Origin of the sequence: Natrinema zhouii, from assembly GCF_013456555.2 — an archaeon.
GTDB lineage: Archaea > Halobacteriota > Halobacteria > Halobacteriales > Natrialbaceae > Natrinema > Natrinema zhouii.
The window spans coordinates 1,296,286-1,408,688 of the sequence record NZ_CP059154.1; the positions used below are offsets into that span (position 1 = coordinate 1,296,286).

At 62.7% G+C, this 112,403-nt stretch carries 111 protein-coding genes, 1 tRNA gene and 1 pseudogene (1 of these 113 running past the window's edge); 55 read left to right on the top strand and 58 right to left on the bottom strand.

Annotation, left to right across the window (positions count from 1 at the left end):
• Positions 1-263: 263 nt before the first annotated feature.
• Positions 264-1,508, bottom strand: coding sequence for a LeuA family protein (locus tag HYG81_RS25105; protein ID WP_425607544.1), 1,245 nt, complete (start codon positions 1,506-1,508; stop codon positions 264-266).
• Between the two features lie 488 nt (positions 1,509-1,996).
• Here HYG81_RS25105 and HYG81_RS25110 point away from each other — a divergent pair, with 488 nt between their 5' ends.
• Complete coding sequence (locus HYG81_RS25110; protein ID WP_180842383.1) at positions 1,997-2,452, top strand: ferritin-like domain-containing protein; 456 nt, start codon at positions 1,997-1,999, stop codon at positions 2,450-2,452.
• 310 nt (positions 2,453-2,762) lie between these two features.
• Positions 2,763-3,053 (top strand): DUF5779 family protein, encoded by a 291-nt coding sequence (locus tag HYG81_RS25115; protein WP_180842384.1) that lies wholly within the window; start codon positions 2,763-2,765, stop codon positions 3,051-3,053.
• Positions 3,054-3,060: 7 nt separating this feature from the next.
• Here HYG81_RS25115 and HYG81_RS25120 read toward each other — a convergent pair whose 3' ends face one another.
• On the bottom strand, positions 3,061-4,662 hold the full coding sequence (locus HYG81_RS25120) for a GTPBP1 family GTP-binding protein (RefSeq protein ID WP_180842385.1): 1,602 nt from the start codon (positions 4,660-4,662) through the stop codon (positions 3,061-3,063).
• A 220-nt stretch (positions 4,663-4,882) separates the two neighbouring features.
• On the opposite strand from HYG81_RS25120, the gene HYG81_RS25125 reads away from it, so the two are divergent.
• Both HYG81_RS25125 and HYG81_RS25130 read left to right on the top strand, forming a co-directional pair.
• The gene (locus HYG81_RS25125) at positions 4,883-5,062 is read left to right on the top strand and encodes a hypothetical protein (RefSeq protein WP_180842386.1); all 180 of its coding nucleotides are present in this window, start codon (positions 4,883-4,885) and stop codon (positions 5,060-5,062) included.
• A gap of 31 nt (positions 5,063-5,093) precedes the next feature.
• Positions 5,094-5,351 (top strand): hypothetical protein, encoded by a 258-nt coding sequence (locus HYG81_RS25130; RefSeq protein WP_180842387.1) that lies wholly within the window; start codon positions 5,094-5,096, stop codon positions 5,349-5,351.
• Between the two features lie 25 nt (positions 5,352-5,376).
• Here the strand turns inward: HYG81_RS25130 and pyrF are convergent, their stop codons facing one another.
• On the bottom strand, positions 5,377-6,180 hold the full coding sequence (gene pyrF, locus HYG81_RS25135; RefSeq protein WP_180842388.1) for an orotidine-5'-phosphate decarboxylase: 804 nt from the start codon (positions 6,178-6,180) through the stop codon (positions 5,377-5,379).
• A gap of 180 nt (positions 6,181-6,360) precedes the next feature.
• On the opposite strand from pyrF, the gene HYG81_RS25140 reads away from it, so the two are divergent.
• Positions 6,361-6,609 (top strand): hypothetical protein, encoded by a 249-nt coding sequence (locus HYG81_RS25140; RefSeq protein ID WP_180842389.1) that lies wholly within the window; start codon positions 6,361-6,363, stop codon positions 6,607-6,609.
• 78 nt (positions 6,610-6,687) lie between these two features.
• Here the strand turns inward: HYG81_RS25140 and HYG81_RS25145 are convergent, their stop codons facing one another.
• From HYG81_RS25145 to HYG81_RS25160, 4 genes are all read right to left on the bottom strand, one after another.
• Entirely contained in the window at positions 6,688-7,107 is a 420-nt protein-coding gene (locus HYG81_RS25145; RefSeq protein WP_180842390.1) for a VOC family protein, read from the bottom strand.
• An 86-nt stretch (positions 7,108-7,193) separates the two neighbouring features.
• A complete protein-coding gene (locus HYG81_RS25150; RefSeq protein ID WP_180842391.1) occupies positions 7,194-8,120 on the bottom strand; it encodes a ring-cleaving dioxygenase in 927 nt (308 codons plus the stop codon).
• 176 nt (positions 8,121-8,296) lie between these two features.
• Complete coding sequence (locus tag HYG81_RS25155) at positions 8,297-8,587, bottom strand: MarR family transcriptional regulator (RefSeq protein ID WP_180842392.1); 291 nt, start codon at positions 8,585-8,587, stop codon at positions 8,297-8,299.
• 233 nt (positions 8,588-8,820) lie between these two features.
• Positions 8,821-9,621 (bottom strand): class I SAM-dependent methyltransferase, encoded by an 801-nt coding sequence (locus HYG81_RS25160; protein ID WP_180842393.1) that lies wholly within the window; start codon positions 9,619-9,621, stop codon positions 8,821-8,823.
• 119 nt (positions 9,622-9,740) lie between these two features.
• On the opposite strand from HYG81_RS25160, the gene HYG81_RS25165 reads away from it, so the two are divergent.
• The 5 genes from HYG81_RS25165 to HYG81_RS25185 all read left to right on the top strand — a co-directional run bounded on the left by HYG81_RS25165 (position 9,741) and on the right by HYG81_RS25185 (position 13,635).
• Positions 9,741-10,442 (top strand): SDR family NAD(P)-dependent oxidoreductase, encoded by a 702-nt coding sequence (locus HYG81_RS25165; RefSeq protein ID WP_180842394.1) that lies wholly within the window; start codon positions 9,741-9,743, stop codon positions 10,440-10,442.
• Positions 10,443-10,504: 62 nt separating this feature from the next.
• A complete protein-coding gene (locus tag HYG81_RS25170; protein ID WP_180842395.1) occupies positions 10,505-10,873 on the top strand; it encodes a methylglyoxal synthase in 369 nt (122 codons plus the stop codon).
• Positions 10,874-10,997: 124 nt separating this feature from the next.
• A complete protein-coding gene (locus tag HYG81_RS25175; RefSeq protein WP_180842396.1) occupies positions 10,998-11,492 on the top strand; it encodes a cation:proton antiporter regulatory subunit in 495 nt (164 codons plus the stop codon).
• 33 nt (positions 11,493-11,525) lie between these two features.
• Positions 11,526-12,857, top strand: coding sequence for a cation:proton antiporter (locus tag HYG81_RS25180; RefSeq protein WP_180842397.1), 1,332 nt, complete (start codon positions 11,526-11,528; stop codon positions 12,855-12,857).
• Between the two features lie 118 nt (positions 12,858-12,975).
• Entirely contained in the window at positions 12,976-13,635 is a 660-nt protein-coding gene (locus HYG81_RS25185; protein WP_180842398.1) for an HAD family hydrolase, read from the top strand.
• 456 nt (positions 13,636-14,091) lie between these two features.
• Here HYG81_RS25185 and HYG81_RS25190 read toward each other — a convergent pair whose 3' ends face one another.
• The 3 genes from HYG81_RS25190 to HYG81_RS25200 all read right to left on the bottom strand — a co-directional run bounded on the left by HYG81_RS25190 (position 14,092) and on the right by HYG81_RS25200 (position 15,757).
• Positions 14,092-14,484, bottom strand: a complete 393-nt coding sequence (locus tag HYG81_RS25190; RefSeq protein WP_180842399.1) for a DUF7993 family protein — start codon at positions 14,482-14,484, stop codon at positions 14,092-14,094.
• A gap of 23 nt (positions 14,485-14,507) precedes the next feature.
• Positions 14,508-14,966 (bottom strand): DUF2240 family protein, encoded by a 459-nt coding sequence (locus HYG81_RS25195; RefSeq protein ID WP_180842400.1) that lies wholly within the window; start codon positions 14,964-14,966, stop codon positions 14,508-14,510.
• A 137-nt stretch (positions 14,967-15,103) separates the two neighbouring features.
• Positions 15,104-15,757, bottom strand: a complete 654-nt coding sequence (locus HYG81_RS25200; RefSeq protein ID WP_180842401.1) for a ribonuclease H family protein — start codon at positions 15,755-15,757, stop codon at positions 15,104-15,106.
• A 275-nt stretch (positions 15,758-16,032) separates the two neighbouring features.
• On the opposite strand from HYG81_RS25200, the gene HYG81_RS25205 reads away from it, so the two are divergent.
• Positions 16,033-16,398, top strand: a complete 366-nt coding sequence (locus tag HYG81_RS25205; protein ID WP_180842402.1) for a DUF7344 domain-containing protein — start codon at positions 16,033-16,035, stop codon at positions 16,396-16,398.
• Positions 16,399-16,561: 163 nt separating this feature from the next.
• Positions 16,562-17,488, top strand: a complete 927-nt coding sequence (locus HYG81_RS25210; RefSeq protein ID WP_180842403.1) for a DMT family transporter — start codon at positions 16,562-16,564, stop codon at positions 17,486-17,488.
• A 9-nt stretch (positions 17,489-17,497) separates the two neighbouring features.
• Here HYG81_RS25210 and HYG81_RS25215 read toward each other — a convergent pair whose 3' ends face one another.
• Positions 17,498-17,773: a DUF8028 family protein gene (locus tag HYG81_RS25215; RefSeq protein ID WP_180842404.1), complete on the bottom strand. Its 276-nt coding sequence runs from the start codon at positions 17,771-17,773 to the stop codon at positions 17,498-17,500.
• A 335-nt stretch (positions 17,774-18,108) separates the two neighbouring features.
• Between HYG81_RS25215 and HYG81_RS25220 the strand changes: the two genes are divergently transcribed.
• The 8 genes from HYG81_RS25220 (at position 18,109) to HYG81_RS25260 (ending at position 28,752) form a co-directional block, all read left to right on the top strand.
• The gene (locus tag HYG81_RS25220; protein WP_180842405.1) at positions 18,109-18,909 is read left to right on the top strand and encodes a DUF7310 family coiled-coil domain-containing protein; all 801 of its coding nucleotides are present in this window, start codon (positions 18,109-18,111) and stop codon (positions 18,907-18,909) included.
• A complete protein-coding gene (locus tag HYG81_RS25225) occupies positions 18,906-19,376 on the top strand; it encodes a DUF7311 family protein (protein ID WP_180842406.1) in 471 nt (156 codons plus the stop codon). Before HYG81_RS25220 ends, HYG81_RS25225 begins: the two co-directional genes overlap by 4 nt.
• A gap of 25 nt (positions 19,377-19,401) precedes the next feature.
• Positions 19,402-21,435 (top strand): ATPase, T2SS/T4P/T4SS family, encoded by a 2,034-nt coding sequence (locus HYG81_RS25230; protein ID WP_180842407.1) that lies wholly within the window; start codon positions 19,402-19,404, stop codon positions 21,433-21,435.
• Positions 21,436-21,442: 7 nt separating this feature from the next.
• On the top strand, positions 21,443-23,158 hold the full coding sequence (locus HYG81_RS25235) for a secretion system protein (RefSeq protein WP_180842408.1): 1,716 nt from the start codon (positions 21,443-21,445) through the stop codon (positions 23,156-23,158).
• A 132-nt stretch (positions 23,159-23,290) separates the two neighbouring features.
• The gene (locus tag HYG81_RS25240; protein ID WP_180842409.1) at positions 23,291-24,187 is read left to right on the top strand and encodes a DUF7283 family protein; all 897 of its coding nucleotides are present in this window, start codon (positions 23,291-23,293) and stop codon (positions 24,185-24,187) included.
• Complete coding sequence (locus tag HYG81_RS25245) at positions 24,165-24,650, top strand: DUF7285 family protein (RefSeq protein ID WP_180842410.1); 486 nt, start codon at positions 24,165-24,167, stop codon at positions 24,648-24,650. Before HYG81_RS25240 ends, HYG81_RS25245 begins: the two co-directional genes overlap by 23 nt.
• Positions 24,647-25,702, top strand: a complete 1,056-nt coding sequence (locus tag HYG81_RS25250; RefSeq protein ID WP_226376040.1) for a DUF7284 family protein — start codon at positions 24,647-24,649, stop codon at positions 25,700-25,702. The genes HYG81_RS25245 and HYG81_RS25250 overlap by 4 nt, the downstream gene beginning before the upstream one ends.
• The gene (locus tag HYG81_RS25260) at positions 25,699-28,752 is read left to right on the top strand and encodes a DUF7286 family protein (RefSeq protein ID WP_180842411.1); all 3,054 of its coding nucleotides are present in this window, start codon (positions 25,699-25,701) and stop codon (positions 28,750-28,752) included. The genes HYG81_RS25250 and HYG81_RS25260 overlap by 4 nt, the downstream gene beginning before the upstream one ends.
• A gap of 123 nt (positions 28,753-28,875) precedes the next feature.
• Here HYG81_RS25260 and HYG81_RS25265 read toward each other — a convergent pair whose 3' ends face one another.
• The gene (locus tag HYG81_RS25265) at positions 28,876-29,889 is read right to left on the bottom strand and encodes a PQQ-binding-like beta-propeller repeat protein (protein ID WP_180842412.1); all 1,014 of its coding nucleotides are present in this window, start codon (positions 29,887-29,889) and stop codon (positions 28,876-28,878) included.
• A gap of 297 nt (positions 29,890-30,186) precedes the next feature.
• Here HYG81_RS25265 and HYG81_RS25270 point away from each other — a divergent pair, with 297 nt between their 5' ends.
• Positions 30,187-31,470, top strand: a complete 1,284-nt coding sequence (locus HYG81_RS25270; protein ID WP_180842413.1) for a DUF7125 family protein — start codon at positions 30,187-30,189, stop codon at positions 31,468-31,470.
• 38 nt (positions 31,471-31,508) lie between these two features.
• Here the strand turns inward: HYG81_RS25270 and HYG81_RS25275 are convergent, their stop codons facing one another.
• The 9 genes from HYG81_RS25275 to HYG81_RS25315 form a co-directional block, all read right to left on the bottom strand.
• Entirely contained in the window at positions 31,509-32,207 is a 699-nt protein-coding gene (locus HYG81_RS25275; RefSeq protein ID WP_180842414.1) for a MinD/ParA family ATP-binding protein, read from the bottom strand.
• The gene (locus tag HYG81_RS25280; protein ID WP_180842415.1) at positions 32,204-32,569 is read right to left on the bottom strand and encodes a DUF7857 domain-containing protein; all 366 of its coding nucleotides are present in this window, start codon (positions 32,567-32,569) and stop codon (positions 32,204-32,206) included. Before HYG81_RS25280 ends, HYG81_RS25275 begins: the two co-directional genes overlap by 4 nt.
• Before the next feature lie 43 nt (positions 32,570-32,612).
• Positions 32,613-33,338, bottom strand: coding sequence for a protein sorting system archaetidylserine decarboxylase (locus HYG81_RS25285; protein WP_180842416.1), 726 nt, complete (start codon positions 33,336-33,338; stop codon positions 32,613-32,615).
• A 79-nt stretch (positions 33,339-33,417) separates the two neighbouring features.
• The gene (locus HYG81_RS25290) at positions 33,418-35,454 is read right to left on the bottom strand and encodes a PAS domain-containing sensor histidine kinase (protein ID WP_180842417.1); all 2,037 of its coding nucleotides are present in this window, start codon (positions 35,452-35,454) and stop codon (positions 33,418-33,420) included.
• Positions 35,455-35,549: 95 nt separating this feature from the next.
• Complete coding sequence (locus HYG81_RS25295) at positions 35,550-38,441, bottom strand: DEAD/DEAH box helicase (protein WP_180842418.1); 2,892 nt, start codon at positions 38,439-38,441, stop codon at positions 35,550-35,552.
• 105 nt (positions 38,442-38,546) lie between these two features.
• On the bottom strand, positions 38,547-39,221 hold the full coding sequence (locus tag HYG81_RS25300; protein ID WP_180842419.1) for a hypothetical protein: 675 nt from the start codon (positions 39,219-39,221) through the stop codon (positions 38,547-38,549).
• Positions 39,222-39,351: 130 nt separating this feature from the next.
• Positions 39,352-40,584 carry an ABC transporter permease gene (locus HYG81_RS25305; protein ID WP_180842420.1) on the bottom strand — a complete coding sequence of 411 codons (1,233 nt, stop codon included), beginning with the start codon at positions 40,582-40,584 and terminating at the stop codon, positions 39,352-39,354.
• Positions 40,581-41,855: an ABC transporter permease gene (locus HYG81_RS25310; RefSeq protein WP_180842421.1), complete on the bottom strand. Its 1,275-nt coding sequence runs from the start codon at positions 41,853-41,855 to the stop codon at positions 40,581-40,583. The genes HYG81_RS25305 and HYG81_RS25310 overlap by 4 nt, the downstream gene beginning before the upstream one ends.
• Positions 41,845-42,606 carry an ABC transporter ATP-binding protein gene (locus tag HYG81_RS25315; RefSeq protein WP_180842422.1) on the bottom strand — a complete coding sequence of 254 codons (762 nt, stop codon included), beginning with the start codon at positions 42,604-42,606 and terminating at the stop codon, positions 41,845-41,847. The genes HYG81_RS25310 and HYG81_RS25315 overlap by 11 nt, the downstream gene beginning before the upstream one ends.
• Positions 42,607-43,168: 562 nt before the next feature.
• Between HYG81_RS25315 and HYG81_RS25320 the strand changes: the two genes are divergently transcribed.
• Positions 43,169-43,747, top strand: coding sequence for a FixH family protein (locus HYG81_RS25320; protein ID WP_180842423.1), 579 nt, complete (start codon positions 43,169-43,171; stop codon positions 43,745-43,747).
• Positions 43,748-45,106: 1,359 nt separating this feature from the next.
• Positions 45,107-46,111, top strand: a complete 1,005-nt coding sequence (locus HYG81_RS25325) for a TatD family hydrolase (protein ID WP_180842424.1) — start codon at positions 45,107-45,109, stop codon at positions 46,109-46,111.
• Positions 46,112-46,164: 53 nt separating this feature from the next.
• On the opposite strand, the gene HYG81_RS25330 is transcribed toward HYG81_RS25325, so the two are convergent.
• Positions 46,165-47,121, bottom strand: a complete 957-nt coding sequence (locus tag HYG81_RS25330; RefSeq protein WP_180842425.1) for a VOC family protein — start codon at positions 47,119-47,121, stop codon at positions 46,165-46,167.
• A 285-nt stretch (positions 47,122-47,406) separates the two neighbouring features.
• On the opposite strand from HYG81_RS25330, the gene HYG81_RS25335 reads away from it, so the two are divergent.
• Complete coding sequence (locus tag HYG81_RS25335) at positions 47,407-48,345, top strand: alpha/beta hydrolase (RefSeq protein WP_180842426.1); 939 nt, start codon at positions 47,407-47,409, stop codon at positions 48,343-48,345.
• Between the two features lie 71 nt (positions 48,346-48,416).
• Here HYG81_RS25335 and HYG81_RS25340 read toward each other — a convergent pair whose 3' ends face one another.
• Positions 48,417-49,304, bottom strand: a complete 888-nt coding sequence (locus HYG81_RS25340; protein ID WP_180842427.1) for a fumarylacetoacetate hydrolase family protein — start codon at positions 49,302-49,304, stop codon at positions 48,417-48,419.
• A 243-nt stretch (positions 49,305-49,547) separates the two neighbouring features.
• On the opposite strand from HYG81_RS25340, the gene HYG81_RS25345 reads away from it, so the two are divergent.
• From HYG81_RS25345 to HYG81_RS25355, 3 genes are read left to right on the top strand one after another with little or no spacing between them, the layout of a single operon-like run.
• A complete protein-coding gene (locus HYG81_RS25345; protein ID WP_180842428.1) occupies positions 49,548-49,955 on the top strand; it encodes a DoxX family protein in 408 nt (135 codons plus the stop codon).
• Between the two features lie 25 nt (positions 49,956-49,980).
• Entirely contained in the window at positions 49,981-50,223 is a 243-nt protein-coding gene (locus HYG81_RS25350) for a hypothetical protein (RefSeq protein ID WP_180842429.1), read from the top strand.
• A 2-nt stretch (positions 50,224-50,225) separates the two neighbouring features.
• Positions 50,226-51,221, top strand: coding sequence for a TatD family hydrolase (locus tag HYG81_RS25355; RefSeq protein WP_180842430.1), 996 nt, complete (start codon positions 50,226-50,228; stop codon positions 51,219-51,221).
• Between the two features lie 194 nt (positions 51,222-51,415).
• Here HYG81_RS25355 and HYG81_RS25360 read toward each other — a convergent pair whose 3' ends face one another.
• Together HYG81_RS25360 and rdfA are read right to left on the bottom strand one after the other, a co-directional pair.
• Positions 51,416-53,365, bottom strand: a complete 1,950-nt coding sequence (locus tag HYG81_RS25360) for an archaea-specific SMC-related protein (RefSeq protein WP_180842431.1) — start codon at positions 53,363-53,365, stop codon at positions 51,416-51,418.
• 156 nt (positions 53,366-53,521) lie between these two features.
• Positions 53,522-54,148 (bottom strand): rod-determining factor RdfA, encoded by a 627-nt coding sequence (gene rdfA, locus HYG81_RS25365; protein ID WP_219628716.1) that lies wholly within the window; start codon positions 54,146-54,148, stop codon positions 53,522-53,524.
• Positions 54,149-54,753: 605 nt separating this feature from the next.
• Between rdfA and HYG81_RS25370 the strand changes: the two genes are divergently transcribed.
• Complete coding sequence (locus tag HYG81_RS25370) at positions 54,754-55,557, top strand: IclR family transcriptional regulator (protein ID WP_180842432.1); 804 nt, start codon at positions 54,754-54,756, stop codon at positions 55,555-55,557.
• Between the two features lie 256 nt (positions 55,558-55,813).
• Here the strand turns inward: HYG81_RS25370 and HYG81_RS25375 are convergent, their stop codons facing one another.
• From HYG81_RS25375 to HYG81_RS25385, 3 genes are all read right to left on the bottom strand, one after another.
• Positions 55,814-56,770: a VOC family protein gene (locus HYG81_RS25375; RefSeq protein WP_180842433.1), complete on the bottom strand. Its 957-nt coding sequence runs from the start codon at positions 56,768-56,770 to the stop codon at positions 55,814-55,816.
• Between the two features lie 140 nt (positions 56,771-56,910).
• On the bottom strand, positions 56,911-57,669 hold the full coding sequence (locus HYG81_RS25380; RefSeq protein WP_180842434.1) for a CoA-transferase subunit beta: 759 nt from the start codon (positions 57,667-57,669) through the stop codon (positions 56,911-56,913).
• Positions 57,670-57,671: 2 nt separating this feature from the next.
• On the bottom strand, positions 57,672-58,589 hold the full coding sequence (locus HYG81_RS25385) for a CoA transferase subunit A (protein ID WP_255647686.1): 918 nt from the start codon (positions 58,587-58,589) through the stop codon (positions 57,672-57,674).
• A 463-nt stretch (positions 58,590-59,052) separates the two neighbouring features.
• On the opposite strand from HYG81_RS25385, the gene HYG81_RS25390 reads away from it, so the two are divergent.
• A complete protein-coding gene (locus tag HYG81_RS25390; RefSeq protein WP_180842435.1) occupies positions 59,053-59,862 on the top strand; it encodes an alpha/beta fold hydrolase in 810 nt (269 codons plus the stop codon).
• 45 nt (positions 59,863-59,907) lie between these two features.
• Entirely contained in the window at positions 59,908-60,534 is a 627-nt protein-coding gene (locus HYG81_RS25395) for an FAD-dependent oxidoreductase (protein WP_180842436.1), read from the top strand.
• 77 nt (positions 60,535-60,611) lie between these two features.
• On the opposite strand, the gene HYG81_RS25400 is transcribed toward HYG81_RS25395, so the two are convergent.
• Entirely contained in the window at positions 60,612-61,040 is a 429-nt protein-coding gene (locus HYG81_RS25400; protein WP_180842437.1) for a nuclear transport factor 2 family protein, read from the bottom strand.
• Between the two features lie 143 nt (positions 61,041-61,183).
• On the opposite strand from HYG81_RS25400, the gene HYG81_RS25405 reads away from it, so the two are divergent.
• The 5 genes from HYG81_RS25405 to HYG81_RS25425 all read left to right on the top strand — a co-directional run bounded on the left by HYG81_RS25405 (position 61,184) and on the right by HYG81_RS25425 (position 65,449).
• Positions 61,184-62,347, top strand: coding sequence for an LLM class flavin-dependent oxidoreductase (locus HYG81_RS25405; RefSeq protein WP_180842438.1), 1,164 nt, complete (start codon positions 61,184-61,186; stop codon positions 62,345-62,347).
• An 18-nt stretch (positions 62,348-62,365) separates the two neighbouring features.
• Positions 62,366-62,758, top strand: a complete 393-nt coding sequence (locus tag HYG81_RS25410; RefSeq protein WP_180842439.1) for a VOC family protein — start codon at positions 62,366-62,368, stop codon at positions 62,756-62,758.
• Positions 62,759-62,790: 32 nt separating this feature from the next.
• Positions 62,791-63,234, top strand: a complete 444-nt coding sequence (locus HYG81_RS25415; RefSeq protein WP_180842440.1) for a DUF120 domain-containing protein — start codon at positions 62,791-62,793, stop codon at positions 63,232-63,234.
• 145 nt (positions 63,235-63,379) lie between these two features.
• Positions 63,380-64,072, top strand: coding sequence for a 3,4-dihydroxy-2-butanone-4-phosphate synthase (gene ribB, locus HYG81_RS25420; protein ID WP_226376041.1), 693 nt, complete (start codon positions 63,380-63,382; stop codon positions 64,070-64,072).
• A gap of 153 nt (positions 64,073-64,225) precedes the next feature.
• The gene (locus HYG81_RS25425; RefSeq protein ID WP_180842442.1) at positions 64,226-65,449 is read left to right on the top strand and encodes an iron-containing alcohol dehydrogenase family protein; all 1,224 of its coding nucleotides are present in this window, start codon (positions 64,226-64,228) and stop codon (positions 65,447-65,449) included.
• A gap of 141 nt (positions 65,450-65,590) precedes the next feature.
• Here the strand turns inward: HYG81_RS25425 and HYG81_RS25430 are convergent, their stop codons facing one another.
• The 3 genes from HYG81_RS25430 to HYG81_RS25440 all read right to left on the bottom strand — a co-directional run bounded on the left by HYG81_RS25430 (position 65,591) and on the right by HYG81_RS25440 (position 69,856).
• Complete coding sequence (locus HYG81_RS25430; protein ID WP_180842443.1) at positions 65,591-67,015, bottom strand: zinc ribbon domain-containing protein; 1,425 nt, start codon at positions 67,013-67,015, stop codon at positions 65,591-65,593.
• Complete coding sequence (locus HYG81_RS25435) at positions 67,015-68,244, bottom strand: thiolase domain-containing protein (protein WP_180842444.1); 1,230 nt, start codon at positions 68,242-68,244, stop codon at positions 67,015-67,017. The genes HYG81_RS25430 and HYG81_RS25435 overlap by 1 nt, the downstream gene beginning before the upstream one ends.
• Positions 68,245-69,782: 1,538 nt before the next feature.
• Positions 69,783-69,856 (bottom strand) — tRNA-Tyr (locus HYG81_RS25440).
• Between the two features lie 125 nt (positions 69,857-69,981).
• Between HYG81_RS25440 and HYG81_RS25445 the strand changes: the two genes are divergently transcribed.
• The 4 genes from HYG81_RS25445 to HYG81_RS25460 all read left to right on the top strand — a co-directional run bounded on the left by HYG81_RS25445 (position 69,982) and on the right by HYG81_RS25460 (position 72,942).
• Positions 69,982-70,638: a double zinc ribbon domain-containing protein gene (locus HYG81_RS25445; protein WP_180842445.1), complete on the top strand. Its 657-nt coding sequence runs from the start codon at positions 69,982-69,984 to the stop codon at positions 70,636-70,638.
• A 196-nt stretch (positions 70,639-70,834) separates the two neighbouring features.
• On the top strand, positions 70,835-71,014 hold the full coding sequence (locus HYG81_RS25450; protein ID WP_180842446.1) for a ribbon-helix-helix domain-containing protein: 180 nt from the start codon (positions 70,835-70,837) through the stop codon (positions 71,012-71,014).
• Between the two features lie 2 nt (positions 71,015-71,016).
• Positions 71,017-72,207 carry a cell division protein FtsZ gene (gene ftsZ / locus HYG81_RS25455; protein ID WP_180842447.1) on the top strand — a complete coding sequence of 397 codons (1,191 nt, stop codon included), beginning with the start codon at positions 71,017-71,019 and terminating at the stop codon, positions 72,205-72,207.
• Positions 72,208-72,570: 363 nt separating this feature from the next.
• Positions 72,571-72,942 (top strand): hypothetical protein, encoded by a 372-nt coding sequence (locus tag HYG81_RS25460; RefSeq protein WP_180842448.1) that lies wholly within the window; start codon positions 72,571-72,573, stop codon positions 72,940-72,942.
• Positions 72,943-72,949: 7 nt separating this feature from the next.
• Here the strand turns inward: HYG81_RS25460 and ncsA are convergent, their stop codons facing one another.
• Complete coding sequence (gene ncsA, locus HYG81_RS25465; RefSeq protein WP_180842449.1) at positions 72,950-73,909, bottom strand: tRNA 2-thiolation protein NcsA; 960 nt, start codon at positions 73,907-73,909, stop codon at positions 72,950-72,952.
• A gap of 188 nt (positions 73,910-74,097) precedes the next feature.
• On the bottom strand, positions 74,098-74,817 hold the full coding sequence (locus tag HYG81_RS25470) for an alpha/beta fold hydrolase (protein WP_180842450.1): 720 nt from the start codon (positions 74,815-74,817) through the stop codon (positions 74,098-74,100).
• A 134-nt stretch (positions 74,818-74,951) separates the two neighbouring features.
• On the opposite strand from HYG81_RS25470, the gene HYG81_RS25475 reads away from it, so the two are divergent.
• Together HYG81_RS25475 and HYG81_RS25480 are read left to right on the top strand one after the other, a co-directional pair.
• Positions 74,952-75,425, top strand: coding sequence for a DUF4442 domain-containing protein (locus HYG81_RS25475; RefSeq protein WP_180842451.1), 474 nt, complete (start codon positions 74,952-74,954; stop codon positions 75,423-75,425).
• A 97-nt stretch (positions 75,426-75,522) separates the two neighbouring features.
• Positions 75,523-76,212 (top strand): DUF7095 family protein, encoded by a 690-nt coding sequence (locus tag HYG81_RS25480; protein WP_180842452.1) that lies wholly within the window; start codon positions 75,523-75,525, stop codon positions 76,210-76,212.
• A 65-nt stretch (positions 76,213-76,277) separates the two neighbouring features.
• Here HYG81_RS25480 and HYG81_RS25485 read toward each other — a convergent pair whose 3' ends face one another.
• Positions 76,278-76,637, bottom strand: coding sequence for a DUF7344 domain-containing protein (locus tag HYG81_RS25485; RefSeq protein ID WP_180842453.1), 360 nt, complete (start codon positions 76,635-76,637; stop codon positions 76,278-76,280).
• A 132-nt stretch (positions 76,638-76,769) separates the two neighbouring features.
• Between HYG81_RS25485 and HYG81_RS25490 the strand changes: the two genes are divergently transcribed.
• Complete coding sequence (locus HYG81_RS25490) at positions 76,770-77,435, top strand: helix-turn-helix domain-containing protein (protein ID WP_425607540.1); 666 nt, start codon at positions 76,770-76,772, stop codon at positions 77,433-77,435.
• Positions 77,436-77,443: 8 nt separating this feature from the next.
• On the opposite strand, the gene HYG81_RS25495 is transcribed toward HYG81_RS25490, so the two are convergent.
• From HYG81_RS25495 to HYG81_RS25540, 10 genes are all read right to left on the bottom strand, one after another.
• Positions 77,444-78,445, bottom strand: coding sequence for an arsenic resistance protein (locus tag HYG81_RS25495; RefSeq protein WP_180842454.1), 1,002 nt, complete (start codon positions 78,443-78,445; stop codon positions 77,444-77,446).
• Between the two features lie 87 nt (positions 78,446-78,532).
• Entirely contained in the window at positions 78,533-79,885 is a 1,353-nt protein-coding gene (locus HYG81_RS25500) for a PAS domain S-box protein (protein ID WP_180842455.1), read from the bottom strand.
• Between the two features lie 91 nt (positions 79,886-79,976).
• Entirely contained in the window at positions 79,977-80,765 is a 789-nt protein-coding gene (locus HYG81_RS25505) for an ABC transporter permease (protein WP_180842986.1), read from the bottom strand.
• On the bottom strand, positions 80,758-81,777 hold the full coding sequence (locus tag HYG81_RS25510; RefSeq protein WP_180842456.1) for an ABC transporter ATP-binding protein: 1,020 nt from the start codon (positions 81,775-81,777) through the stop codon (positions 80,758-80,760). Before HYG81_RS25510 ends, HYG81_RS25505 begins: the two co-directional genes overlap by 8 nt.
• 120 nt (positions 81,778-81,897) lie before the next feature.
• Positions 81,898-82,965, bottom strand: a complete 1,068-nt coding sequence (locus HYG81_RS25515) for a zinc-dependent alcohol dehydrogenase family protein (RefSeq protein WP_180842457.1) — start codon at positions 82,963-82,965, stop codon at positions 81,898-81,900.
• A gap of 181 nt (positions 82,966-83,146) precedes the next feature.
• Positions 83,147-84,703 (bottom strand): aldehyde dehydrogenase family protein, encoded by a 1,557-nt coding sequence (locus HYG81_RS25520; protein ID WP_180842458.1) that lies wholly within the window; start codon positions 84,701-84,703, stop codon positions 83,147-83,149.
• Between the two features lie 493 nt (positions 84,704-85,196).
• Positions 85,197-85,505, bottom strand: a complete 309-nt coding sequence (locus HYG81_RS25525; RefSeq protein ID WP_180842459.1) for a 2Fe-2S iron-sulfur cluster-binding protein — start codon at positions 85,503-85,505, stop codon at positions 85,197-85,199.
• Complete coding sequence (locus HYG81_RS25530; RefSeq protein WP_180842460.1) at positions 85,506-85,829, bottom strand: hypothetical protein; 324 nt, start codon at positions 85,827-85,829, stop codon at positions 85,506-85,508.
• Between the two features lies 1 nt (position 85,830).
• Positions 85,831-86,883 (bottom strand): ferritin family protein, encoded by a 1,053-nt coding sequence (locus HYG81_RS25535; RefSeq protein ID WP_180842461.1) that lies wholly within the window; start codon positions 86,881-86,883, stop codon positions 85,831-85,833.
• A 93-nt stretch (positions 86,884-86,976) separates the two neighbouring features.
• Entirely contained in the window at positions 86,977-87,678 is a 702-nt protein-coding gene (locus tag HYG81_RS25540; RefSeq protein WP_180842462.1) for a sterol carrier protein, read from the bottom strand.
• Between the two features lie 352 nt (positions 87,679-88,030).
• On the opposite strand from HYG81_RS25540, the gene HYG81_RS25545 reads away from it, so the two are divergent.
• Positions 88,031-88,759, top strand: coding sequence for an SCP2 sterol-binding domain-containing protein (locus HYG81_RS25545; protein WP_180842463.1), 729 nt, complete (start codon positions 88,031-88,033; stop codon positions 88,757-88,759).
• Positions 88,760-88,966: 207 nt separating this feature from the next.
• On the opposite strand, the gene corA is transcribed toward HYG81_RS25545, so the two are convergent.
• The 3 genes from corA to HYG81_RS25560 all read right to left on the bottom strand — a co-directional run bounded on the left by corA (position 88,967) and on the right by HYG81_RS25560 (position 90,855).
• The gene (gene corA, locus HYG81_RS25550; RefSeq protein WP_180842464.1) at positions 88,967-89,953 is read right to left on the bottom strand and encodes a magnesium/cobalt transporter CorA; all 987 of its coding nucleotides are present in this window, start codon (positions 89,951-89,953) and stop codon (positions 88,967-88,969) included.
• The gene (locus HYG81_RS25555; RefSeq protein WP_226777530.1) at positions 89,950-90,120 is read right to left on the bottom strand and encodes a hypothetical protein; all 171 of its coding nucleotides are present in this window, start codon (positions 90,118-90,120) and stop codon (positions 89,950-89,952) included. The genes corA and HYG81_RS25555 overlap by 4 nt, the downstream gene beginning before the upstream one ends.
• A 111-nt stretch (positions 90,121-90,231) precedes the next feature.
• Positions 90,232-90,855, bottom strand: coding sequence for a hypothetical protein (locus tag HYG81_RS25560; RefSeq protein ID WP_180842465.1), 624 nt, complete (start codon positions 90,853-90,855; stop codon positions 90,232-90,234).
• 275 nt (positions 90,856-91,130) lie between these two features.
• On the opposite strand from HYG81_RS25560, the gene HYG81_RS25565 reads away from it, so the two are divergent.
• Positions 91,131-91,379 (top strand): PRC-barrel domain-containing protein, encoded by a 249-nt coding sequence (locus tag HYG81_RS25565; protein WP_180842466.1) that lies wholly within the window; start codon positions 91,131-91,133, stop codon positions 91,377-91,379.
• A gap of 85 nt (positions 91,380-91,464) precedes the next feature.
• Here HYG81_RS25565 and HYG81_RS25570 read toward each other — a convergent pair whose 3' ends face one another.
• Together HYG81_RS25570 and HYG81_RS25575 are read right to left on the bottom strand one after the other, a co-directional pair.
• Complete coding sequence (locus HYG81_RS25570) at positions 91,465-92,670, bottom strand: acyl-CoA dehydrogenase family protein (RefSeq protein WP_180842467.1); 1,206 nt, start codon at positions 92,668-92,670, stop codon at positions 91,465-91,467.
• 1 nt (position 92,671) lies between these two features.
• Positions 92,672-93,244, bottom strand: coding sequence for an SCP2 sterol-binding domain-containing protein (locus HYG81_RS25575; protein WP_180842468.1), 573 nt, complete (start codon positions 93,242-93,244; stop codon positions 92,672-92,674).
• Positions 93,245-93,689: 445 nt separating this feature from the next.
• Here HYG81_RS25575 and HYG81_RS25580 point away from each other — a divergent pair, with 445 nt between their 5' ends.
• Positions 93,690-94,052, top strand: coding sequence for a hypothetical protein (locus tag HYG81_RS25580; protein ID WP_226777531.1), 363 nt, complete (start codon positions 93,690-93,692; stop codon positions 94,050-94,052).
• Positions 94,053-94,195: 143 nt separating this feature from the next.
• Here HYG81_RS25580 and HYG81_RS25585 read toward each other — a convergent pair whose 3' ends face one another.
• Positions 94,196-95,878, bottom strand: coding sequence for an AMP-binding protein (locus HYG81_RS25585; RefSeq protein ID WP_180842469.1), 1,683 nt, complete (start codon positions 95,876-95,878; stop codon positions 94,196-94,198).
• 219 nt (positions 95,879-96,097) lie between these two features.
• Here HYG81_RS25585 and HYG81_RS25590 point away from each other — a divergent pair, with 219 nt between their 5' ends.
• Entirely contained in the window at positions 96,098-96,874 is a 777-nt protein-coding gene (locus HYG81_RS25590) for an SDR family NAD(P)-dependent oxidoreductase (RefSeq protein WP_180842470.1), read from the top strand.
• 258 nt (positions 96,875-97,132) lie between these two features.
• Here HYG81_RS25590 and HYG81_RS25595 read toward each other — a convergent pair whose 3' ends face one another.
• Both HYG81_RS25595 and HYG81_RS25600 read right to left on the bottom strand, forming a co-directional pair.
• Positions 97,133-97,783, bottom strand: a complete 651-nt coding sequence (locus HYG81_RS25595; protein ID WP_180842471.1) for a helix-turn-helix domain-containing protein — start codon at positions 97,781-97,783, stop codon at positions 97,133-97,135.
• A gap of 169 nt (positions 97,784-97,952) precedes the next feature.
• The gene (locus tag HYG81_RS25600; RefSeq protein ID WP_180842472.1) at positions 97,953-98,804 is read right to left on the bottom strand and encodes an SAM-dependent methyltransferase; all 852 of its coding nucleotides are present in this window, start codon (positions 98,802-98,804) and stop codon (positions 97,953-97,955) included.
• Positions 98,805-99,148: 344 nt separating this feature from the next.
• Here HYG81_RS25600 and HYG81_RS25605 point away from each other — a divergent pair, with 344 nt between their 5' ends.
• Genes HYG81_RS25605 through HYG81_RS25620 form a run of 4 tightly spaced genes read left to right on the top strand, consistent with a single transcriptional unit; the run spans position 99,149 to position 102,002 of the window.
• A complete protein-coding gene (locus tag HYG81_RS25605; protein WP_180842473.1) occupies positions 99,149-99,772 on the top strand; it encodes a DUF6230 family protein in 624 nt (207 codons plus the stop codon).
• A gap of 6 nt (positions 99,773-99,778) precedes the next feature.
• Entirely contained in the window at positions 99,779-100,333 is a 555-nt protein-coding gene (locus HYG81_RS25610; RefSeq protein ID WP_180842474.1) for a DUF6114 domain-containing protein, read from the top strand.
• A gap of 36 nt (positions 100,334-100,369) precedes the next feature.
• Entirely contained in the window at positions 100,370-101,491 is a 1,122-nt protein-coding gene (locus HYG81_RS25615) for a hypothetical protein (protein WP_180842475.1), read from the top strand.
• Positions 101,492-101,540: 49 nt separating this feature from the next.
• Complete coding sequence (locus tag HYG81_RS25620; protein ID WP_180842476.1) at positions 101,541-102,002, top strand: hypothetical protein; 462 nt, start codon at positions 101,541-101,543, stop codon at positions 102,000-102,002.
• Between the two features lie 54 nt (positions 102,003-102,056).
• Here HYG81_RS25620 and HYG81_RS25625 read toward each other — a convergent pair whose 3' ends face one another.
• The 3 genes from HYG81_RS25625 to HYG81_RS25635 all read right to left on the bottom strand — a co-directional run bounded on the left by HYG81_RS25625 (position 102,057) and on the right by HYG81_RS25635 (position 105,197).
• On the bottom strand, positions 102,057-102,866 hold the full coding sequence (locus HYG81_RS25625; RefSeq protein WP_180842477.1) for a class I SAM-dependent methyltransferase: 810 nt from the start codon (positions 102,864-102,866) through the stop codon (positions 102,057-102,059).
• Positions 102,867-102,930: 64 nt separating this feature from the next.
• Entirely contained in the window at positions 102,931-103,803 is an 873-nt protein-coding gene (locus HYG81_RS25630) for a deoxyribonuclease IV (RefSeq protein ID WP_180842478.1), read from the bottom strand.
• Between the two features lie 557 nt (positions 103,804-104,360).
• The gene (locus HYG81_RS25635; RefSeq protein WP_180842479.1) at positions 104,361-105,197 is read right to left on the bottom strand and encodes a lipoate--protein ligase family protein; all 837 of its coding nucleotides are present in this window, start codon (positions 105,195-105,197) and stop codon (positions 104,361-104,363) included.
• Between the two features lie 219 nt (positions 105,198-105,416).
• Here HYG81_RS25635 and HYG81_RS25640 point away from each other — a divergent pair, with 219 nt between their 5' ends.
• Positions 105,417-106,325 carry a serine/threonine-protein kinase RIO2 gene (locus HYG81_RS25640; protein ID WP_180842480.1) on the top strand — a complete coding sequence of 303 codons (909 nt, stop codon included), beginning with the start codon at positions 105,417-105,419 and terminating at the stop codon, positions 106,323-106,325.
• Positions 106,326-106,674: 349 nt separating this feature from the next.
• On the opposite strand, the gene HYG81_RS25645 is transcribed toward HYG81_RS25640, so the two are convergent.
• Both HYG81_RS25645 and HYG81_RS25650 read right to left on the bottom strand, forming a co-directional pair.
• Positions 106,675-107,406, bottom strand: a complete 732-nt coding sequence (locus HYG81_RS25645) for a DUF7847 domain-containing protein (RefSeq protein ID WP_180842481.1) — start codon at positions 107,404-107,406, stop codon at positions 106,675-106,677.
• Positions 107,407-107,625: 219 nt separating this feature from the next.
• A complete protein-coding gene (locus HYG81_RS25650; RefSeq protein WP_180842482.1) occupies positions 107,626-109,170 on the bottom strand; it encodes a S8 family serine peptidase in 1,545 nt (514 codons plus the stop codon).
• A gap of 345 nt (positions 109,171-109,515) precedes the next feature.
• Here HYG81_RS25650 and HYG81_RS25655 point away from each other — a divergent pair, with 345 nt between their 5' ends.
• The 4 genes and pseudogenes from HYG81_RS25655 to HYG81_RS45735 form a co-directional block, all read left to right on the top strand.
• Positions 109,516-110,046, top strand: coding sequence for a hypothetical protein (locus tag HYG81_RS25655; protein WP_180842483.1), 531 nt, complete (start codon positions 109,516-109,518; stop codon positions 110,044-110,046).
• Positions 110,047-110,267: 221 nt separating this feature from the next.
• Positions 110,268-110,858, top strand: coding sequence for a 50S ribosomal protein L15e (locus HYG81_RS25660; RefSeq protein ID WP_180842484.1), 591 nt, complete (start codon positions 110,268-110,270; stop codon positions 110,856-110,858).
• Between the two features lie 159 nt (positions 110,859-111,017).
• Positions 111,018-112,007, top strand: a pseudogene (locus tag HYG81_RS45730) (thiamine pyrophosphate-dependent dehydrogenase E1 component subunit alpha); the annotation flags it as partial.
• Between the two features lie 219 nt (positions 112,008-112,226).
• Positions 112,227-112,403: the 5' end (the start) of an alpha-ketoacid dehydrogenase subunit beta gene (locus HYG81_RS45735; RefSeq protein WP_226376070.1), read on the top strand. Its footprint extends 771 nt past the window's final position; the window shows 177 of its 948 coding nt (coding positions 1-177); it begins with the start codon at positions 112,227-112,229; its stop codon lies beyond the right edge, outside the window.

The window sequence follows — 112,403 nt, forward strand, 5'->3', positions numbered from 1 at the left end:
TTTGGTGATCGATCGGAGAACGATGCGGATTCCGGTCCGAAGCTGCGAGGTACTGAGAGTGGGGCTAGAAGGCCCCTACAATACGAATCGGAGCGAGCGCGCTGGTGTCGACCGTGCGAACGCGAGCCGACAGGGAAGCGCGGACCGTCATTACTGTCTATGTAGTTCACTCGAGGGGTATAATCCTTACGAGTCGTGCGGCCGCGACCGCTCGAGCGCGACAGCAGGGGCTCGCGGCCGGTGGCAAACGTGGGAGACATTACTCAGGCGCGCACCTCCTCCTGATCCTGCTGGCGTTCGACGCCAGCCTCCTCGGCGAAGCGCTCGAGGATGTCGACCGTCACGCGGCGCTTCTCGGCCCCGTAGTCCTTGACGCGGCGGGTGACCGCTCGGACCTGTTCGTCGGTGGGGTCGAAGCCGCACTCGGTGAGGCGTTCCCGGACCGAATGGGTGCCGGTGTGTTTGCCCATGACGAGCTTGCGTTCGGCACCGATCATCTCGGGGGTCATGACGCCGGGCTCGAAGGTGTCGGAGTTTTCGATGACGCCGGCGGCGTGGATGCCGCTCTCGTGGGAGAAGGCGTTGTCGCCGACGACGGGCTTGTTGCCCGGCGTGTCCATCCCGCTTTTCTCTTCGACGAGCTCGGAGAGTTCGGTGATCCGCGTCGTGTCGATCCCCGTATCGCACTGGTAGAGCGACTCGACGGCCATGACGTACTCCTCGTAGGCGGCGTTGCCGGCCCGCTCGCCGATGGAGTTGACCGATACCTGTGCCTGAGCCGCGCCGGCTTCGATGCCGGCCAGCGCGTTGGCGGTGGCCAGCCCGAAGTCGTCGTGGGCGTGGACGTCAATTCGCGCGTCGGTGTGGGCGCAGACCTTCTCGATCATGGCCCTAAAGCGGGTCGGCGTGGCGACGCCACACGTATCCGGAATGTTGATCCAGTCGGTACCCGCATCGGAGACCGCTTCGATGACCTCGATCAGGTACTCCTCGTCGGTTCGAGTCGCATCCATCGGCGAGAACATGCAGGTCGCGCCCGCCTCCGTGATACGTTCGACCGAATTGACTGCGCGCTCTACGACTTCCGCTCGCGTGGCGTGCATCGAATCCTCGATTTGGACGTCGCTGGTGCTGACGAACACGTGCACCATCTCGACGCCGGAATCGAGTGCCGCTTCGATGTCACCGTCGACGACGCGGGCTAACCCGCAGGTCGTCGAACTGGTTGCCGATGCGATATCACGAACGGCCTCGAACTCGGCGTCCGAGTTGACGGGGAATCCAGCCTCGATGACGTGGGTTCCCATCTCGTCCAAGATGGACGCGATCTGCCGTTTGTCGTCGTAAGAGAACGATGTGCCGGGTGACTGTTCGCCATCCCGGAGGGTTGTATCGAAGACACGTGCTGACTCTATTTCGTCAGTGGAATCTAACGTGCCCTGGAAGAACTCGACCCCCCTGATTGGTATCAGAGGATGGGCTGTCTTGTGAAGACATTGTATCTGAATCCGAGGTGCGACGAGATATATAAAACTATCGCTGTGAACGGCGAGCGCCGGCCGTAGATACTATCACTATCGTTCATGATAGTTGCAAAACCGCACGACTCCGTCGACCTATTATCAGGTTGTATCTCCTAGTACTGTTTAGGCGCCGTCGCGGAATCAGCGCGAATATCGAGTCTCGAACTCGAATTACCGTCCGTTCGATCCCAGTTGGCCGGCTCGAGCGCTGGCGCGCGGTTGACTTTGGACGTTCGCTCACTGCGACCCGTCTCGAGTCGATCGAAACATGTCCTCCACTGATTACTGCGACCACTATTGGATATTCGTCCAACCTCGGCCATGGAAATCACATGGGCAGAAGAGAACGCAAACGCGACTGGAACGTACCTCATCCGTGCGAGTCAGGACCCGACCACAGGGCCTCGAGGTGACGGTCACGGAGCATACGCGCGTATCAAGACTTTAAGCCCGGTCGTGGTAGGATGGCGCGCATGACAACTGACGAAATTACCGATATCCTGACGAAGGCGTACATCGACGAACTCGAGACCGTGATGAACTACCAGACCAACGCGATCGTCCTTGACGGCATCCACGCCGAGGAGGTCAAAACGAGCCTCGAGGAGGACATCCAGGAGGAGCTCGGCCACGCCGAAATGCTCGGCGAACGCCTGAAACAGCTAGACGAGTCCCCGCCCGGCTCGGAGTCCTTCGAGGCCAACCAGCACAGCCTCCAGCCGCCCGAAGACACCACCGACGTCCAGTCGGTCATCGAGGGCGTGCTCGAGGCCGAGGAGGACGCGATCGAGACCTATCGATCGCTGATCGAGGCCGCGACCGATGCGAACGACCCGGTCACGGAGGACGTCGCGGTGACGATCCTCGCGGACGAGGAGGCCCACCGAACCGAGTTCCGTGGCTTCCAGAAGGAGTTCCCGATGGATTGAGTAGTTGTTTCCGATAGCAACCGCGAGCGAACGAGTGCGCGGCGCGCAGCGTTCGAGAATCGCGGTGCGATTCTCGAGCCCATCAGAAGTGCTTTGCACTTTTGAGGACGCCGCGGGAAGGCGAACGGCGTAGCCGTGAGCCAGTGAGCGAGCGGGCCGACGACCGATGTGAAGGCTCGCTACGCGAGCCGAAACGGAGGGAGGAGTGCTTTTGATCAACCTTTTACCGAGCGACCGAGCGAAAGCGAGGGAGCGCAGAGTAAAAGGTTGGAGGCGAACGTTTTTCTCATCCCGGTTCGACCCACCCCGTATGAGCGATTTCGACCTCGACCTTCGAACCGTCGAGGAGCACATTGACGACGAACTCGAGCTCGAGGGAAGCATCATCCTCGGCTTCCTCGACGGGGAAACGTCGGACGACGAGTGGCTCGAGGCGATTTCGAAGGGGAACGTGCTCGTCCTCAACGTCGACGGTGACGTCAACGAACTGGCCGCGGGATTCGCTCGAGAGGTCAAAGAGTCGGGCGGGAATCTCGTTCACTTCCGGGGGTTTTTGCTCGTGACGCCGCCGGGCATTGACGTGAGTACGAACCGACTGTAGAAACGAATCAGTCTGCGGGATAGACGTCTGTCACCGTCCCGACGCCCTTGCTGCGGCCCTCGCGGAAGACGAACTTCTGACCCTCCTCGATCAGATACGGCCGGAACTTGAATCGGACGGTGGTCTCGCCCGTATCGCCCGGCAGCAGGCGACCGTTCTCGGGGTAGAAGGCCGCGGCTTCGCCGATCGTCTCGAGGTGGACCACCGGTTCGTACCCTTCGCCGATGCGAGTGGGGTGGTTGAGCACCATGACTTCGGCCTCGAACTCCCGAACGGGTTCGGGGTCGGCGTCTCGCGGTAACAGGACCATGCCGCGTTCGATCGCGCTCTCCTTGATCCCCTTGAGCGCGATCCCGACGATCCGGCCCGCCTGGGCCTTGTCGACCCGGTGGTAGTGCATCTCGATCGAGCGCACCTCGACCTCCTGAAACCGGCCGTCGGCCATCGGGCCGATCAAGAGTTCGTCGCCGGCCTCGACCTCGCCCGACATGACCGTCCCCGAGGCGACCGCACCGACGCCGGTGACCGAGTAGCTGCGGTCGACGTACATCCGGAACTCGCCCGTGTCCTGTGACGTCTTCGGAAGCCGATCGAACAGTTCGTCCAGCGTCTCGAGGCCGTCCATCGTAATCGCGCTGGTTTCGACGATGGGAACGACGCGCTCGCTGACCTCCTCGACGGCGGCGTCGACGCCGTGGCGGGCGACCCGCAGCGGCGACTTGTCGACGTCGCGGAGGAGCCGTTCGACCTCGCGTTCGACCTCCTCGACGCGCTCCTCGTCGACGGTGTCGGTCTTCGTGATCGCGACGATCGTCGGGAGGTCGGTGGCGAGCAGGACGCCGAGGTGCTCTCGCGTCGTCCGCGTCGGGCCGTCGTCGGCGGCGACGACCAGCATGCCGTAGTCGAGTTTCTGCCCGACCAGACCGCGGATCGTCGTCCGGAGCCACGGCTCGTGGCCGACGGTATCGACGAAGGAGACGAGTCGATCGGCCTCCTGCACGACCTCCGCGCGGTCGGCCTTGCGGTTCGGGTTCCGCACTCGAACGGGACCGTCGTCGTCGAAGCCGTAGACCGCGTAGGAGAGGTCGGCCGAGAGGCCGCGCTCGACCTCGTGGGGCTGCACGTCGAGGAACGCGCGGGTTGCACCGTCTCCGTCGTCGGGTTTGCCAGTTACGAGCGACCCCACCAGGGTGCTCTTTCCGTGGTCGACGTGGCCCGCCGTCCCGATAACGACGTGTTCGTCGTCCGTCTCGAGGACGCCGCCTTCACGGACCTGGGCGACGCCGACGATCCCCTCGTTGATCCCCCAGGTCTGCACGTCTTCGATGTGTGCGTCGGCCTCCTCGGCGAGCAGGGAGAGGACGTCCATCGTCTCGGAGAAGGTGTCGGGATCGATGCCGGCGAGACCGCCGTCGTCGGTAACGCCGACGACGTACGTCGCCTCGCCGTCGCCCGAAAGGAGTCGGTGTCGGAGTTGCGCGGCCAGGCTCTCCCGTCGTCCACCCTCGAGGTGGACGTCTCGTGACAGTCGTTCCTTGAATTCGACGTTGCCACCGTCCTGTTCGCCACGGTCCAGGGCTCGCTCGAGGAGAGCCCGGTCACGGCTCATATCCCCTGGTAGAGGGCCACACGGCAAAAGCCTTCCCGTGTATCGACAATATGTGACATGGTATAACTCCCGAGTCGGAGAAAACTACGCCGACAGGCACTCAAACGCCGCTGAAGCGTCCGGAATTCCGTGTGGCCGCGCAGCCGATACCGTGTAGCCGCACGGCCGGGCCGAACGTGCCGGGGCCGCTTTCAAGCCCCTCGAGTCCGTACCGCACGGTATGAGTGTCAGTGGCCTCTGTCAGATCTGTGAATCCCGTCCGGCCCAGGAGCGGTGTTCCAACTGCGGGACGCTCGCGTGTGAGGTTCACTACGAGGACAGCATGGAGTTGTGTGCCGACTGTGCCTCGCAGGCCCAGCCGGGCCCCGGGAACGACGACGTAGAGATCAACCGGCTCTGACCCGGCCAACGAAACCGAGGACGCCCGTCCCGTGACCTCGATACGAGACCTGCTCGGCGAGTCACTCGGCGTCGGCGAGACGTATCGGCTCCGACTCGAGGAGCGCGACGGAACCCTCGTCGCCGGCCACCCGAACGACGCCAGTCCGATGGAGATTGCCGTCGTCGAGGGACTGGATCGGCTCGAGGAGCGGCCGCCGGCAGGGTCGGTCACGGTGGAAGTCGTCGCTCGAGTGGTCGACGGTCGGATCGCGGGGCGGGTAGTCGATGCTGATCCGGACCACCGGTAGAACGCCAGCGAGAAGGCGAGGATCGCTACTCGTCTCGGTACTGATTGAGCCGCTTTTTGAGTCGCTTCGCGGCTTGTCCGCTGGCAGTAGCGAACTCTTCACCGTGATCCTCGCCAGCGAAAATGATTCCGCGCGAGGAGTTGACCAATCCGACGCCGTCGGCCAGCCCGTACTCGACCGCCGCTTCGGCGTCGCCGCCCTGCGTCCCGATTCCGGGGACGAGGAATGGGAGATCCGGCACCTGTTCGCGCAACTCTTCGAGTTCCTCGGGCTGGGTCGCGCCGACGACGAGCCCGACGTTGTCGTTTTCGTTCCAGAGATCCGCCAGCGCGGCTACCCGCTCGTAGACGGATTCCCCGGTCTCGAGTTCGAGGTCCTGGAGATCCGCACCGCCGGGGTTCGAGGTCCGACAGAGGACGAAGACGCCGGCCTCCTCGTTCGCCAGAAACGGCTGGAGCGAATCGCGGCCCATGTAGGGATTGACGGTGATTGCGTCGACGGTCTCGAGCAGCTGTGCGTACTGTCGAGTCGTGTTCCCGATATCGGCGCGTTTGGCGTCGAGCAGGACGGGGACACCCTTCCCGTGGGCGTAGGCGACGGTCTCCTCGAGGGCTCGCCAGCCGTCGGGGTCCTCGTAGAAGGCCGCGTTCGGCTTGAAGACCGCGGCGTGCTCGTGGGTCGCGTCGATGATGCGGCGGTTGAACGCCCAGCGCGGAAGGTCGTGTTCCCGCAGGTGATCGGGGATGCGCGACGGGTCGGGATCGAGGCCGACCGAGACGACGCTGTCGACCGTTCGGATGCGGTCGTGCAGCCGGTCGAAGAAGTTCATGCCTGGAATGGTTTCGCGACGGTCGAAAAGGTTACTATACGGACGCCATCGACCGGTAGTGAATCGGTATCGGTGCTACTCGGCCCGACAACGGACGAGCAGTGGCATGCCACGGTACATCGAACCATTCCAAATACTTTAGACATCAGCTACTTCGTACCTATAATCGTTTGCTACTGTATGGGAATTCAACAGAACGCGATGTCGGTTTCGCGTCAGCTTCGCGACCGAGTCCGATCGACGTTGACAAACGAGACGGAGACGGCTGACGACGAGTCTCCACACAGTGAACACGGGGACGCGGATCACGTCTCGTTCGGAAATCTCTTTCACTGCTCGCGATGTGGCGACGTCTATATCGCCACCGAGAAACGCGTCTGCTCGGGCTGTGACACGGAAGTCGAACAGGTCCGATCGACGCTGGCCTGACGGGACGCTGACGACCTCGGATACCTTCTCGTGCGCCGCGTTCGAACGTCGATTCTCGTTCCGACTCGTTTCGACTCGTTACGTCTCGAGTACTTCGATCAGGTTCCCCTCGGGGTCTCGCAGAAACATGATCGTCGTCCCGCTCTCGGTCGTCCGGGGCTCGCTGAGTGTCGGAACGTCATCGGGAAGCGTCTCAGCGAAGGACTCGAGATCGTCGACCGAGAGGCCGACGTGGGATGCGCCCGGTTGATTGAGTCCCCCCGCCGGAGAGCCCCGCGCTTCGGGGTCGTACTCGACGAGTTCGATTCGGGCCCCGCCCGCCTCGAGATGCGCGAAGTTCGCACTCGCACCCTCGACGCCGACGGCGTCGGAAAAGGCCTCGCCGCCGACGCTGAACCGGTCGGCGACTGAGAGGTCGAGCACGTCACGGTAGAACGCGAGCGTCTCCTCGAGGTCGGCGACGGTGATCCCGACGTGGTGTGCGCTGAGGTCTGTCATTAGGTGCATCGTACGAGCGCGCCCGAAAAACGCTTCCGTCTGCGCCGTCCGCGCGGTCGGTAGTGAGCGTCGGGTCCGCCGAGGGGTTACTCCGCAGACAGGTCCGCGAGTCCGGCTTCGATCTCGTCGCGCCGGTCTTCCAGCCACTCGGGGAGAACGAGACGCTCACCGAGTGACTCGAGGTCCTCGTCGACCGTGTACCCCGGCTCCTTGGTGGCGAACTCGAAGAGGATCCCGCCGTGCTCGCGGACGTAGACCGATTCGAACCACTTGCGGTCGATGATCTCGGTCGGCCGGAGCCCCTGCCCCTGGAGCACGTCGCGCCACTCGGGCTGGTCGTCTCTCGTCGTTCGAAACGCCACGTGGTGGACGGTACCGGCACCGGGCTGTCCGCGGGGTGCCTGCGGTTCCTCGCAGAGATCGACGACGTATCCCAGCTCGCCGTCGCTCTCGTAGCGCCGACGGCTGCCGGCTTCGTCGGTTTCGCTGTAGCCCATCGTCCGCAGGAGTTCCGCGGTCGGGCCGGCCGTCGCCAGCGACAGCGTCACGCCGAAGAAGCCCCGAATCGCATGCTCGTCGGGAACCGGTCCCGCCGGCGGATCGCCGGCGGGTGCGTCGGATCGGGCGACCAGCTCGAGCGGGAGGCCGTCCGGATCCTCGAACGAAACGACGGTGTCACCGAACCGCGCTTCCGTCTCGGCGTCGACGCCGGCGTCCGCCAGCCGATCGGTCCAGAACTCGAGCGACTCGGCCGGGATCAGGAACGCGACCGCGCTGGCCTGTCCGGTCCCGACCTGCCCCGGACGAGCGTCGGTGTAGGGAAAGAACGTCATGCTCGTCCCCGGACTCCCACTGTGGTCGCCGTAGAACAGGTGATAGACCGAGACATCGTCCTGATTTACGCTTCGTTTCACCAGACGGAGCCCGAGCGTCTCAGTGTAGAACTCGAGGTTGTGGCGGGGATCACTGCCGATGGCGGTCACGTGGTGGATGCCGGGAATGTCGTCGGGCATACGCAACTGTACGCGGTTCAGCGCCAATAAACCCGGGACGAACGGAGAAGACAGCCGGGACGAACGGAGAAGACCGCCGGGACGAACCGAAAAGGGCGCTTTGGAGGGCTATGGGTACGGATCGGCACGACGGTCGTGTGCGTCGTTCGTCACGAACGTGCTGTGTGCCCGAGCCGTCACGACTGCGGCTCTCGTGCGTCCGATTTCACGAACAAGGCCTCGTTGAGGGAGTAGACGTGCTGTCTGGCGTCCGCGAACGAGATCTGCGAGTCGACGAGGTCGCGTTCCTCGAGTTGTTTCAACGCGTAGCGGACCGTTCGAACGGGGAGCATCGTTTCCGTCGCGAGTTCGGACTGCGTGAGGGAGCCCTCGTGGGCGAGGACCGTGAGCACGAGTTTGGCGCTCGGCGGAACGTCATCGACGGCGTCCGGAGCGGTCGTCGACGAGAGGGCGAACTGATCACTCATCTATCGGTCCTCTCGATGCGGACGGTCTTTAATGATTCTCTACGGGACGATTGGTCCACACAGCCGCGGCTACCGTATTACCGGTGGGACCGGTGAACTCGCGGTGTCGAAGCGTAACAGTGTGAGCCACGAAGCCACCGAACGCGTCTCGAGGGACGCCACCGTTTCTCTGCCGGACCGGCTGCAGGACACGCTCGAGGGCAGACCGGGAAATCGGGAAGACCCGAGCACCATCACTCGACGACGGCCCGAACCTGGAGGTACTCGACGCGGATCGCGTTATCTCCGAACCAGTCCTCGAGCGCGGCGACCGCGTCCCGGCGCAGGGCGGCCCGCGCGTCGTCGTCGTCCATTTGTCGGAGGACGGGCGAGAGCGGGCCGGACTCCTCGGCGAACTCGCGCCAGAAGTGGTGTGGAGTGGCGTACCGGAACTCGAGTAATCGGCGCTGGAACGAGCAGTCGGTGACGTCGGCGAACTGCTCGCGGACGAAATCGGGGTCGCCCCACTGGAGGTGCGACCACGGATCGCTCGGAGGTTCGGCGACGTGATCGGTCAGGACCTCGGTGAGATCGCCGACGACGCCGTTCGGCGACCACGCGGTGAAGCAGACTCGGCCGCCGGGTTTCGTCACGCGACGGAGTTCCGCGCCGGCGCGGGTCGAGTCCGGTGCGAAGACGTGGCCGAAGTTCGAGAGGACCACGTCGAACGCGTCGTCCGGGACGGGAAGGGTCTCGGCGTCGCCGGCGACCCAGCCGATATCGGATTCGGCGGCGAGCGAGGCGTTGTCACGAGCCAGCTCGAGCATTCCGTGAGCGAGATCGAGGCCGACGACGTCCGCGCCCGCTCGACGGGCGGTTAACGCGGCGTTGCCGGTCCCGCAGCCGACGTCGAGAACGCGGTTGCCCGGATCGATCCCCGCGGTGTTGACCAGTCGCGCGATAGCGGGCAACATGTTCGGCGCCATCGCGGGATACCGACCGGCCGACCAGACGTGTCTCGCCGATCGGTCGCCAGGCTCGGTCGGGTCGTCCATAGTCGGTAGTCGGTCGCCAGGGTCAAAAGTCGATAGCCGCCTCGAGCCGTCCGTCGATCGCCGCGATTCCCGAACCGATCCACGGTCACCGTTTTGTGGCGCGCGCTCGTGCTATCGCTATGACGCAAACAGCCGTCATCGCCGGCGTCGGTCCCGGCCTCGGCGCATCGCTCGCCCGAAAATTCGTCGACGAGGGCTGCCAGGTCGGGCTGTTCGCCCGTTCGGCGGACTACCTCGAGGAACTCGCGAACGCGCTCGGCGACGACGCGCTCGGCGTTCCGACGGACGTCACGGATCCCGACGCAGTCGAGGCGGGCTTTCGGGAGGTCCGCGACGCGTTCGGCTCCGTCGATATTCTCGTCAATCACGCGAGCGGCGGTTCGTGGACGGGACTGCAGGGTATTTCACCGGACCAGTTCGAACGGGCGTGGCGGACGTCGGCGTACGGGTCCCTGCTGTGTTCGCAGGAGGCCGTCGACGACATGCTCGCTGCGGACGGCGGGACGATCATTTTCACCGGTGCGACCTCGGCGGTTCGCGGCCGCGGCGGCGCGCTCGGATTCAGTTCGGCCAAGTTCGCCGTCCGCGGGATGGCGGAATCCATGGCTAGGGAGCTCGGTCCGGAGGGGATCCACGTCGCCCACGTCGTGATCGACGGCCAGATCGAAACCCCAGAGGTTCGGGAATTACAGCCCGACCGCGACGAGGACGAATACCTCGATCCGGACGCCATCGCCGACTCCTACTGGCACCTCGTGACGCAGGATCGGTCGGCGTGGACGCTCGAGCTCGACGTTCGGCCCCACGTCGAGGAGTTCTGACCCGAAATCGAAGGTCTCCCCGCAAGCGAGCGCTTATTTTCCGCGAGGTGGACGTTCCGGGTATGACGCGCGTCGCGCTGATCGCCCACGACGAGAAGAAGCCGGACCTCATCGAGTTCGCTCGAGCGCACGAGGAACAACTGCGGCAGTACGACCTGATCGCGACGGGGACGACGGGACAGCGGCTCATGGACGAAACCGACCTCGAGGTCGAGCGCAAGGAGTCGGGACCGCTCGGCGGCGACCTGATGATCGGCGCAGAGGTCGCGGAGGGGAAACTCGACGGGATCGTCTTCCTCCGGGATCCGCTGCGAGCCCAGCCGCACGAGCCCGATATCTCGGCGCTGTTGCGGATCTGTGACGTTCGCGACACGGCGCTCGCGACGAACCTCGCCTCCGCGGAGTTCCTCATCGAGGGACTCGCGGAGTAGTTTCAGCGAGGTGCTCACGGAGTAGTTCGTCGTCGGCCACGAGGAGCGATCACTACGGGGGAGCACCGAGCTCGCATCTCCGAGAGGACACGCTATTTAATACGTCGGCTTCGAATATACTGGTATGACTGTCTACGAGAGCGACCTCCCCGGCGTCGGGAAGAAGTTCGAGGTCGAACTCGAGAACGGGGAACGGCTCGTCATCGTAACGCACAACACGGGGAAACGGGAGGTGTACCTGAAATCGGACGCGGATGCCGACAGCGACAAACTGTTCGAGGCCTCAGATCGGCTCGCCCGGAAGATCGGCACGATCCTGGAGGGGGCGTACTTCCAGCCGGTGCAAGCTGAGCAGGTGGAGACGATGCTCTCCGACGACACGTACCTCGAGTGGTACGGCGTCGCCGAGGGTGCCGAAGTCGCCGGCCAGAGCCTCGCCGAGTCGAACATCCGCGAGCGGACGGGCGTCTCGATCGTCGCCATCCAGCGCGGCGAGACGTTGATTTCGCCGCCGACGCCGGAGACGGTCCTCGAGATCGGCGACACCCTGGTCGTCGTCGGCGACCGCGAGGACTGCGCCCAGTTCGAGGAACTGCTCGGAGCAGGGTTCGAGGAGTGAACGGGACGATTGCCGCCGCAGGGGTGACCGTTAGTGGCGACTGAAACGGCACTCGTCGACGTCGGGATCCTCTTTACCGCGGTCGCGTTCGCCGGTATCTGCTCGAGCCGAATCGATCAGTCGGTGATCCCGTTCTATATCATCATCGGGGTACTGCTGGGGTCGAACGTGCTCGGCGAACTCCCCGCGCTCGTCGGGAGCGAGGTCGGTATCGGCGGCGTCACTGTCACCGTTCCCGAGGTGACGGTCGGCGGAGTCGATCTCTTGACGGCGCTGGGTGGGCTCGCACTCGGCGAAACCGACTTCATCGTCATCGGGGCCGAGATCGGGATCGTCCTCCTGTTGTTCTTTCTGGGCCTCGAGTTCAATCTGGACCGACTGCTCGCGAGCAGGGACCGGATCGGCAAGGCGGGGAGCGTCGATCTGGTTCTCAACTTCGGTATCGGTCTCCTCTTCGGCTACCTCGTCTTCGGGAGCTTCCTCGCGGCCTTTCTCACCGCCGGGATCGTCTACATCTCCTCGAGCGCGATCATCACGAAGTCGCTGATCGATCTGGGCTGGATCGCGAACGACGAGGCCGAACCGCTGCTCGGGACGCTCGTCTACGAGGACCTGTTCATCGCCGTCTACCTGGCGATCGCGTCCGCACTGGTCCTGGGCGGCGGCGATATCGGGGCGGCCGCGGGCCAGATCGGGATCGCGATCGCGGTCATCGTCGCCCTGCTCGCGCTCGTCACCTTCGGGACCGGCTTCTTCCAGCGGTTTCTGGACGCCGACACCAACGAGTTCGTCGTCGTCCGGGCGCTCGGCGTCACGATCCTCGTCGCCGGCATCGCGCTCGCGCTGGGCGTCAGCGAGGCCGTCGCCGCGTTCTTCGTCGGCATGGCCTTCTCGTCGACTGACCACGTCCACGATCTCGAGCGACTGCTCGAGCCGCTCCGGGACGCCTTCGCGGCGATCTTCTTCTTCTGGATCGGCCTCGTCACCGATCCGGGGCTGTTCACGCTCTCGATTCTCGGGATGATCGTCGCCGCCGTCATCGTGACGACGCCGACGAAACTCGTCAGCGGCTACCTCGGCGGCCGGATCTATGGGCTCGACGACCGTCGCTCGCTCCGAGTGGGCTTCGGGATGGCCACCCGCGGCGAGTTCTCCCTGATCATCGCGAGCCTCGCGCTCTCGGGGGCCGGCAGCGGCCTCGCCGCTGAGACGGCACAGACGATCTACGCCTTCACCGTCGGCTACGTCCTCGTCATGAGCATCCTCGGCACGTCGCTCATGCAGTACTCGAGTCGGATCGAACCCGTCGTCGTCTCACTGCTCGAGCGCAGACGAGAGGGGACGACCCGGCCGGCCGACAACTGACGCGGTGCCGTCGGCCCCGTCGCTGGTGGAATGCCCTCGACACCGTTCCACCTGCGATCAGTTCCACCGTCGGATCGGAAGGGATAGCTTCAACCCGCTCGAGTCCCGTTTCACGTCTATGCCACAAGCGGTCGTCTTCGATCTCGATTACACGCTCGCCGTTCCCCGGCGGGATCGGGCGACCATCCTCGAGGAGGCCACGTCGGTCACGGACGCGCCCTCGCTCACGCGGGAGGCGTATCTCGCGGCCCATCGCCGGAACCTCACCACCGAGACGCGCGAGCCCATCTTCGCCGACCTGCTCGCGGACAGCGAGAGCAACGCCGATCCGGCCGCGGTCGCGACGGCCTACCGCGAGACGATCGCCGACGACCTCGAGGCGCTCCCCGGGGTCGAAGCCATGCTCGCCGACCTGCGCGGCGAGTACCGGGTCGGCCTGCTCACCAACGGCCCCGTCCGCGCCCAGCGGCACAAACTCGAGACGCTGGGCTGGGAGGACGCCTTCGACGCCGCGCTCGTAACGGGCGAACTCGAGGCCGGGAAACCCGATCCGCGCGCGTTCGAGGCGATCACCGGCGAGCTGGACGTGGACCCCGCCGACGCGGTCTACGTCGGCGACGAGGTCGAGGCCGATATTCGGGGTGCGACCGAGGCGGGGATGCGAGCGATTCAGGTGCTGCTCGAGGACGGTCCCGAGCCCGATTCTCGCGCGATCGCGCACGTCGAGCAGCGGGAGATCGCGGCGACGCTTCCGAAGCTCGTTGCGACGCTCGAGTGAAACGGACCCTGTGAGATCCGCTTCAGCCTGACGGACGTTTTCTTGAGGCGAGCCATTGTGCGCTCCACAGATCGTTCAGTACAGAGGAAGGACGTGTCACTCGAGATTGGTCGACCGGCGTGCGGTGGCGCGCGCTGGGTCGCGGTGAATGCCAATGAACCGCGGCACGACACTGTGCGAGCGAATCGGCTGGGGAGGGTGAGGCGCTCCTAGTTGCCAGAAGAAGTCGTTGTAGAATAATAGAAGGGTTGTTTCACCAAAAGCATCTAATGAGAAGGAATGAGATCGGGTGTCCTGCTACCGTGGCAACAGGGAATTTCCACACCCTCCCCAGCCGATTCGCTCACTAGCGTTCGCTCATCCCTCGCGCAACATCGTTGGCCGCCCTCACTGGTGTTCGGTCGGCCGACAGCGCGCGCCACCGCTCGAGAAATAGTCAGGTCGGAGATATCCGTCCTAGGCGTCGGGTTCCTCGAGCCGCCGGCTCACTTCCTGTAACACGTCCGTGGCTCGCTTGACCTCGGCGCCGCTCTCGACGAACACGAGCGTTTTCGGGGGCTGCGTCGCCTTCGGCCGCACCCGAAGGTCGACGTCCGATGCGGCTTCGGCCGCGCCGTCCTGCCCTGCCTCGAACTCGAGGTGCGCCCTGTCTTCGTGAACGAACGCGCGAGCGATCCGCTCGTCGTGACGAGTGACGTCGTAGGCGCGAGCGCCGTCGGCCGTCGGTTCGACGTCTCGATCGGCGTTGGTCACGGCGAAATGTGCGAGTTCGCCGTCCTCGCGGCCGTCGATCTCGCTCGAGAGGAGTTCGGCGATCCGGCGGCCGTCGGTGATCCGGTTGTCGACCATACCGGTCGGTCGGGGCGGCGGGATTAACCGTCTTCGGTGTCGAGCACGGCCTCCCGGGCGATCGGGGCGAGGTCGCCGACGTCGATCCCCTGACGGCGGGCGTAGACGACCGCGGCGGCCTCGATGGTCAGGCCGAGTTCCTGCTGGAGCGTGTTGATCGCGCCGACGGCCTCGTGTTTCTCCATCCCTTCGGCGACCAGCGAATCGAGCACGCGCTCGAACGCGGAGCGTTCCCGCAGGAGGTCCTCGTCGGGGACGAACTCCTCCGGCACCGTCACCTCCGACGGGTCGAACGCGATCTCGAGGCCGTCGTCACCGCGCTCGAGGAGCCCCTCCTGGGTAGCGACGTCGATCAGCCGTTTGGCCTGATCGGGGGAGAACCAGTCCCGATCGAGCGAGAGGGCGACGACGACCTCGTTTTCCTTGAGGCGACGCGCGCCGTGCTGGATGAACGGGGCGGCGACCGCGACGCGAAGGCTCATCGGAGACGACTTGCTCGAGCGGTGAGAAAACGATGGCGGTTCCAGGCGACACCCGACGCCGAAATCGAGGCCGATGCCGAAATCGAGGCCGATGCCGAAATCGAGGCCGATGCCGAAATCGAAACCGACGCCGGCGATCAGTCAGAGGCGCGACCGCCGCCGCTGCCACCGCTGCCGCCGTTGCGGTCGGCTCGAGACGGCGGTGGGAACTCGGTGGCGGTCGCCTCCGGTGTTTCAGGGAGGACACAGCGGTCGGGCTCCCGGTTGACGTGATAGTACTGCTCCGGTGCGTTCGCGAGGGGGTGTGCGGGATTCTGGTCGCTATCGATGCGGGCGGCCCGGACCTCGTCGAAGCCGCTGAGTCGGGCCTGGATACCCCGCCAGTGATACTGCGTCGCGGTCGGGACGGTGACCGGCCGGGGCGATTTTCCGTCGGGATGGCGGGTCGCGAGGATGGCGTTGTTGACGTTGCTGGCGAGCGCGTCGTGGTCGATGAGGACGCCGACGGCGGCGTCTCGCGGTGCTCTCGCAGCGAGGACGTCGAGTCCGAGATGCAACGCCCGATACTCGGCGACGTTGTTGTCCGGCGGCGTATCCGCGGTCGCAACGCGTGCGACGCGCGTGCCGTCGCGCGTTTCGATAACGGCACCCAGCCCACCGCCCGAGTCCCGGAATGACCCGTCGGTCGCGACGTAGAAATCACGGTGGTGGGTCCGCGGGGGATGGGCGATGTGGGGTGTGGGCGACTCGTCGAACAAGTCCCGCAGTGCGGGCCGGCCGTGAGCGGCCATGCTAACGCGTAAGCTATTTGCCCACTTAACGATACCGCCCGTGGTAACAGCTGTCAATGTTTCGCACGGGAGTCAGCTATTCTGCACAGTATCGGTATGCGTTCACTCGAGGAAAATAACCAATCCTGAAGGTCAGCCAAAATGGTATATTTTGGCAGTGTAGCGGCTACAATAGCTGAATTGCCGATCAGGGAACCGTTCGCGTTTCGCCCGATCAGCCCGGAACCTATCTGTGTTGGCAGCAGGTGTAATACCACTTGGTGCTTGGTCGAAGTATGAACCAGACGAACGCCAGTCGGATGGAAGCGGCGTGTTCGCTCCTCGCGGAATCCGAACGACGGTTTCTGCTCTACCAGCTGGCGGACGACCGAACCGCGAACCTTGCGGATCTCGTCACGCAGGTCGCGGCCCTGGAACTCGACGTTCACGCTGGCGCAATCGACAAGGAGAGCAGACAGCGCGTCTACGTCTCCCTCGTCCACAACCACCTGCCGCGACTCGCGGATTACGATATCATCGAGTACGACCTTCGAAGCGGCGATATCGTACTGGCCAAGGGATTCGACGACATCAAACCCCTGCTCGAGCAGTTCCGCCAGACCGAGGAGAAAACCGAGATCCGCGAACGACCGCCGCTCTGAAAGCCAGCGGATCCTGTAATCTGAAATCCACCGGTTCTGAAGCGTTGCGTCCCGGTATCCGTCAATTACATTTCTTCTGACCGCGACAGAAGTAGTGCACTGCCGACTCGTCGGAGCCATTTCGAATCGAAACGCATAGGAGATTTCTCTCGAGACAGCCACCGTGAACCGGTATCGGAATCTCGGTCTGTTCGTGCTGCTCGCAACGCTGTGGGGCGGCGCGTTCGTGGCGATCAGTGCGGGACTCTCGTATATCCCGCCGATCCTGTTCGCGGCTCTGCGCTACGACATCGCCGGCGTGTTGATGCTCGGCTATGCCGCGTTCGCCGTCGATCGGTGGCGGCCTCGTACCGGGGCCGAATGGATTCAGGTCGCCGTCGGAGCCCTGCTCCTGATCGCGGCCTACCACGCGTTCCTGTTCGTCGGCCAGCAGAACACGACGGCGGCGGCCGCCGCAATTTTGGTGAGTCTCTCGCCGGTCCTGAGTACCGGGTTCGCACGGCTACTCATGCCCGTCGACGCGCTCTCACCGGTGGGTATCGTCGGCGTCTTCGTCGGTCTCGCCGGCGTCGCGGTCATCGTCCAGCCGGATCCGTCGAACCTCCTCGCGACCGACGCCGTGGCGAAGGGACTCGTCTTCTGTGCCGCAGCGGCGTTCGCACTCGGCAGCGTTCTCACCCGCCGTCTCGACGCCTCGCTACCGATCGAGACGATGGAAGCCTGGTCGATGCTCGGCGGCGCAGCCGCGTTACACCTCGTCAGCGTCGCGCTCGGCGAGCCGCTCGAGCCGGCCGCGTGGACGCACCCTGAAGCGATCGGTGCGCTCGCCTACCTCTCGCTCGGCGCGAGCGCGGTCGGTTTTCTCATCTATTTCGACCTGCTCGAGCGACTGGGAGCCGTCGAGATCAACATGGTCTCGTACGTCGCGCCGATCGTCACCGCAGTGGTCGGCTGGCTCTATCTCGGCGAAGTGGTCGACGTGGCGACAGTGATCGGGTTCGGGCTCATCGCGGTCGGCTTTCTCCTCGTCAAACGACAGGCGATCCGACGGGAGATCGGCTACGTTCGGTCGCGGGGCTCGAGCGAGTGACCCCGTCCGCTACCGGCGATGTGCGTGACCGACGTACAACGCGAGAAGGTTGCCGACGAGCAAGCCGAGAAACAGGACCCCGTCGAACGAGGACGAGAGCCCGGTTGCGAGCACGGGAACGTACAGGATCGGCATGGCGACCGCCGTCCAGAACCCCGCCGCACGAATCCGGTCGGCGAGTCCCGGTGTTGCTCGCTCGAGCGCGCCGTGTTCGTCGTCACGGCGTTCACTCGGCGGGCTCGAGTCGGCGGACCGACGGTCGGTGATGGAGGGTGGGCTCGCCATTGGGAGAGTTACGTATTTTTCGCGACGGCCCAAATATCGGCCCGACAGTTTCGATCGATTGCCGCGGATTCACGGGAATCGGCAGTAGTGAACGACCGATTAACCGCTCGAAGGATACTGTTGGCTGCGACTATAGGAACTGCAGAACGTCACTACACTTACACACCCGGTCATATGACGACTGTTCAATTGGTGGAAATCGTTTCAGTCGTTACAACGGGTTGCTGATTCGCCTGAATGGATCGTCAACGCGACCGGTCTCGAGGACGATCGAACGGGTTCGGATCCCAAAGTTCAGATGAGGGTTTAAGCGGGAAGGGGCGGCAACGCTCGCTATGAGCGATATCGAACGCATCGAACAACGACTGTCGGCCGTCGAACGCGCAGTCATCGACGGCGACCTCGAGCTCGCTGCGCTCGACGACGTCGCGTCCCTCGCCGAGAATCTCGAGGCCCTCGCCGAACGGATCGACGTGCATGAACAACGGATCGCGGAGCTCGAGGGACGGATCGACGCACTCGACGGACTCGTCGGTAGCGTCGAATCGGTCAACGAAACCGTCGAACAGCGAGCGAACGGGGCCGTCGCGGCCGTCGATCGACTCGAGTATCGAATCGACGAACTCGAGCGCGTCGTCGACACCGGCGATCCTGACACGGTCAGGGGGACACAGGCTACTCGGGACGGTGTCTCGAGTGACAACGGGGCGGCAGTCGAGAACGAGGCGAGAATCCCAAACCACGGGGAAACTGTCGGTGTTCGAGAGCAAACGGTCGCGACACCTGACTCGGCTCCCGATCGAAGCGACCGAGCGGCAGCCGTGCCAGTCGTTTCGGACGACCAGACCGACGCCTCGCTCCCCGTCGAACAGGCTGCCACGGAGATCGTCTCAGCACCGGTTACCAATGGCGAGAGCCCAAACCGACAGGACGATCTCACACCCGACGATCGAGCGGAGCCAACGACGACGAGCGACGAGGACGCCCGAAGCAGGCGGGAAGCCACGCAGGACTCGCTCGACTGTCGGCTCGCCGAATCGGCGGACGGCGACCGCTCGAGCGGGGAATCGTCGCCGGACGAGGACGACGAATCGGAGAGCGGCGTGTTACAGTTGATCCGGTCGAAACTCCCGTGATCCGGGTCATTGTCGCCGTGTTGCTCTCGATCGCCCTCATCGCACTCGCCGTCCCGGCAATCGAGCGGGGAGCGTCGCTGAACACGCAACGACAGGTCGAAACGAGCATTTCGGCGATCGACGAGGCAGCGACGTCCCTCGTAGAAACGGAAGCTGTCTCTCCCGACGGACATCCGAACCCGCGGCGGGTCGTCGACCTGCAACTGCCGCGAGGGTCGCTCACGACCGAACCCGTCGATCACTTCGAGATAGTACCCGTGGAAAACGGGAGTTACAGTTCCGTTCGGTACGTTCTCGAGGACGGAACGACGCGAACCGGGGTGATCGACCAACGGGTCATCTGGAACGATCCGCTCGGCACCGAACCGGTCAAACTCGACGGAGATGGGGGAGTACAGCTCGTGTTGACGCTGCAGGCCGACGAGAACGGAACACCGGTCGTCGTCGCCGCCCGTGCTCGAGTTTAAATCGGATGCCGCTGCCAGCATCGGTATGTCTCTGGACGGGACCGCACGCCTCCGCTCGGTCATCGATGATCTCGGACTCGGCAGCGTGTTCGGGAGCCGAACTGACACTGCCTCGGCGTGTGGCTGCACCCTATCGTTCGAAGACGAGACGCTGGTTCTCGACGCGGCGGAGTGTGACGGCGACCTCGAGAACGAAACCGCATGCCGTCGAACGGCGATCGAAGCCCTCGCCGATCGGGAGGCCGCGCGTATCCTCGTCAGATCGAACGGGCTCGAACGCCGGTACGACGATCGCGGCGTCGAACTCCTCGGGTCGGCCGGCCGATTCATCGCGCTGCTCGGTGATCGCGACGAACGGCTGGCCGACGCGGCCGCCCGGGATCCGCTCAGTGTCGCTGCGGAGGTCCGAACGAGAGCCGGGGCGATCGCGGATATCGGCATCGAATCGGGACTGATTGCAGCGGCAACCGAACTCGAGGGCCACGAGACGATCCTGCCCTCCACCGTCGGGCTCACTATCGGCCAGTACTTTCTCGACCGAACGATCGGCGACGGCGCGCGTCTCAGGGACCTCCAGTCGCTGCAGACGGGAAGCGAGGCGCGGATCTATAGCCGGCCGAACGACGTTCCTCGCTACGCCCTCGACGTGGTCGATACGGCCCTCTCCGATCGGGATCGACAACGCCTGCTCGAGGGGTACGAGGCGATCGCCGAAGGAGTCGTCGAGGGTGATCGTGCACCCTCCCGGGCGATCGAGTCCGTTAGCGACGGGCCGGCAGACCCGCTCTTGACGACTATCCTGACGAAGCATACGAGCGGCTACGGGATTCTCGAGGATCTGTTCGCCGACCCCCGCGTTACCGACGTGTACGTCACATCGCCGGTGGCAGCCAATCCGATTCGCGTCGTTGTCGACGGTGAGTCGATGCCGACGAACATCCGGCTGACGCCGAGCGGTGCGCGAGCACTCGCCTCGCGGGTTCGCCGCACCAGCGGGCGGGCGTTCTCCCGAGCGAGTCCGACGGTCGATGCGACGGCCTCGCTCGCAAACGGGACCGGGATTCGAGTCGCGGGTGTCACCGATCCGGTCGCGGACGGGATCGCCTTCGCCTTCCGGGAGCAGCCAGCCGACGAGTTCACGCTTCCGGCGCTCGTCGCGAACGGAACCGTGCCGCCGGCGGTCGCGGCGTTTCTCTCGGTCGCCGTCGAACGCAACGCTGCGACCCTCATCGCCGGAACGCGAGGATCGGGGAAGACGACGCTACTGGGAACGCTCCTGTACGAACTCACCCCGGACACGCGAACGGTTCTGATCGAAGACACGCCCGAGCTTCCGGTCGAGCCGTTGCAGTCGGTCGGCCGCGACGTTCAGGCGCTCCGAACCGGGACCGGTGACGGCCCCGAGATAACGGCCGCGGCGGCGCTCAGGACGGCGCTGCGGCTCGGTGACGGAGCCCTCGTCGTCGGCGAGATCCGCGGCGAGGAAGCACAGGTCCTCTACGAGGCGATGCGGGTCGGTGCCAACGCCAACGCAGTGCTGGGAACGATACACGGCGACGGTGCCGACGACGTCTACGAGCGGGTCGTTTCCGACCTCGGCGTCGAACCGTCGTCGTTCGGCGCGACGGACATCGTCGTCACCGTGCAGGCCCACCGGACCGCCGACGGACGAAATCGACGTCTCGCCAGAGTCGAGGAAGTCGTCGTAAACGGCGACGACATCCAGTTCGAACCGCTGTACGAACTTGAGGGCGACCGGGCTGTCGCGACCGGGCGGATCGACCGGGGTGAGAGCCGGATCGTCAACCAACTCGCGGGGCCGACCGAAGAGTACGCTGCGGTTCGGCGGGCGATTTCCTCGCGAACCGAGCTCCTGTCGACGCTCGCGAACGATGGCCGGACGAGTCCACGGGCGGTCGCGACGGCGTACGCCGATCGCGACGACGAACCGGTAGACACCGATCACGGCAGTGAAATACCAGTTACCGATCAAAGTGGCGAGACACTACCGGTCGATCGGAGCAGCAAGCCACTAGCGATCGATTGGAGCGACGAGTAATCTCGAGATGGAGGGAGTACCGTTCCTCGTTCAGTCGCTCGCCGCACTGTACCCGGCCGACGTCGATCCCAGTGATAACCTCACGGAGTCGCTTTCGTTTACCGACTCCCGCTACGATGGCGAGACGGTCGTTCGAGCGGGATACGGCGCTGGTATCGTCGCCGCCGTCCTGCCACTGCCGTTGTTGGCAACGTCAGCACCGATCCCGTTCGTGCTGTTTTTCGTGCTCGTGTTACCGCTCGCGGCGGTTCACAGCGTCCACTCGTTGCCGCACGTGCAAGCGGCGTTTCGCAGAACCGAAGCGCTCGGCGACACCCCGAACCTCGTCGGGCGGGCGGTGTTGCGCATGCAGGTGCAACCGGCGCTGGAAAGCGCAGTTCGGTTCGCGGCCGAAACCGGTTCCGGCCCGTTGTCCGCGAGTCTCACCGGCCATATCGATCGGTCGATGGGAACGTCCGGGACGGGTCTGCTCTCGTTCGCCGAGGAATGGGCCGAGTGGTTCCCGGCGCTTCGGCGGTCCTCGCATCTGCTCGTTGCTGCCCAGGACGCACCCGACGCCGAGCGCGTTCGAACGCTCGATCGGGCGCTCTCGGCCGTGCTCGACGGCACCCGCAGCCAGATGGCGGATTTTACGTCGGCGATCCGCGCACCGGCGACCGGGCTGTTCGCCTTCGGGATCATGCTCCCGCTCGCACTCATCTCGCTCGTTCCGACGGTGCCGATGGTCGGCTACTCCGTCAACATCTGGCTGTTCGTACTCCTGTACAACGTCGTGCTCCCCGGGGTCCTGATCGTCGCAAGTCTCTGGTTACTCGTCCGTCGGCCGGTCGCGTTTCCGCCACCGACGATCGATCACGATCATCCGGAGATCCCCGATCGACTCCGACTTCGACTGCTGTGGGGCGTCCTCGCCGGTCTCTGTGGGTACGTGGCGATCACTATGGTCGGCCCCGCCCACCTCGCCCCGGTTACCGCAATCGGTCTCGGCGTCGGCGTCGCACTACTCGCAATATATCACCCCGTCCTCGCGGTTCGACACTACGTCCGCGACGTCGAAGCCCATCTGACCGATGCGCTCTACATCGTCGGTCAGCAGGTTGCTGAAGGCGAATCCGTGGAGTCGGCGGTCGAACTCGCAGGGGATCGCGTCCCCGGCGAAACCGGTGCTGTCTTCGAAGACGCCGCCGGGCTCCAGCGGCGGCTCCATACGGGCGTTCGAGCGGCATTTCTCGGCCAGTACGGTGCTCTTCGAAACGTTCCAAGCCCTCGAACTCGAGGGACCGCCGCGTTGCTCGCGATCGCCTCGGACGAAGGGAAACCCGCCGGCCGCGCCATCGTTTCCATGGCCGACCACCTCGAGGAACTCGAGGCAGTCGAAGCCGAGACGAAACGAAACCTCGAGCAGGTGACCGGGACGCTCGACAACACAGCGGCGTATTTTGCGCCGCTCGTGGCCGGAGCGACAGTCGGTATGGCCGCCATGATGTCGAGCGAGGATATCATCGCCTCGGGCGAGATGAGTGCTGCCGCGTTCCCCGCGGAATCGCTCGCGGTCGTCGTCGGTCTCTATCTGATCACGCTCTGTTTCATCATCACCCCGCTCTCGATCGGGCTTCGCCACGGGCTCGACCGGGCCCTCGTCGGCTATCACGTCGGTCGCACGCTCGTCTCGTCGATGGTGCTGTACGTCCTGACCGTAGCCGTCATCGGCGTCTTACTCTGATCACATCGGTGACGGCGCTCGTCGCATCAGGAGGATGGATCACCTCGTCTCGTCATCCTCTCGATAGCCTTGCTTCGCCACCGCTCCTCCGCTCTGCTCGAGTTTAAATACGAACACGCGGCCACCAGCAGCATGGATCTGGAAGCCCCGGTCGATGCGTGGTACGTCTGGCTGGCCGTCTCGATTGTCAGCGCCGCCATCGCCGGTATCGCGCTCGGATTGCCAACCGGACCGCCCCCGGACGCGAATCGAGCCGCAAATACTATCGAGCGAACCGCTGGAAGCTCGTACGACACAAGTGCAACGTACGATCACGACGCGACCGAGATCAAGTTCGATGGCCGAACGCTCGCGATGCGAAACGAGCACGGTACCTCCCGGGCGAGTCTCAGCTACGGGCACGTCGTCCCCGTGATGGGGCACGAACGCCTCGAGAACCTCTCTGAAGGACGGTCTTTCGAGGAAGAGTACGCGGCGGAGTTCGCGGACACGGAGACGAACGCGTTCGACGTATTTCTCGAGGGCGTCGAAAGCGCCTACGCGGACAACTCCGGAGAGTGGCGGACCGCGGACGACCAGTTACGGACGCGAACTGTGAGTACAACGCCAGTGCCGTCGATACGCGCTGCCGTCGAGATCGAGGAGAATTCGGGCTCGACACACGAGGTTCTGTTCGCGTACGAATCGAATACGAACGTCCCGCTGGAATTTTACGCCATTGACAGTCAGGGAAGGGGAGAAATCCGGAAATCAGTCGAAGCAAGGCCTTCGAGGAACACTAGAACGATCGGACACGACGAGTTTCACGGACACAGTTCACTATCGTTTCCGATCGATGTGGAGATCATCGTCGAGGATAACACCATCTGCAGAGACACCATCGGCGAGGATCGCGGTGACGAACTGGTAGACATCTGTGAGTCAGGCGAAGAAACCGTCAATACTGCGGACGATATCGTCGATAACCGCGGATACGTTAAACGCAATACGGAATCGGAGTCGTTCTATGTCACACTCGTCGCCGTCTAACAGCCAGCGCGGCCAGACCGAGCCGCTCGCCGCACTCGTCGCCGTCTCGGCGCTCATCGTCGGCGTCGGACTCTACGGCCTCTATCTGACGGATACGCTCCCCGGAACTACCGACCGGACGACCGAAGAGACGGCAGTGACTCGGATCAAAGGGGACATCGAAACCGACGGCGTCGTTCGCAGCTATGATCACGACGAACTCGAGGAGGTGATCGAGACGGGAGCGCTTCCTCACGGACGGAACGTCTACGTGCAGGTGACGATCGTCGAAGACGGCCGCGAGACCGTCGTCGCCGATGCGTTGTTCGGGACTGACGGGCAACCGAATCGGGATCCGATCGAGAGCGGCGAACTCGAGAAGCCACCGGCCGAAGCCGGCGTTGCCACCCGCCCCATCGCCGTCGCCACGAGACCCGGAGACGTCCGGGGTGGAACGCTACTCGTGGGGGTGTGGAACGGATGAGCGCCGACCGCGCCGTGAGTACGGTTATGGACGTCGCGATGGCCCTCTTGCTCATTAGCGCCAGCATCCTGCTCATCGGGATCCACCTGCATGACTCGGACGACGAGTTCGACGAGAATCGAGCCGACCGGACCGCCGAACTCCTCGGTGAATCGACCATCAGCGTCCGGTACAGCCTCGAGGACGCGGCACCGATCGCCGATCGACAGGGGGAGTACCACCGGACCGAGTACGGCTCGGCTACCGGACTCCTTGCGGACGCGGCCGTCGCGAACGTCCACGTCGACGGCACTCGAATTCGCCCTACAGGCGACGAGTTCGAAACCGCCGTCGGCGCGTCCGTCGAAAGCGCCCTCATCGGCTCGAACCGGGATTTCTACGTCGTCGCCGAGTGGGAGCCCTACGACGACGCGGCAATCAACGGCACGGCGACGGCCGGCGAACGACCACCGCCGAACGAGGACGTCTCGAGCGTCACGTTGACCGCCTCGAGCGGGATCCCTGCCATCGATTCGGACGAGATCGAAACCGCGTATCTGAACGCCGATACCTACTGGAACGACTATCTCGGCGATCGAACCGACCTTGTCGAGAGCCCGGAGAACGCGTCGTTCGAAGCGGCCGGAACAGTGATCGGGAGCGCGATCGTCGATGGCTACTTCCCGCCGGCGGCAACCCAGCGATCCCTCGAGAGCCAAGGACTTTCCCACGAACTCACCGTCTCGCACTACGAGCAGATGGTGAAACCCCTCGAGTACGAGTTTACGGGGACGACAGCACCAGCTCACCACGGCCCGCTCAAGCGCGACGAAGCGGACGCGGTCGAAGCGAACGCTCAGGTGGTCCGCGGGATTGCGGACGCGGACGCGTTCGGCCGGAACGGTCTCGGGCAGTGGATCGGGGAAGATCTGCAGACGGCCCTGGCAGACGAAATCGCGGCGATAGACGAGGCGTACGACGGCCGGCAGCGAGACGAGGAGATCGCGGCGTTGCTCGCCGACGAAGTATCGACCGACGAGGTCACGATCACGATTCAAACCTGGAACGCATGACGACCCGACCCCACACAGTTTCGATCGCAGACGACGACCGTGCCCGGATTCCATTCGCACTGATCGCGGTACTGCTGCTGATCAGCAGTATCGCGATCGTCGGCGTATTGGAGTCCAGAGACACCCCAGACGTCGATACCGATCAGGCGCTCGCCATGGACCGCGCCGAGTCGGTTGCGGTCGCCGAGTTGCGGCAGGCGGTCGTCCGCGCGACCGAGGATGCCGCCAGCGCCCCTGTCACGTCCACCGACGGAGCCGATGCTCCCGTCAGCGCCGCGATGGACGACGACGAGGCCGTGTTCGACCAGTATCTCAAACTCCTCATCTATCGGGAAGTGTCGGAATCGTTCGCGAGTACCACCCAGCAGTTCGACGGGGAGACGACCGCCAAAGCCTCCGTCGAACGGCTCGACTGGAGCGACAGCGACGACCTCGAGGCGGCGATCGATCGAGTCTCGCTCGAGCACGGCGAATCGGGCGTCCTCACCGTCGCGGTCGATGGCATCGAGCTCACCGTCGACGAAACGGAGGGGCAGACCGTCACGGAGCACCGAGAGCTGTCAGTGACGGTCGGCACGCCGCTCTACCAGCTCAAAAACCGAACCGACGAGTTCCAATCACAGCTCAATACGGGCTTTTTCGAAAGCGACGGTCGCTACGACGGCTTCGGGCGGTACTTCGCCGCTCGAATATATCCGTACACGTGGGGGAAAGCCTACTACGACCGACTCGGCAGCGGTGATCGCGCCTTCCACAATCTCACCCCAAACGAGCACACCGAAGTCATGGTCAACGATGCCGTCTTTGGGCTTCAGGAGAAAACCTTCGGTACAACCGACCCGTACAAGGACCGCGCTATGCTCTTGCCGACGCTCTGTATGGCCGGCGATCTCACCTCGAGCGCAGGCGATATCGAGACTTCGGACTTCCTTCCGGACGGAAAGGCGAGCAATCTCTCTAATCAGACAGCTCTCTGTGATAGCGATCTGATCGACCAAGACGGGGAACTGCCGGATCCGCCTACCGTACAGGATATCGTTTTGACTATGCTCGAGGACAACGTCGAGACTGACGTTGAGATTCAGGCCCATCCGTTTGCCGACGTTGCGTATATGCAGATGGCGAGTGGGATGAATATTAAAGAGGTGGAAGCAGAGTTTGACAAAAAATTGCTGAAGTCTGACCGTTTCAATGATTATTACTTAGATAGTTATTTTTCTGATCAGGTGGAAAACGGAGAGATAGCCGATAATTTGGGGAACTATGATGAGAAGGTAATGTCAGGGATTAGGGGGATGTATGATAGTGCTGAGGATCGAGATGAGATAAAAGAGGTAATAGAGGACATATACAACGTTGAGATTCATACACAAGAGAATGGGCCTTTCAAAGATAATATGCTTCCAGTCCCTTCCCCACCGGAGAAATGGGCTCAAAACCCTGGAAACTGGTCTGGTCCAATCAATGTAACCTATTATGCTAGTAGTTCACCAGCGGATGCTGATGTCTCAATTAACATTGACTCCAATAATGAAAATATTGAGTTTGATAGTCAAAATCTAGCTAAAATTGATATTAAATACAAAAATTCGATCAATGTCAAAGCAGAATGGAAACATAAGGATGAGAACCGATCATCACACACATACTGGGACCGAGGAAATAATATAACGTATAACTCAAATTATGAGATTACAGGCGATTTCGTCTCGGATACTATTGCAGTGGAACGTGGGTCTCGCCGCATTCAATCGCTCTTTGAGGAAGATGTTTGGGATGAGGAGTATAAGACTGTTCAGAACTTCAAAGATATTGAAACAAAAGCTGTTAGAGAGACATTTGATCTCAGTTCAACTTCTGTAGAATCACAGGAACTGGAACTGGAACATGAAATTGAGAGCTCAAGCCATTCGATAATCACGGAAAGCGATTTTGACGAAGTTGTCCCATATTCTCCTAACCCGGATATAGACGTTGAGCCACGGGACAAGGGCGAACTGTACAAGTGGGCACTATCCGAACTTAATCAGACGCATCACGAGGTCGTAACATCCACTGAGCCGCATCAGACTGATCTCTGGAATATGATTGAGAAACCAAGCCCGCTCAAGAAAGTCAAGAAGAATGTAAGTAGATTGGAAGGGAAGTTAGTGTATCAAAACGTCTCCGAGCCGTACGACAATACAGCTGATCTCCTCCGGGCAGAGGTTCGGAAGCAATATTTTGAGAACACATACGATAATATCGAACAAATTAACGGCTGGCACGACGATACACTCGGTGAGAGTAATGCCATACTCAATGGTCTCCTTGGCGGTCTTCTCGATACCAGTAATGATCTCCTCGGGGGTCCAATGAACTTCGTTGATCAGATGATGGATCCCGAAACGCGTCCTGAAGATGCACGAGCATCACTTGAGGATTCACCGTTGCTGGAGGACGTGAACTATCAGGTCGAGGCATCGCCAACGTATCTTTCGCTAGAAACTGTTAATCGAACTGATGTCCCTGCAGTCAGACCAGCAGGGGACGATGCACTCGCTATTAATAATATCAATGAGACAAATCATACTCCGTTAGGTGCTGGATACTTCAACGGTGTCGGACATCCCGGTTTCCCTCTCATGCCGTGGCCATCCTTGTTCTACTTGCAGCTCGATGCATATTATCTTGAAGTACAAGGGGAATACGCCCGATTCGAAGTACGTGCTAATAGTGGTGATCCGACGAGCAGTAGCGAGATGACCTATGTACGGGAAGATACAGACGTGACGATTGAGACGCCAACTTGGGCCGAAGAAAAGGAACTTACAGTCGGATCTGTTGAACCGATCTCGTTCGATAATAATCTTGTAATTCCAATAGTTGTTCCAAGTCCACAACTGATGGCAAAGGGATCACTAGGGGTCGGTGATACGTGGCGATACAAAAGTTCGAAGTCACCGCGCCAAGAATGTTCAACCACTTGGAACAATGTTGGCGCTAGCTTTAACGGGGGTAATAAAAATAACTGCATCGCAAAAGAGGCATCAGACAGTCTGCCAGTATAAAAGGAAGTGAGAGCTTCAGGTGTCTTTTATTCTACAAATTTTCCCCTCTTCAGTAGGCAGATACAAATATTTGTCAGAGACTGAGGGAGATGCTGTGAAATTTTCTTTATAATCCATCACCTGTCACTGAAGTTCACCATTTTTTGCGTCAAATGCATATATATTATTTCTATTGGAATGGTAGACAGATCCATTAGAGATTACTGGCTTTTCTTTAAGCCTAGATTCGAGATTTTTCTTCCAGATTATCTTTTGTTCATCAACATCGATAGCAAGCAACCATACGTCACCACCAGTAAGAACAGAACCACTGGCCATTAGATAGACGACACTATTTGCTAATGACGGACTCCCTGGGTTCTCTAAAGTATCTATAGACCACTTTTTTGATCCATCTTTCACATCAATAGCATAAAGTCTCTCATCTTCCCCAGTAATATATACGGTGTTATTGTCAACTGTTGGATTAACTTCACCCATTAATTCTCCACGAGGGTTCTTAAATGTCCATTCTAACTCGCGATCCTCTATATTTACAGAGAACAGGGTATCTTCTGCAGCAAAATATGCCGCACCATTATTTAAAGCAGGTACAGTTGAGATAGGTAAACTAGCAGACTTTTGCCGGGTATTATATATCGTATCATCGTTACCGGTTTCGGGATCAAATTGGTGGAGAATTCTGTTTTGAGTGCCGATTACTCCAACGTTAGTTGGGATCGGGGCTACTTCCCAAAGAAGAGAATCCTGTTTCCACCTAAGTTCTCCATTTTTTCGATTAACTGCAGCTAACCCTTGATCAATTCCAGTATAAATACGTTCATCAATTATAAGTGGATAACCATTAGACGAAGTGTTAATATTTTTCTCCCATTCTGATTTGTTTTCCGCTATATTTATTGATAGAAAACTTCCATCGGCTGAAGTTGCGTATAATTGATCATTATCAATTATAAGATTATTGTGTATAGCATCATCAGCCTTAAAAACAGTCTGAATTTTTACATCCTCACCGCTTGGCCCAGTTGCCGTCGGATGATGACCTGTATTCTGTGGATCGACGCCATACATCGGCCACTTGGTGGGTGGTAGCTGATCGCTGTTCTCGGGTTCGTCACTCGTCTCGTCACCACTCATACAGCCGGCGAGAGTTGAGAGCCCCGCAGTGACGCCAGCACAACTCGCTAACCAGCTCCGGCGAGTTCGAATCGGTTTCCGACCCATAGTACGTATAATATTTCTATCTTGATAAAATATAATTCTTAGGTTTTATGCAAACCAAAGATGTCGCCGCCAAAGCCGATCGGCCTGTCCCAACATAGTGCATGGCTATCGGCGTCTTCATTGCCTCGAGCAACAAGCACACACGAACACGAAAGACCAGCACTCTGGGCCGGCACGGAGGTTCAAAAAGGATGCCGCGCCACTGTCGGTATGATCGCTATTGCCGGCGCAAAAGGAGGGTGTGGAACGACGGTTACGACGATCGGACTCGCGGAGGCCGTCGGTCGACGTGGAACGGTTTCGATCGCGGTCGACGCCGATTGCCAACTGCCGAACCTGCACGTCGCAGGCGGTGTCGATCGGACGCCGACGCTCGCGGCCCTCGAGTCCGACGCCAACGTCGAATCGGTTGTGCAACCGAGCCCGCGAACGTCGAACGCGGGGCTGCTGTCGGCCCCTGATTCGTCGGACGAGATCGACTTCGAAGCGGTGTTTGAACGGCTCGAGTCCGACACCGGCCGCGCGTTCGTGGACTGTCCGTCGGGGGCCGGACCCGACGTCGTCGAACCGCTCTCGGCGGCCGATGGGATGATCGTCGTCACGACCGATAGTGAGCGCAGCATCACCGCCGCGGAGACGACGATCGAGATGGCTCGCCGGCTCGAGGTACCGATACTCGGAACGGTAGTGAACAGATGTGAGAGCATCCCACAGGCAGTCAGATCATGGACCGACGTCCCGGTCCTGGGCCGGGTCCCGAACGGGACATCGCCGCTGACGGACGAGGTGACTCGAGCGGCTTACGACGATATCGCGGCGACGGTCGCGACGAGAACCGCGAGGGATGGAACGGTCCCATCGTACGACGAAAGCCTGCTGCGGACCGGATGCGATCCTCTCGATCGGGCGTTCGGCGGCGGGCTGGAGCCGGGGTCCATGGTTGCGGTCGTTGCCGCGCCGGCCAGTTGCTCCGAACAGGTTCTCTCCGAGACCACCGCTGTCCGCGGGACGCTCTATCTGTCGACCGAACGGTCGGCAGCCAACGTTCAGCGGGCACTCGAAACCGTGCCGACGACGACTGGAAACCCGACGGTTCGCCGTCTCAGTCGATCGGACAGGCTCGCTGAGGCGGCGGCGATGGCGGATAAACTCCCGACGTCGTCCACGCTGATTATCGATCCCGTGAACGCACTCGAGCGGCACGATCGGGACGAGTACGTCTCGTTTCTCGACGACCTCAAAGAACAGCTGGTCGCAACCGGGAGCATCGGGCTGTTACACTGTCTAAATGGACCGGCAATACCGTCGAATCGAACTGTGACGACGCACGCGGCCGATGCGGTCTTCGAGATCGCGGCAGTCACGCCTGAGGCCAGTGCGGACGTCGAGCACTATCTCTCGGTTCCGAAGTGCAGAGCCGACGGGACGATGACGGAACCGATCGAACTCGAGTTCGGAGACGAGACGGATGGTCCGATCCGTGGCGGTTTCTGACCTGCTCGCTACGGTGCAACAGACTCAGATTGGATCGATCAGTAAACACCGATCCGGTCGGTGAGTCGTTTCTCGCAGCGTTCGATCCGCTGTGCGACCGTCCGAACGGCGTCGACGGCCGGGCAGTCGGGATGGACGTCGCAAACGGGACGACAGCGCTCCTGGGCGTCAGCGACCGCCGGCAGTTCCTCGATACTGATCGCTGGCGCGCCGAAGTGCCGTTCGGCGCGGTCACCGATTCGGTCGATGGCCGCAGTGTCGACTCTGTTGAGGACCACGGCTGCGATCGGCGTCTCGAGATCGAGGGCGAGCCGCTTCGTCCGGAGCGCATCGGTCAGAGCCGGCTCGGTCGGCGTCGTCACGAGGACGGTTAGCTGGGCGCACTCGAGTTGTCGGCCTACGTCACGTGCCAGCCCGGCGGGACAGTCGACGACGACGCGGCCGAACTCGCGTTCGATCCGCTTGACGACTCGCGGAAACGCGGTCAGGTCCGCAGCGCGTGCACCGGCGAGCGTTCGCCCACACGGGAGGACGCGAACCGCATCTCGGCGGTCGATCGCCTCGATCGGGTCGGCGCGTCCGGACAACACGTCGTGGAGGTCTGGGCCGTGACCGCGAGGGAGATCAGCGGTCGTGAGGTCGCCGTCGACGACGACTGCGTCCAGTTCGCGACCGAGATTCACTGCGAGCGTCGATTTGCCGACACCGCCTTTGCCGCCGCTGACGGAGACGATCATTGCTGCCGTTCGAGAACGTCGGTCGTCGGTTTCCACGCGGTCAGTGACGCGAGCGCGTCGGCCGCGTTCGTCGACCGATCGATCGTGGCCCGCCGAGCGGAGACCGCTTCGATCGGCGGCTCCACGGGTGCTGCATGGCTCGCGAAGCCGATCCCGCGGCGCTGATTCGGAGCGACGATCCCGTTCCAGCCGGAGTCAGTCCATTCGGCGGCTGGATCCGATCCGCGAACGGGGGGCCAGATCGGCCCGTCGAGCCGGCTGTCGATCCGGACTCGCTGCGGCGTCGTCGCGGTGGTCGCGACGGTCGCCGAAACCAGCGTCACTCCCTCGGTCCGGTCGATCTCCCAGTCGAGTTCGATCACGGCCGTGTTGGCCGCTCGATATCGTATAAAGGTGATTGCCGGATCAGGCGACGGAGTCAAACTCACCGGCCAGCGCGTCGGCCGATGACTCGAGCACGACGGTCTCCCCGGCAGTCATCGAGTCCCCGATCTCGACGGCGATATCCTCGACGTCGACCGTCGGCGGAAAGAGCAGGTCGACGCGACTACCGAAAGCGATGTGGCCGACCCGTTCGCCGCGATCGAGGTCGTCGCCGCGCTCGGCGTAGGGGTGGATGCGACGGGCGAACGCGCCGGCGATCAACGTTACCTCGGCGTCGTGGTCGGGTTCGTCGGGGTGGGCGTTCGGGTCGTCCGCTGCGATTGATTCCGTCCCGTCACCATCGGCTTCCGCTGACGGCAGTTGTGAAGAATCGGTCTCGAAGCGGACGTGGACGCGTTCGTTCCGATCGGACTCCTTCGAGAAGGCCGGGCGGTTCGCACCGGAGACGTGTTCGACGTCGGTGACGCGACCCGCGAAGGGGGCGCGAACGACGTGGACGTGCCAGACGTTCATGAAGACGCCCAGGCGAACCCGGTCGCCTTCCTCGCGGAGCACGGAGACGTTCCCGTCGGCCGGCGAGACGACGCCCGTCGGCGGCGGAGAGCGCTCGGGGTCGCGAAAGAATGCGAGGGTTCCGGCACCGACCGCGAGCGCGAGGAGGCTCGCCGTAACGCTGATGAGAAGGGCAAACGGGGCAGCGAGCAACGGAACGATGGCGTACTTCCAGGCCCCCGGCGCGACGTTCATAGCGGTGGTAACGGGATCGAATCGTATGGCCGTTACGGATGAGACGGAGCGAACCGCGGCCGGAGACGTCACCGAAGCGCTACCGTGAGCCGTCGGCCGGGATCGTGAAGGTAAACGTCGACCCCTCGCCGGGTTCGGCGTCGACCCAAATCTCCCCGCCGTGGCGTTCCACGATGCGACGACAGAGCGCGAGCCCGATCCCCGTCCCATCGTACTCCTCGCGAGTGTGGAGCCGCTGGAATACCTGAAACACGCGATCTTGATCGTCGGGATCGATGCCGATCCCGTCGTCCCGAACCGAGATCTCCCAGTTTCTACCGCGCTGCTCGGCGGTGACGTCCACCTGTGGTGACTTGTCGCCGCTGTACTCGATCGCGTTCGAGAGCAGGTTCTGGAACAGCTGGCGGAGCTGTCGCGAGTCGCCCTGCACCTCGGGTAACGGCTCGACGGCGATCTCGGCGTCGGATTGCTCGACCATCATCTGCAGATCTGTCAGGACGTCCGCGAGCACGGCGTCGAGGTCGACGGGTTCGAACGGGTCGCCCTGCGTGTCGATTCGAGAGTACTCGAGCAGGCCGTCGATCATCTCGCTCATGCGGTTTGCGCCGTCGACCGCGTAATCGATGAACTCCCGGCCGTCCGCATCGAGTTCGGCGGCGTACCGGCTCTCGATCAACTGGAGATAACTCGAGATCATCCGCAAGGGCTCTTGCAGATCGTGGGAGGCGGCATAGGCGAACTGCTCGAGTCGTTCGTTCGAGGCCTCGAGCTCCGAAACCGTCTCGTTGAGGCGTCGCTCGTATCCCTGGCGCTCGATCGCCGTCGCGATGATCGTGGCGACGCTCTCGAGGAAGTCGACGTCGTGGTCGGCGAACTCCCGTCGATCGGTGTCGTAGACGTCGAGGACGCCCCACGGATCTGCTGTCGGGCCGATGGTGACGGTGATCCCGCTCCGGACGTCGCGGTCGGGCACCAGCGACGGCCCGTCGAACCGCGGGTCGCTCTCGAGGTCCTCGATCACGACGGGGCCGCCGTCCGCCAGTGCGGCGGCAGCGATCGAACCCGCCGCGGGCGTCGTCTCACCGTCGGCGACGTCGAAGCCGGTACCGGCCCGGAGCCGAAGGACGGCTCCGTCGGGGCCCGCCGCGTCGTGTTCGAAGACGGTCGCGTACTCCGCGTCGAGCGCCGCAGTGACCAGTTCCGTCGTCTTCTCGAGCATATCGTCGATATCCGCGTTCTCGAGGGCGCGCCGGCCGAGGTACGAGACCGACTCGAGCTGGACCACCTTCTCCGTCAGGGTTTGCTCGGCCTCCTTGCGCGGTGAGATATCCCGAAAGAGGCCGACGAAGTAGCGATCACCGTCGAAGGTGAAGTCGGTGAGCGAGACGCCGAGGGGGACCTCGTGGCCGTCCGTGTGTTGGCCCGGCAACTCGACGTAGGACCAGTTGATGTTTCGCTCACCGGTCTCGAGGTAGCGCTGGAGCGCGGAGAGGTGGCTCTGGCGCAGTCGCTCCGGGATGATCTCGACCTTGCTCGATCCGACGAGTTCGTCGGGGTCGTGCCCGAGAATGCGCTCGACAGCGGGGTTGGCGTACTGGATGTCGCTGTCCGTATCGAGGACGATGATGCCGTCGGGGAGGGCGTTGGCCAGCGCCTCGAAGGTTCGGCCGTACGTGAGATTGGAGTCGGACGCGGCCGACGAGCGGGCGGGAACGTGCTGTTGGCGGACGATTCCAGTGATCACTGGCTCCCGTTCGGTGTCGTCCTGCGGCCGTCGCTCGAGGTGGACGGTACAGGGAACCGTCTCCGTCTTCGTTCGAATCGAAACCGGCGTCGACGCCGGCGACGACTCCCCTTCGTCGAGCTCCGAAACGAGTGACTCGAGGGTCGTTCCGTCCTCGAAAAGCGCGTCGAACGGCAGTTCGTCGAGTTCGGTCCGCGTGTAGCCCGTCAACCGCGTGAACGCGTCGTTACCATCGACGATCGTTCCGGTCGGTGCGACTCGAAAGCACGCGATGTCCGCTGCCTCGAGTAGCCCCTCCAGCCGGGCGGGGAACGAACCGACTTCGGACTCGTCCGCAGCCACGGACGGGTCATTTGACGGGCCGGGCTCCATTGACCCGAATTTAATCGGAATGTAGATAAGCGCTGTGGAACGGGTAGTGAGAGTCAGTCAGTTGGTCGGACGGCGGTCGTTGCTCCTGAAACCTGTTAGTCCCAGAACGCCTGCGTCCGCGCGTATTCGCGCTCCTTCGAGAGGATATCCCGATAGAATTCGGCTTCGTCCTCGCGGAGTTTGTTGATAATCTGGGCGGCGTTGTGCGGACCGACGCCGCGGGCGGCCATCGCGATGACGGCCTGTTTGCCGTGGCTCTGGACGAGGCTCGCGGCCCGGAAGGCGCGTTCGGTCATCTCCCGTTGCTCGTCGTCTTTCTCCTGAGACCGGACCGCCTGCACGACCTCGTCGGCCCACGGGTTCAGGGAGGCGATCCGCGTCGACCCGCACTCGGGGCACTCGGGCTGGTCGGGTACTCGCTTGACTTTCGTCTTCACCTTCCACTCCGTGCAGTGGGTACACAGCAGAATGACCCGGTCGTTCTGAATCCGCTCCCTGACCGTCTTGATGACGCTCGCGTCGGCGTTTTCGGGCGCGAGCAGCTCCTTGCCGCCCGACGAGCGACCGCCCAATCCGATCGGCGTCCGACCGCGGTGAGTCACCAACTCGAGGTCGCCCGACTGGATTCCCGCGAGCACCGAACTCGCGCGCTCGACGTCCAGATCCTCGTGGAACACCTCCCGAATCGCTTCCTCGTACATCGGCGTGTCCTCGAGCGCCGCCAGCAATCGGTCGTTCGAGATACGGCCTGATCCCCGATTCTGCCAGCGCTTGAGCGCGCCGAACTTCGCCGACACTTGCGCGAGTCGAAAGGCCAGCGCGTCCGAGCGCTTGAGCCCGAGTTCGACGATCGCCTCGACGTGGTCGGGATCGGTCTCCTCGAGCACCGCGAGCACGTCGCTCGTCGCGATCGAGTTGGGCACCTCGAGTTCGATCCGGTAGGGATCGGTCTCGAGGCCGACAGACGACCCCGCACGCTGACCGAGCAGTGCGGAGAGGATCCGACCGAGCGTCTCGTTCGCCGTGTGGCCGAAGGGCGCGTTGAGCACGATCGTTCGTCCCTGTCGCTCGAGGACGAGCCGGTCGGCCGTCGGCATCGGCGCGTCGGCATCGATCTGTTGCTCGAGTTGGGTGCAGGCCTCGGTCAGGGTGTACTCGTCGGACGGATAGCGGCCCGCGAGTTCGCGGCCGACCGCGGCGGCGTCGGCACCGGCCTCCAGTTGGGGCTCCGCGACGGCCCGAATTTCGCCGACCTCGCCGGCGACCGCGGCGGGGACGGGGATCTCCTGGCCGATCCACGACGGGACCTCGCCCGCGGGGTCCTCGATCGGGCTGACCTTGACTCGAGCCTCTTCGTCGTCGATTTCGGCGATCCGCCACATCTCGCCGCGCTGGATGAACACCTCGCCGGGCTGGGCGAAGTTGACGACGAATCGCTCGTCCAGGGTCCCGATCTGGCCCCCCGAGGCGATATCGTGGACCTCGTAGGTCTCCTCGTCCGGGATCATCGAGAGATTGGCGTAGACGTACTGCCAGGTGCCGCCAGTAGTCTCGATGCGGTCTTCGGCCTCGTCGAACCAGAGGATCCGATTCCGATGCAGTTCGGAGATAATCTCGCGGACGGTCGCTTCGGGGACGGTCCGGAACGGGTACGCCCGCGTGACCGTCTCGACGGCCTCGTCGACGTACGTATCTCCACGGCTCTGGACGATCGCCGGGAGCTGATTCGCGACCACGTCCAGACTGCCCTCGTGGATCGCCGCTGGCTCGACCTCGCCGTCGCGGGCCCGGCGGGCGATCGAAAGCGCCTCGAACGTGTCGTCGGGCCGCGTCGTGACGATCGTCCCGCTCGAGACTTCGTCCTGTCGGTGGCCCGCGCGACCGATCCGCTGGAGGAGTCGGGTGACCTGTCGGGGACTCTTGTACTGGATCACGTGGTCGACCTGTCCCACATCGATTCCGAGCTCCATCGAGGACGTACACAGTAGCCCGTCGATCCCGCCGGCCTTGAATCGGTCCTCGACGTCGATTCGGGCCTCCTTCGAGAGCGAGCCGTGGTGGACCCCGATCGGCAGGTCGAGTTCCTTGAATCGCGAGCCGAGCGCCTCTGCTGTCTGCCGCGTATTGACGAAAATGAGCGTCGACTCGTGTTTCTCGACCAGGTCCCGAATCAGCCGGACGTGGCTGGCCGTGTCGGCCTCGGTCATGAGTTCGCCGGCCAGCCGTTCGTCCTCCTCGGTCACCGCGGGCTCGCGGACCGTCACGTCGACGTTGCTTCCGACGTCGATCTCGCGAATCTCGCAGGGGCGGCCGCCGGTGAGGAACTGGCCGACCTCCCCCGGATCGCCGACGGTCGCCGAGAGCCCGATCCGCTGGAACGGGCCGGCGAGGTCCCGGAGTCGCTCGAGGCCGATCGCCAACTGCGCGCCTCGCTTGGACGCCGCGAGTTCGTGCACTTCGTCGATCACGACGTGAGAGACGTCCTCGAGCGCCTCCCGCAACCGCTTCCCGGTGAGCATCGCTTGCACGGTCTCGGGCGTCGTGACCAGCACGTCCGGCGGGTTCTCCGCCTGCTTCCCCCGCTGATACTGGGTCGTGTCGCCGTGGCGAACGTCGACCTCGAGGTCGAGGTAGTCGCCCCACCACTCGAGGCGCTCGCGCATGTCTCGGTTGAGCGCCCGCAGTGGGGTGATGTAGAGCGCACCGAAGCCCTCCGGCGGACCACCGTCGGAGGTTTCCGCCGACGAGGATCGCCTCGCCGTGCTCGGCTCACCGTCACCTGCCACGAGGTGATCGAAGACGGGTAACATCGCCGTCTCGGTCTTGCCACTGCCGGTAGGTGCGATCACCAGCGTGTTCTCGCCGGCCGACAGCGGCGGAATCGCCAATCGCTGCGGTGCCGTCGGCTGCGAGAAGCCGCGTTCGGAGAGCGCCCCCCGAACCGTCGATCCGAGGCGCGTAAACGCCGCGACGTCCCCGTCTGTCATCGAAACGCGCTAGGGGCGAACGGCGGATAAGGGCCACGTTTCCGGTCAGTTACTCACGACTGAAGTCGCGGTCTTTCGCCTCGCTTTCGTCTCCGCGAGGGGGACTCACTCTTCGGTTTCCTCGTCGCGATCGCCGACAGACTCCGCGCCAGTATCGTCATCGACGAGATCGTCTGCGACGTCTTCGTCGACCGTCATTTCGCCCGGTTCCGCCGGTTCGTCTTGCACGTCGGACTCGGCGCGCTCGGTGATCTCCTCGTCCGAGCGGTCGTCGCTGAAGCCGGTGTTCGTCTCCGTCTCGTCGATCGCGCTGTCGTCCTCATCCGTCCCGCTTTCGTCGAGTTCGTCGCCGTTGCGCTCGTCCAGACCCGTCACGTCGGATTCGTCGCCATCCTCGGTCGTCTCGGTAGACGACTCGAGATCGGACTCGCTCTCGGACGCCTCGCTTCTGGGCCCCTCGATGGCGATCTCCGTGATGTCGTCGGGAACGGTCTGACTGGTTCGGTTCCGGATCGTCTCGATCCGATCGTCGGGAACGGCGTCCACGGCACGGTTCTGGACCTCGTCGGGGACGGTCTCAGCGGCTCGCTCCTGAATTTCGTCGACTGCGGGGATCGCGTCTCTCGAGTCCAGAAGTCGCGACACGGCGTACGCGAGCACGAAGACCCCGGTGGCGACGAGAAGGTATCTGGCGAGGCCACCCGTCGACGAGGAGTCAGCCGTCGATTCCGGTCCGGACGCTGCGGTCGCTCGATCGCGGGCGGGTGTTCGAAGTCGCATTACGATCCGTACGAGCGCAGTCGGCAAGTGGATTCGGGGTGAGAACGCCGGCAGCGATTCTGCTTCGGCCGGCATCGCTCGGTCAACACCACTCGATCGATATTACTTAATCGGCAGCACTCGATCGCAGTCAAGCCTCGAGGTGCTCGATGCGGGCGTACCGGCCGGCCCGCCAGCCGGCGACGATCGCGACGATCGTTCCGGCCCCGAGCGCGAGCGCGAACCCGCCGGCGTAGATCTCGGGCGGCGTCCGGAGGAGTCGCTCGAAGCCGATCACCGACGCCGAGAACCGATTCAACCCGAGCACGGCCAGCGGCGTCACCGCGACGGCGAGCAGCCCGCCGGCCAATCCGATAACGAGTCCCTGCGTCCCGATCGTGCCGGCGAGCAGCCGACGAGAGAGCCCGATCGCGCGGAGCGCCGCGAGCTCCTCGCGTTGTTGGTGGGCCACGAGCGCGAACAGGTTGGCCGTCAGGACGATCCCGCCGAGGACAGCGAGCCCGACCAGCGTCGCGCCGCTCGCGAGCACCATCGTCCGCTCCTCGAGCATCGACTGCACCTGTTCATCGCTGGTCCGAACGTCGTACTCGGGATGCTCCTCGCTCAGGTCGTCCGCGACGGCGTCGCGGTCGGCGTCGTCCGCCACGTCGGCGGTGAGGTACGTCGCCCGATCGGTCCCCGACGTGCCGGCGATGGCCTGCAGGTCGCCCAGCGGGACCGTCACCGCCGGCGAGCCGAGGTACTGCGAGTAGTAGCCGGAGAGGCCGATGACGGTGAGCTCGTTCGCCGCCGCGGTGTGTCGGCTGGTTCCGACGTAGACCGTGTCGCCGACCGAGACGCCCAGTTCGTCGGCGACCCGCGGATCGAGGATTATCTCGTCGCGCTGGGGCTCGTCGGACGGGGGACTCGCGGCGGTCTCTTCGTCCACCTCGAACCCGTGGCCCGCCTCGAAGTCGAAGCCGTCGTGGGTCTCCTGAACGCCAACCGCGGGTCTGCGCTCGAGGTCCGACGGGTCCGTTCCGAGGTAGACGTCGTACATAGCGATCGGGGAGGCCGAGGAAATGTCGTCCCGCGCGGTGAGCTGAGCCGCCGTCCCGTGAGCGCCGACGATCGGGTTTTCAGTGCCGCTGGCCGCCGGATCGACCGGAGAGCGAGAGATCCAGATGTCCCGATCTGCGCTGTCCAGCCCCTGCTCTCCCTTCTCGACGACGCCCACGCCGAGGCTCGCGAGCACCGTCACCGAGAGGACGGCCAGGGTGACCGCGAGCACGGTGAGGACGGTCCGGCCGGGCGAGCGCCGGAGCTGTGCGAGCGCGAGTCCGATGACGGCTCGCGTTCGAACGATCGCGCCGCCGACGCTCATCGTCCCACCTCCGAGAGGACGGACGTCCGCGCGGCCACCGCGAGGGGATAGGGAACGGCGACGAGGCCCGACAGGAGGGCGACGGCGATCGCGTACGGGACGAACAACGGATGGAACTGCGCGACCGCTCCCGGGGCGACGGTCGCGCTGGCAATCGCGTTGACGCCGACGATTCCTGCCGCGCCGAGGCCGATCCCGACGAGCGAGCCGACGAACGTGGTGACTCCCGTCGAAATCGCGACCACGGCGAGCCGGCCGCGAGTGGGGATGCCGATCGACTCGAGGACGGCCAGCGTCCGCCGGTCCTCGTCGACGGTCATGCCCATGGTCGTCGCGACGAACGACGCACAGATCGTCACGCCGACGATCAGCGCGATGACGCTGGTCGCGAACGCCAGCCCGTCCTCGAACAGCGCGGCGGGGTCGGCGCTTCCGGCGACCTCGACTGACGCGTCGGGATACGCGTCAGTTGCGGCCGACTGCGCCGCGTCGGAGTCGCCCCAGACCAGCACTCGATCGGCGAGTTGCCCGTCGTCGGCCCCGGAAACCGACTGGAGCTCGCTCGCGTGAACGAGCGCGATCGGGGCACCGGTCTCCTCACCCTCGGCGTCCGCGACAGCCGTCACCGTTACTGACAGTTCGTTCGACCGCATCGGCCCCCTCGAGACGGCCAGCTCGTCGCCGTCGGACGCGCCGAGTCGGTCGGCAGCGGTGTGAGAGAGCACGATGCCGCCGTTTTGCGGGCCGTCGTAGGACCCGTTCGCGTAGTGTGAATCGCCCGGCTCGAGGCGGTCCGTCGGCAGCCCCGCGACGGTCCGCGACTCGCCGTCGGGAACGACGCCGACGAGACGGACCGTTTTCGGCTCGCCGCCGTCCGCCTCGAGTCGCACCGTCTCGACGAGCACCGGTGAGGCGTGGTCGACACCGTCGTGTGAGCGGATGGCCCCAGCCCGTTCGTTCGTCGCCCCGAGGCGCGGTCCTTCGACCCCGTCGACGGACGATAATGTGCTCCCCTCGGTCGGCGTGATACGGACGTCCGCATCGTCTCGAGTCGTCGCGCCGCCGTCGGCCAGCGCCAGCGCGATGCCCGTCACGACGAGCAGGAACGCGATCGTCAGTGCGACGGCACCGATGGTCGACACGATCCGGCCCGCCGTCGTCCCCGTCGCTCGCTGCCACCACCGACTGAGTGTCAGTCCGACGAGCCCCGTCCACCGCGTTCGTCGCTTCGTCTCGACGCCCTCGGGTAGCCCGTCGGTCTCATCGGTCATCGTCCACCCGCCCGTCGCGAAGCGTGATGACGCGATCCGCAACCGACAGCGTGGCCGCGTCGTGCGAGGCCACCAGCACCGCACGATCGCGCCCGATATCGGTCAGGAGTTCGAGGACGTCACCGCCGGTCGCCGTATCGAGTTCGCCCGTCGGCTCGTCGGCGACGATCACGTCCGGATCGGTCGAGAGCGCCCGTGCGATCGCGACACGCTGTCGCTCGCCGCCGCTGAGTTCGCCGGGCAGGTGCGCGGTGCGATCACCCAGCCCGACCGCCTCGAGCAGATCGGTCGCACGCTCCCGCCGGTCGGACCGGGGGACGCCCGCCTGCACGAGCGGCAACGCGACGTTCGCACGAGCGGACAGCGACGGCAGGAGGTGGAACCGCTGGAACACGATCCCGATGTGGCGTCGCCGCATTCGGGTTCGCTCCCCGTCGGAGAGCGCCGCGAGGTCGGTGTCGCGCAGCCGAACGCTGCCCTCCGTCGGCACCAGCAGCCCAGCGACCGCGTGCAGGATCGTCGACTTCCCGCTCCCGCTCGGCCCCTCGAGTCCGACGATGGTCCCCGTCGGCACGTCGAAGGAGACGTCGCGGAGCGCGGTCACCGTCCGCTCGTCGCTCGAGCGAAAGCGCCCGCCGCTCGAGCCGTAGCGGTGAGTGACGTCCTCGAGACGAACGGCCGTCGTCGATTCGCGGTCATCCGTTCGGTCCCTCGACGACGATCGCGACTCGTGAACTGATTGGTTGAACATCCTTACAGGGGTCTCACTGCCAGCGGACGGCGCACCGACTCATTGTTTCGACCCGGTTACCCCTGTCAGCCGGGCGCTACCCGCGTTCCCGTGGACGACAACGGTCGGGTAGCCGGCACGAGACGCGAGCGTCAGCGACGCTCCATCGGGTTGTCTGCCGTTCGCCTATTCGAGGGTGTTCCGCCGCGGTAGGGATGCACTGTCCGCCGGATCGACGCTGAAACGAGGACGTACAGGTTAGCGGCCGTGGTAGTCAGATTCCCTTATTTGTTCGATCATTTTGAGTGGAGTCGAATTTCGAAGAGACCAGTCGACCAGCGGGTCGCGTTCGGGTACCGCCACGCCGCAGTCGGGACACCGTTTCGGCTCCCTCGAGGTGAGTTGTCCTCGAAGATCGGGTTCGGATACAGCGATCACGTTCGACAGGTTCTCGCGGAGAAACCGTGTACCCATCGAAGTTCCGATACTATTGGCCGATTGTAGTGTATTTCCGATACATGAACCACCTTTTCGATGAATGAACCATATTCTTCATGCTTCTACTAAACGATCGTCTCACAGGATGGCGTTCAAGAAACCACTGATCGCGCTCGTAATGCTTGCAGTGTTGATGACCGGTATCGCGACGCCGGGTATGGCCCATGAGACACAGAACGTCGAAGGGTATGACATCACCTTCGGTGGTGCGGATGAACCCCTCATCACTGGCGAACGGATGTGGGTAGAGTTCGAGATCGTGAATAACGAGACAGGCGAGCCAGTCACGGACCAAGCCGAGAATCTAACCGTGTCCGTCCAGACCGCCGAGAGCGAGAAAACCGCGCTCGAACTCAGTGAGAAACACGGGGAACCGGGCGTGTACGAAGCACCAGTCATCTTCACGGGGTCCGGCGACTACGTCGTCCACCTCGAAGGCAGTGTCGAAGGGACGGAGGTCCACACTCACTTCGAGAAGGAGGTTCGAGACCATATTACGCTCGAGTACCCCAGTGACGATTCACAGACCGAAGGCGGCGATAGCGAATCGCAAACCGATGATAGTCAGACTGACGAAGCCGGGTTCGGGTCCCTTAGCGTCGCCATCGTCGGCACTGCCGTGGTGGCTGGTATCGGAACGCTGCTCTTACGCCGGCAGCGCTAATCCACCCGATCACCGGTTCCCGCACCCGTATTTACCGCAGAATACATGTCCTCGAGGACGGGTTTGGGGACAGGAAGAGCGAAGGGAGAAGAGTACGTCGGAGAAAAAAGCTACCCGTCGGCCAGCCCGTCGTAAATATCGCGGTGACAGAGTATCTGACCTCTATGGAATCCGCGCCCATTCGTCACTCCAGTAGAGCGAATCGATCAGTAGGTACGACGGCCACTCGAGCACATTACCGAACTGTCGACTAGCCGGCGATGTTACTGGATCCGATCACTGATGAACGACTCGAGTACAGTTCGAACGGCGGCAGTTGGCAGTCTTCGTGACGAGCACACGGACCACCACTCTACTGCGGATCGGCGACTCGAGACCGTCACTATTTCGTCGGAATCTCTCGGTGGTGTTCTCGAAACCGCAGCGAACACGCAGACGAGTAACGGGGTCTCCGAGATAATTACAATGGCAGCGCCTAGTCGGTACTGCTAAAAATTCTGAGAGGAATATCAGGAGATAGTCTTGAATATATACTACAAAATAGCCGGGACAAAACGTGTTCTTGCTGTCGCAGTTGGTAGTCGATATGGTACCGACTAGCTGCTGCGCTTCTGTCTTGGCTATCCGAGAAGCACGATCTATTGGGGAGACTCTGTTTCTCGATAGTGATTCTGTGGTCTGACTGCTCTCTCGAGAAAGATTGAACGATCAACTCGCCTCTGTCGAACAGGATCTGGTTAACAGCGGTTTCGTACGCTCAAAATGAAAATTAGCCATTTTATTACTCGTGTGTCAGCAGTCGGGTAAGCATCAGTAGGTGTCTTGGAGATATATCACACTATTATAACGTTTGTCCCCTGTACTAGTAATATGATAAACAAGTTCTGGTGGGGATGCTACACTATATATTGTCGCTGCTTCAATCGCTCCCACTTCTCGTTCGAAGGTGCTCCAGTTGGTGAGCCAGTGAGACGCTCCATCAACTGTTCTATTCCCGTTCGAAAACGGAGAACAGCTCCGCGAAAGTCTGATCCTCACTGCCCGGATTCACTCGAGACGAGTACAGTGTCCGATCCGTGAACGGCAATAGCAGCGGCGGATAAGATAGAATTACAAATACACGTCTGTAAACTACTGGTCTCAATTGGGAGGATCGTCCGAATCCGTACGTGGCCAACGGAGACCGATGCTCTCGAGCCACATCCGACTGGGCCAGACGTGATCGGCGAACCGCGACTGATGAGCGTCGAGTCGCGACGCTCGACGTTCCAGGTAGCCCTGCCGGTCTCTCGAGCGAGGAGACGCCGAACGACGACCCGAAGACGTATTGGGAGTCCGACGCAACCCATTCACCGAACGATGTCACCGACCGCTCCGACGAGGCGACCGACCGACGCAGCGTTCGTCGACGAGGACGAGTTCGATCCGCCGACCGACCTCCTCAATCTCCCTTGGATCGACGTTCACAATCACGCGCAGACGCTTTCGTGGACGGATCGAGAACGGTACGCGCTTTCGGGCTGTGAGGCGATGATCATGGTCGCCTCCGGCTACCACTGGACGCCGTACAAACCGGTCGAAGCGGACGACGTTCGCTTTCTCTGGGACGACGCGGTCAATCGTCGAGCGGCTATCGAGCGGAATCACTTTTTCGAGGCCAAACTCGGCCTCGGTATTCACACCGGCGTTCGAATCGAGGACCCGGACGAGCTGTTGGACGCGATGGACGACTACTGCGAACTGGACGCGGTCGCAGCGATCGGAGAGACGGGCGTCACGCCATCTCAACACGTCAGTAGCTGGGACGTGGACGAACAGCGAGCGATCGTCCAGGCGCAGATGGAGCTCGCGGATACCTACGAGCTGCCGATCATACTCCATACGCCCAACCGATCTGCCGAATCGAAGCGGTCGTACCGCCCGGAGGTACAGACCCCCGGCTACGAGAAGAACACGGGGCTCAGCACGGAGCCGGTGATCGATGGCGACAATCCGGCGCTCGAGGCGGTCGAGCTCGATGTCGAAGCCATGCGCGATGCGGGTATTAACGACGAGCGGGTCGTCGCCTCGCACGCGGACCAAAACAATACCGCGTATCTGATGGAGCAGACGGACTGCTATCTGAGCTTTACGATCGGCCACTCGTGGCTGATCGGCGTTACCGCTGCGGATGTCGCCGACGCGATCGACGAGTACGGTCCGGACCGGATCATGATCGATACGGACTGCGCGAACGTCCTCCGCACCGATCCGTTCGCGCTGAAACGAGCGATCTTCGAACTGTATCGCTACGGGATCGACGAGGCGGCGATCCGGAAAGTCGTGTTGGAGAACCCGCGGGACGTGTTCGGACTCGGGAGCTGATCGGGCACTCGAGAACGACTCGGCCTACGATACCAAAGAGAGGGGTAAACAGGTCAGTCGGTTTCGAGCGGCGGGAGCATCTCTTCGATCCGCTCGATGTCGACATCGAGCCAGTCGGGGACTTTGAGTTCGTCGCCGTACTCGGCTGGGTCCTGATCGATGGTGAAGCCGGGGCCATCGGTCGCGTACTCGAAGACGGCACCGCCGGGTTCGGTGATGTACCGCGAGTGGAAGTAGTCACGATCCTTCGTCGAGGTAGTGATGTAGCCGTTCTCGCGGAGAGTATCGCTAATCTGGTCCTGTTCCCAGTCGTTAGCCACGCGGAAGGCGACGTGGAGGTAGGTCCCGATCCCCATCCGTCCCTGTGGCGCGTTCGGACGGATGAGGACGTCGACAGTGGTGGCACACGGCGCGTCGCCGGGCGCTTCGTACCGGATGCGGTCGCCCGCCTGCGGGTGGGTCGCCTCGCCGACGCGGTCCCAGCCCATCGTCTCGAGGACGTCCATGGTGCCGGCGGGATCGTTCGAGTGCAGCGTCGTGTTGAACATCCCGCGGATGCCGTGTTCGGCGGGGACGTCGTTGCCGTCGGTCCACGGCTCGATATCGGAGTCGCCGGTGACGAGTTCGAACGGGAGACCGTCGGGATCGGTGAACTCGATGGCGGTCTCGTCGAAGCGCTCGTCGATCGTGTGTTCGACGTCGTGTTCCTCGAAGCGGTTCGTCCAGTAATCGACCGATCCCTCGGGAATCGTTAGCCCGACCGAGCGCATCATTCCCTTGCCGACCATCCCCTCCTCCATCGGCATGTTGGTCATCGGGAAGTAGGTCACAATCGTGCCGGGGGTCCCCTCCTCGTCGCCGTAGTAGAGGTGATAAATTTTTTCGGGAACGTCGAAGCGGACCGTTCGCTTGACGAAGCGCATTCCGAGAACGTTCGTGAAAAAGTCGTAGTTCTCCTGCGGGTCGTCACAGAACGCTGTCACGTGGTGTATCCCTGGAATCTCTGGCATGGTATGGTACACCATTACGTTTAGAGAGGACCGTAAAATAGCTTTCCATGAAATATCGGCCAGTTAGGATCCTGCTACCACGTTTTGGATAGTGTCAAACAGCGGAGTTGGGGTGAGTCTGTAAGCAGTTCCACAGAACCGTTTGTGTCCCACCTGCTGTCAAATCAGGACGGTGAGGTTCACGGGCCGAGCCGAATGGAGTCGAAAAGACGAAAGAACGCATCGGGACGAGCAGGGCTCAGTCCCCTAAACATATTTATCGAATGAGGGTCTTGGTGTAGTGTGATGCGTGCACAAGAAACACACCCACAGTTACAGGCGTTCATCGAAGAGTCGGAAGACGCACCGGCGTTTCACGAACTACCGGTCGAAGACGTTCGAGCGATCACCGACGACGTGTTCGCGGTCGAGGAACCCGAACCGGTCGGAGACGTCATCGACCGAACCATCGACGGACCCGGCGGCGACCTTCCGCTTCGGATCTACCTCCCGGAGGGAGAAGAGCCGTTCGCGGTGACGATGTTCTTCCACGGCGGCGGCTTCGTCGCCGGCGGACTCGAGAGTCACGACCAGTTCTGTCGGACGTTCGTAAACACCGCAGATGTCGCCGTCGTTGCCGTCGCCTACCGACTCGCACCGGAACACCCCTTCCCGGCGGCCGTCGAGGACGCGTACGCGGCGACGGAGTGGGTCGCCGAGAACGCGACGGAGTTCGGTTGCGACCCCGACGAACTCGTCGTCGCCGGCGACTCTGCCGGCGGGACCCTCGCGGCGGTCGTCGCACACATGGCTCGAGACCAAGACGGTCCCGACATCACGTATCAGGTGCTTCTCTATCCATCAGTCTCCCCACATGAGGATTGGGACTCAATCGACGAGAACGGGGAGGGCTACTTCATCACGGCAGCGGACCTGACCTGGTTCGACGAGCAGTACTTCGAACACGAGATCGATGTGATGAACGTCTACGCGTCTCCGCTCTTGGCTCCCGACTTCGAAGGGCTGCCGCCCGCGACGGTCGTGACGGGCGGATTCGACCCGCTTCGCGACGAGGGGGTCGCGTATGCCGAGCGACTCGAGGAGGCCGGTGTCGACGTCTCTCATCACCACTACGACGACGCCATCCACGCCTTCGTCCAGTTAGCCGCAGAGCCGTTCGAGTTCGATCGGTCCCGGGAAGCGCTCGCGGATATCGCCGACGATCTGCGAACCGCTCTCGAGTGAGGCCGTCAAACCCGTTGGATCACGTTTCGAACGGCTCGTTTCTGCGCGTCGGGCCGGCACCGAGTAGTCGCCTACTGCTGCCGGCACGTGTTCGTCAGTTCGCCGACGCCGTCGATGCCGATAGTGACCGTCGTTCCGTCGTCCAGGAGAACCGGCGGGTCGCGGTAGACGCCGACGCCCGGCGGCGTCCCGGTGAAGATGAGGTCGCCTGGGGAGAGCGTGAAGGCCTGACTACAGAACGAGACGAGTTCGTCGATCCCGAAGATGAGATTCGACGTCGTCGAATCCTGGAGTCGTTCGCCGTCGATTTCGGCCCAGATGTCGAGGTCGTGGGGATCGTCGATCTCCTCCAACGTGACCAGTTCCGGGCCGGTAGGCGCGAACGTGTCCAGACTCTTCCCGCGAACCCACTGTCCGTCGCTGTGTTGCAGGTCGCGCGCCGAAATGTCGTTCCCGACGGTGACCCCGGCGATATACTCCTCGGCGTCGTCTTCGCTCACGTTCCGCGCTTCCCGGCCGATCACGACGACCAGTTCGGCTTCGTAATCTACCTGCTCGGTGTACTCCGGGTCCCACGTAATCTCGTCACCGGGCCCCGTCACCGCCGTCGGAAACTTCGAGAACAGGACCGGTTCGTCGGGGATCGGATTGTCACCTTCCTCGGCGTGATCCTCGTAGTTCAGTCCGACGCAGACGACCTTCTGCGGGTCGCCGACGGGCGCGTGTCGCGTGAGTTCGTCGATCTCGTACTGATTCGTGCCGGTTTCCGTCGCATACTCGAGCGCGAGATCGACCTTCCGCTGCCAGTTCCATTCCTCGAGCAGGGCCGAGAGGGTCCGCGGGATCTCGATCCCCGCTGCCGTTCCGGACGCGGGGAGATTCACGACAGTGTCATCGTCGACAAGCGCGCCACACCACTGCTGCTCGGTTTCTCCCGTGCTGAATTGCCCAATTCTCATTCTGACTCGAAAAACACGCCCGTGGTACTTAATCCCGAGGACGGGAGGAGCGGGCTCGATTCGCATTCGAAGACCGGCGACTCTGGTTCTCGATCGACGACGGCGGTCATCTCGCGAGAGCCGACAGTATCGCTTGCCGTAAGATGTATAGTGCTAACAGTTCGTATGGTAGGACGATGTTCGAAATTCGTGACCGGCACCAGACCGTATCAGGTGGGAAACGATCGCTCCGGGAGGAGGCCAATGGCACTTGAAGGCGAGTTCCTGTTAGCCGGCCGCCTCCTGTTCGGCGTCCTGTTCCTGTACAACGGGTACAATCACTTCGCGGAGTACGAGGGACGCGTCGGATACGCCCAGTACAAGGGTATGTTCGCCCCGTCACTGTCGGTGATCTCGTCGGGAGTCGTCCTCGTCCTCGGTTCGCTGGGGATCATTTTCGGGGTGTATCCAGTGATTTCCGCGGGAGCGCTCGCCACGTTCCTCATCGTTGCGACGCCGTTGTTCCACGATTTCTGGAACGCGTCCGGCGAGGATCGACAGAACGAGCTGAACCACTTCCTGAAGAACGTCGGCCTGCTCGGCGGGGCGCTGGTTCTGCTGTCGATGGGAAGCGAAGCGTGGGCCTACGCCGTGAACGTGAGTCTGTTCTGAAGACGAACGGGGACTGAAACACGATATGAAACTCGGACAATTCGAATCTGACGGCAGCGAACGGCACTGGACAGGCGTCGTCTCGGACGACGGGGTCGTAAACCTGAACGAATCCGGGCGTGGCGCCGGCGTCGAACTCCCGCGAGAGCTTCGATCGATACTCGGGACGTGGAACTGGCGGGAGAAGCTTCTCGAGGGCGGGGATTCCGTGACGGTCGGTATCGATGGACTCGGGGAACTTACAAACCCCTGCCAGTACACTGAATAACCATGTCGCAGGAGTATCCCACGCGGCGTCCGACGGACGCCGAGTACAGTCTCGAAGAGAGCGAACCGATTCCGCCGGAACTGACCAGTATGCCGTGGATAGACGTTCACAACCACGCGCATACGCTCTCGTGGAACGAACGCGAGAAGTTCGCGATCAGCGGCTGTCAGTCGATGGTGATGATGGCCGCGGCCTACTACTGGACGCCCTACAAGCCCGTGGCACCGGAGGATGTCCGGTACCTCTGGGACGATGCGCTCAGCCGACTCGCACAGATCCGGGAATCGCACCTTATCGACGCGAAGGTCGGTATCGGCATCCACACCGGTGCGCGCGTCGAGAACTACGAGGAACTCCTCGACGTCCTGCCGGACTACTGCGAACTCGAGGAGGTCGCTGCGGTCGGCGAGATCGGCATCACTGAGGCCCAACACGTCTCCGGCTGGGAGCTGGAGGAACAGAAAGACGTCACGAGACGGCAACTCGAGATCGCCGCAGACCTCGGTCTTCCGGCGATCTTGCACACGCCCGCCGACCTCGAGGACGTCGATTTCCCGGATCGAGTACGCGGAGATATTCCGGGGTACGAACTGGACCTCTCCCTGCAACAGGAGCCGGTCCTGACGTCGGACTACCCGAAACGGGAAGCGATCGAGATCGATATCGACCTGAAAGACGACGCGGGACTGCCGGACGAGCAGCTGGTGTTGTCCCACGCGGACACGAAAATCGCGCCCTACGTCCTGGAGAACACCGATTGCTACCTCAGCTTCACTGTCAGCTACCCGTGGCTGCTCGGCGTCACGCCCACCGATGTCGCCGAAGTAGTCGCGGAGTACGGCCCGGATCGCATCCTGGTCGAAACCGACAGCGCGGGCGTGCTCCGGAGCGACGTGTTCGCCTTCAAGCGGACGATCCTCGAGATGTATCGAATGGGACTCGACATCGAGACGATTCGGCAAGTCGTGTACGAGAATCCGCAAGACGTTCTGAGCTGATCGACGACTCGTTCGTCTCCTTCCCGGACTATCGCCAGACACGTTCGACAACAAAAATTCAACATATTCGGAATCGAGGACTGACGAGATCGGGGTGAAACGGGCTAGCGCACGTAACCGGACGGGTCCATCGGGACTGTATTCTTTCTCTAATACGAGACGGAACGATCGATCGAAGCGCTACCGAGACGGCCCTATATCTCCGTTATCCGCTCGTAGTCGGCGTCGAGCGATTCGGCGTCTTCCGGCAGCAGCGCGACGACGAGATACTGACAGTAGCCCTGAAAGTAGTCGACCAGCTTTGCGATCCGTTTCGAGTCGATCGCTTCGAGGGAATCTAACACCATAAACGGAAGCGTCTCGTAGACGTCGTGTGCGAGATACCCGGCCAGCGCGAAGACGAGTCCGGCCACGTTCCGTTCGCTCTCACTGAGATGGTCGACGGTATCCTCGTAAGAGGTGCCGGACGCGGTCGTTCTCACGATGTGGAGTTCGAACATCGTTTTGGAGACCGTCTTCCGGCCGTCTCGGACCTCACTGTCGACTCGTTCGAGCCAGATGCGCTCGAGGTTTTCGTATCCGAGGCGGTCGAGAATCTCGTTCATATGTTGGTTGAATGCTTCGACCGCTTCCTGCTCTATTCGATCGATTCTCGTCCGGAGCCGTTCTATCTCGTCCCGTATCTCGTCCGCCTCGTCTTCCAAGTCGCGCTGCTCGGCCAGTCGTTCCTCGATCGCGGTGATTTCGTCATCCACGCGCTCGCGCTCGTTCTCGAGTTGTCCGAGTTCGTACTCGAGCTGGTTCGCGTCCCTGTGAAGGGAGAGTATCTCGCTTCGCTCTTCGTCTTCCCGTTTGTCGATCGTTTCTTCGATGCGTTCGATCTCCTGAGTGAGGTCGTCCCGTCGATCCTGCAGGTCTTCGATGCGAGCCGTACTCCGCTCGATGTGTTGCTCCACTTGCTCCAGCTTCGTATCCAGCCGTTCTCGACGCTGTCTCTGCTGTTGTATCGCTCGCTTTTTCTTCTTCAGTTCCTCGAGGTCGTCGTCGATCTCCCGTACCGTTTGGAATTTCGTTCGGCTGAGTTCGCGAAGCGTGTCGACGGTCGCTTCGATCTGGTCGGCCTCGACCGTACTGCCACAGGTCCAACACTGGACGGTGTCGTCGGGCACCAATCTATCCGTCACCGATTCCTGTTCGCTCTCTTCGAAATCGAGAGCTGAGAGGATCTCGTCGTCGACGTCTTCCAGCATTCCCTCGTTGAACTGCAGAATACTCTGGAGCTCACTAATCTCCGATTCTACCGCTCGTTTTTTCGACCGAAGACGCTCGACGTCTGATTCGATCCGCTGGAGTTCACCCGCGTTGATCTCGGAGAGTTCGGCTCTCTCGTCCTCTAGCTCCTGTAATTCCGATCGCAGCTCAGCGACACTGTCCCGTTCCGTTTCGAGATCGTATCGGACGTCGTTGAGTTCGCGTCTCGTCTCCTGTAACTCGTCGAGTTTCTCGTCCGCTTCGTTCGCCGTTTGTCTGCTTTCCTCGATATCGGCGTCTCTGTGATCTATCTCCCCCTCTATTTCCGAGAGCTCGGATTTTTTCTCCTCGATTTCGTCATCGAGTTCACGCTTTTCTGCCTCCAGTGACGGAAGCTCCCGTTTCAGGGAGTCGATCTCGTCCAGTCGACGTTCCACGTCGCTTCGTCGCTCTCTCAGCCGGTCTATCTCCGCCTGAATCTCCGCCGTGTCGATCGGGCGCATGATAATCTCGCGGAGATCGCCGCCTCGAGCGACGGCTTGCCTGGCCTCGTTGTCCTCGAGAAGAAACGCGAAGAGATCGCCGAGCATCGGATCGTCGAGATACGCGTCGCCAGTCGTCTGAACGGCCGTTCCGTCTCGGTTCAACGCCCGAGAGTAGGTTTCGCCGTCGATCGACAGTTCGACGTGTCCTTCTTCGGCATCGCCTTTGAGAGAGACTCGATCGCTTCCCAGTGCGGCCATGAGGGCAGTCTGGAAGGAGGTTCGGTTCGTCGCGTTTCGACCGACCAGTACCGTGACTCCCGGTTCGAACGAGACGTCCGTCCGGTCGATACCGCCGATATTCTGGATATCGACGTGCGCCGTTCCGTGCTTCTTTTGTGCAGAATCCATATTGTCGCTCATTTTCGCTCCGATACGGATAAATTATTTGCTCTATTCAAACGACTGTATTCCGCCGTCTCCGAACGCGGTTACGTTCCAGTAGCGCTCGGCGTGATCTGTTCACGCGACAGCCATCTAGCAGTAGCTGTATTTTGGAAGGAGGAACTACTCTCGACAGTCACAGCCGCCGTCGTCTATGAGCGTAATCACGTCCGTTTGCGTGCCACAGTTTTCGCAGACGGCACGGACATCGACGATAACGCGGAAATCGCCGGGGAGTAATTCGCCCCGCTTCGCTAACCGGGATAATTTGCTCTCCGTGATTTCCGTAATCCTGCTTCGTAACTGCTGAATCGTCTCTTTGATCGACTTCGTGGATTCGGCATTCTTCGTGTAACTCGCGTCTCGATAGTCGGTGAGATAGGTCCGTATCGCCTGGTACGAGACGAAATCGGCTCGGAGCGCGTCGACGTCGACGCCGTCCCGCTCGAGTCGCCGACGCGTTCGGGTGCGATCGGCACTGGTAACGCGCTCGTCAGTGAGGAGCCGGTAGATATTCTCTACCTCCCCATCGAGCGATTGCACTCCGGCGTCTTCCATCGCACTCTCTACCAATCGTCGATTGAATACGGTCGCGAGTTCGCGCAAACTCTGTCGCTCCTCGCTTTCGTCGGCGGTCCATAACCGTTCGAGCTCCCCGCCGAGCCCCTGCAGTCCGTACGTCTCTATGAGACGGTTGACCTTGCTGTTACGACCTCGAGTTTCGTCTAAGTCATCGTCCATCGGGGGCATACCGCAAAATTGGATGTGTCGAAGAAATACTTTGTGAACGCATCGGAGCTCGCCGTTCACGGGCCTCGGTTCGCTGTTTCGTCTCCGGTTTATAGCAACTATTGGTGTCAATTATCGGAGGTGTAATGACAGTAGCACCACTGTTACGGAAACCGCCGGTTAGGATAACAGCAGTACCTTTGTTATGAAAACGTTAGCCGCGCGGACAAACCGGAGTGAATGCGATTATCCCGCAAATTAGGGTTTACAGACAGATGATACCGATCCGTTCCCAATCTCCGAATATATCCAAACTTCTTGCCCTACAGGCCGATTTTGTTTATCCATACGCTTCTTTCAATAACAATCCATAACAGAAACTCGTCTCATATGCACAGTGTGACGATTACACGAATAGTGTACACTCGTTCTCAACTCACTCATCGAGCGTATCCGCTACTGCTGTAGCGGAGCGCGGATATCGAGATGCTACTCGTTATCCTGGTAATGCCTGTCACGGTTAATTTTCTCACCCTATCGTCGTTTGTAGTTCCGGTGCGTGAAAGGATAGCGAATATCGTTTACTAACAGTAAAATATACGGGGGACAACGACCATTCGATAACTATGAACAAAGATAACAATGTACATACCGGATCGGGCGTGCAGGCAGTCGAAACGTCGATTGCGATTCTCGAGGCGCTCAAACGGATGGAGGGAGGAAAAGTCACAGCGATCGGCGAGGAAACTGGTCTCTCGAAAGGAGCAGTGTATAAACACCTATCGACGTTGACGAACCACGGATTCGTCGTCAAAAACGGAAGCGAATACGAACTCGGGTTTCGGTTTCTCGACTACGGTGGCTGGCTCCGATCGCGCTACGTCGGCTCGGAGATCATCAAACCTCGAGTCCGGGAACTGGCGGAGGAGACGAACGAAGTAGCGCTGTTCTCCATCCTCGAGGGCGGTCGGGCTATCACGCTGTTCCGAGAAAACGGGACGCAGGGCGTTTTCACGCGGACCCGTCTCGGCCGGCGGCTCTATCCCAACCAGAACGCGGCCGGGAAGGCGATCCTCTCCCAGCTTCCGGAATCGGCAGTTCGAAGCCACATCGACGATGTCGGGCTCCCGGAGGCGACGGAGAAGACGATAACCGACGAGGCGGAGTTACTGGCGGAACTCGAGCAGATTCGCGAGCGCGGCTACGCGCTCAACAGAGAGGAGAGTACCGACGGGCTCGTCGCCGTCGCGGTCCCCGTCGTCCCCGAGGAAACCGTCATCGGCGCGTGTTCCGTCGCGGGGCCGCGCCATCGAATGGACGACGAGTACCTGAAAGCGGATGTCGTCGAAATGCTTCTGAGCGTCGTCAACGAAGTGGAGCTGAATATCGCCCACTCGCAGGAGTCGGTCAGCAGGTTTGGATCGCGATAATCGAGTGTCGTTCGTGGAGATCCCAGATATCGGATCCGGTTACGGTCGGACCATAATCTTCACTTCGTCGCTCCCGTCCACCATGAGCCGCTCGAATCCGTCCTCGACGATATCCTCGAGCTCGATTCGTGACGTCACGAGCCGCTCCGGGTCGAAGTCGCCGGTCGCGAAGTCCCGAACGGTTGCAATAACCGTTGGTACGGCATTGATGGCACCGTGGCGGCACTACTACTGGGAAAAATGGAGTCGAAACTGATCAGGTAGTTTCGAGCGGCGGGAGCATCTCTTCGATCCGGTCGACATCGACCTCGAGCCAGTCGGGAACTTTGAGTTCCTCGCCGTACTCGGCGGGATCCTGGTCGATGTCGAAGCCGGGACCGTCGGTCGCGTACTCGAAGATAGCGCCGCCGGGTTCGGTGATGTACCGCGAGTTGAAATAGTCGCGATCCTTCGTCGAGGTAGTGATGTAGCCGTTCTCGCGGAGGGTATCGCTGACCTCGTCCTGTTCCCAGCCGTTGGCGACGCGGTAGGCGACGTGGAGGTAGGTCCCGATCCCCATTCGTCCCTGTGGCGCGTTCGGGCGGATGAGGACGTCGACCGTGGTGGCACACGGCGCGTCGCCGGGCGCTTCGTACCGGATGCGGTCGCCTGCTTGCGGGTGGGTTGCTTCGCCGATGCGATCCCAGCCCATCGTCTCGAGGACGTCCATAGTGCCGGCTGGGTCGTTCGAGTGAAGGGTGGTATTAAACATCCCACGGATGCCGTGTTCGGCGGGGACGTCGTTGCCGTCGGTCCACGGCTCGATGTCGGAGTCGCCGGTGACGAGTTCGAACGGGAGTCCGTCGGGATCGGTGAACTCGATGGCGGTCTCGTCGAAGCGCTCGTCGATCATGAACTCGACGTCGTGCTCCTCGAAGCGATTCGTCCAGTAATCGACCGATCCCTCGGGAATCGTCAGCCCGACCGAGCGCATCATTCCCTTGCCGACCATGCCCTCTTCCATCGGCATGTTGGTCATCGGGAAGTAGGTCACGATCGTGCCGGGGGTCCCCTCCTCGTCCCCGTAGTAGAGGTGATAAATCTTCTCGGGAACGTCGAAGCGGACCGTTCGCTTGACGAAGCGCATCCCGAGTACGTTCGTGAAGAAATCGTAGTTCTCCTGCGGGTCGTCACAGAACGCTGTCACGTGGTGTATCCCTGGAATCTCTGGCATGGTATGACCCACCAATAGCTATCGAAGGCATGCTAAAATAACTTTTGTTAGAATTCTTATTTATATGCATTCTGAGAACGTTCAAGAGGACATCTCGAGCGGTCTCGAGAGTGGATAACCGATACACGGCGACAAGATTTTCACTCCGTGTAGACGCCGTCCGGATCCAGCTCGTTTCGGATGAGATCGAGCTCCTGCTCGGTCGGTGGCACCGTCTCGACGAGGTCGGAGCCGAACTGCAGTTCCCAGCCGGTCGCGTTCTGAACGACGTCTCTCGTCACGCCGGGATGCAGCGACTCGACGTACAGCTCGCCGCCGTCGTCGAAGCGCATCACCGCTTTGTCCGTGATGACGGCTTCGGGGCCGCCGCGGAGGCCCAGTTGCTCGCGGTTGTCGCGACCGCCGACGTAGCCGGGGCTCGTGACGAAGTCGACTTCGTCCGGGAATCGGCGGCTACTGTGGGGCGTGATAATTATTGTCCGATCCGTGTTGCTCGCGATTTCGCATGCACCACCGCTGCCGGGAAGGCGCACGTTCGGATCGTCGTAGTCGCCGATGACCGTCGAGTTGATGTTTCCGTGGCGATCGATCTGTGCGCCGCCGAGAAAGCCGACGTCGATGCGTCCGGACTGGAGGTAATAGCCGAACCCCTGTATCATTGGAACGATGCTCCGGGCGCCCGTCGCGAGGACGGGATCGCCGATGGAGAGGGGTAATTTCGACGGGTTCGAGTCGATGGTCCCTGACTCGTAGATCAGCTCCAGGTCCGGCGCGTGCGTTCGTTTCGCGAGATTGCAGGCGAGGTTGGGGATTCCGACCCCGACGAGCGTTGTGTCGCCGTCCTGTAGTTCCTGTGCCGCGCGAGAAATCATCAGTTCGGTATCCGTGTACTCGGTCATCGTCAGTAGTCACCCATATCGATCGGTGTCGCGTAGCTCGTCTGGGGCTGCAAGTCGAGGAACCGGTCGGTCGCCACCTTCTCGAGGTACTCGGCTCGGTCGTCGACGCCGTACACCCACTCGTCGAGCCACTCCGTCGTTGATTCGTGCGTCTCGGATTGACGGTCCCACTCGAGGTACGCCTCGTTGTCCCTGTCGTAGTACCCCTGCGCGTACGAGGGGTGCGAGCCGTAGGGCTCCTCGACCACGTAGTCGACCGCCGTTCCCGAAATGAGCGTTCTGTTCGGATCGCTCCGGATGACCCGTTTGTCCACGATTTCTTCGACGCTCAGGACGACGGTGTCGGCGGCGAACGCCGCCTCCACGATCTCGCCAAGGATTCCCCACAGCTGTGCGCTCCCCTCCTCGTCGGCTCGCTGGGCGCGGACGATCGCGACGTCCGGGTTGAGGGGTGGGACCACCGGGATCTCGTCCGGGCCGTCGTCGTACGGGTTCTCGAGGATCCTGATCGCGTCGGTGTGATCCGGGTAGTCCGATCCGATGTACGTACGGAGCGGCAGGAACGGGAGGTCCTGCGCGCCAGCGGCCAGTCGGGAAACGAGACCGAAGTGCGAGTACTCCTCGATCGCGATCTCGTTCGGAATCCCGTCTTCGACTGCCCGCCGGAACGCGCGGAGGCTGCCGACGCCGGGGTTTCCCGCCCAGGAGAAGGTCACCTTGCTCGCACAGCCCGCCGCGATCATCTGGTCGTAAATCAGGTCCGGTGTCGCCCTAACGAGATCGAGATCCCGGTATTCCTGCCGAATTATCTCGTGCCCTGCGGCGAACGGGATGAGATGCGTGAATCCGCCGAGGTACAGGCGTTGTCCGTCGTCAACGGCCGCCGAGATCGCGCACTCCATGTTCACTATGTCTGCCATTTTGTACTATCCTCCATGGTAACAACTCAGACTGTTGGTTGTCCGAACCACGGTAATCGTTAGCCAGCATCATATAATAAATCTCAGGTTCCACAATGGATATCGTACCGATAATTTCGGCCGGTTATGAGTCGCGACAGCAGTATCGTACCGATGCCCTATTGAGATGGGCTCCAGGACCGAATTGTTCGTCAACCCGAGTTTCGGGCTCGAAGGCTCCGATGGACCCGTGTTTCAGTGCGATACCGCAGCAGATGCCGCCGTACCGACGGCTGTCTTTCCGGTCAGTAGTCCCGACATGAGTTCACAATACACAAGCGAAGAGAGAACAGCTATGACCAGTCGACCGGGATCGAAGGCTAACTCGAGTCCGTTCGCTACCGCTGATCGCGAGATTCCGGCGGTATCCGGACTGACGGCTGTGATCCCAAAAATGAATACGTATCGGAAGAGATACGTTACCATGGTTTCCCACACCGTCTATAGCGGCGATCTGGCGCTTCACGTTGAGGCGGTCGGCAGCGGCCAGCCGGTGTTGCTCGTTCACGGCTACTCCCAGAGTCGGCTGTGCTGGCGAAAGCAGTTCGAGTCGAGACTCACGGACGAGCTCCGACTCGTCGCGATGGACAACCGCGGCCACGGCGACTCGGACAAGCCTCGCGACGCGTACGAGGCGTCCGAACTGTGGGCCGAGGACGTTCGCTCGGTCATGGAAGCGCTCGACCTGGACGACGTCATCCTCGTCGGCTGGTCGTACGGTGGACTGGTCGTCCTCGACTACGTCGAGGCCTTCGGAACGGACGACGTTGCAGGTATCAACCTCGTCGGCGCGATTTCGTCGATCGGCACGGAGGTAGCGACCGAACGGCTCGGACCGGAGTACATCGAGCTCGTACCGGGATTCGTTTCGACCGACGCCGAGGAGAGCGTCGAAACGATGCGGCAGTTCGTGGAACTGTGCGTCTCCGACGATCTCTCGCCGGAAGACCGATCCTACATGTTGGGATACAACGTCATCGTCCCGCCGCACGTCCGCGACAGTCTCCGTGATCGAACGGTGAGCCACGAAACCGAACTCGAGGAACTAGACGTCCCCCTCCTCCTCACGCACGGCGACGAAGACGCCGTCGTGCTCCCCGAGGCCTCGCGACAGTACGCCGAGCTCATCGACGACGCGGAGCGGTCCGTCTATCCGGAGACGGGTCACTCGCCGTTCTGGGAGCGACCGGAGCGGTTCAACCGCGAACTCCGGGAGTTCGCCCTCAAGGTGTAGTGCACCGACCGAATCTTTTTACTCCGTTCACTGGGAGAGTACGGTATGCCGGAACTGCAAATTACCAGACTCGAGGACGTCGGTAATCGAACTGCCGCGATCGAAGTCGAAGCGCCGGCCGATTTCGAGGCGTACCCCGGACAGTTCGTCTTGGTCCGGGCGACCGTCGATGGCGAGGAAGAAACCGGGTATTACACGATTTCGTCTCCCGACGTCGAGGAGCGATTCGAACTGACGGTCGCGGCCGATCCCGACGGGACGCTCGGACCCTGGCTCGTCGAACGCACGCTCGGCGAGACGATCACCGTCGAGGGACCGTTCGGCGACATCCAGTACGTCGACGACGGTGATGCCCTCGTGTTCGCGAGCGGACCCGGTATCGGCCCGGCGGTCGGCATCGCCGAGCGCGCCCGGCGGCTGGATCACGACGTGACGATCGTCTACGGCGGCAGTCAACCGCCACACGAAGATCGGCTCACGACCCTGGAGGAAGGCGGTGCAACAGTCATTTTGTCGGACGATCTCGAGGCCGCAGTTGAATCGCTCGAGCTCTCCGCGGTCGAAATCTACGCGTTCGGCTTCCAACAGTTCGTCGAAGAGACGAAAGAAGCGCTCACTCGAGTTGGAGTCGACCTCGATACCGTCGAGATAGAGAGCTTCGGGCCCGAGTAATCGATCGAGCCGCTATTCGGAGGTTCTATTCAGAGATGCCATACCGGGGAGACTCGAGTTCCCCGGTTGCTATCGCCCTAGAGCCAGGGATACTGCTCCGTGTCCGTCCCCGCGTAATCGGGGTCGAGATAGATGAACAGGCGCTGGATTTCGCCGTCCCGTACCTCGAACACGTCACACCAGCGGCCACCACCGGGCGTTCCGTCCGGTCGCCACTCCGTTCCCGCTGCGGTCTCGCCGGTACTCGTCCCCTCGACGACGACGATGTCGCCGTCGATAACGTAGTTGAACGTTTCGTAGTCGTGAGACATCGACGAGACGATACCGCCGACGTCGCCGAACATCTCTCCGATCTCCTCGTGTCCGGTCGCGATCCCCCACTTCGGATAGAACACGCGGGCGTCGTCCGCGAAGAGTTCGAGGAGGTCGTCTCCGCGATCTAACCGCCTGAAGTACTCGAGGACGATACCTTTTCGTTCGATAGCTGCGTCTGGGCTCTCTCCCATGGTAGTAATTGACGCACGTACGGTCCAATAATACTTCCGCCGGTTGCTAGAACCCGCTCGAGCGATCGGGGCGGTGCAGAATATATCGCCGGTTCAGACGGTCAGCAGGTACTATTAAGTGGTACCATGTGAACAATGACCACATGGAAACCTTTGTGTTCCATCTGATGCCGTATCAAGATATTGATAATATCACCGAAAAGAAATCCGCCTGGCCCTGGGCCGAACACGAGTACGATCCGGAGAAGGGGGCACAGTATTATCAAGATTATCTCAGCCAACTCGAGTACGCTGCCGACCTGGGATTCGACGGGATCGGCGTCAACGAGCACCACTTCAACGCCTACGGGTTGCAGCCGAGTCCGAACATCACGGCGTCGAACCTGGCGGCCCGCACAGACGATACCACGATCGCGTTCTTCGGGAATCTGCCGGCGCTTCGCGAGAACCCGATCCGACTCGCGGAGGAACTCGCGATGCTGGACAACATCACCGAAGGTCGGATCATCAGCGGCTTCCCCCGCGGCATCCCCAGCGAGTACCTCGCGTACGGGATCGACATGGAGGAGTCCCGCAGTCGCTTCGAAGAGGCGTGGGATCTGATCATCAAGTCCTGGACCGCCGACGAGCCCTTCGACTGGGACGGCGAACACTACCAGTACGAGAACGTCTACATCTGGCCCCGACCCTATCAGGATCCGCACCCGCCGCTCTGGATGCCGGCCGAGAGCGAAGAGTCGCTGCGCTTTACCGCCGAAAAACAGGTTCCGACGGGGCTGGTCTTCCAGCCGGTCGAAACCATCACCGAGAAATTCGGCGAGTATCGCCAGTACGCCGAGGAAGACTACGGCTGGAGCCCCAGCGACGAAGACTTCAGCGTCATGCGAGCCATCTACGTCGCCGAGACGATGGAAAAAGCCCGCGAGGAAGCGGAGCCGCACCTCCGGAAGTTCTATCAGACGCTCACCGCCGGCGTCCACATCGGCGTCTCGGCGGGCATGATGGGCGATCAGCCCTACGACCCCGAGAAGTGGGACGAGTACGTCGAACAGCTCCACCCACATGGCGAGTTCGCGTTCAATTACGACTTCGAGGAGTTCCAGGAGTACGGCGAGACGATCGTCGGCACCCCCGAGTACGTCGTCGAACAACTCGAGAAACAGTACGAAGCCGTCGGCGGGTTCGGGCGGATCGTCGGTCAGTTCCACTTCGGCGACCTCCCCGACTGGAAGGTCCGCAAGAACCTCCGACTGTACGCCGACGAGGTCAAGCCCGAAGTCGACAAGATCGGCGACGTCAACCCCTGAGGCGGGTCGAAGACAGCCATGTCGCCATCGCTTCACCAGACGCTGTTGATGGTCTCGGACCTCGAGGCCTCAGTGGCGTTCTACCGGGACCTCGTCGGGGTAGCGCCCGCGGAGAGAAACGACGGGAACGCGGAGTTCGACACCGGGGAGTGTACGCTCGTCCTCGAGGCGGACTTCGATCGGGAGGTACTGGACGCGTTCGGACTGGACGAACCCGGCGACGAACGGGGACGAGGCGTTATCGTCGCGATCGGCGTCGACGAGCCGGACACAGTCGACGCCATCTGCGAGCGGGCGGCCGAAGCGGCCGAGACGGTCCGGATGGAACCGACCGACGTCGAGTGGGGACGACGGATGGCCCTCCTGTCCGATCCCGACGACTACACGGTCGAAATCTCGGCCCCGCAGTAGGGACGATCGGAGTACGATCATAGATCCAACACATGACAGTTACCGTAAACGGAACCGTTACCAGTGGGTTCGGGAGAGGCAAAGAGTTCGTCTCCCTAGAGGGATATTCTCGGCAGTTTCGGGACGAATTGGGGTACGAACCGTATCCCGGAACGCTCAACCTCGAGCTTCCCCGTTCGGTCGCTGAGCGACTCGAGCGACTCGAGCCGATACGTATCGACGGCTGGCAGGACGGGGACCGCTCGTTCGGGATCGTCTACTGCTATCCCGCTTCAGTCGTCGATGCCGACGAGTCCGTCCGCTTGCACGCCATCGTTCCGAAACGGACCGACCACGATACGTCGACGCTCGAGCTCATCTCCCCCGTCAATCTCCGGGAACGGTTCGATCTCTCCGATGATGCGACGCTTACGATTCGCGTCGAATCTGCGCCGTCGGATACCGATACCATGGATAGTGGATCGCTCTCGAATTAAAACACTGGATCGGTGGCGCGTTCCAGCGCCGATCGCTCACGATGTGACAGCAACGTTTATTTGGCATGTCATCATACCACACGGTGTTTCATGCGAATCAACGAATTGCGGACGACGACGGTGAGTTTCGATGTGGAGTGACAGTATGCTTCCGGATAGCTACAGTTACCGCCAGAAAGACCCCGACGGCGGGGTAGAGAACGCCGTCGAGGCGTTCAAACGGGGCGAGCCGGTGTTGATTCACGACGCCGCCGAGCGCGAAAACGAGGTCGACCTCGTCTATCCCGCGTATGCCGTGACCCCGTCCGACGTCGCTCGCCTCCGGAACGACGCGGGCGGACTCATCTGCGTTGCGCTGGCGTACGACGTCGCCGAGGCGTTCGGATTATCGTTCATCGACGAGGTGATCGACCATCCGGCGACGACTGACACCGAAATCGAATACGACGATCGATCGTCGTTCTCCCTGACGGTCAATCACCGAGAGACCTTCACCGGAGTCGTCGACAACGACAGGGCGCTCACCATCTCCGCGCTCGGAGAGGCGGCGCAGCGCCCGAGCGAGACGGAGTTCGCCGCCGAGTTCGACGTTCCGGGACACGTTCACCTGTTGAAGGCCGCGCCGAACCTCCTTGAGGACAGGCAGGGACACACGGAGCTCGGTGTCGCGCTCGCCGAGCGGGCCGGCGTCCCGCCGGCCGCCGTCGTCTGTGAAATGCTCGACGACGAGACTGGCGGTGCGCTCTCCCGTACCAACGCGGCGTCCTACGCCGCAGATAACGATTTCGTCTTCCTCGACGAGTCGACGATCATCGACGAACTCGGCACGGCCGATTGAAGCGAAAACTGGGGCGCTACGAGTCGAGTAGACGGGCAGGATTTGCTCACATTGACCGGAAAATACCCGGCGGATGGCGCGGTTCGCTCCGGTGACGGCATTCGGCGGCGACGACTATTATATATTCACAGGTCGAAGCGGTCAGTGGTCGAAATGAACGGGAATTCCTTTACCTTCGAGTACGAACCGGCCGCGATCCACCACGGCCCGGGTATCGTCGCGACTATCGAATCGGAACTCGACCGTCACGGCCTCTCGCGGGCCCTCATCGTCACCGATGGGACCCTCTCCGAGGTCCCCGTCGTGATGGAGCCGGTCGAGAACGGGGCCGGCGACCGGCTCGTCGGTACCTTCGACGGAGTGACGCCGGAGAAGTACCTGCAGACCGCGTACGACGGTGCGCAGCGCGTCCGCGAGGAGGACGTCGACGCGCTCATCGCGCTCGGCGGTGGGAGCAGCCTCGACATCGCGAAACAGATCAGCGTTCTCGCCGGACACGACCGACCGCTCGAGGACGTCGCGGACGAGATTCTGGACCGGGAAACAATGGTCCTCCCCGACGAGGGCGTCGAACTGACGGACATCTTTGCGGTTCCGACGACCCTCCCCGGTGCCGATCTCTCGCAGGTCGCGGGCGTCAAACTCAGTCTAGACCCCGACGGCCAGGACAAATCCGAAATCCCCAGCGCCGGCGTCTCCGACAGCCGGCTGATGCCGACGGCGGTTTTCCACGACCTGGAACTGTTCGCCACGACGCCGGAACGCATCCTCGCCCGGTCGGCGATGAACGGGTTCGACAAGGGGATCGAGATGCTGTACACCAGACACCACAACCCCATCACCGACGGAACGGCGGTTCGGGGCGTCCAACTGCTGTACGAGGGGCTGCCGGCGATTACCGCGGACTCGACGAGCGAGGACGATCTCTCCCGAATCGTTCGAGGGATCGCCGCGGCCCAGTACGGGCTGTCGACCCCGAACGCGTATCGAGCCTCCGTCGTTCACTCGTTCGGCCACGCCATCGCGCGGAACTACGAGGTCCAGCAGGGAGTCGCACACGCGATCGCCGCACCGCACGTGCTCGGCTATCTCTTCGAGCAGGTCGACGGTCGCCGGGACCTGCTGGCCGAAGCGTTCCGCGTTCGCGACGAGACGGCCACCGCCGAGGAGACAGCCGACGCGGTCGTCGACGCCGTCGCAGAGACGCGAGACGCCCTCGAGCTCCCGTCGGAACTCCGGTCGGTCGAGGGGACGGAGCGGAGTCACTTTCCCGAACTCGCGCAGGCGGTCGTCGAGGATCCGTTCATGGAAGCCGGGCCGCGGGGACTCGAGGCGACGCAGTCCGATATCGAAGCGGTGTTCGAGCGGATGTGGTGACGTGATCGACGCGCTCACCGCGAGTACGATCCGGGGCGTCCGACTGCCGCCAATAGTCGAGACCGACCGCGCGGATATCGTCGCCACGCTGTCGGCCATCGGTGTTGTCGAGGAATCCGCACCCCTCGAGTTCGAGGAGACTCACTCCACCGGCCGAACCTTGAATCCGTACCGAGTAACGCCTTCCTGCGTGTAGATCCGGCGGATCGTCGTTTCGATCCGGTCGCCGACCGCGAACGCGTCGGGGTCGGCGTCGGTTCCCATCGCCGCGATGCTCGCGATCCCGTCGCCGCGCTCGGCCTCGAGGGCGACGATCATCGCCACGTAGTCGCCCGACCGAGCCTGCTGTTCGGCGAACTCCGGCGGGGCACCGCCTTGAGAGATCGTCGTGACGGCCTCGACGGTTCCCCTCCCGGAGAGGGCGGCCGATTCGTACTCGACGAGCGACCCGCACTCGCTGCAGGCACCGCGCGGCGGGAACGAGAGCGCGCCGCACTCGGGACAGCGGCCGGCCTCGAGCCGGTAGCGCTGGGGAATCGAGCGCCGCCACGCGGGGACGCTGACGTACGCGCCGCCGCCCGATGGCGGCCCCGTGGTCACGACGCCGCGCTGGCGCAGGTACTCCGCGTACGAGAGCGGATCGTCGCCCTCGAGTGCGGTGCTCGTGGGTACCTCGCCGTCCGTCTCGACGACGAACGCATCGGCACCTGCACCGCTGCCGTGGGAGACGGACAGCACCGAGTCGTAGCCCTCTTCCAGTGCGGTCGCGACCGAGACGGGGACGCTCGCAGCGCCGAGGTCGCCCAGCTCGTGGACCACTGTGGCGGCCCGAATCTCGTCGGTGCCGACGCCGGCTGCACCCGTCGCGCGGTAGGGAAGCTTGCCATCGGGGGCCTGGATCGCGGCCGCTTCCGGCTCGGGATCGACCTCGAGGCCGGCGACGGCACCGCCGATGGTCTCGGTGAACGCTTGCCGATCGTACTGGGTAACTCCGAGACCGCGGGTCTCGTCTTCGCCGGAGTTGCGAAACCGGGTTCCCGGATACGGTGCGGCGTACTCGGCGCGATCGACGATTTCGACCGGGCCATCCTCCTCGAGGACGAACGCTGCCCCACCGGCTCCGGCGGCGTGATCCCTCACGTCGTCGGAGTCGCCCTTCGGCGCGTCGGCCGCGACGACGAGCGCGGTCGTGGCGTCGGCCTCGAGTGCGTCGAGTCCGGCCCAGAGCGCGCGGGTTCCGGCGCGCGTGCTGCCCGTAAACAGCTGGCGGGTCGCCGACTCGGAGAGGGCGACCATTGCGCCCAGCCGAGCGGTCAGATCCTCCTCGGCAGCCGGCGGCCGGGAGGACGCGAACGCGAACCAGTCGACGCTCGCTGCGTCGATGTCGGCGGCCTCGAGCGCACGGGTCGCGGCCTCGTAGCCCATCGTCAGCGGGTCCTCGTCGGCCGCGGGGACGGCCTTCTCGTTGATGCCGGCGGCGTGGAACTGCCCCCACGCGTCCTCGAAGGCGTCAGCCGTGATGCGAAAGCGCGGCGCGTATGCGCCGATACCAGTGATCGCCGTCATCACGCGCTCACCTCCGATTCCTTCTCTCGCGGACGGGGTCCGCTCGAGTTCCTCGAGGAGCGACGCTCCTCGCGCTCGAAAACGTGAACGACGGCGGCACCACCGCTCCCGCCGACGTTATGGGTGAGTCCACGGATCGGATTCTCGACCTGTCGTTCGCCCGCGTTCCCCGAGAGCTGTTTGAACACTTCGACGACCTGGCCGGCTCCCGTCGCGCCGATGGGGTGGCCCTTGGACTTGAGTCCGCCCGAGGTGTTGACCGGAAGGTCGCCGCCGAGTTCGGTCGCACCGGACTCGATCAACTGCCCGGCCTCGCCGCGTTCGCAGAAGCCCAGATCCTCGTACGCCAGTAGTTCGGCGATGGTAAAGCAGTCGTGGAGTTCGGCGAAATCGAGGTCGTCGGGACCGATGCCGGCCATCTCGTAGGCCGATTCCGCGGCCCGCTGGCTGGCCGGGATTCCGGTGTACGTATCGCGCTGGAACAGACCGATGTCGTCGCTGCCGGCACCGACGCCAGCGACCCGAATCGGATCGTCAGTGTACTCGTCGACGACGTCCTCGCTGACAATTAGGGCACAGGCCGCGCCGTCCGAAGTCGGACAGCAGTGATAGAGGTTGAGCGGATCCGCGACAACGGGGGCGGACTGGGCGTCCTCGAGTGAACACTCGAAGTTTAGTTGTGCGTGGGGATTCTTCGCGCCGTTCGAGTGGTTCTTGACCGCGACTCGCGAGAGCTGTTCGCGGGTGGTGCCGTACTGTTCCATATGGACCGAAGCCATCTGGGCGTAAACCCCGGAGAACGTGGTGCCCGAGAGGCGCTCCCACTCGGTCTCGCCGGAGACCCCGAGCCAGTACTTCGTCGCATCGGAGCTCATGTCGGACATGATTTCGAAGCCGCTGGCGAGTACGACATCGGACATCCCGGACTTGACGGCCTGGACAGCCTGTCGTGTCGCGTACCCGCTCGCCGCACAGGCGTTCTCGACCCGGGTACAGGGGACGCCGCCGAGGCCGACGTGTTCGGTCACTGCAGGTCCCGAGAGGCCGAGTTGGCGTCCGCCGACACCGAGCGTGCCGACGAACGCTTCGTCGATGTCGCTGCTCTCGAGCCCGTTCGGAACGCTCTCGATAGCCGCTTCGAACGCCGTCCGAAACAACGACCGGTAGCTTTCATCCGGAAAGGAACCGTACGGCGATTGGCCGGCACCGATTAAATAGGCCTCGCTCATACAAACAGTATGGTCGTCACACCGGAATAAGTATACCGTTGGTTTCCCAGCGGTGTTCAGATGCATTGACGGGATACGGTGTGGCGTTTTCTATGCGATCCATGCCGAAAGCGCATACGTCACTTCTGGTATCAATCGGGCTGACTGGGGTTTTGTGGAGTGGAAAGAAACGTTGAAGGCGTTCATAAGTCTGAGTACTCTACCTATCCCGATGAACTACTGCTTTCGAATACTGATAGAGTTACGGACATATCCGATGCCAAATAGGCTCGATCGGCCGTCCAAAACTGAGTCACAACACTGATTTCCAACCTGATACTGACCGCAATCCGGATCGCGTTTCGATCGATGAAACCGTGATCCAACTCGACGGTGAGAAGTACTAGCGCTACTATTGGCCCATAATTAGATGATTTTCACTACTCAAATCTCCGGCCGGCAAGAAACAAGCTCATTAGGTTTTCACAGGAACTGCACAATAAATACAACATCAATACTCCAGTATTTCCTTTTATTTCATATTAACCAAACGAGACCTACCGCGGTCTCGATAGCAGAGATGAGAGACATGGGAATCGGACTAGTATTGAACATATCTATTGCGAGATAGAATTGCAAACATTATCGTTTTCAAATGGTTTTGGTGATCCTTACGCAGAAACGGCTAATCGGTTGCTGAGATCGTTCGCGTGAGCGATGGCGATCACGCTCGAGCGTCGCTGTCCGGCCCTACGCAACTGGTCGTTTGCTTCGAGAGACACAAGCGTTCGTCGCCCAATCGGTGTTGAACGCTTTCATCAGTTGATTTGGAACTAGATACACCGGCTGTCTGACAGCGTTTCAGACCTGTTGACGGTTACGAGAGCAACGTTCTATTACATCCATCAGATATCTCTATTTCTGGGGTGACACAGCCGACACGAACTACCATTAATAATATTTCTGCCAATAGAGAGGAGATATGGTTTTGGTCACAATCCACAATATGAATGGCGAGAAAACACTTCTCGCTATCGCAGTTGTTGGTCGGTGTGGCACCAATCCGGCTGCGATGTTTCTGCAGCGACTCCCCCGAAAACACGATCTATTCGGGACTTTGTTTCTCGCCTATATCTCCATCAATCTTACTCCCTTCGTTCCGTTATGTCTGAACACTCAACTCAACTATGCTAAGCGGAACATGATCGAGAAGTGGTTTCGCTCTCTCAGGCTTCGAGTTAATCGCTTTCACAACTCGAGGGATGTCAGCCGGACAGGCGTCAGATAGAATCTTGAATAGTTTGTACAGTACTATAACACGTATCGGATACATCTATCACGTGACGAATGTAACTTGAGGGTACGAAGCTAGATACTGCCGTCGCAATCTATGAGTAACCAACGGAAACAAAGGCTGCCCCTCCTCGCTTGAACACTGTAAGACGTAGAACAACTTCGCTTGGGCGCGTGGGCGCACGGCTTCCGTGCCCGAATCGTGTCGCGATCTACTTTTTGAATTTTCGCGACTCGCTTCGCTCGTCGGTTGAAATCCCTAAAAGTCCGCCCTCCCCGATTTGAACGGGGGGCAAGTCGATCTACAGTCGACTGCTCTACCAGTCTGAGCTAAGGGCGGGCACCCAAACGTAGCCGCCGTGGTACACATAAGGGTTATTATTCGACGTCGGATAAACGTGTAACCGGCGGTGAAAAGAAGAATGATTGATATAGGTGGAATGATAACATAGCGGTAGTTCGGCTATGAGCAAGATCACGTTCCGCGCCGACGATGACCTCGTCGAGCAACTCGAGGAGCTCGACGCCTCCAAGAGCGAGGCGATGCGAGCGGCGCTCCGATCGTTCCTCGAGGGCAACGAGGCCGCAAGCGGCGAGGACCGCTCGGCATCGGACCCCGTCCGGACGGATGTGATCGACGACCTGGTTCGCAAGAGCGTCGACGACCGACTCCGGGAACTCGGCATCGACCCCGCGGGTTCACACGCCCGTGAGCCGACGCCGTCGCCCGAGCCACAGGACGTCAACGTCTCGATCTCGCTCGAGGGGGCGACGATGCAGTCTGACGAGCACGGATCGCCGTCAGACAACCGACGACAGACTCGGACGCGCAATCCGACACCGAACGACGGAGAGTCACCGGGCGGCAGAGAGCCAGCGGAGGCTCCCGACCGAGCAGGGGCGCAATCCCCCGATGGGCGAGGCGGCGGGCAACAGTGCAACCAGTGTGGCGACCGACTCGACGGCGATCACATGTACTGTCCCAACTGTGGCGAGAAGGCCTCCCGACGCTTGTTCTGTGAGTGTGGCGACGAGGTTCGATCCGACTGGTCGTTCTGTCCCAGCTGCGGTCGTCGGACACCCGCAGCCGATGTCCTCGAGTCCGACAGTACCCAGTACTGACTGATGTAAGACGGGGAAAGTCATAGTCGCCGGAACCTTTATTATCCATGGGAAACATCGGCTTAGTCGCGTAAGACGGATTGTCTTACACCCGTCGTTAAGACGGGAAATCGCCCGATGACGGGTGGTTCAAACGTAAGACACGCTGCGTCTGACAGGGGCGCGCCACCGTCTTACCCAAACGGGGAATACAATCATGGAGCGTGTGACACTGCGAATCCCGAAACAGCAGATCGATGAGGTAGAGCAATTAGTCGACTCGGGCGAATTCCCGAACCGGAGCGAAGCGATCCGATCAGCCGTCCGTGAAATGATAAACGAACAAGGGGACGGCCCCACCGAACAATCCAGTAAACGCAACTGGGCCAAGGTGTAACGATGCAGGATATCGTCCAGGACGCCTTGGAGAACGCGGAGGAAGAAGCCCAGAAGATGGACACCCCGATGGACGGTGACGACGAGTTCGGGGAGCCCCGAATCGTCATCGTCGGTGCGGGCGGTGCCGGTAACAACACCATCAACCGACTGTACAACATCGGCGTCGACGGTGCTGACACCGTAGCGATCAACACGGACAAACAGCACCTCAAGATGATCGAGGCCGACACGAAGATCCTCGTCGGCAAATCGCTCACGAACGGGCTCGGCGCCGGCGGCGACCCCTCGATGGGCGAGCGAGCGACCGAGATGGCGCAGGGAACGATCAAGGAGGTCCTCGGCGACGCGGACCTCGTGTTCGTGACTGCGGGGATGGGCGGTGGCACCGGTACGGGTGCCGCCCCCGTCGTCTCGAAGATCGCCAAAGAGCAGGGTGCGATCGTCGTCGGGATGGTCTCGACGCCGTTCAACGTCGAGCGTGCCCGCACGGTGAAAGCCGAGGAAGGCCTCGAGAAGCTGCGCGAGCAGGCCGACTCGATCATCGTGCTCGACAACAACCGGCTGCTCGATTACGTCCCGAACCTGCCGATCGGCAAGGCGTTCTCGGTGATGGACCAGATCATCGCCGAAACCGTCAAGGGCATCTCGGAGACGATCACCCAGCCGTCCCTGATCAATCTGGACTACGCGGACATGTCCACGATCATGAACCAGGGCGGCGTCGCGGTGATGCTCGTCGGCGAGACGCAGGACAAGAACAAGACCGACGAGGTCGTCAAGGACGCGATGAACCACCCACTGCTGGACGTCGACTACCGCGGTGCGTCGGGTGGACTCGTCCACATTACCGGCGGCCCCGACCTCACGCTGAAAGAGGCCGAGGGGATCGCGGACAACATCACCGAGCGCCTCGAGGCCTCGGCGAACGTCATCTGGGGCGCCCGGATCCAGGAGAACTACAAGGGCAAGGTGCGGGTCATGGCGATCATGACCGGCGTCCAGAGCGCGCAGGTGCTCGGACCGACGACCCAGAAACAGGCCGACAAGTCCCGCCAGAGTATCGAGGGCGTGAACGAGGCCGAGTTCGACGCGAGCAAGAACGTCGAAAAGACGGGTTCCGGATACGGCGCACAAAGCGACGGCGGTCGCGAAAAAGTCGACCGACAGAACGGCGTCGACGTCATCCGATAGTCGGTGATCGGCCGATCGCGGCACGGACACACCACTGACACACCACCTTCGTGCCGACTCGGTTTCGTCGATCGCGTTTTATCGCAGTTCAGTTCCCTCGAGAGCCATCACTCGCCACAGCGTGACGTCCGTCTCGAACGACCGCCAGTCCGCCGGATGACTCGCCAGCATCGCTACTCCTGAGGCGGCCGTTTACGGTCGTATACAACCGTGCTTCGAGATTTGTCTGGGGACACAGCGAACCCATCGAGGGAAAGAGTTTCATCGAATTATCTATTGAGAACACAGTGTGTCGCTCAAAATCGCCTTGAAGGCCGTCGGACTTCTCGTCGGCGGGTATCTGCTGGTCGGGCGTTCGTCGCGATGGGACCCATCGGCTGGCTGGTGTTCGGAACGGTACTCGCGGTCAGCGTCATACAGGTCCACCGAAAGCGAGCGAAGGAGACCGACCGAACGCACGATGAGACTGGGTACTGCCCCGACTGCAGCGTGACGGTCGATCTCGTGATTATCGACGGTAACGGAAAGGGCGGAGACCGCCCGGATCCGTCAAACCCATCGGTTCGGTACTGTCCGAACTGTGGCGAGTCGATCGACGCGGACGGAGACGCCGAGAACGCTGCCGACTCGAGAGACGCTCGTCGGGCGACCGGCACGACGAACTGTGCCGCCTGCGGTGCGCCGAACGATCCGGATCGAACGACGTGCAAACACTGTGAGGCGGCGCTCTCGTGACGCTCGGTCAGGCCAGCGACTCGAGCAGCGTACACTTCCGGCAGACCTCTCGCGTCGTCGTCGAGCCGCACTCGACGCACTCCTGGAGGTCGGCTCCGTCGTCGCCGGCGTACTTCTCGGCGGCGATCGCTGCTAGCTCCTCGTATCCCGAGAGGATCGAGTGGCGGGTCCCGGGGTGGTTCTCCTCGAGGTCGTAGACGAGTTGCTGGATCTCGCCGCGGTACGCTTCGCTGGCGTGGGGGCACTCGGTGATGTGGGCCGGGAGGTCGTTGACGTGGGCGTAGAGGGCGACCTCTTTCTCGGGGACGTCCCGAAGCGGCTTCGCGCGCGGAACGAACTCGTCCTGTTCCTCGCGGTCGGATAACGGGCCGAGGCTGGCGTCGAAGTGTTTCGCCATCTGTTCGACGTCGCCCTCGAGGACGTTCATCAGCGCGGTCTGGGCCTCGTCATCGAGATTGTGCCCCGTCAGGAGGAGGTCGGCCTCGAGCGCCTCTGCGTACTCCGAGAGGAGGTCCCGCCGGAAGACGCCGCAGTAGGCACAGGGAGCCATGTTTTCGGGGTCGTCCTCGACGACATCGTCCATCCGGACGCCGAACTCCTCCTCGTAGCTGACGAGTTCGTGGCGGATCCCCAGTTCCTCGCTGAGTTCGACGCAGGCCTCGACCGACTTGTCGCGGTAGCCCTCGATCCCCTCGTGAATCGTCAGGCCGACGAGTTCGATGCGGGGGTCCTCGGCGAACGTGTCGTGGAGGATCTGTGTGAGAACGACGCTATCCTTCCCGCCCGAGAGGCCGATCACCCAGGTCTGGGGGTTCTCGGGCGTTATATCGTGGGGGACGAGATCGTCCCGACGGATCCGGCGGCGCACCCGCTTTTCGACCGACTCGCGGAAGTGGTCCGTACACAGGTGTGCCCCGGAGTAGGCGGCGTGCATGATCGCCTCCTCGTTGCACCGATTACAGTCCATTAGCGGTCCGTTGTCGGTCACCGCCAATCACGGTTTCGTCTGGCGGAAGCGAGGTCGGTGTCTCACGGAGTGTCTTACAGCCGGTGTGGAGCAGCGAAGCCGCGTTCCCCGCTCGAGGGGCGGGCGCGACTCCGTTGCACTGGTCGAGACGCTCCGAGTGAGCCGCGGCAACGAGACGTCGGGTGGAGTTAGGCGGGGATCCGGTCTGGCTCCTCGACGGCGTCGGCTCCATCCTCGAGTGCGGTTAGCAGGCGGTCGACGTATCGCTCGCGACCGGTCGAAGAGAACAGTTCGTGCCCGCCGTTGTAGAGGACGACGTGCTCGGCGGGGACCCGTTCGCCGATCGGTCGGAGGCTGATGACGGGGTCGCGCAGCGAGCAGAAGACGACGGCGTCGTGGTCGATCGCCAGCAGGTCTTCCTGTGCGCGGCGGGTTTCCCGGACGAACGCCGGCGAGACCCACGATGGGGTCGTCGCGAGCTGGTGGTCGGTCGCTTTCTCGCCCAGGGCCTCCCTGTCGAGGGTGCCGATCGGGAGACACGGGAACGTGGTCGGCAGCATCGATACCGCCTCGAGCAGCGGCTCCGGGAACCCCTCGCCGTACCCCCACCACGGACTCAGATAGACGTGGTTGTCCGCACCGTCGAGGGCCTGTGCGACGAGCGCCCCTGCGCTGTGGCCCAGCAGCTGGTACTCCTCGATGTCGCGGACGTACTCGGCGACCGGCTCGAGCCAGTCGGCTTTGAAGTCGTCGATGTTCGTGGGGAGTTCGAACGCGTGGACACGGTAGCCGGCCTCGGTCAACTTCCCGATGAGCCAGCTGACGTTCTCGTGCGTCCAGCGGTTGCCCCAGCCCATGACGAAGACGAGTTCTTCGTCGCCGTCCTCGTTGAAGATCCGGTGTCGCATGGGGTTTCGTTCGCCGGGAGACGGTAAAAATCTGCGTGCGTGACACAAGTGGTGCCGGTAGCGTCGGATCCAACGGTCGAACACGTGCTCGGCGTTTGCAAACGGCTTTCGGCGACCCCTGAGAGAAGTGGGACATGCTCGAGTCAGCGCGCGCTCGTCTCTATCGGGTCGGGTTCAATCTCTTTCCAGCCTACCGCGGAACCGGTGCCCGCGTCACCCATATCGAACCAGACTGGACGGAGGTCCGCGTGAAGCTCCCGCTGAACTGGCGGACGAAGAACTACGTGGGAACGATCTTCGGGGGGAGCATGTACGCCGCCGTGGACCCGTTTTACATGATGATGCTCCTGAAGAATCTCGGCGACGACTACGTCGTCTGGGACAGGGAAGCCGAGATCCGGTTCAAAAAGCCCGGTCGGGAGACGCTGTACGCGACGTTTACGATACCCGACGAGGAGATCGAGGCGATTCGCGCCGAACTCGCGGCTGCGGAAACCGATTCCGTCGATCGTCATTACACGGTCGAACTCGTCGACGAGGACGGCATCGTTCACGCGACCGTTCGGAAAACCGTCTACGTGACGACGGACCGTTCCAAGGGCGCGTGAATACGCGAACTCGAGTGGGCATTCGGAGTCGATTCCGCCGCCGGCTCAGAGACGCTGACGGAAACCGTTTTGCGACTCGAGACCCCAGAACCGCGTAATGAGTGGATTCGACCGGGAGCACGCGGTCGACCGCCTCGAGGGGCTGGTCGACACCGTCGAGGACGAGCGGATGCCGGTGCCCGTTCGCGAGGTGTGGGCCGTCGGCGACGTGGCGCTCGGCCTCGATCCCGTCGAGCGACTGGACGTCTACGTTACCAAGGACATCCTGATGCGCGACGACAGCGAGCCAACAACCTCGAGCGCGGACGGCGACAGATCGGACCCCGACACCCAGTTCCGGGACTCCCACGGCATCGAGGGCGTCGGCAAGACCGTCCGGGCCGACTGGGCCCGCGAGTACCCTCGCTTTCTGCGGGCGAACGCGAACGGCCACGCCGCACCCGAGCAGTGTCTCGCGGCCCACCTCCTCGGGGACAACGAACCGATCCACCTCGAGGTCTGTAACTCGTCGTTCGAGGACAACGTGACCCAGCGGCTGCGCGGGGCGCAGTTGCGCGAGGATTACACGCAGCTGCTCGACCCCCGCGGAGTCTGTCTCTGGGCCGACGGCACCAGAAGCGAGGAGGCGTTTCGGAAGCTCCGGGAGGGCGAGCTGGCCCTGCCGACGCTGTCCGCGGCGCTCGAGATGCTCGGGATGGACGACGTCGAGGCCGAGACGGCGGCACGGGAGCTCCACGCCTGGCGCGAGCGACAGGACGGTGTGACGGTACGCGGCGACGTGATCTGACGTCGTCGGTACCTGTAGTAGCCACTGAGAGTCAGTGTGTAAATCGTTTCAATGGCTACTAGACCTTACACGTCCTGCAGGTCCGCGATCGTCGCACGGGTCCGCTCGAGGCGGTCCGCGATCGTCGCGCGATCGACGCGAACGACACCGCTCTGGTGGTCGTACTCGATCAGTCCAGCCTCGGCCAGCTTCGGCAGATGGACGTGGCGTAGTTTTATCGCAACGGTCCGTCGGTCGGCGTCCGCCGCGACCGGCTCCGGCGTTCGTTCGACGACGTAGTCGACGAGTTCCTCGTGCGTAACGCGCGTCGCCTCCGTCCGCATCGCGTACCGACAGAGGGATCGACGATACGGATCACTCAATGCGATAAACGACGAATCGATCAGATTGGAGTCCTCGCTCCCTGCTCCATTCCAGTCAGTCATTACCTCCCAATGGGCGGTTCTGTCGGATAGTGGCGGGGCGTAAGTATTCACGGTCTTTATCCGTCGTTCATGATCGTCCGCAAGAATGGGCCGAAACCAAGAAGCCCCACTAACACGTATCAGCGGTATCTCATGACGATGCTACTTGCGACGCTCCTCACCGACTATCCTATTCTCCGCGAAACACTGTCACGCGCTCCGAATACGAAAGTCACGTGGGAACAGTCGGACCTCACCGAGGACGGCGACCACCAGATGCTCGTCTGGGTCGACGGCGAGGTGGCAGCGTTCGACGCCGGCCTCGAGGCCGATCCGACCGTCAACGCGCCCCTGCAGGTGGTCGAGTTCGGCGACCGCCGCCTCTACCAACTCGAGTTAACGGACGACGGTCAGCAGGCGAGCGTCTATCCGACCGTGATCGAAGCGGGCAACGTCTTACGAGAGGTGACCGCGACGCACGAGGGATGGCACTTTCGCGCCGCGTTCCCCAGCGACGAGGCGATCGAGCGGTTTCACGCCTTCTTCGTGGATCGCGGTCTCGATGTCGAACTCCGGCAGTTGTACGATGCGCGCGAGCCCACTGACGGCTCTCGCTTGCAGTACGGGGTAACGGATCGACAGCGGGAAGCGCTCGTCGCCGCCGTCGACGCCGGCTACCTCGACATTCCGCGATCGTGTTCGCTCGCCGAACTCGGAGAGCGGTTCGATATCTCATCGAACGCCATGTCGGAGCGGTTCCGGCGCGGCGTCGGGACGCTCATCGAGAACACGGTGTACCCGGACGGCCAGTCGCCGTAATGCGCGAGTCACTCGTCCGGTACGATAGCAGGGGCCGAGGTCGGTTCCGAGGATTCCGAGACGAGCCAGGCCGGGACGACTCGAGTGAGGACGACCATGCCCGTCAGTTCTACGAGCGTCTGCGTGACGACGACCGCCGGTGCCAGCTCGTAGCCCGCCGGGAGCGCGAGCGCCAGCGGCAACACGACCAGCGAGTTTCGCGTGACGGCCGTGAAGACGAGCGCGCGGCTCTCGCCGGTCCCCAGCCGGAGCGCTCCGGCCGCCACTCGGCCGAGAAGCGGCATGACGACGAGGAACGCGACGTACACCGGGACGACGGCCGCGACCTGTCCGATCGAGTCCTGCACGCGGGGGAGCTGTGAGGCGATCACGACCAGCAGGGTTGCGCCCATCATCGGCACGGGAAGCCACCCCATCGCAGCCTGCCATCGGCCGCCGATTTCCGAGCGCGCCGCACCCACGTCGGTGAGCCACGCGAGCGCCAGCGGCAGCGCGATGAGCAGGAGAAACGCCTCGAGGAAGGGTTCGGGGTCGATGACGGTCGCGATTTGACTCCCCATGAACAGCCGGAGGTAGACCGGCAGGAGGAGCAATTGAAGGACCAGTAGCACCGGTGTCGCGGCGGTGACCTGCTCGGCGTCCCCCTCAGCGAGGTCGGTAAACGCGATCACGTAGTCGATACAGGGCGTCAACAACACCATGAACGCGCCGACGAGGAGCACCGGCTCCTGCGGGAGAAATCGGGTGAGCCCGTAGACGACGACCGGGACGACGAGGAAGTTCAGCCCGAGCGCCCCGGCCATGAACCGACCGTTCGTGAACGCCGCTCGAAATCGGACGAAGGGAACCTCGAGGAAGGTCACGTACAGGAGCACCGCCAGGACGGGAGTGATGAGGCGCTCGAGGAACGACGCGATCGACGGTCGTCCGACACCGATCCCGACGGCGAGTGCGACCGCGACCGCGTAAACGGCGATCTGGTGGCGCTGCAGCCACTCTCTGGAACGCATTACGCGACGTTCGGACGAGAATCGTAAATCAGTCGCGGTCTCGTAGCAGGTAAACGGACCGCGGAGACGAGAGCCGCCACCCGACGCTCAGTTCGCGAATTCGACGTCGCTGATCTCGAAGCGCGCGCCGCCGTCGATTCCCTCGGTGACGCCGACCGACCAGCCGTGTGCCGTGGCGATTCCCTCGACGATCCCGAGCCCGAACCCCGTTCCATCGCTCGTGGTCGAGTAGCCGGATTCGAAGACTCGATCGCGCTCGTCGACCAGAATCCCGGCGCCGTCGTCCTCAATGAAGAAACCGTCCTCGAGGTCGCCGACGGTGATGGTCACGTCGTGACCACCGTGCTCGACTGCGTTACGGACGAGGTTCTCGACGAGCTGTTGAAACCGAGAGGCGTCAGCGGAAATGATGTGATCCGTGTCGACGACGAGTGTGGCGTCTGCAGTATCGACGCTCTGCCAGCTCCGTTCGATTGCACATCCGAGATCGACGGCAGTGGGGTCCGTGACTTGTTCACCCTCCCGTGCCAGCGTCAGGAGGTCCTCGATCAACGCTTCCATTCGATCGTGGGCGGACGCCACCTCGTCGAGGTAGTCGCTGTCGCACTCCTCTTGTGCCAGACCGAGGTTTCCCTGGGCCACGTTCAGCGGGTTTCGCAGGTCGTGGGAGACGATGTTGGCGAACTCCTCGAGGCGCTCGTTCTTCCGCTGGAGGGCCCGTTCCCGCGCCTTTCGTTCGCTCACGTCACGAATGACGCCGACCCGCTCGAGTTCGTTTCCCGGCTGCGAGACGGTGCTGAACTTCATTTCGACGGGGATGCTGCCGCCGTCGATGGTCGAGAACTCGAACTCGGCGGTCCCGGTATCGCCCTCGTGAGTGATGGTCTCCTCGCGGGCCGCTTTGATCCGTTCGATCGCGCTTTCCGTCGCCCAGTCGTAGATATTGGTCCCGATGAGGTCGTCGCAATCGACGCCTTTCATCGCCGCGTACGCATCGTTGACGTACACGATCTCCCCGCTCGGTTCGATCGCGTACACGCCGTCGTCCAGCGAGTCGAGGATGATCTTGTACCGGCCGATCGTTCGTTCCCACTCCTTTCGATCGCCGATTTCCCTGGAGACGATGCCGTAGCCGTCCGTCTCCGGTTGCTGCCGGGGTCCGCTGGTCAGTTGCAACCAGACCCAGGAGCCGTCGGCGTGGTGAAACCGGTAGTCGATGGGAATCTCGACTGACTCCTGGCCCTGCTTCCGGAGCGCGGGTTCGATCCGTTCCAGATCGTCCGGATGGACGTACTCGAGGAACGACTCCCCGACGAGGTCCTCGCGCGCGTAGCCACACACTCGTTCGATTCCGGAGCTCTGATAGCGGATACTCCCGTCCTCAGCGAGAACGGTAAAGAGATCCGGGCTCCCTTCGACGAGTGCTTCGAAGTCTGGCATCGGTGTGGCCTTTGTGATTGTGCGGTATTACTCATACGGCCGGACTACTCGGTCAACCGCGTCGACCGCCTCGAACGGTGACGATTCGTGCTCAGGAGATGTCTCGCCGCCGAAACCACAGTTGGCTCGCGACGACGAACGCCAGCGTCATCGCGAGGAGGATTGCCGCGCCGCGGAAATCGTAGCTCCCTGCGAGCAAGATTTCGTTCGGATCGTAGTACCGCATCGGCGCGATTGCGCCGACCGCCTCGGCGTCGGTCCCGGAGAGCAGCGACTCCGAGAGGAACAGCGCGAACGTCACGCCGAGTGCGACCCGCTGGGCGATCGCCGCCCGATCGAAGACGACCGACGCGAGCAGCCCGATTCCCGCACAGGCGAAGAGATAGGGGATCGAGAACAGGTGGACCGCGAGCACGTCCGCAGCGGCGAGCGGTTCGTCGATCAACTGCGCGCCGACGTAGACGACGACCGGCGGCAGGACGTTCGCGCCGACGATCGGGACGGCCATCGCGGCGAAGCGCTCGCCGATCAGTCGCCCTCGAGAGATCGGCATCGCCAGCAACACGTCCATCCGTCCGCGATCGACGTCGTCGGCGATCGTCCCCGCCGTGGCGTAGGCCAGATAGAGACCCAGGAGGATGATCCACCCGAACGTGTAGAGTTCGAACGAGAGAAAGCCGCCCAGACTCGCCATCGTCTGGACGCCCATCACCTGCAAGATCGGCTCCGGATAGGCGGCCAGGAGCTGATCCAGATCGACTTCGGCCTCGAACGAGGGATAGACCCAGATGACCATCGCGGCGAGCAGGGACAGCCCGATCGAGAGATAGATTCCCCCACGAACCCGGTGCCGGCCGTCGTAGCGCGTCAGTTCAAACATCGTCATCACCGTTCACGCTCCCGGTGGCCATCCGATCGGCTCCTCCAGCCGTTGGATCGGTTCCTCCGGCGCTCCGATCGTCCCTGGCAGCGCCGTCGGTCGCCCCGTCGCCGTAAAACCGCATGAACACCTCTTCGAGCGGCGCTTCCTCGATCGTGCAGTCGAGCAATCGATACTCCCGAAGTCGCTCGAGCAGGACGTTGACGTCGCCGGTGAACGTAAACACGTATTCGGTCTCGGCGCTCGGTCCGTCGCTCGAGCCGGCATCGCTCTCGAACTCGAGGTCGTGGACCCCGTCGATCTCGAGGGCGTCGCGCGAGATGGGGTCTGCAGTCCGGACGCGGACGAGTTTCCCGCTCCTGTCGAGCAGCGACGCCACCGGTTCGACGGTGACGAGCCGACCGTCTCGGATGATTCCGACCCGGTCGCAAAGCCGTCGCACCTCACTCAGGATGTGCGAGGAGAAAAAGACGGTCAGCCCGCGCTCCCGTTGGCCGCGGAGGAACGCCGTAAACCGCTGTTGCAACAGGGGATCCAACCCGCTCGTCGGCTCGTCCAGGATCACCAGCTCGGGATCGTGCATGAACGTCGTCACGAGCCCCAGCTTCTGGACGTTCCCCCGGGAGTACTCCCGCACCGGCCGGTCCAGCGGCGGGTCGAACAGCTCGAGCAGTTCCTCGCTGCGCTCGTCACCTTTGATCGACGCGTGCAGGTCGAGGATCTCGCGCCCCGTGGCCGTCTCGTCAAACGCCGGACTGTCGGGGAGGTAGCCGAGTCGGCGTTTGGCCTCGAGGAGTTCCCCTTCATCGGAGACGTCGCGACCCAGCAGCCGCGCCGTGCCGGCGGTCGGCGAAATGAATCCCAGCAACGTCCGGATCGTCGTTGTCTTCCCCGCGCCGTTCGGGCCGAGGTAGCCGAAGATCTCCCCCTGCTCGACGTCGAACGTCACGCCGTCGTTGGCGAGCACCTCTCCGTAGTCCTTCGTGAGTCCCTCGAGTTCGATTGCGGCCATACCGACTATTGACGGCGTGACATCATTGCTGTGGTGGTCGGGCTACGGCCCGGCGACCGGTTGCGGCCCGAGCCCGGTCGTAGCCCGACGAGTAAACGGAGACGTGACGAGTGCGTCGATTCAGAACTCGGTACAGACCGGGATTCCCATCGTGTCGTACTCGCCGAGCCGGTCCATCACGTCGGGAACCTCCTCGAGCGCGCAGGTCTCCGTGACGATCTTCCCCGGATCGATCTTTCCGCCGTCCATCATCCGGAAGATCTCGTCGTACTCGTTGGGTGGCATCCCGTAGGAGCCGTAGAACTCGCGCTCGTCGGTGACCATGGTGTCGACCGGGACGGAAACGTCACCGCCCTCCTCGGACGTCGTCATTCCGATCTGGAGATGCTGTCCGCCCTTGCCGAGCGAGTTGATCGAGTTCTGAATCGTTTCCGCGATCCCGAGCGCGTCGATCGAGACGTCGACGCCGCGGCTCCGCTCGGTGTAACCCTTCACCGCCTGGGGAACGTCGTCGACGCGCTCGGAGTCGACCGTCTCGATCGCACCGAGCTCCCGGGCTAACTCGAGCTTTTCGGGGACGACGTCGACCGCGATGACGTTCCCGCCCAGCGCGCTGGCGATGTGAACCGCGGAGAGGCCGACGCCGCCGCAGCCGTGGACCGCGACCCAGTCGCCGGGGGTGACGTCCACGCGGTGGGCGATTCCGTGGAACGCGGTCGCGAACCGACAGCCCAGCCCCGCGACCTCGGCGGGATCGACCGATTCGGGCACCGTCACGAGGTTTTGGTCCGCATTCCGGACGGGGTACTCCTCGGCGAACGCACCCTGCTGGAAGGGGACGAAGCCCATCGGTACCGATTTCTCGCAGATGTTCGCTCGGCCCTCTCGGCAGTGCGGACAGGTCCCGTCGCTCAGGTTGAACGGGTTCGTGACGAGGTCGCCCTCGCTGAAGCGCTCGACGCCGTCGCCGACCTCGACGACCCGGCCGACGGGCTCGTGTCCGAAGATCAGTCCCGGCGTGGGCATCAACCCGATCCAGTCCCAGTCGCCCTGCCAGGCGTGCCAGTCGCTCCGGCAGATGCCGCAGGCTTCGGTTTCGACGACGACGCCGTTTTCCTCGCACGCCGGCCGGTCGACGTCCCGTATCTCGAGGGGTTCGTTCGCTCCCTGGAAGACTACTGCTTTCACGGCTACTCAAACGACGCCCCCGACCATAAATATAATGATTAATAATTATATATTCTGAAGTGGCTGTCGCTGACGGGATGTCCGACAGCCGTTTCAGTCCGATTCGGAGCGGGTTTCGGTCGACCCCGAGCCCCATCGAAATCGGATCCTCCCGAAACCGGGTTCCGCCGAAACCGAGTGTTCAGCCCATCTTCGGAACGCCGCCGAGGTTCACTTTGACCGTCTTCACCTGCGAGTAGTCCTCGAGCGCCTCCTCGGCGAGCTCTCGGCCCGTACCGCTCTCCTTGTAGCCGCCGTGTGGTGCCGGATCGAAGAGGTCGTTGTAGGTGTTGACCCAGACCGTCCCCGCCTCGAGTTCGGCCGCGAACTCGTGGGCCGCGCCGAGGTCCGTCGTCCAGACGCCCGCGGCGAGCCCGTACGACGTGTCGTTGGCCCGCCGGAGAACGTCATCGCGGTCGCTCCACTCGAAGACGGAGAGCACGGGACCGAACACTTCCTCGCAGCCGACACGGTCGTCGTCGCCTATGTCGGTGAGCACCGTCGGCTGGACGAACGGGGCCCCCTCGAGGTCGTCGCCGACCGCGTCGTTCTCGCCGCCGGCACACAGCGTCGCGCCGTCGGCGACGGCGTCGTCCACGAACTCGCGGACGATCGACTGGTGGGTGTGATCGATCATCGGCCCGACGTCGGTCGTCGGACCGAGCGGATCGCCGACGGTGAGGTCGTCGATCGCGTCGCGCAGGCGCTCGAGGAACTCGTCCCGGATCTCCTCGTGCAGGTACAGCCGCGAGCCGGCGGTACACTGCTGGCCGGAGTTGAAGAAGATGCTCACGAGCACCCCCTCGATCGCCTGCTCGAGGTCGGCGTCGGGAAAGACGATGTTCGGGCTCTTTCCGCCGAGTTCGAGCGACGTCGGCGTGATCGTCTGCGCGGCGCTCTCGAGGGTCGCGACGCCCGACGCGTGGGAGCCGGTCAGGCTCAGTTTGTCGATGCCGTCGTGGGCGGTCATCGCCGCGCCGACGTCCTCGCCGCGGCCCGTGACGACGTTGACCGTTCCCGGCGGGAGGACGCGATCACAGACCCGCGTGACCTCGAGCGACGAGAGCGTGGCTCGCTCGGACGGTTTGAGGACGACCGTATTGCCGGTCGCCAGCGCCGGGCCGAGCTTCCACGCGACGAACATCGCGGGAAAGTTCCACGCGGAAATCGCGCCGACGACGCCGTACGGTTCGTGGCGCGTGAAGACGTGTTTCTCGTCGCCCGTCGGCACGACCCGGCCCTCGTCGACCGACCGCGCGAGCGCCGCGAAGTGGCGGAACTGCTCGATCAGCACCTCGCAGTCGACGAACAGCGCGTGGAGGTTCGGCTTTCCAGCCTCGAGGCTGTCGAGTTTCGCGATCTCCGTCTTGCGATCCTCGAGTCGGTCGGCGATCTCCGCGAGGCGATCGGCGCGCTGTCTGGGTGAGAGCTGTCCCCAGCTTCCCTCGAACGCCGCCCGCGCGGCCTCGACGGCCCGATCGACGTCCGCGGGAGTGCCGATCTGGACCGTCGCGAGCGGTTCGCCCGTGGTCGCGTCGATTGCCCGTCCCTCCTCGCCGTCGACGGCGTCGACCCACTCGCCGTCGATCAGGTGGCCGTACCGGTCGCGCGAGAGAACCGACTCCGCCGCCGAACGGTGGCGCTCGAGGACGGAGTCACTGACGTCGTACCGATCCTGGTCGTAGTATTCGGTCTGCATTGCCGATCACCGCACCTCCGTCGCGGGTCGATCGCGTCGCGCTATCGTCTTGAACGCGCTATCGCCCCGTCGCGTTCGCCCCGTCGTCTGTGAGTAAACACCACACATGATCTCTAGCGGAGCCATCGCCACCGAGACGCCTCAGCGTGACCCCTCGGAAACGCGGTTCTCTTTAAACGTCGTCGGTCACCAGCAACCTTGATCAAATACGCGGATCGATCAATTGAGCGTGAACACGTCTCAGTTCGGACTGGTCACCCAGTGTGCGGTGGCGCGCGCTGTGTCGCGGTGAGTCACTGACGAACCGCGACTCGACATCGTGCGAGGGATGAGCGAACGAACGTATGTGAGTGAGCGAATCGGTTGGGGAGGACGTGGCGATTCCGTGTTACCACGGTAGCAGGACGCTTCGTCTCGCACAATTCCAGCAGAATATACAGTTTCCTCCACTCCGTTACATACCCGGCAAAGAGGCGAAACCGATGATGCCGATTCAGAACGCGTCGAGTCCGAGCAGGTCGTTCTGGACGCGTTCACCGACCCGGATCTCGCTGTCCGCTCGCGGGTACGAACAACAAAGCAGTACGTAGCCGTCATCCTCCTGTTCAGGGGTGAGCCCCGTCCCCTCGCGCCCGTCGAGTTCGCCCTCGAGTAACTCGCCGGCACAGGAGGTACACATCCCGTTTCGACAGGAGTGGGGCAGCTCGAGGCCGGCGCGCTCGGCCGCGTCGAGGACGTACTCGTCCGGGCCGACCGCGACGGTCTCCGTCCCGTCCTCGAGGTGAAACGTGACGTCGTACATCTAGATTCGCTGGCGGAGCTTGTACAGTTCCAGCGCCTCGAGGCGCGGGTCGCCGGTGCCGACCTCGTCGTGCTCGAGGCTGGCACCGCTGATGCTCTCGTTGAACGACGTGCTGACGCCCTCCTCGTCGAACGTCGAGTCCATGATGTAGGCGACGTTGTCGCGCACCGTCTCGAAACTCTGGCCGAGTTCGTCGGCGGTGTCCTCGATCGCGTCGATCACTTCGTCCTCCGAGGCGGTGAACTCCGCGCCACGAGACAGTTCCTGCAGTTCGGTATCGGTCGATGCACCGGAATCGGCCGTCGTGTCGATGTCGTCCGTCATACTATCGCCCTCCGTCTGCCGCGACGCCGCGTTTGCGCTGGTAGATCTCCTGGTACTCACGGACCTCCTCGTCGATGTCCTTCTCGAGACACTCCTGATGACGATCGGCGACGAGGCCGATGATCTTCCGGTGGTCGATGTCGAGGGCCAGCGCCTCGTTGAACTGGCCGTCGATGAGGTGTCCCACCCGCATCAGGAGGTCGTCGAAACTGATCTCGAGGGGGTCGCCGACGGCGTCCGTGAACATGTAGCCGAAGTCCGCGACCGACGCCACGTTCTCGTAGAGGACGTCCTCGATGGCCCGGCCGACGCCCTGAAACTCGGGCTCGCCGGCGCGTTCCTTCGCGAGCAGTTCGCCCAGCGCCTCGACGCCGTGGGTCATGTGCCGCCCTTCGTCGGTGCTGATGAACTTGAACCCGTGGTTCAACAGCGGTAGCGGGGCGTTTTGCGAGAGTTTGTTGATCGCGTAGAAACCGCCGCGGGCGAGCAGCCCCTCGACGATCATGTGGTACACCGTCAGCGCCTTCGCGATGTCGACGGGGTCCTGCGAGTGAGCCGCTCTGGCAGTCAGCTGTCCCTGTCGATCGAAAATCTCGCCGAGCCCGGTCGCTTGGACGATCGGGATCCGAGCACCGCCGCGTTTCGGATTCAGGTCGGCGAACACGTCCTGGTCGCCCATCACCTCGTGCATGTAGACGTCGAGGAACTGCGTGTGCTTGTGTTCAGTCAGCGTGAATATCGACATGTACATCTCCATCTCCTCGCTGTCGTCGAAACACGGTGCTCCCACGATGCGCTGGAGGTGGTGACTCGCGTCCTCGCCGACCGCGAACTCGCCGTCGAGAAAGCCCGATACCAGGTATCTGATCTGCTTCTGCTCGACGGGCTCGAGCGAGCGCCAGATCTCGCGGTCCTCCTCGAAACCGACCTCGTCGAACAGCTTCTCGACGTTCCACGTCCCGAGTTCGACCCCCTTCTGGAAGAGGTCGTACCACTTGCTCGCGGTGTCGATCCGTTCCGCCCGGAACCCGTCTGTTGTGGTAACTTGTGACACAAGCGTAGGTCGCCGGTGCCGACAATGAGCGTACTCGTTCGAATAACCGGCAGTTGAAGTCACGCCGAGAATACTGCGTTCTCACCGAACCCTTCAGAACAGGTACCGCGCGTCGGTCTCGCCGGCGACGTCGCCCATCGCCGCCGCGGCGTCGCCGTAGTGGATGACCCGCGTCACGCTGCCGTCGAGTGCCATCTCGTTGGACATCACCGACTCGATGACGTCCGCACCCTCGAGGAGGTCCTTCCAGGTCTCGTAGGGAGCCTCGAGTTCGAATCCCACGTCCCGCGCCGACGGCTCTTCCACGAGTTGGGCCCGCCGACAGATCCCGTCTTCCAGTTCGAGGTGCGCGTGGACCCGCGAATCGTCGACGACGTACGTCTCCAGTTGCGCGAGCAGCGAGTCGAGGTCGCCCCGGATCCGGTCCTCGAGCGCCGGCCAGGCAACGTCGGGAACGTCGGCGAGTGCCACTCCAGAGAGGGCTCGCCGGAAGCGCTCGCGCTCGTCACCCTCGGCGGACGCCAGTCGCTCGTCGAAGGCCGGCGTCGCCGTCTCTCGCAGGCGGTCGAACTCGTCGTCCGCGAGCGCGTCGATCCGGTCGTACAGGTCGGCGGTCAGTTCGTCGGGGAGGTCCCCGAGCGCGGTCTCCTCGAGCGGGAGTCGCGTCAGGACGAACCGGAAGTCGCCGTCGAACTCAACGCCCCAGCCGTCGCTCTCGGCCGCGTACGCGTCGTCCTCGTTGAGATTGGCGCGATAACTCTCCAACCACTCTCTGGACGGAAACCAGTCTGTCATGGGTTCACAGACAGGATTCGGCGGCTTCAGCGTTCGTCCGCGAATCCGAGGCGATATATGTGCGATCGGTTCGCACGGGAATCGATCGACGGATACGGAAGTCAGTGGGTGGTGTAGCCACTGAAAGTCAGTGCACACCTAATCGCACGACAGCGTTGCGATCAGTGTGTAAACCGTTTCAGTGGCTACTATAGTGACGAAACTCGCCGACCGGGTACGGCCGGCAGTGAGCGGCTCATCTCGAGCGTCTCCCGCTGGCTGATAAACTCCCTCGGATACGCGGAGCAATCACAACAGGCGTTCACATTGTGCACAGTTCTATATCGGGTCCGTCGAAGCCCGGTGGCCACACATGAGCACGCAACAACTCCAACCGATCGAACAGTATTTTCCGACCGAGCCGTGGCTCGAGGCGTATCGAGACGCGATCAACGAAAGCAACGAGTACGCCGAGCACTCGGCGGGCTGGGGCGTCGACTTCGACGGCTCGTTCATCTTCCAGATCGAGGGCGTCCCCCTCGAGAGCAACACCATCGCCGACCTGCCGCCGGAAATCGTCGACGCGGCCGAGGACGAACTCACGGGGCTCTCCGAAAGCGAACTCGAGTCGGTTCTCGAGGAAGCGCCGGCCGAGGTGCGCGAGCGCATCGAATCCCGTAGCGGGCCGCTCGAGGAGCGAGTCACCGAGGAGGTCCTGGAGACGACGATGGCGGAAATCCCCGACCACACCTGGCCGGAACTGCGGGCGGAATTCCCCGACCTCCTCGCCGAACTGATCACGCAACTCGAGGAGAACATCGCCGACGACGGCACCGTGTACGCGTATCTGGACCTCTACGACGGCGAGTGCCGGGAGGTGGATACGATCACCGACCTCGACGAGCGGGAGTACGGGTTCCGGCTCGTCGGCGACTTCGAGCAGTGGAAGACGCTCGTCCGCGGCGAAGGCGGCGTCATCGACATGCTGATGTCCGGCGACTTCGAGATCGACGGCGACATGCAGAAGATCCTGCAGTACTCCGACGCGGCGGTCGACCTCGCCGAAACTGCGGCCGACGTGGACTCCCGGTTCATCTTCTGACTCCACCCGACGGCGGGCGGTCTGCCAGCCACCGGTCGGCGGTGATCCGGTGGCAGTTCGTTCGCGATCGCTCGAGCGCGGTGACTCGTTTCTGTTCCGTCCTCGGTCGCACTCCCCTTTTGCTCCGTCCTCAGCCGTACCTCCTTTCGCACCGTCCTCAGCCACACCCCCTTCCGCTCCGTCCTCGACCGTCCCCTGGCGAGCGATTCAGAGCCATTCCTGTCGGCGAAAGTGGACGAGCATCAGTCCGGCGAGTAGTCCCATTCCGAGCATCGTCGCCGGATAGCCGTACGTCCAGTACAGTTCGGGCATGGCCAGGGGCGTCTCGGCGAAGTTCATGCCGTAGACGCCGGCGATGAACGTCAGCGGGATGAAGATCGTCGCGACGACCGTCAGCGTCTTCATCACGTCGTTGGTCGACTGCGAGACGGTGTTGAGGTAGATGTCCCGCGACCCGCCGGTGAGGTCGCGGTACGTCTCGATGAGGTCGACGACCTGAACGAGGTGGTCGTAGACGTCTCGGAAGTACTTCTCGTTCTGATCGGCGATCTCGGGAACGTCGCCGCGCGAGAGGAACGAGATCGCCTCTCGAGCGGGCCAGGCGACCTTTCGGAACGCGAGGAGGTCCCGCCGGACGTCGTTCAGCGTCGCTAACAGCTGGGGGTCCGGCTCGTCGAGAACGCGCTCTTCGACCGCTTCGATATCGGCTTCGATCTCGTCGAGGAGAACGAAGTAGTCGTCGACGATGGCGTCCATGATCCGGTAGACGAGGAAGTCGGTCCCTCGGTCGGCGAATCGGCGGCCGTTCTTCGCCCACCGGGACGCTGAGGGGTCGACGAGCTCGACGTCGGTCGTCGACATCGTCACCACCCAGTCGGTGCCGATAAAGAACCCGACGGGGCTCGTCTGTACCTCCTTGTGGAACGCGATATCGTCGCGCTGGCTGAGCCGAACGGTCTTCAACAGCACGAACGTGTGCGTCTCGTACTCCTCGGTTTTCGGTCGCGTCCCCTCGTCGAGCACGTCTTCGATGGCCAACTGGTGAATATCGAAGCGCTCCGCGAGCGCGTCCATCTCGCTCGGCACGGGGTCGGCAGCGTGTATCCACGTTTCTCCCGGCGTCTCGATCGCGGTCGTCAGATCGTCGTACTTCTCCGCGCCATCGGCCGTATACACCATCGCGTCGAGGCTCATACGCGCTCTCCCGAGTCGGACCGTCCTGCGATCGCGACGAGAGCGATGCCGACGATGGTCGCCGTGATCGAAAACGCCCGCCCGGGGTACTCAACGTAGACCCCGACGACGTACCCGATAAATCCGACGGCAAACAAACCGGCTCCTGCGAGTCTGGCCCAATTCATGGGCGTATCCATTCGAGTCTACCGAGAAGAAAGTACGGTGCCGGATCGAATCCGGAGCAACTACTCCGTTTTCCGTCGGGTGATTGTTGTCCGTTTGACCAGTGGTTCCCGTCAGTACTCGAGGATCAGCCCGTACACCAGCCCGAGCGTCCCGCCGTAGAGGGCCCACGCGATGACGCCGACGAAGCCGCCGATGGTGACGTTGGGAATCGCCATCGGCACGCCCATCGCGACCGTCAACCAGACGGGCGCCAGGAACAGGGAGAGGACCACGCCGACGGCGACCCCGTAGCCGTTGCCGAGCGCGAGCGTCGTCATCGTGAGCGCAGACCGCTTGAGCAGCGGGACGAGGATTGTCTGGAGGTGTTCGTTGCGACTCGAGAGCAGCATTACTTTCGAGACGAAGGCGTCGATCGAACTCGAGACGAAGACGCTAAACGGGAGTGCGAACAGGACTCCGAGCGCGAACATCCCGAGCCAGCCGCCGTTCAGGGTCGGGACGCCGAAGATCGCGCCGACCCGCTTGATCGCATCGGTATCGTATACCTGGATCACCAGCGCGGCCTGAAAGCCCCCGGCGAGCCCGCCCGCGATGGCGGCTTCGATCTCTCGAGCGTCGAACTCGAGCGATTCGATCGTCTCGAAGACCGGGGCCAGAGCGATGCGGTACGGCGGCTCGTCGGGGTCGGCGTTCGAGCCGGCGTCGGTTCCGGTGGTGGCGTCGGAATCTGCCATCGTCGAACTGTATCCATTGTTCATCGGTGGCACGCCTCAACGTTGTTCCGCGCATCCGCGGCGATTTATACCGTTGGACTGGCCGACGTCGCGAGACCGATGTCGCCACCACGAGACCGCAGACGCGCCAGACGCAGGTGTGACCAAGCGCTCGAAGGAGCGCTGAGCGGGGGACTGACCGGTGATTCCGTGTCGGGTGTCCAATACACCAGTCGAAAGGGCTTCACCGACGGCAAGACACAAACCATTTATTACGGGATGTGGGCCGAAACCATATGAGTGAAAAATTTGCCCGAAGTCTCAGCGGAAAGCCTATCGTCGGAATCGACGGCACGGACTACGGGACGCTCTATACCATCACGATGGATCCCAAATCCGGCACCCTTCGCGATCTCGTCGTCGACTCCGGGAAACAGTCCTCGTCACCGATTACCAGCCAACCTAATGACGATGGCAAACTGCACATCCCCGTCAGCCGCATCGAGACGGTGAAAGATCAGATCGTCGTTCACACCGGCGACTGAGGATCCGTCCGGCGCACATTATCGCAGCGACGAAATCGGAGCGAAGCCGAGCAAAACTGATCGAAGCCGAAGCGAGAGCGACTGCTCAGTAGGCGCTCATCCCGGTCAGCTCCTTGCCGACGATGAGCTTCTGGATTTCGGTCGTACCGTCCGGGATCGTCATCACCCGAGCGTCCCGATAGTAGCGCTCCATGCGGTTCTCGAGGTCCAGTCCGGCAGCGCCCAGCACCTGCAGCGCGTCGCTGGTCGCCTCGATCGACTGTTCGCAGGCGTACCCCTTCGCGAGCGAGGAGAGCAGTCGGGCGTCCGGATCCCCGTCGACGAGCGCTTCGGCGGCGCTGCGAGAGAGGCCGCGCGAGGCCTCGATCGACGTCCGAACGTCGTAGAGCTTCTCCTGGACCAGCTGGTGCTGGCCGATCGGTTCGCCGAACGTCTCGCGCTCTTGGGCGTACGCCAGCGCGTCCTCGAACGCCGCCTCCATGATCCCGACCGCCATGAACGCCATCCCCGTTCGCATGAACGAGAACATGACGTTGAGCGGCTTGTGCTCGAAGAACAGCTGACTGACGTTCTCGGGGAAGGGGACGATATCATGGATGTCGTGGCCGTCGGCGATCGCGTCGCCGAAGATGGTCGAGAACCGGTTCTCGACCGGGATGCGCACGTCGTCGAAAACCATTCGACCGTTCGGGACGCCCTTCCAGCCGAGCTTGTTCATCTCCTCGGTCTCGAAGTCGGCGTTCGCCCGGTCGACCAGGAACATGTCTTGCGCGTCCTCGGACGCGTCGTGGGCGATGACGAGCGCGACGTCGGCGATCTGCGCGTTGCCGACCCACACCTTCTCGCCGTTGAGCACGAACTCCTCGCCGTCCTTGCGCGCGACGGTGTTCGGATGGGCCGTGTCGCTTCCCCCCTCGGGTTCGGTCACCGCGAGACAGCCGATACAGCGGTTCTCCTCGAGTTTCGGGAGCATGGCCTGCTGTGTCTCGTCGGCGGCGAAGCGGACGAACAGCGACGGGAACGACATCTGGAGCGCGACGTTCAGGCTCGGCCAGATGCGGCTGATCTCCTCCGAGGCGATGACGAACCGCCAGACGTCGCCGAAGTACTGGTCGACGGTGTCGGGGGTGAAGCCGATCCCGAGATCGTGCAACCCGTCGAGATAGCCCACGAGGTCGTCGCGCGTCATCGGGCCGTTGCGATCCGCCTCGTCGACGATCGGTTCGATCTCGGACTCGAGGTACGCCCGGAGATCGTCGCGAAACGCCGTCTGGTCCTCGGTCAGGCGCATTCTATGACTCCGCGGGGACCTGTTCGGACAGCGAGTTCATGATTGGCGCGAGGCGTGTCCCCTTCTGCACCGGCCCGTCCATCTCGTACTTCTGCTTCATGAAGCCCTGGATCGGATCGACGCTGCCGACGATGAGGCCGACGAGCGTGTCCGCCGGGCCGGTGATCTCGAGCATCGGATCGTCGAGGTGGCCCGCGCCGCCGTGCATCGTCTGCGAGTCCTCGTCGACCTTGAGGTGGCCCTCCATCGGGCAGTCGTCGGCCTCGAAGTTGACGGTGATGTCCTCGTCGATGCTCTCGCGGACCTCGGGCGAGGTCTCGACGAGGACGTTCATGCCGGCCCAGAGCAGTTCCTGGAACTGATCGGCGGTGTCGGGGTTCTCGGAGACGAACGACGCGATGTCCATCGACTCCATTCGCTGAACCACGCGGCCGAACGTCTCGGGGTATTCGCGGACGAGTTCCTCGGTCTGTCCCTCCATCTCGCCGAGTAGCGCCGGCAGGTCGTCTTCGAGTTCGTCGTTCGACTTCTCGAGCGATGCGTCGATCTCCTGAATGAGTTCGTCGTTCGTCATGGCTATGGGTTCGGGCCCGCCGGATGGGCGGGTCCCGCTGTCAGTGACTACGGAGCAACCGACGAACAGTGTGATCCGTGGAATACGCGGAGGTTTATATTCCGATCCGTGGCGGTCGGCGGATCGATCCCGACTCGAGTTACGTGTCTCCCTCCGTCAGAATGGGAGAGTGTCAGCTGCGTCCCGATGAAGACGGCTTCTGACTGACGTCTCCTCTAGTTCGAGCATTGCATCCATTACACGGTCCGGTACACATCATTTTTATGACTGATAGTCGTTGCGGACATGGGAAACGTCATTATTATACTATCGTACCAGTGCCCAGTGAATTTCCGCTGAAAAGCGCCATTATAGAGCGCTATGGAATCCTATCTATCGGTGTGAATTTCAAAGGCAAGCACTGGAAAGCACTCTGCAGTTTTCACGTGACACATAAGAGGGATGTATGAGACGAAAACAAACCGAGCGAACCGAAGACGACTCGAGAAGCCTCGTCGACCGAGTGAAAGGGCGATCCACGGAACCAACCCAGGACGACTCGAGAGGGCTGTTAGACCGTGCACGGGGCCGATCGACAGAGCCGACGCAAGACGACTCGAGAAGCATGTTGGACCGAGCGAGGGGCCAATCGGCAGAGCCGACCCGGAACGAGACGGGGAGCTGGTTCGATCGAGCCAGAGCGAAGTACGGCCTCGGTGCGCTGCTCGTCGCCGCCGGGGTCGTGCTTTTCGTCTTCCCGGAACCGATCACGTCGACCGCGGGCCTCGCACTGATCGCAGTCGGGGCCATCATCTGGCTCGCCGGCTAACACCGGTAGCCGAGCGCCGTCGGTCGAATTGAGGACACCGGTCCTCGAATACTCGATTTTTGGGCGTCGTCGGTCTCCGCACAGAGCGGGCCGACAGGTGAGAGAGCGGAGAGACCCGCTCGTATTTACACGCGACGAAACGATCAGTCGGCCGGGTCCGCCGTCGCGCGCTCGCGAAGCGCCTCCTTGTCCGTCTTCTCGATGTCGGTCAGCGGGATCGACTCGACGAACGTCACCCTCGAGGGCATCGCGTGTTTCGGCACGTTCCCCTCGAGGTGCTCGATCACGTCCGCCTCGGTCAGGTCGGCGTCCGGTTGCGGTTCGATGAAGATCCGGACTCGTTCGCTGCCCGGCCGCTCCGGGTCGGGGACGCCGACCGTCGCGGGTCGTTTGACCCCCTCGAGAGCGAACAGGATCTCGTCGATCTCTTCGGAGTAGACCTTCAGCCCCGACACGTTGATCATGTGCTTGACGCGGTCGACGACGTAGAACCGCCCCTCCGAATCGACTTTCGCGATGTCGCCGGTGGCGACGTACCCCTCGTCGTCGAAGGGGTCCCTGTCCTCGTCGAGGTATCCCTTCATCCGCTGTGGGCCGTTTACCAGCATCTCGCCCTCGAGTCCGTCGGCCGCGGCCGCCTCGAGCGGAATCTCCTCGCCCGTATCGACGTCGCGGAGTTTGACGTCCGTGTCCGGGACGGGGATGCCGATGGTCGGCTGATCGAGGCCGTCGTCGTCCGACGAACCGGTCAGGAACCCGTGGACCCCGTGGATGTTGAAATGCGTGATCGGGGACATCTCGGAGAGCCCGTACCCCTGAGAGACGCCGCCGGACTCGCGCTCGAACTCCGATTTCGTCTCGCTCGCCAGGGGTGCGGAGCCGGAGATGCCGAGCACCTCCGCCGACAGCTCCTCGTCGACGAGTTCCATGAACTGGGTCGGAACCCCGAACATGATCAGCGGGTCGTGCGTCTCGACCAGTTCGCTCATCTGTGCCGTGTTCCGCGCGTCGGGAACGACCAGGAGGTCGAGCGCGAGCTCGAGCAGACTGTTGGTGATCGAGTAGCCGTACGAGTGATACATCGGCAGCGCCATCACCGCCGCCTCGCTGCCGCGCATCATCTCGGCGAGCTGGGACTGCGCGGCGACGCCCTGCAACGCGTTGGCCACGAGGTTGCGGTGGGTCAGCAGACACCCCTTCGGGAGGCCGGTCGTGCCGCCGGTGAACAGCAGCGTGTGAACGTCCGTCTCGACGTCGAAGTCGATATCCGGGGGCGCTCGCTCGGCCTCGTCGATAACGTCCGGCAGCCACTCGGCTCCGTCGACCGTCTCGTGGTCGGCCGGCGGGTCCGCCGAGTAATCGTCCAGCGACGTGAGGATAACGTCGTCCAAGTCGAGGTCGTCCGCGAGCGAGCGCACCAGCTCGAGGTGTTCGTCGTGGCCGATCAGGACCTCCGGGTCGCCCTGCTCGAGCCGGTAGGCGAGCGAGTCCTCGGCGTCGAGGAAATCGTTCGGAATGTGGACGCCGCCGGCCCGCGAGATGGCGTTCGAGGCGACGACGAACTGGACGGACGTCGGCAGAATTGTCGCGACCCGGCTGCCCTTCTCGACGCCGCGCTCGCGCAGCGCCGTCGTCAATCGTTCGACGTCTGCGAGAACCTCCGGATAGGTGTACCGCTCGCCGTACTGGACAATCCCCTGTTCCGGGTAGTCGGCCGCGGCGTTCTCGAGGAATCGGTGGACCGGTTCGTCGGGATACGGCTCGAGCGTCTCGGGAATGCCGAACCGTTCGTACGCCGTCGACCAGAGAGTCGCGTCTCGGGACATTCGTTCTCGTTACCGCCCCAGATTCGCTAAAGGGTACTCACTGCTATCCGGGGGTGTTGAAGGTCGACACCGGGAGACTCGTGGCTTCCGTGCGGAGGGTCGGTTACCGAATCAGTGGCCGAACCGTGATCGATACGCCGGGGACGGGCCCGGCGGCGATATAAACGACCTGCGATCCGTCGAGCAATTTCCTTCGTCGTCGCCGTTCTCTCTCGGCGCATGGACTTCGGACTGGACGACAAGACCGCGCTCGTCACGGGGGCGGGCGGTCGGATCGGCAGCGTCGACTGCGAGGTACTCGCTGCAGAAGGAACCGATATAATCGCGCTGGACGTCGACATCGATGCCGCCGAAACGGTCGCCGACGACATCGAAGACGCGGGCGGGACGGCCCGCGCGCTCGAGTGCGACCTGACCGATCGCGACGCGGTCGCGGAGACGGTTTCGGCGGTCGATGAGGATGTCGGCGGCATCGACGTGTTGATCAACAACGCGGGGCTGGTTGACGCCCGCGACAGGGTCGAGGACTTCGACGACGAGGTCTGGGACCGCGACGTCGCGGTCAACCTGACGGGAACCTACAACGTCACCCGCGCGGTCTACCCCGGGATGAAAGAACGGGAGTGGGGACGCATCATCAACATGTCCTCGGTCGCCGGCTGGCAGGGCGGCTTCGGGCAGGCATCCTACAGCGCGACGAAGTCGGCGCTGATCGGCTTCGGCAAGACGCTCGCCCTCGAGGGTGCCCAGCACGGCATCACGAGCAACGTCGTCGCGCCGAGCATCGTCGTCGGCGCGCTCGCGGACCTGCCGGTCGACCAGTTAGAGGGGGTCGACGAGCACTTCGCCCGGATCGCCGAGGCGACGCCGATGCGGCGGCTGGGACGGGAAGAAGACGTCGCGAACCTGATCGCGTATCTCTGCTCCGAACAGGCCAATTACATCACGGGGCAGGTCGTCGGCGTCACCGGCGGCGTCGACCTCTTCAGTTTCTAGCCGATCGTTGCTGCAGCGTCCCATTTATCCGTTGGTCGAGCCGGCGATCCCGCGAGATCAGTGACCGGATCGGTCGCTGTCGGTGCTCGAGACTGACTGCGATGGATCGTCACGACGGCGTACCACAATCGCACGAACGCGGTTTCGTGAGAAAAACGGCCGTCCGCTCTCCGTCACACCGCGCCAGTTGCAGCCAACATTCTCACTGCACCAGCCACAGCCGACGTTGCTCGCACCGCACCGGCGTGACCGCAGTCGTCACGGAATGATCTGTGCGAGGATTTTGGACTCGATCTTCCGCAGGTGGCCGCCAACCGTCCCACCGGTACAGCCGAGTTCGTTGCCAATATCCTCGTGCGTCACCGCTCGAGGCACGTTGTAGTAGCCCATATCGACGGCGGTCTGCAGGATCTCCTGTTGGCGCTCGGTGAGCTGGGAGAACAGGCGATCCGTGTTCGGTTCGTATTTCCCCGTCTTGAGGAGTTTGAGCCTGATCCCGTCGGGGACGTCCGGGATGGCCTCCTGAAAGCTCTGTACGTCGCCGATCATCGTGACGCGCAACCCGCCGCGCCGCGTGAACTCGAGGGGCGTATCGAAGATGAACTCGAACTCCTTGAGCATACTCAACAGACCGACGAGCCGCTCGTGTGCCTCGACGTGGATGTAGGCGTGAATCTCGTCGCCGACGCCCGAGAGCTGGTACTTGCATACCATCGGTGAGTCTTCCAGAATCGTCTCGAGGGCCTCCCGATCACCCGCGAACTGATAGATGGTGACGATCGTCTCGTCGGCGAGGAGATTGACGTTGTGGAGGAGCTCACGCGAAACCTCGGGATGGTCCGCGATCCGCTTATCAACGGGATGCAATCCCTCGTCGTCGGGGATGATGATGCATTTTGCGTATCTCATCTCACGACCGTCACCACACTGTGAACATACTTCTTGGTACCGTTTGTCAGTGGCGTTGCGAAGCGAGGGGAGCCATCGGTCGGCTCGCGCTTCGAGACGGTCGTCTGCCGCCGATAACGACGCTCAGTTCGGAATCGTCGATAGATCACTGGAAACGACATCAGAGACGCTACTCGGGAAGTTCGGCGGTGAAGTTGCCGTGGACTGCGATTCCGCGCTTGATAATCTCGTACTGGTGGTACAGGGTCACGCCCTGATCGACGGACGCGTCGCTCTTGAGGCCGAGTGCGGCTGCGGCCTTGAGGAGGGGCGTAACGGCCAGTGAGAGCAACCACTGCCGTCGCGCCGATGGGATGATCTGCTCGTAGTGGTCGTCGAACGTTACGTCCGTGAATCCGAGCTCCTCGAGGGTCTCCCGAAACTCGCTGATATGCGCGAAGTCGGGAACGGCCCACCCATCGAGGACCGTTCGCAGCTTCTCCGCCTCCGGGTCGGTCAGCGCGGTTCGACTCCGGAACCCGTCGGCTATCATGAGACGGCCGCCCGGCGCGAGGACGCGACGAATCTCCTCGAGGACCCGTTCTTTGCGCTCCGAGTGACAGACCGTTTCGATACCGGAAACCGCGTCGAACGTTCCGTCGGGGTAGGGAATGTCGTGGTAGTCCCCGACGCTGAACTCGGTTCGCTCGGAAACGCCGCGATCGCGAGCGTTCGCCCGGGCTTCGCTGACGTGCAGCGGATCGATATCGATGCCGTGGACGTCGGCCCCGTATTCGGCCGCGACGTGCGTCGGGAATCCGCCGCGTCCCGTCCCGATGTCCAACACCGTGTCCGTCTCGTCGACCTCGAGCGTGTCGGCGTAGACGCTGTTGGAGTTCGTCATGGCCTCTCGATGGGTCGTGGATTCGTCCTCGTAAAAGCCGTAGTGGAGGTTGGTGGTACTCCAGAAGACGCGATACTCCCACGCGGTCTCGTTGTAGAAGTCGACGATTTCGTCGGTTTCGAACCGTTGCGTTTGCATGCTCTGAGGCGGACCGTTCTATCCGATAGTCCTTCTCCCGCGTTTCCACGCCGCTTTATATCGTCTCACTCACGAACGGTGTCACTCGGTTCTCGCTCGACCCCTCGAGACTGCAGAGAAGCGGGAACGCGCACGGAGATAGCCTCAAATATATAATAATTATGGCCGAATCGCGTATAAACTCCCCCGGATACAAGGAGGTAAAATGATTACAAATCATGTTGGGTGTGTTCTTGTGCCACACATAGCAGAACTCCGACTCGGCCGATCAGCGGACGATTCGGGCCCGATTTCGGTGAATCGACGCAAAGCCGTGAGAAGACTGACCGAGAAAAGAGCATAATATGTACAACAAAAAGCGACTATTGGGCGGAACTGGCGCATCGTTTCTGGTCGTCGCGTTAGTTGGAATGATCGTCCTCTCATCGGGGACGGCCTACGCTGCGCCGCTGGCGAGCGGCAGCGGATTCACCGTCGAGGCCGACGAGATTCGATCCGACGAGTTCCTCCTCTACCCCAGTGCCGGCGAAGGCGATAAAGGGGAAACACCGGTCGTCGTCGTTGAGCAACGCGGCGTCGAAATCGACGGGCTGGTGTTGACGAGAGAGCAGGAAGTACCCATGATGGACGGGACGATGGAGATCGAGTTCACCGCCGACGAGACGGTCACGGCGGACGAGCAATACATCAAACTCACCGGACTGGACGCAGAGAACGCGGAGTTCAACGGCCAGGTCATCAACGCCCAGTCCAGTGATAATCCCGAACAGCAGTTCCAGCAGACGGCCGGAGAGAACGCCGATCCCGAAGACGGCTACCTTACCAACGTGAGCGGAGAAGGGCCCGGAATGGTTCAGGAAGACGTCGAGATCGACATGGTGTACCTCGCCTCGAACGAGATCACCCTCCCCGGTCTCGACGTGAACGTGGATTACAACTCCGGCGGATCCGACAACTCCAGCGGGTGATTATCGATGGCAACTCAAAACAGACAGAACGACTCCGAAACCGATCCCAGCCACGTGAAGAGCCGGTGGAACCGGTTCAACGACTGGCGGACGCAGCGCCCCTTCATGGGCGGTGTCCTGCTCTGTCTGGCCGGATTTCTCATCACCTGGGTGCCGATGCAGATCCTGCCCGACCTCATCTTTATCGGCGGACAGATGGCGGGCTTTCTCACCATCGGTGCCCTGATCGGCGTGTTCGTCTTCCTGACGGGCGTGTACGCGCTGTACAGACCGGCGCGATCCCACGAGATCGGCGTTATCGGCGTCGTCCTGTCGATCTTCTCGCTGTTCGGTTCGCTCGGCGGACTGTTCGTGGGGATGTTGCTCGGCATCCTCGGCGGCAACCTCTGTATCGCGTGGAAACCCGGCGACGACGTTGCCGATGAAGCCGTGGCGGAACCGAGCAAGGTCGACAAGGCGATCGCGAGATTACAGGAACGGGTCGGGCGTATCGTCGAGAAAACGAACGCCCGACTCCACGAGAGCGCTGAAACCAACACCCAACGGAGTGCCGACGAATGACACCGGCACGAACGCATCCAGGGACCGTCTAGACACATGGGCCGACCCCGCACGCTCGTCGTCGTCTTGCTGGTCGTCGTCGGTAGTACCGCGACTGGAATCGGTGCGCTCCCGGCGGCCGCGCAGGAAGACGAGAGCCTCTCCACGGTCGAACTCGGCGTGATCGAAGGAGCCACTGTCTGCGTCCAGCAACTCTCGTCGGATACCAATCAACTGGTCGTCCAGAACGACGCGTACGAGGACATCACCATCTACCTCGACGAGAACAGACGAGTCGAACTCGAGCAGACACAGCCAGAGGCAACCATCGTGTTGCAGACCGACCGGCAGAACGAGGGAGTGAACAACCTCTCCGAGGTCGGTGATTGTGTCACCGCCGACCGGAGTGACGTCATCGTCAACGCCTACTCGATCGCGATGCAGGGACTCTCGGCGAGCGAATACTCGATCGAGGTCGGCGCGAACGACGGTATCCCCGAGCCGGCGATATTCGACGTCCCCGCCAACGAGAGCGACGGAGCGGACAACGAAACCGACCGGGGTCCAGGCGAGAACAAGACCGATGATTTCGAAAACTGGCCGGACGGGGACGATAGACCCGACGAGACCCGCAACGACACCACGGGAACGGCCGAAGACTCACTCGACCAACCCGAAGAGACGGTCAACGATACCGTCGACCCCGCCGAAAAGACGGTCAACGACACCGTTGATAACACCGAAAAGACAGTCAATGACACCGTTGATTACACGACTGAAACGGTCAACAATACTGCTGACCACACCGAGAAGACTGTCAACGACACCGTTGATCATACAACTGAAACGGTCAACGATACCGTCAGCCATACGGAAGAGACAGTCAACGACACTGTCGACCACACAACTGAAACGATCAACGATACCGTCGACCACATTGGGAATACTACTGAAGACGTGACGGAGACGGTCACCAGCGAACCGAACGAGACGGACGAACAGTTCGTCGAAACGACTGAAGAGACGGTCAATCACACAGCGGAGACCGTCAACGAAACCGGCGACCACATTGAGGAGACAGCGAACGAGACCGGAGATCACGTCGAAGAGACGGCCGAAGATACCGGTGACTATGTCGCGAAAACAGCCGAAGAGACGACGGACCCGCTGAGCCAGTGATGCAGACGCACGCAATCGGTACGCCGTTCACAGCGATGGAGCAACAGACATGAGTGAATACGAGACGGTCGACGTCGGAGCGAGTGAGCTATCGCTCGAGGGGATCGATACGTGGATTATCGTCGGCGCGACCACCGTCGGGGTTCTCGTCAACCTCACCGGGCTGATGGTCCCGCTGCTCACTCGGATCGGCGGCGGTATCGTCGCCGGATTCATCGCCGCATACGCCGTCCGACAGGTCGCGTCCGGCATCGTACACGCGATGATCGCGAGCGCGCTCGTCGGCGGACTTGCGGGAACGGTGACGGCGTTCCTCGGGACGATTCTGGGACTGTACAACGAACCGCCGCTGCTGGTACTCGCGTCCATCGGCCCCATCAGCCCGATGCTTACGGGACTCGGACTGCCGAGTTTCGTTCTCCTCGTACTCGCCTTCTCGCTGCTGACCGCCGTCGACGGACTCGTCGGTGGACTGGTCGGCAGCGGACTGCGAGCGCTCCTCCCGTGGTGAGCCAGCAGGCAACACGTCCGCTGCTGCCGCTCGACGCATCCGGTCGAAACGAAACTAGGCAATCCGTCCGACAGTGACGAAGAACGGAACCGTTTCCGCGCGACGATACTCCTGTGTCCCCATCTGTTCGATGACAGTCCGACCCATCTCCCGCCACGAACTGCGGAGATCGTCGTACTCCGACTCGGTCACCGCTCCCGAGAGTATGGTTTGCCGGTCGTCGGCCAGCCCGTCGCCGGTCGCCTTTCGGCGGGCGGCCGTCAGCGCGCCGTCGCTGTACGGCGGCTCGACCGTTCGGACGTGGTCGTACCGGCGAGTCGCGAGCACCTCGAGCCCCGCCGCTTCGATGGCTCGACGAGCGTCGGCCCCGAGGGCTACATCGGTGTCCACGCCGTCGAGGTAGGCCTGCCGGGCCCGGCGCTCGAGGTCGTCTTCGGCGTCGACGCTCGAGTCGATCTCGACCGCGGCGTTGTCCGGTTCGACGGCCGCGACGAGGTCGGTGGAGACGCGTGCGAACTCCTCGAGCGCGGCCGCTGGATCGGGGAGGTTGATCAGGAGCGCCTGACAGATCACGAGGTCGAAGCTGTTGTCAGGAAAGGGTAGTCGGAGAGCGTCGCCAGCGACGACCGGGACGGGGTCGTCGCCCCTGGCGACCTCGAGTAATTCCAGATCGGCATCGCAGCCGACGACTGTCGTGTCGTCGGCCGTCTCCTCGCGAAGGACGCGGCTCAACTCGCCGGTCCCGCAGCCCACGTCCAGGATCCGATCGCGGGAATCGAGGGCGAGCGGCTCGAGGGCCGCGCGGGAATCGGCCCACATCCCCTCGCGGGTCCGGCTGAGATAGGATTCGGAGAACTCGCGCACGGGATCCCATAGCGGCGTTGCGAGTAAAAGCGGGTCGATTTCTCGAGCGATCGAAATCCCAGTGTTAGTCGTCGTCTCGGAGTTCCTTGACCTTCTCGATGTTCCACGCGAAGCCGCGGCCGTCCTCGGTCGGCGTCTCGAGCGCGAACGGCAGCTCCTGGAGATCCGGATGGTTCACGATGGCCTTCATCCCGTCTTCGCCGATGTAGCCCTCGCCGATGTGGGCGTGTTCGTCCTTGTGGGTGCCCACGTCGTGTTTCGAGTCGTTGAGGTGGATGTACTCGAGGTGCTCGAGGCCGACCTCGTCGTCGAAGCGGCCGACGGTCTCGTCGACCGCCTCGGGCGTCGTCAGGTCGTTGCCCGCGACGAGCGTGTGGGCGGTGTCGATGCAGATTCCGATGTCCGTCTCGGTGCGGTCGATGATCCCCGCGAGGTGCTCGAACTCGCCGCCGAGCTTCGTTCCGCTGCCCGCGTCGGACTCGATGAGGATCTGGACGTCGTCGGGCACCTCGAGGTCGTCGATGACGCTCGCGGCGTTGTCGAGACCGCCCTCGACGCCCGCACCGGTGTGGGCTCCGAGGTGGACGTTGACGTACGGAATCCCGAGTCGCTCGGCGGCGTCGAGTTCCGCCTGCATGCTCTCCATGGACTTCCGGCGGAGGTCGTCTTTGGGCGTACAGAGATTGACGAGGTAGGCCGAGTGGATGACCCACGGCCCCTCGAGTCGTTCGTCGCTCTCATCTCGGAAGCCCGCGGCCGCCTCGTCGCTGATCTCGGGCTGTGCCCAGACCTGCGGCGAGGTGGTAAACACCTGCCCGCAGTTCCCGCCGAACGCGGTCTGGCGATGGACCGCGTTGCGGAGGTCGTCGTACGGCGGTGTTTCCTCGTCGGACGAGACGCGCGAACCGGAGATCGAAACGTGTGCGCCGACCTTCATGGCCACTCGTCAGTACCCGTTCGTGATAGGTACTTCGGAGCGACTCGAGTTCGGACGGCGTCTCCATATTGGCCGATAGACGTGCAGTGGCGCGTGCTGTGCTACGGTTCGCCACTGGCGAACCGTCGCTCGAATCCGCGCGAGGTCTTCGCGAGCGAAGTGAGCGTTAGCGCGGGACCGACGGTCCCGCGAACCATTCGAACCGGGCCAAAGGCCCGTGAGGAGAAATCGGCTGGGGAGGACGTGGCGTCCCTAGTTGCCAGAAGCAGGTGGCAACCGTTTACCCCACTATGATTCAACCTGTCAGTTCAAAATCGATCACCAGTTCTCATACTGGCAACTAGGGATTTCCACACCCTCCCCAGCCGATTCGCTCGGTCATGCTTCCCTCGCTCATCCACTGTCAGAGCAAGCTCTGACAAGCCTTCGCTCACTTCGTTCGCGAAGACCTCGCGCGGTGTTCTCCTGCGATTCACTGATCGTTCATCGCAGGACAGCACGCGCCACCGCAGCAATCGTTCGAGTCACGCCACGAGCAACCGATCGATCGCTGAGTATCACTGTTCACCCGCCTCGAGGACCTCCCGATTCCGAACCCACGCGTCACGTCCGAACTTCCGGTCGGCGAGCTCGCGAGCGGCCTCGAGTTCGCCGTCGTTCCAAGTCGATTCCTCGGCAGCACACCAGTCCCGCAGCGCCCCCGCGATCGTCTCGAGTGCTTCCTCGCGGTCGACCCCTACTTCGTCACGAATGCTAGTCACTCGATCGGTGAACGTCGACTCCTCGAGTTCAGTATCGAAGACACCGACGTGTTTCCGTGGCTCGAGATCGTAGCTGATCGAACCGTGCTGGATGACGACGTCGCGCTGGCGGTACTGAGCGTTGCCGCTGATCTTCTCTGCTTGCGCGCCCGCATCCGCAGGCGCGACGATGTCGTGTGCCGGGTTGATGTCCCGCAGATAGCACGAGGGCTGGTAGATCGAGTCCTGTTCGGCCGACGCGAAGGCCGCGTCGACGCCCATTCGATCGAAGGCCTCGAGAACGGGTTCGCAGAACAGTTCGTAGCACTCCATCAGGTTTCCGGGGACCTCGTCAGCCGGGGCGACGATCGTATACGAAATATCGGCGTACCGGTCGTGATAGATCCCCCCGCCGCCGGTCTGTCGGCGGGTAACGTCGATCCCCTCTCGCTCGCAGAACTTCCAGTCGACCGTGTCGGCGTCCTGCCGGTACCCCAGCGAGAGCGTGCTCGGTTCCCACGAGTACGTGCGGACGGTTCGAACGTCGTCCTCGAGAGCCGTTCGCGCAGCGATCTCCTCGAGGGCCATCTGCGTCGCCCCGTCGCGGGGCTCGTCCCGGAGCAGCCGCCAGTCCCGATCGGCCAGTGCCGTCATGTGCGAGGCCACGTGGACGAGGTGGAAAGTGATTCCGACGGTGACGGATTTCTGTATAGCACTATAGAGTTTGTTAGGGGAGAAGCGCGGGTCCGAGTCACCTCGAGCGAGCGCTCGACACGCTCTCGACAGCGGTAGAACGCCGTTCTCCGATCGATTCCGATGCACCGCCGCGGCCGCGTCACGTCGTTTTTACGTATACGCCGGCTATCAACACGTATGGTGCGCAACGTCGCCGGGTTACTCCCGGAACTCGAGACGGAGGACTTCTATCTCCTCTCGGGGGTCGAACAGGGGATGCGGTTCTCCGAGTGGGTTCAGCGAGAAAAGCTCCCGAAGTTTTCCGATCTGCCGGAAGAGGAGGTCGAGTATCGGCTCGGGCGCTGTCTCGAGCGCGGACTGGTCGAGAAAAAGACGATTCAGTACGAGGGATACACCCTCCAGTTCGAGGGGTACGACGTCCTCGCCCTGCGGGCGCTCGTCGAACAGGACACGATCTCCGAGTTCGGCTCGCCGCTGGGCGTCGGCAAGGAGAGCGATGTCTACGAGGTCAAGTCGTACAAGCCGCTGGCGCTGAAGTACCACCGCGAGGGGTATACGAACTTCCGGAAGGTCCACAAGGAACGGGATTACACGTCGGAAAACGACCACGTCTCCTGGATGTACACCGCCCGAAAGGCCGCCGAGCGCGAACACGGCATCCTCGAGGAGCTCTACCCCGATGTCGCGGTGCCACAACCCATCGGGCAGAACCGCCACGCCATCGTCATGGAGAAGATGGACGGCGTCGAACTCTCTCAGACCCGACTCGAGGACGAGCAGGTCCTGGGCGTCCTCGATCTCCTGCTCTCCGAGGTCTCGCGCGCGTACGCGAAGGGCTACGTTCACGCCGACATGAGCGAGTACAACGTCTTCGTCAACGAGGAGGGTGTGAAGGTCTTCGACTGGCCCCAGGCCGTTCCGACGGACCACGAGAACGCCGACGAGTTCCTCCGGCGCGATCTGACGAACATCGTCGGCTACTTCCGGCGCAAATATCCTCAGCACGTACCCGACGATCTGGAGAGCGACGAACTCGCCGAGACGATCACCGACGGCTCGTTCGAGACGGTTGTCGAATTCGTCTGAGAGAACCGCGATTTTCCGAGAGTCCCGATTCGAGTTGATTCCCCCGATACCGGAGCCGTGCGTCTCGACCTCTCTGCGATGTATTGGAATCCGGGATCGCAAACAGATACACGCCAAACGACAGTGACCGATGACGGTCCTCATGAAAGACGCGTTCTTTCCGTTCAGCACATGGCTCGACGACGCTGACAGCTTCGAACAGCGTTCTCGAGACCGTTCGATCTTAGGCGTATCAGCGGAATGTGACCCTCCGTTCGGGCCAATGAATTATATAACAATATATGAAATTCGGAGCGGCGTGATGATAGCCCGCTCGAGGAGCGGCCGATCGAAGCGCCCGAAGAGCGTCTCAGGCGGCCATCCCGGCAGATTCCGGTCGCGAATCCGCTTCGACGGGGGGCTCGAGGCCCCGGAGTTGGTCGTACGCGCGGGCCGTGGTCGCGATGATGTACACCGTGACGGCCGCGGCGACGACCTGCGTGAGGACGAGCCCGGCGGTACCGCCGAGCAGGAACGTCGGAATCGCGACGGTCGCGTTGACGGCGAGACCGAGGACGAGTACGGCGATTCCGAGGCCGAACAGGCGAAGACGACTTCCACGGGTCAGCGCCCAGCTGCTGCGGAACGCCCGGACGAAGTTCTGATCCTCGATCGCGACGAATGCGCTCCAGTAGTAGAGACTGACGAGGAGGAACAGTCCCGGCACGAGCAGGAAGACGCTACCGGCGGCGACGAGCGAGACGAAGACGATCGTCCCGACGAAGGCGTTGAGCGTGGCAGTGGCGATCTTCCGGCGGCGGAACTCGCGAGAGATCGTCTCGGTTTCGTCGGACGCGAACGTCCGGAGCGCGACGATCGCTGTCGCCATCGTCGCGAGCCCGATCGCGAGCGAGAGCAGTCCGGTAAGGAACCCAACGAGTCCTGCGGTCAGCGTTACGCCGACGGTAGTCCCAGTTTCCACCGGGGCGACGAACGCGTTCAACAGTGCGAGGACGGCGAATATGGCGACGAAGACGAGTCCGTTTCGCTCGGTAGTGCGGGAGAACCCGTCGGTCATCGCGTCGATGATGTGAAAGACCATAGGTGTAGTACACGGCCGGAGGATATATAGTTATCATTACATTTGTCTGAGGAACAGATGTTTACAGGGCCATGAACGACTTTTGAAGCGCATCTAACCTATCACTTTTATAGCCTGATTCGATCCTCGAGTAGAAAATGGATGGATACGACAGAAGCGAGCCGGCGACGCAAACCGGCGACACAGTGCTGTGTTCGCCGCGCCGCCGAGTCGGGTCCGTTACTGTTCGTCGCTGCTCGGCGCAATCTCGATTTCGTCGAACGTCGCGAGGTCGCCCGCTTCGGCGCGTTCGACGGCCGCGTGAACGTCGACGTACCCTGCACCGACGGATTCTGCAGTGTAGGACTCGAGCCGCCGTTCGTCGGCGGTCGCCTCGAGCGTCACGAGCACGTCCATCGGGCTTGGCACGTCATCGTCGGCTCGTCGCTCGATAGCGGCGTCGTAGACCAATGCGGCGCAACCGGCGGTGACGGGACAGGACATGCTGGTCCCGGACATGGGGCCGTAGTAGAGCGATTCGTCGGGTGCGGTGACGTTCAACACGTCGAGGGGCCCGAGCGTGCTCATCACGTCTTCGCCTTTGGCGGCGACGCCGTTGCGGTAGACGCCCAGCGGCCCGTCGATCTCGTCCTGCGGGGTTCCGTCGTGGAACGCGGTGAGATTTTCGTAGGCCGCTCTGCGATCGTAATTATCGGCGTCGTACGAGCCGTCCTGCGGACGGCCACGCGAGGAGAAATCGGCGACGGCACCCTCGTCGTCGGTGGCCGCGACGCCCAGGACGTGCGGGGCCGTCGCGTACTGGTTCAGCGTTCCCGCCTCGGGGCCGTCGTTGCCCGCCGAGAAGACCGGGAGGAGCCCCGCCTCGTGGGCACGCCACGTCGCGACGTTGATCGGATCGTCGGGGACGAACGAACGGTCGTCCTGTGCCGGTCCGTACGAGTTCGAGACCACCTGAATATCGTGCTCACCTTCACGCTGTCGGCGGAGCAGATCGTCGTATGCGGCGACGATGAACACGATCGACAGCCCCAGCCCCGTCGCGTACATCGTCAGATCGGCATTCGGGGCCATCCCGGCGTACTCACCGTCGCTCCGGTCGCCGGTCCCGCCGACGCTCCCCGCACAGTGGGTTCCGTGGCCGTTCGCGTCGGTGTCGCCGCCGCCGACGTCCTGCCACCAGAGCGGGGCGTCCTGGACGACGGGGACCCCCACGTACTGGTAGTTCGCCACGACGTTCGCCTGCAGATCGGGGTGGGACCCGTCGATCCCTGAATCGATGAGGGCGACGTGAACGTTCTCACCGGAGTAGGCCGTCTCGAGTCCCTCACCGGCCTGCACGGCGTCGGCGTTCGCGCCTTCCCGGGCACCGTCGTTGTGGTACTCGAGGTCGTAGTTCGACGAGACGTACCGCACCGCGTCCCAGCCGGCGACGGTCTCGATGAGTGATCCGGGTAGTTCGGCGTAGCCGATCGGGAGGACGTCGAAGCCGATCGCTACCTCGACATCGAGCGCCTCGAGTCGGACGAGGTCCGCGGTCGACTCGAAGACGATCAGCACCTCCTGAAGGACGTCGCTCCCGAGGTCGAGGTCGTCGTCGACGAGCGTGTCGCCGACGGTCACTATCCCCTCGAGCGCGTCGCCGACGAAACCGTCGCCGAGCGCCGCGGCGGAGCCGGAGAACGCGACGGTACCGACGACGCCGGTCCCGAACGCCTCGAGGACCGTTCGACGAGTCGGTCGGGTCGTGGGATCGTCGTCAGTCATCCGTCGTCACCGCGAACGGGCGGGTTCGTCCCTGTCATCGTTGAGCCAGTGTGGCGCCTGCGAAGCGCGGGCGAACGGCTGATTGGACGGCTGTGTTTCGTCTCGGCTACTGCTCGAGACGACACTGAAACCGGAATCGAGCGAAGTCTAGCGTCCTCGCCAGCAATCGTTACCAATGGTTGCATCTTATCGTAACCCGAGATGACTGTCTACGAACTAATTTAAAAGTATTATGACTATCATAGTAACGGATTAATCAGTGGTAGTTATATCTCACGTTCGAGTTATTTTCTCGATAATCAGTCAATGGAAGAATTGAACACACACGCATCCGTACCACTATCTATGAGTGAGAATGACAAACAAACTCTCGACGGTATCGGCGTGTGGGGAGGTGGCATCACGGGCGGACTGGTCGCCGGGATCGCCATGGGACTGGTCCTCCACCTCGGCGGGAACCAGATCGAGTTGCTGGGCGGACTCGCGACGGATCCCGGGACGGCGGTCGGCGTCGGCTGGACGATTCACCTGATGATTAGCATCGCGTTCGGGCTCCTGTTCGCCGCGATCGCCTCGAGGTCGTTCGTTCAGCAACTGGCCACCTCGTTCGGCGATTACGTCATCATGGGGCTCGTCTTCGGTGCGGTCATCGGGCTCTTCGCCGGCGGCGTCGTGTTCCCGCTGGCGATGGAGCGGGCCGAGGTCGCGGCGTTGCCGCTGCCGTTCCTTCCCGTCTCGGGGGCCACGGCGGAGCTCTTCAGCGCGCTCGTGTTCGGCCTCGGCCATCTCGTCTACGGGCTGATCCTGGGGGCCGTCTTCGCGACCGTCAACGGGATCGCGCCGAGCGGCGTGCGCGATCGCGCCCCGGTGCGATAACCCGGTCGACGCGATCGGCGGGCGCTCACCCGCCTCGCTGGAACCGTTCCGCATCGGAGTTCGAAGCCCTTATACTCGAGAGTTGGATAGATTCGGTAGACTCGCTGGTTCGCGCGGGCATCAGCGGGCACCTGTACGACGCGGTGTCACAGGTCGGGATGTGATCCGCGGGGCTCGGCCCCGGTCGGGATTGAACCACGCAACGCCCGCGGGTGAATACAATGGCAAAAAGCTTCTATTCCCACATCAAGGACGCATGGAAGGACCCCGACGACGGCAAGCTCGGGGAGCTGCAGTGGCAGCGCAAACAGGAGTGGCGCAAGGAGGGCGCGATCGAACGGATCGATCGCCCGACGCGACTCGACAAGGCGCGCGAACTCGGCTACAAGGCCAAACAGGGCATTATCGTGACCCGGGTCTCGGTCCGGAAAGGGACCGCCCGGAAGCAGCGACACAAGGCCGGTCGGCGCTCGAAGCGCCAGGGTGTCAACCGCATCGGGCGGCGCAAGAACATCCAGCGCATCGGCGAAGAGCGCGTCTCCCGGAAATATCCCAACCTGCGCGTGCTCAACAGTTACTGGGTCGGGGAAGACGGCTCGCAGAAGTGGTTCGAGATGATCCTCGTGGATCCGAACCACCCCGCGATCGAGAACGACGACGATCTCAACTGGATCTGCGACGACGACCACACGAACCGCGCGTTCCGCGGACTCACCAACGCTGGCAAGTCCAACCGCGGCCTCAACAACCGCGGCAAAGGTGCCGAGAAGGTCCGCCCGTCCAACAACGGCGGCAAAGGTCGCGCGAAGTAACGCGGGCAGTCACCGCAGCCGATTTCACGTCGATTTTTCTGCGCTTCGACTCGAGAGCGACCGTGCAGTCACCTACCCAACGACTCCCACAGCAGTGCCGAGCGCCGGCCACGCGATGGCCGAGACGGGCACTAAGTGGCCTACCGTCGTACCAGCGATATGCCGCGCTCTCAGGTCGCCGCGTTCTCGATCGATCGCGTCCAGGTGCTCGATCAGGAGGGGCGAGTCGACGAGTCCCTCGAGCCCGAAATCGACGACGAGCGCCTGCTCGAGTGGTACCGGACGATGAAGCGATCGCGGCGACTCGACCGGCGGGTGATCGCCCTCCAGCGACGGGGTGAACTGGGAACGTTCGCACCTGCGACGGGGCAGGAGGCCGCCCAGGTCGGAAGCACTGCGGCGCTCGACGAAACCGACTGGACGGTGCCCGCGTTCCGCGAACACCCGTCGGCGCTGGCCCGCGGCGGGTCGGCCCAGGAGATCATCGAGTACGCGATGGGACTCGAGGAGGGCGGGGAGCCGCCCGAGGACGTGCCGATGATGCCGCCGTCGATCGCCGTGGGGACCCAGCCGCTCCACGCCGCCGGAATCGGCTGGGCGGAATCGATGAACGACAGCGAGTCGGTCGCGCTCACCTACTTCGGGGACGGTGCGACCAGCGAGGGCGAGGTGTACGAGGCGATGAATCTGGCCGGCGTTTACGAGGCCCAGACCGTCTTTTTCTGCCAGAACAACCAGTACGCGATCTCGACGCCGCTGTCGAAACAGACGCGGGCCGCGACCCTCGCACAGAAGGCCATCGCTGCGGGAATCGAACCGATTCAAGTCGACGGCAACGATATTCTGGGCGTCTACGCGGTCACGAACGAAGCGCTCGAGCGCGCTCGGCGCGGCGTGCCGACGATGATCGAGGCGACGACCTACCGCCGTGAGATGCACACGACGGCGGACGACCCCTCCGTCTACCGGACCACCGAGGAAGAGGAGTCGTGGGAACCGCTCGACCCGATCCTGCGGTTCGAACGCTACCTCCGAGAACGCGGACTGCTCGACGACGAGACGATCGACTCGATCGAGTCCGAGATCGAAGCCGATCTCGAGGAGTCACTCGAGGCGGCCCGGGAGACGGAAGCGACTGCCGAGCCGGTGAATATGTTTGATTACGCGTACGCGGAGCGACCACCGTACCTCGAGCGCCAGCGCGAGGCGTTCGTCGCGGACGACGGGCACACGGTCGCACCAGCCGAGGGGGGCCGGCGAGGTGACGGTGGGTCATCGACGGCGGACACGGGCACCGGTAACGGAAGCCGCGCTAGCGAGACGGCAGAAGCCACCGAGACTGCCCTCGAGGACGCCGACCGACTGAACATGGTCGAAGCCATCCGGGGGACCCTACACGCCGAACTCGAGCGCGACGACGATGTGCTCGTCTACGGCCAGGACGTCGGCGTCGACGGCGGCGTCTTCCGGGCGACACAGGGGCTGCTCGACGCCTTTCCCGGACGGGTCCACGACGCGCCGGTGGCCGAGGCGGGCATCGTCGGC

Coding starts and splice junctions, on each gene's coding strand:
- HYG81_RS25110 (WP_180842383.1), top strand. CDS start 1,997: ATGACAACTGACGAAATTACCGATATCCTGACGAAGGCGTACATCGAC.
- HYG81_RS25115 (WP_180842384.1), top strand. CDS start 2,763: ATGAGCGATTTCGACCTCGACCTTCGAACCGTCGAGGAGCACATTGAC.
- HYG81_RS25120 (WP_180842385.1), bottom strand. CDS start 4,662: ATGAGCCGTGACCGGGCTCTCCTCGAGCGAGCCCTGGACCGTGGCGAA.
- HYG81_RS25125 (WP_180842386.1), top strand. CDS start 4,883: ATGAGTGTCAGTGGCCTCTGTCAGATCTGTGAATCCCGTCCGGCCCAG.
- pyrF (WP_180842388.1), bottom strand. CDS start 6,180: ATGAACTTCTTCGACCGGCTGCACGACCGCATCCGAACGGTCGACAGC.
- HYG81_RS25140 (WP_180842389.1), top strand. CDS start 6,361: ATGGGAATTCAACAGAACGCGATGTCGGTTTCGCGTCAGCTTCGCGAC.
- HYG81_RS25145 (WP_180842390.1), bottom strand. CDS start 7,107: ATGACAGACCTCAGCGCACACCACGTCGGGATCACCGTCGCCGACCTC.
- HYG81_RS25150 (WP_180842391.1), bottom strand. CDS start 8,120: ATGCCCGACGACATTCCCGGCATCCACCACGTGACCGCCATCGGCAGT.
- HYG81_RS25155 (WP_180842392.1), bottom strand. CDS start 8,587: ATGAGTGATCAGTTCGCCCTCTCGTCGACGACCGCTCCGGACGCCGTC.
- HYG81_RS25160 (WP_180842393.1), bottom strand. CDS start 9,621: ATGGACGACCCGACCGAGCCTGGCGACCGATCGGCGAGACACGTCTGG.
- HYG81_RS25165 (WP_180842394.1), top strand. CDS start 9,741: ATGACGCAAACAGCCGTCATCGCCGGCGTCGGTCCCGGCCTCGGCGCA.
- HYG81_RS25170 (WP_180842395.1), top strand. CDS start 10,505: ATGACGCGCGTCGCGCTGATCGCCCACGACGAGAAGAAGCCGGACCTC.
- HYG81_RS25175 (WP_180842396.1), top strand. CDS start 10,998: ATGACTGTCTACGAGAGCGACCTCCCCGGCGTCGGGAAGAAGTTCGAG.
- HYG81_RS25185 (WP_180842398.1), top strand. CDS start 12,976: ATGCCACAAGCGGTCGTCTTCGATCTCGATTACACGCTCGCCGTTCCC.
- HYG81_RS25190 (WP_180842399.1), bottom strand. CDS start 14,484: ATGGTCGACAACCGGATCACCGACGGCCGCCGGATCGCCGAACTCCTC.
- HYG81_RS25195 (WP_180842400.1), bottom strand. CDS start 14,966: ATGAGCCTTCGCGTCGCGGTCGCCGCCCCGTTCATCCAGCACGGCGCG.
- HYG81_RS25200 (WP_180842401.1), bottom strand. CDS start 15,757: ATGGCCGCTCACGGCCGGCCCGCACTGCGGGACTTGTTCGACGAGTCG.
- HYG81_RS25205 (WP_180842402.1), top strand. CDS start 16,033: ATGAACCAGACGAACGCCAGTCGGATGGAAGCGGCGTGTTCGCTCCTC.
- HYG81_RS25215 (WP_180842404.1), bottom strand. CDS start 17,773: ATGGCGAGCCCACCCTCCATCACCGACCGTCGGTCCGCCGACTCGAGC.
- HYG81_RS25220 (WP_180842405.1), top strand. CDS start 18,109: ATGAGCGATATCGAACGCATCGAACAACGACTGTCGGCCGTCGAACGC.
- HYG81_RS25230 (WP_180842407.1), top strand. CDS start 19,402: ATGTCTCTGGACGGGACCGCACGCCTCCGCTCGGTCATCGATGATCTC.
- HYG81_RS25235 (WP_180842408.1), top strand. CDS start 21,443: ATGGAGGGAGTACCGTTCCTCGTTCAGTCGCTCGCCGCACTGTACCCG.
- HYG81_RS25240 (WP_180842409.1), top strand. CDS start 23,291: ATGGATCTGGAAGCCCCGGTCGATGCGTGGTACGTCTGGCTGGCCGTC.
- HYG81_RS25245 (WP_180842410.1), top strand. CDS start 24,165: ATGTCACACTCGTCGCCGTCTAACAGCCAGCGCGGCCAGACCGAGCCG.
- HYG81_RS25250 (WP_226376040.1), top strand. CDS start 24,647: ATGAGCGCCGACCGCGCCGTGAGTACGGTTATGGACGTCGCGATGGCC.
- HYG81_RS25260 (WP_180842411.1), top strand. CDS start 25,699: ATGACGACCCGACCCCACACAGTTTCGATCGCAGACGACGACCGTGCC.
- HYG81_RS25265 (WP_180842412.1), bottom strand. CDS start 29,889: ATGAGTGGTGACGAGACGAGTGACGAACCCGAGAACAGCGATCAGCTA.
- HYG81_RS25270 (WP_180842413.1), top strand. CDS start 30,187: ATGATCGCTATTGCCGGCGCAAAAGGAGGGTGTGGAACGACGGTTACG.
- HYG81_RS25275 (WP_180842414.1), bottom strand. CDS start 32,207: ATGATCGTCTCCGTCAGCGGCGGCAAAGGCGGTGTCGGCAAATCGACG.
- HYG81_RS25285 (WP_180842416.1), bottom strand. CDS start 33,338: ATGAACGTCGCGCCGGGGGCCTGGAAGTACGCCATCGTTCCGTTGCTC.
- HYG81_RS25290 (WP_180842417.1), bottom strand. CDS start 35,454: ATGGAGCCCGGCCCGTCAAATGACCCGTCCGTGGCTGCGGACGAGTCC.
- HYG81_RS25295 (WP_180842418.1), bottom strand. CDS start 38,441: ATGACAGACGGGGACGTCGCGGCGTTTACGCGCCTCGGATCGACGGTT.
- HYG81_RS25300 (WP_180842419.1), bottom strand. CDS start 39,221: ATGCGACTTCGAACACCCGCCCGCGATCGAGCGACCGCAGCGTCCGGA.
- HYG81_RS25305 (WP_180842420.1), bottom strand. CDS start 40,584: ATGAGCGTCGGCGGCGCGATCGTTCGAACGCGAGCCGTCATCGGACTC.
- HYG81_RS25310 (WP_180842421.1), bottom strand. CDS start 41,855: ATGACCGATGAGACCGACGGGCTACCCGAGGGCGTCGAGACGAAGCGA.
- HYG81_RS25315 (WP_180842422.1), bottom strand. CDS start 42,606: ATGTTCAACCAATCAGTTCACGAGTCGCGATCGTCGTCGAGGGACCGA.
- HYG81_RS25320 (WP_180842423.1), top strand. CDS start 43,169: ATGGCGTTCAAGAAACCACTGATCGCGCTCGTAATGCTTGCAGTGTTG.
- HYG81_RS25325 (WP_180842424.1), top strand. CDS start 45,107: ATGTCACCGACCGCTCCGACGAGGCGACCGACCGACGCAGCGTTCGTC.
- HYG81_RS25330 (WP_180842425.1), bottom strand. CDS start 47,121: ATGCCAGAGATTCCAGGGATACACCACGTGACAGCGTTCTGTGACGAC.
- HYG81_RS25335 (WP_180842426.1), top strand. CDS start 47,407: ATGCGTGCACAAGAAACACACCCACAGTTACAGGCGTTCATCGAAGAG.
- HYG81_RS25340 (WP_180842427.1), bottom strand. CDS start 49,304: ATGAGAATTGGGCAATTCAGCACGGGAGAAACCGAGCAGCAGTGGTGT.
- HYG81_RS25345 (WP_180842428.1), top strand. CDS start 49,548: ATGGCACTTGAAGGCGAGTTCCTGTTAGCCGGCCGCCTCCTGTTCGGC.
- HYG81_RS25350 (WP_180842429.1), top strand. CDS start 49,981: ATGAAACTCGGACAATTCGAATCTGACGGCAGCGAACGGCACTGGACA.
- HYG81_RS25355 (WP_180842430.1), top strand. CDS start 50,226: ATGTCGCAGGAGTATCCCACGCGGCGTCCGACGGACGCCGAGTACAGT.
- HYG81_RS25360 (WP_180842431.1), bottom strand. CDS start 53,365: ATGGATTCTGCACAAAAGAAGCACGGAACGGCGCACGTCGATATCCAG.
- rdfA (WP_219628716.1), bottom strand. CDS start 54,148: ATGCCCCCGATGGACGATGACTTAGACGAAACTCGAGGTCGTAACAGC.
- HYG81_RS25370 (WP_180842432.1), top strand. CDS start 54,754: ATGAACAAAGATAACAATGTACATACCGGATCGGGCGTGCAGGCAGTC.
- HYG81_RS25375 (WP_180842433.1), bottom strand. CDS start 56,770: ATGCCAGAGATTCCAGGGATACACCACGTGACAGCGTTCTGTGACGAC.
- HYG81_RS25380 (WP_180842434.1), bottom strand. CDS start 57,669: ATGACCGAGTACACGGATACCGAACTGATGATTTCTCGCGCGGCACAG.
- HYG81_RS25385 (WP_255647686.1), bottom strand. CDS start 58,589: ATGGCAGACATAGTGAACATGGAGTGCGCGATCTCGGCGGCCGTTGAC.
- HYG81_RS25390 (WP_180842435.1), top strand. CDS start 59,053: ATGGTTTCCCACACCGTCTATAGCGGCGATCTGGCGCTTCACGTTGAG.
- HYG81_RS25395 (WP_180842436.1), top strand. CDS start 59,908: ATGCCGGAACTGCAAATTACCAGACTCGAGGACGTCGGTAATCGAACT.
- HYG81_RS25400 (WP_180842437.1), bottom strand. CDS start 61,040: ATGGGAGAGAGCCCAGACGCAGCTATCGAACGAAAAGGTATCGTCCTC.
- HYG81_RS25405 (WP_180842438.1), top strand. CDS start 61,184: ATGGAAACCTTTGTGTTCCATCTGATGCCGTATCAAGATATTGATAAT.
- HYG81_RS25410 (WP_180842439.1), top strand. CDS start 62,366: ATGTCGCCATCGCTTCACCAGACGCTGTTGATGGTCTCGGACCTCGAG.
- HYG81_RS25415 (WP_180842440.1), top strand. CDS start 62,791: ATGACAGTTACCGTAAACGGAACCGTTACCAGTGGGTTCGGGAGAGGC.
- ribB (WP_226376041.1), top strand. CDS start 63,380: ATGCTTCCGGATAGCTACAGTTACCGCCAGAAAGACCCCGACGGCGGG.
- HYG81_RS25425 (WP_180842442.1), top strand. CDS start 64,226: ATGAACGGGAATTCCTTTACCTTCGAGTACGAACCGGCCGCGATCCAC.
- HYG81_RS25430 (WP_180842443.1), bottom strand. CDS start 67,015: ATGACGGCGATCACTGGTATCGGCGCATACGCGCCGCGCTTTCGCATC.
- HYG81_RS25435 (WP_180842444.1), bottom strand. CDS start 68,244: ATGAGCGAGGCCTATTTAATCGGTGCCGGCCAATCGCCGTACGGTTCC.
- HYG81_RS25445 (WP_180842445.1), top strand. CDS start 69,982: ATGAGCAAGATCACGTTCCGCGCCGACGATGACCTCGTCGAGCAACTC.
- HYG81_RS25450 (WP_180842446.1), top strand. CDS start 70,835: ATGGAGCGTGTGACACTGCGAATCCCGAAACAGCAGATCGATGAGGTA.
- ftsZ (WP_180842447.1), top strand. CDS start 71,017: ATGCAGGATATCGTCCAGGACGCCTTGGAGAACGCGGAGGAAGAAGCC.
- HYG81_RS25460 (WP_180842448.1), top strand. CDS start 72,571: ATGGGACCCATCGGCTGGCTGGTGTTCGGAACGGTACTCGCGGTCAGC.
- ncsA (WP_180842449.1), bottom strand. CDS start 73,909: ATGGACTGTAATCGGTGCAACGAGGAGGCGATCATGCACGCCGCCTAC.
- HYG81_RS25470 (WP_180842450.1), bottom strand. CDS start 74,817: ATGCGACACCGGATCTTCAACGAGGACGGCGACGAAGAACTCGTCTTC.
- HYG81_RS25475 (WP_180842451.1), top strand. CDS start 74,952: ATGCTCGAGTCAGCGCGCGCTCGTCTCTATCGGGTCGGGTTCAATCTC.
- HYG81_RS25480 (WP_180842452.1), top strand. CDS start 75,523: ATGAGTGGATTCGACCGGGAGCACGCGGTCGACCGCCTCGAGGGGCTG.
- HYG81_RS25485 (WP_180842453.1), bottom strand. CDS start 76,637: ATGACTGACTGGAATGGAGCAGGGAGCGAGGACTCCAATCTGATCGAT.
- HYG81_RS25490 (WP_425607540.1), top strand. CDS start 76,770: ATGACGATGCTACTTGCGACGCTCCTCACCGACTATCCTATTCTCCGC.
- HYG81_RS25495 (WP_180842454.1), bottom strand. CDS start 78,445: ATGCGTTCCAGAGAGTGGCTGCAGCGCCACCAGATCGCCGTTTACGCG.
- HYG81_RS25500 (WP_180842455.1), bottom strand. CDS start 79,885: ATGCCAGACTTCGAAGCACTCGTCGAAGGGAGCCCGGATCTCTTTACC.
- HYG81_RS25505 (WP_180842986.1), bottom strand. CDS start 80,765: ATGTTTGAACTGACGCGCTACGACGGCCGGCACCGGGTTCGTGGGGGA.
- HYG81_RS25510 (WP_180842456.1), bottom strand. CDS start 81,777: ATGGCCGCAATCGAACTCGAGGGACTCACGAAGGACTACGGAGAGGTG.
- HYG81_RS25520 (WP_180842458.1), bottom strand. CDS start 84,703: ATGCAGACCGAATACTACGACCAGGATCGGTACGACGTCAGTGACTCC.
- HYG81_RS25525 (WP_180842459.1), bottom strand. CDS start 85,505: ATGTACGACGTCACGTTTCACCTCGAGGACGGGACGGAGACCGTCGCG.
- HYG81_RS25530 (WP_180842460.1), bottom strand. CDS start 85,829: ATGACGGACGACATCGACACGACGGCCGATTCCGGTGCATCGACCGAT.
- HYG81_RS25540 (WP_180842462.1), bottom strand. CDS start 87,678: ATGACAGACTGGTTTCCGTCCAGAGAGTGGTTGGAGAGTTATCGCGCC.
- HYG81_RS25545 (WP_180842463.1), top strand. CDS start 88,031: ATGAGCACGCAACAACTCCAACCGATCGAACAGTATTTTCCGACCGAG.
- corA (WP_180842464.1), bottom strand. CDS start 89,953: ATGAGCCTCGACGCGATGGTGTATACGGCCGATGGCGCGGAGAAGTAC.
- HYG81_RS25555 (WP_226777530.1), bottom strand. CDS start 90,120: ATGAATTGGGCCAGACTCGCAGGAGCCGGTTTGTTTGCCGTCGGATTT.
- HYG81_RS25560 (WP_180842465.1), bottom strand. CDS start 90,855: ATGGCAGATTCCGACGCCACCACCGGAACCGACGCCGGCTCGAACGCC.
- HYG81_RS25565 (WP_180842466.1), top strand. CDS start 91,131: ATGAGTGAAAAATTTGCCCGAAGTCTCAGCGGAAAGCCTATCGTCGGA.
- HYG81_RS25570 (WP_180842467.1), bottom strand. CDS start 92,670: ATGCGCCTGACCGAGGACCAGACGGCGTTTCGCGACGATCTCCGGGCG.
- HYG81_RS25575 (WP_180842468.1), bottom strand. CDS start 93,244: ATGACGAACGACGAACTCATTCAGGAGATCGACGCATCGCTCGAGAAG.
- HYG81_RS25580 (WP_226777531.1), top strand. CDS start 93,690: ATGAGACGAAAACAAACCGAGCGAACCGAAGACGACTCGAGAAGCCTC.
- HYG81_RS25585 (WP_180842469.1), bottom strand. CDS start 95,878: ATGTCCCGAGACGCGACTCTCTGGTCGACGGCGTACGAACGGTTCGGC.
- HYG81_RS25590 (WP_180842470.1), top strand. CDS start 96,098: ATGGACTTCGGACTGGACGACAAGACCGCGCTCGTCACGGGGGCGGGC.
- HYG81_RS25595 (WP_180842471.1), bottom strand. CDS start 97,783: ATGAGATACGCAAAATGCATCATCATCCCCGACGACGAGGGATTGCAT.
- HYG81_RS25600 (WP_180842472.1), bottom strand. CDS start 98,804: ATGCAAACGCAACGGTTCGAAACCGACGAAATCGTCGACTTCTACAAC.
- HYG81_RS25605 (WP_180842473.1), top strand. CDS start 99,149: ATGTACAACAAAAAGCGACTATTGGGCGGAACTGGCGCATCGTTTCTG.
- HYG81_RS25610 (WP_180842474.1), top strand. CDS start 99,779: ATGGCAACTCAAAACAGACAGAACGACTCCGAAACCGATCCCAGCCAC.
- HYG81_RS25615 (WP_180842475.1), top strand. CDS start 100,370: ATGGGCCGACCCCGCACGCTCGTCGTCGTCTTGCTGGTCGTCGTCGGT.
- HYG81_RS25620 (WP_180842476.1), top strand. CDS start 101,541: ATGAGTGAATACGAGACGGTCGACGTCGGAGCGAGTGAGCTATCGCTC.
- HYG81_RS25630 (WP_180842478.1), bottom strand. CDS start 103,803: ATGAAGGTCGGCGCACACGTTTCGATCTCCGGTTCGCGCGTCTCGTCC.
- HYG81_RS25635 (WP_180842479.1), bottom strand. CDS start 105,197: ATGACGGCACTGGCCGATCGGGACTGGCGGCTGCTCCGGGACGAGCCC.
- HYG81_RS25640 (WP_180842480.1), top strand. CDS start 105,417: ATGGTGCGCAACGTCGCCGGGTTACTCCCGGAACTCGAGACGGAGGAC.
- HYG81_RS25645 (WP_180842481.1), bottom strand. CDS start 107,406: ATGGTCTTTCACATCATCGACGCGATGACCGACGGGTTCTCCCGCACT.
- HYG81_RS25650 (WP_180842482.1), bottom strand. CDS start 109,170: ATGACTGACGACGATCCCACGACCCGACCGACTCGTCGAACGGTCCTC.
- HYG81_RS25655 (WP_180842483.1), top strand. CDS start 109,516: ATGAGTGAGAATGACAAACAAACTCTCGACGGTATCGGCGTGTGGGGA.
- HYG81_RS25660 (WP_180842484.1), top strand. CDS start 110,268: ATGGCAAAAAGCTTCTATTCCCACATCAAGGACGCATGGAAGGACCCC.